The sequence below is a fragment of the Cupriavidus sp. 86D6 genome (genome assembly GCF_057815095.1).
Genome location: NZ_JBYPSB010000004.1, coordinates 283,438 through 396,721 on the forward strand (window position 1 = coordinate 283,438; position 113,284 = coordinate 396,721).

The 113,284-nt window shown below is 66.6% G+C and carries 101 protein-coding genes and 1 pseudogene (2 of these 102 running past the window's edge); 55 read left to right on the forward strand and 47 right to left on the reverse strand.

Annotation, left to right across the window (positions count from 1 at the left end):
• Positions 1-1,019, reverse strand: the 5' portion of a protein-coding gene (hpnJ, locus tag AC3G88_RS12425; RefSeq protein ID WP_488772995.1) for a hopanoid biosynthesis associated radical SAM protein HpnJ. 403 nt of this gene lie to the left of the window's left edge; the window shows 1,019 of its 1,422 coding nt (coding positions 1-1,019); its start codon is at positions 1,017-1,019; the stop codon falls past the left edge of the window.
• The gene (gene hpnI, locus AC3G88_RS12430; RefSeq protein WP_488772996.1) at positions 1,016-2,221 is read right to left on the reverse strand and encodes a bacteriohopanetetrol glucosamine biosynthesis glycosyltransferase HpnI; all 1,206 of its coding nucleotides are present in this window, start codon (positions 2,219-2,221) and stop codon (positions 1,016-1,018) included. The genes hpnJ and hpnI overlap by 4 nt, the downstream gene beginning before the upstream one ends.
• Positions 2,222-2,727: 506 nt before the next feature.
• Here hpnI and AC3G88_RS12435 point away from each other — a divergent pair.
• The 3 genes from AC3G88_RS12435 to AC3G88_RS12445 all read left to right on the forward strand — a co-directional run bounded on the left by AC3G88_RS12435 (position 2,728) and on the right by AC3G88_RS12445 (position 7,314).
• A complete protein-coding gene (locus AC3G88_RS12435; RefSeq protein ID WP_487523807.1) occupies positions 2,728-3,432 on the forward strand; it encodes a glycoside hydrolase family 25 protein in 705 nt (234 codons plus the stop codon).
• Complete coding sequence (locus tag AC3G88_RS12440) at positions 3,416-5,056, forward strand: hypothetical protein (protein WP_488772997.1); 1,641 nt, start codon at positions 3,416-3,418, stop codon at positions 5,054-5,056. Before AC3G88_RS12435 ends, AC3G88_RS12440 begins: the two co-directional genes overlap by 17 nt.
• Before the next feature lie 242 nt (positions 5,057-5,298).
• Positions 5,299-7,314 (forward strand): alkaline phosphatase D family protein, encoded by a 2,016-nt coding sequence (locus AC3G88_RS12445; RefSeq protein ID WP_488772998.1) that lies wholly within the window; start codon positions 5,299-5,301, stop codon positions 7,312-7,314.
• 56 nt (positions 7,315-7,370) lie between these two features.
• On the opposite strand, the gene AC3G88_RS12450 is transcribed toward AC3G88_RS12445, so the two are convergent.
• Both AC3G88_RS12450 and gdhA read right to left on the reverse strand, forming a co-directional pair.
• The gene (locus tag AC3G88_RS12450) at positions 7,371-8,186 is read right to left on the reverse strand and encodes a hypothetical protein (RefSeq protein WP_488772999.1); all 816 of its coding nucleotides are present in this window, start codon (positions 8,184-8,186) and stop codon (positions 7,371-7,373) included.
• Between the two features lie 201 nt (positions 8,187-8,387).
• Positions 8,388-9,731, reverse strand: coding sequence for an NADP-specific glutamate dehydrogenase (gdhA, locus tag AC3G88_RS12455; RefSeq protein ID WP_092599559.1), 1,344 nt, complete (start codon positions 9,729-9,731; stop codon positions 8,388-8,390).
• Positions 9,732-10,130: 399 nt separating this feature from the next.
• Here gdhA and AC3G88_RS12460 point away from each other — a divergent pair, with 399 nt between their 5' ends.
• A complete protein-coding gene (locus AC3G88_RS12460) occupies positions 10,131-10,712 on the forward strand; it encodes a J domain-containing protein (RefSeq protein ID WP_488773000.1) in 582 nt (193 codons plus the stop codon).
• An 87-nt stretch (positions 10,713-10,799) separates the two neighbouring features.
• Here AC3G88_RS12460 and AC3G88_RS12465 read toward each other — a convergent pair whose 3' ends face one another.
• Positions 10,800-11,102: a hypothetical protein gene (locus tag AC3G88_RS12465; RefSeq protein WP_488773001.1), complete on the reverse strand. Its 303-nt coding sequence runs from the start codon at positions 11,100-11,102 to the stop codon at positions 10,800-10,802.
• Between the two features lie 158 nt (positions 11,103-11,260).
• Positions 11,261-13,171: an FUSC family protein gene (locus AC3G88_RS12470; protein ID WP_488893419.1), complete on the reverse strand. Its 1,911-nt coding sequence runs from the start codon at positions 13,169-13,171 to the stop codon at positions 11,261-11,263.
• Positions 13,172-13,295: 124 nt separating this feature from the next.
• Between AC3G88_RS12470 and AC3G88_RS12475 the strand changes: the two genes are divergently transcribed.
• Positions 13,296-14,186: a LysR family transcriptional regulator gene (locus tag AC3G88_RS12475; protein ID WP_488773003.1), complete on the forward strand. Its 891-nt coding sequence runs from the start codon at positions 13,296-13,298 to the stop codon at positions 14,184-14,186.
• Positions 14,187-14,265: 79 nt separating this feature from the next.
• Positions 14,266-15,210 (forward strand): YihY/virulence factor BrkB family protein, encoded by a 945-nt coding sequence (locus tag AC3G88_RS12480; RefSeq protein WP_488773004.1) that lies wholly within the window; start codon positions 14,266-14,268, stop codon positions 15,208-15,210.
• Positions 15,211-15,249: 39 nt separating this feature from the next.
• On the opposite strand, the gene AC3G88_RS12485 is transcribed toward AC3G88_RS12480, so the two are convergent.
• The 8 genes from AC3G88_RS12485 to AC3G88_RS12520 form a co-directional block, all read right to left on the reverse strand.
• Positions 15,250-16,416: an ABC transporter permease gene (locus AC3G88_RS12485; protein WP_400394300.1), complete on the reverse strand. Its 1,167-nt coding sequence runs from the start codon at positions 16,414-16,416 to the stop codon at positions 15,250-15,252.
• 15 nt (positions 16,417-16,431) lie between these two features.
• Positions 16,432-17,586, reverse strand: a complete 1,155-nt coding sequence (locus AC3G88_RS12490; protein WP_488773005.1) for an ABC transporter permease — start codon at positions 17,584-17,586, stop codon at positions 16,432-16,434.
• An 11-nt stretch (positions 17,587-17,597) separates the two neighbouring features.
• Complete coding sequence (locus AC3G88_RS12495) at positions 17,598-18,326, reverse strand: ABC transporter ATP-binding protein (RefSeq protein WP_488773006.1); 729 nt, start codon at positions 18,324-18,326, stop codon at positions 17,598-17,600.
• Positions 18,327-18,329: 3 nt separating this feature from the next.
• Positions 18,330-19,538 (reverse strand): efflux RND transporter periplasmic adaptor subunit, encoded by a 1,209-nt coding sequence (locus AC3G88_RS12500; protein ID WP_488773007.1) that lies wholly within the window; start codon positions 19,536-19,538, stop codon positions 18,330-18,332.
• Between the two features lie 97 nt (positions 19,539-19,635).
• Positions 19,636-21,048: an FAD-binding oxidoreductase gene (locus tag AC3G88_RS12505; RefSeq protein ID WP_488773008.1), complete on the reverse strand. Its 1,413-nt coding sequence runs from the start codon at positions 21,046-21,048 to the stop codon at positions 19,636-19,638.
• Positions 21,049-21,076: 28 nt separating this feature from the next.
• Positions 21,077-21,772: a FadR/GntR family transcriptional regulator gene (locus tag AC3G88_RS12510; protein ID WP_153950151.1), complete on the reverse strand. Its 696-nt coding sequence runs from the start codon at positions 21,770-21,772 to the stop codon at positions 21,077-21,079.
• 166 nt (positions 21,773-21,938) lie between these two features.
• The gene (locus tag AC3G88_RS12515) at positions 21,939-22,397 is read right to left on the reverse strand and encodes a carboxymuconolactone decarboxylase family protein (protein WP_488893420.1); all 459 of its coding nucleotides are present in this window, start codon (positions 22,395-22,397) and stop codon (positions 21,939-21,941) included.
• Between the two features lie 144 nt (positions 22,398-22,541).
• Complete coding sequence (locus AC3G88_RS12520) at positions 22,542-23,705, reverse strand: ATP-binding protein (protein ID WP_488773010.1); 1,164 nt, start codon at positions 23,703-23,705, stop codon at positions 22,542-22,544.
• A 163-nt stretch (positions 23,706-23,868) separates the two neighbouring features.
• Between AC3G88_RS12520 and AC3G88_RS12525 the strand changes: the two genes are divergently transcribed.
• Positions 23,869-24,231 carry a glyoxalase superfamily protein gene (locus AC3G88_RS12525; RefSeq protein WP_488773011.1) on the forward strand — a complete coding sequence of 121 codons (363 nt, stop codon included), beginning with the start codon at positions 23,869-23,871 and terminating at the stop codon, positions 24,229-24,231.
• A gap of 6 nt (positions 24,232-24,237) precedes the next feature.
• Here AC3G88_RS12525 and AC3G88_RS12530 read toward each other — a convergent pair whose 3' ends face one another.
• A complete protein-coding gene (locus AC3G88_RS12530; RefSeq protein WP_488773012.1) occupies positions 24,238-24,660 on the reverse strand; it encodes a VOC family protein in 423 nt (140 codons plus the stop codon).
• Positions 24,657-26,405, reverse strand: coding sequence for a Na/Pi cotransporter family protein (locus AC3G88_RS12535; protein WP_488773013.1), 1,749 nt, complete (start codon positions 26,403-26,405; stop codon positions 24,657-24,659). Before AC3G88_RS12535 ends, AC3G88_RS12530 begins: the two co-directional genes overlap by 4 nt.
• 174 nt (positions 26,406-26,579) lie before the next feature.
• On the opposite strand from AC3G88_RS12535, the gene ampC reads away from it, so the two are divergent.
• Together ampC and AC3G88_RS12545 are read left to right on the forward strand one after the other, a co-directional pair.
• A complete protein-coding gene (gene ampC, locus AC3G88_RS12540; RefSeq protein WP_488773014.1) occupies positions 26,580-27,806 on the forward strand; it encodes a class C beta-lactamase in 1,227 nt (408 codons plus the stop codon).
• Positions 27,807-28,138: 332 nt separating this feature from the next.
• Positions 28,139-28,573, forward strand: coding sequence for a nuclear transport factor 2 family protein (locus tag AC3G88_RS12545; protein WP_488773015.1), 435 nt, complete (start codon positions 28,139-28,141; stop codon positions 28,571-28,573).
• Positions 28,574-28,639: 66 nt separating this feature from the next.
• On the opposite strand, the gene AC3G88_RS12550 is transcribed toward AC3G88_RS12545, so the two are convergent.
• Positions 28,640-29,206: a GNAT family N-acetyltransferase gene (locus AC3G88_RS12550; RefSeq protein ID WP_488773016.1), complete on the reverse strand. Its 567-nt coding sequence runs from the start codon at positions 29,204-29,206 to the stop codon at positions 28,640-28,642.
• A gap of 199 nt (positions 29,207-29,405) precedes the next feature.
• Between AC3G88_RS12550 and AC3G88_RS12555 the strand changes: the two genes are divergently transcribed.
• From AC3G88_RS12555 to AC3G88_RS12565, 3 genes are all read left to right on the forward strand, one after another.
• Positions 29,406-30,872, forward strand: coding sequence for a carotenoid oxygenase family protein (locus tag AC3G88_RS12555; RefSeq protein ID WP_488773017.1), 1,467 nt, complete (start codon positions 29,406-29,408; stop codon positions 30,870-30,872).
• Positions 30,869-31,459, forward strand: coding sequence for a septation protein IspZ (locus AC3G88_RS12560; RefSeq protein ID WP_488773018.1), 591 nt, complete (start codon positions 30,869-30,871; stop codon positions 31,457-31,459). Before AC3G88_RS12555 ends, AC3G88_RS12560 begins: the two co-directional genes overlap by 4 nt.
• 61 nt (positions 31,460-31,520) lie before the next feature.
• On the forward strand, positions 31,521-32,219 hold the full coding sequence (locus AC3G88_RS12565; RefSeq protein ID WP_488773019.1) for a TetR/AcrR family transcriptional regulator: 699 nt from the start codon (positions 31,521-31,523) through the stop codon (positions 32,217-32,219).
• A 116-nt stretch (positions 32,220-32,335) separates the two neighbouring features.
• Here the strand turns inward: AC3G88_RS12565 and katG are convergent, their stop codons facing one another.
• Positions 32,336-34,591 (reverse strand): catalase/peroxidase HPI, encoded by a 2,256-nt coding sequence (katG, locus tag AC3G88_RS12570; protein ID WP_488773020.1) that lies wholly within the window; start codon positions 34,589-34,591, stop codon positions 32,336-32,338.
• Positions 34,592-34,865: 274 nt separating this feature from the next.
• On the opposite strand from katG, the gene AC3G88_RS12575 reads away from it, so the two are divergent.
• Positions 34,866-35,348, forward strand: a complete 483-nt coding sequence (locus tag AC3G88_RS12575) for an aminoacyl-tRNA deacylase (protein WP_488773021.1) — start codon at positions 34,866-34,868, stop codon at positions 35,346-35,348.
• A 95-nt stretch (positions 35,349-35,443) separates the two neighbouring features.
• On the opposite strand, the gene AC3G88_RS12580 is transcribed toward AC3G88_RS12575, so the two are convergent.
• The 4 genes from AC3G88_RS12580 to AC3G88_RS12595 form a co-directional block, all read right to left on the reverse strand.
• Positions 35,444-35,947 (reverse strand): hypothetical protein, encoded by a 504-nt coding sequence (locus AC3G88_RS12580; protein WP_488773022.1) that lies wholly within the window; start codon positions 35,945-35,947, stop codon positions 35,444-35,446.
• A 142-nt stretch (positions 35,948-36,089) separates the two neighbouring features.
• Positions 36,090-36,767 (reverse strand): VIT1/CCC1 transporter family protein, encoded by a 678-nt coding sequence (locus tag AC3G88_RS12585; RefSeq protein ID WP_488893421.1) that lies wholly within the window; start codon positions 36,765-36,767, stop codon positions 36,090-36,092.
• A gap of 215 nt (positions 36,768-36,982) precedes the next feature.
• A complete protein-coding gene (locus AC3G88_RS12590; protein ID WP_488773024.1) occupies positions 36,983-38,476 on the reverse strand; it encodes an alpha/beta hydrolase in 1,494 nt (497 codons plus the stop codon).
• A gap of 209 nt (positions 38,477-38,685) precedes the next feature.
• Positions 38,686-39,585, reverse strand: a complete 900-nt coding sequence (locus tag AC3G88_RS12595; protein ID WP_488773025.1) for a LysR family transcriptional regulator — start codon at positions 39,583-39,585, stop codon at positions 38,686-38,688.
• A 107-nt stretch (positions 39,586-39,692) separates the two neighbouring features.
• On the opposite strand from AC3G88_RS12595, the gene AC3G88_RS12600 reads away from it, so the two are divergent.
• The 12 genes from AC3G88_RS12600 to AC3G88_RS12655 all read left to right on the forward strand — a co-directional run bounded on the left by AC3G88_RS12600 (position 39,693) and on the right by AC3G88_RS12655 (position 55,363).
• The gene (locus AC3G88_RS12600; RefSeq protein ID WP_488773026.1) at positions 39,693-40,682 is read left to right on the forward strand and encodes a zinc-dependent alcohol dehydrogenase family protein; all 990 of its coding nucleotides are present in this window, start codon (positions 39,693-39,695) and stop codon (positions 40,680-40,682) included.
• Between the two features lie 445 nt (positions 40,683-41,127).
• Entirely contained in the window at positions 41,128-43,860 is a 2,733-nt protein-coding gene (locus AC3G88_RS12605) for a winged helix-turn-helix domain-containing protein (protein WP_488773027.1), read from the forward strand.
• Positions 43,861-44,105: 245 nt separating this feature from the next.
• Positions 44,106-44,576 (forward strand): MaoC family dehydratase, encoded by a 471-nt coding sequence (locus tag AC3G88_RS12610; protein ID WP_487523782.1) that lies wholly within the window; start codon positions 44,106-44,108, stop codon positions 44,574-44,576.
• Between the two features lie 14 nt (positions 44,577-44,590).
• Complete coding sequence (locus tag AC3G88_RS12615; protein ID WP_488773028.1) at positions 44,591-46,312, forward strand: alpha/beta fold hydrolase; 1,722 nt, start codon at positions 44,591-44,593, stop codon at positions 46,310-46,312.
• Between the two features lie 61 nt (positions 46,313-46,373).
• Entirely contained in the window at positions 46,374-46,820 is a 447-nt protein-coding gene (phaP, locus tag AC3G88_RS12620; protein ID WP_488773029.1) for a TIGR01841 family phasin, read from the forward strand.
• A gap of 62 nt (positions 46,821-46,882) precedes the next feature.
• Positions 46,883-47,725 (forward strand): poly(3-hydroxyalkanoate) depolymerase, encoded by an 843-nt coding sequence (phaZ, locus tag AC3G88_RS12625; protein WP_488773030.1) that lies wholly within the window; start codon positions 46,883-46,885, stop codon positions 47,723-47,725.
• Positions 47,726-47,732: 7 nt separating this feature from the next.
• The gene (locus tag AC3G88_RS12630) at positions 47,733-49,040 is read left to right on the forward strand and encodes a DUF445 domain-containing protein (RefSeq protein WP_488773031.1); all 1,308 of its coding nucleotides are present in this window, start codon (positions 47,733-47,735) and stop codon (positions 49,038-49,040) included.
• Between the two features lie 219 nt (positions 49,041-49,259).
• Positions 49,260-50,996 carry an IlvD/Edd family dehydratase gene (locus AC3G88_RS12635; RefSeq protein ID WP_488773032.1) on the forward strand — a complete coding sequence of 579 codons (1,737 nt, stop codon included), beginning with the start codon at positions 49,260-49,262 and terminating at the stop codon, positions 50,994-50,996.
• A gap of 64 nt (positions 50,997-51,060) precedes the next feature.
• The gene (locus AC3G88_RS12640) at positions 51,061-52,161 is read left to right on the forward strand and encodes an ABC transporter ATP-binding protein (protein ID WP_153947695.1); all 1,101 of its coding nucleotides are present in this window, start codon (positions 51,061-51,063) and stop codon (positions 52,159-52,161) included.
• A gap of 34 nt (positions 52,162-52,195) precedes the next feature.
• Positions 52,196-53,518: an ABC transporter substrate-binding protein gene (locus tag AC3G88_RS12645; protein WP_488893422.1), complete on the forward strand. Its 1,323-nt coding sequence runs from the start codon at positions 52,196-52,198 to the stop codon at positions 53,516-53,518.
• Between the two features lie 70 nt (positions 53,519-53,588).
• Complete coding sequence (locus AC3G88_RS12650) at positions 53,589-54,488, forward strand: carbohydrate ABC transporter permease (RefSeq protein WP_153947834.1); 900 nt, start codon at positions 53,589-53,591, stop codon at positions 54,486-54,488.
• Complete coding sequence (locus AC3G88_RS12655; protein WP_092599712.1) at positions 54,485-55,363, forward strand: carbohydrate ABC transporter permease; 879 nt, start codon at positions 54,485-54,487, stop codon at positions 55,361-55,363. Before AC3G88_RS12650 ends, AC3G88_RS12655 begins: the two co-directional genes overlap by 4 nt.
• Here the strand turns inward: AC3G88_RS12655 and AC3G88_RS12660 are convergent.
• Positions 55,353-55,634, reverse strand: coding sequence for a hypothetical protein (locus tag AC3G88_RS12660; RefSeq protein WP_488773034.1), 282 nt, complete (start codon positions 55,632-55,634; stop codon positions 55,353-55,355). The genes AC3G88_RS12655 and AC3G88_RS12660 overlap by 11 nt on opposite strands.
• A 197-nt stretch (positions 55,635-55,831) precedes the next feature.
• The gene (locus AC3G88_RS12665) at positions 55,832-57,064 is read right to left on the reverse strand and encodes an MFS transporter (RefSeq protein ID WP_488893423.1); all 1,233 of its coding nucleotides are present in this window, start codon (positions 57,062-57,064) and stop codon (positions 55,832-55,834) included.
• A 1,136-nt stretch (positions 57,065-58,200) separates the two neighbouring features.
• Between AC3G88_RS12665 and AC3G88_RS12670 the strand changes: the two genes are divergently transcribed.
• The 10 genes and pseudogenes from AC3G88_RS12670 (at position 58,201) to AC3G88_RS12715 (ending at position 71,911) form a co-directional block, all read left to right on the forward strand.
• Complete coding sequence (locus tag AC3G88_RS12670) at positions 58,201-59,541, forward strand: HlyD family secretion protein (protein WP_488773036.1); 1,341 nt, start codon at positions 58,201-58,203, stop codon at positions 59,539-59,541.
• A 73-nt stretch (positions 59,542-59,614) separates the two neighbouring features.
• Positions 59,615-60,952, forward strand: a complete 1,338-nt coding sequence (locus AC3G88_RS12675) for a hypothetical protein (protein WP_488773163.1) — start codon at positions 59,615-59,617, stop codon at positions 60,950-60,952.
• 2 nt (positions 60,953-60,954) lie between these two features.
• Positions 60,955-62,943 (forward strand): glycosyltransferase, encoded by a 1,989-nt coding sequence (locus tag AC3G88_RS12680; protein WP_488773037.1) that lies wholly within the window; start codon positions 60,955-60,957, stop codon positions 62,941-62,943.
• Positions 62,944-62,965: 22 nt separating this feature from the next.
• A complete protein-coding gene (locus tag AC3G88_RS12685) occupies positions 62,966-64,741 on the forward strand; it encodes an efflux transporter outer membrane subunit (RefSeq protein WP_488773038.1) in 1,776 nt (591 codons plus the stop codon).
• A 47-nt stretch (positions 64,742-64,788) separates the two neighbouring features.
• Positions 64,789-65,018 (forward strand): annotated as a pseudogene (locus AC3G88_RS12690) (anti-sigma factor domain-containing protein); the annotation flags it as partial.
• A 92-nt stretch (positions 65,019-65,110) separates the two neighbouring features.
• Positions 65,111-67,480 (forward strand): DNA polymerase II, encoded by a 2,370-nt coding sequence (locus AC3G88_RS12695; protein ID WP_488773039.1) that lies wholly within the window; start codon positions 65,111-65,113, stop codon positions 67,478-67,480.
• 172 nt (positions 67,481-67,652) lie between these two features.
• On the forward strand, positions 67,653-69,290 hold the full coding sequence (locus tag AC3G88_RS12700; RefSeq protein WP_488773040.1) for an MBL fold metallo-hydrolase: 1,638 nt from the start codon (positions 67,653-67,655) through the stop codon (positions 69,288-69,290).
• Positions 69,291-69,591: 301 nt separating this feature from the next.
• Positions 69,592-70,029 carry a hypothetical protein gene (locus tag AC3G88_RS12705; protein ID WP_400397530.1) on the forward strand — a complete coding sequence of 146 codons (438 nt, stop codon included), beginning with the start codon at positions 69,592-69,594 and terminating at the stop codon, positions 70,027-70,029.
• Between the two features lie 212 nt (positions 70,030-70,241).
• On the forward strand, positions 70,242-70,394 hold the full coding sequence (locus tag AC3G88_RS12710; protein WP_194946509.1) for a hypothetical protein: 153 nt from the start codon (positions 70,242-70,244) through the stop codon (positions 70,392-70,394).
• 257 nt (positions 70,395-70,651) lie between these two features.
• A complete protein-coding gene (locus AC3G88_RS12715; protein WP_488893424.1) occupies positions 70,652-71,911 on the forward strand; it encodes an AI-2E family transporter in 1,260 nt (419 codons plus the stop codon).
• Positions 71,912-71,959: 48 nt separating this feature from the next.
• Here the strand turns inward: AC3G88_RS12715 and AC3G88_RS12720 are convergent, their stop codons facing one another.
• A complete protein-coding gene (locus tag AC3G88_RS12720; protein WP_488773042.1) occupies positions 71,960-72,490 on the reverse strand; it encodes a riboflavin biosynthesis protein RibA in 531 nt (176 codons plus the stop codon).
• A 304-nt stretch (positions 72,491-72,794) separates the two neighbouring features.
• Here AC3G88_RS12720 and AC3G88_RS12725 point away from each other — a divergent pair, with 304 nt between their 5' ends.
• The 6 genes from AC3G88_RS12725 (at position 72,795) to AC3G88_RS12750 (ending at position 79,596) form a co-directional block, all read left to right on the forward strand.
• Positions 72,795-73,580 (forward strand): IclR family transcriptional regulator, encoded by a 786-nt coding sequence (locus tag AC3G88_RS12725; RefSeq protein ID WP_488773043.1) that lies wholly within the window; start codon positions 72,795-72,797, stop codon positions 73,578-73,580.
• A gap of 3 nt (positions 73,581-73,583) precedes the next feature.
• Positions 73,584-74,642, forward strand: coding sequence for a cyclase family protein (locus tag AC3G88_RS12730; protein ID WP_488773044.1), 1,059 nt, complete (start codon positions 73,584-73,586; stop codon positions 74,640-74,642).
• An 81-nt stretch (positions 74,643-74,723) separates the two neighbouring features.
• Complete coding sequence (locus tag AC3G88_RS12735; protein WP_488773045.1) at positions 74,724-75,947, forward strand: ABC transporter substrate-binding protein; 1,224 nt, start codon at positions 74,724-74,726, stop codon at positions 75,945-75,947.
• Positions 75,944-77,113, forward strand: a complete 1,170-nt coding sequence (locus AC3G88_RS12740) for a thiolase family protein (protein WP_488773046.1) — start codon at positions 75,944-75,946, stop codon at positions 77,111-77,113. The genes AC3G88_RS12735 and AC3G88_RS12740 overlap by 4 nt, the downstream gene beginning before the upstream one ends.
• Positions 77,110-77,478 carry a Zn-ribbon domain-containing OB-fold protein gene (locus AC3G88_RS12745; protein WP_488773047.1) on the forward strand — a complete coding sequence of 123 codons (369 nt, stop codon included), beginning with the start codon at positions 77,110-77,112 and terminating at the stop codon, positions 77,476-77,478. Before AC3G88_RS12740 ends, AC3G88_RS12745 begins: the two co-directional genes overlap by 4 nt.
• A 30-nt stretch (positions 77,479-77,508) precedes the next feature.
• Positions 77,509-79,596 carry an acetate--CoA ligase family protein gene (locus tag AC3G88_RS12750; protein WP_488773048.1) on the forward strand — a complete coding sequence of 696 codons (2,088 nt, stop codon included), beginning with the start codon at positions 77,509-77,511 and terminating at the stop codon, positions 79,594-79,596.
• 36 nt (positions 79,597-79,632) lie between these two features.
• Here the strand turns inward: AC3G88_RS12750 and AC3G88_RS12755 are convergent, their stop codons facing one another.
• The 3 genes from AC3G88_RS12755 to AC3G88_RS12765 are packed head-to-tail and all read right to left on the reverse strand — an operon-like array spanning position 79,633 to position 81,129.
• A complete protein-coding gene (locus AC3G88_RS12755; protein WP_488773049.1) occupies positions 79,633-79,992 on the reverse strand; it encodes a hypothetical protein in 360 nt (119 codons plus the stop codon).
• Positions 79,967-80,566: a hypothetical protein gene (locus tag AC3G88_RS12760; protein ID WP_488773050.1), complete on the reverse strand. Its 600-nt coding sequence runs from the start codon at positions 80,564-80,566 to the stop codon at positions 79,967-79,969. Before AC3G88_RS12760 ends, AC3G88_RS12755 begins: the two co-directional genes overlap by 26 nt.
• Positions 80,563-81,129, reverse strand: a complete 567-nt coding sequence (locus AC3G88_RS12765) for a PAAR domain-containing protein (RefSeq protein ID WP_488773051.1) — start codon at positions 81,127-81,129, stop codon at positions 80,563-80,565. Before AC3G88_RS12765 ends, AC3G88_RS12760 begins: the two co-directional genes overlap by 4 nt.
• Before the next feature lie 239 nt (positions 81,130-81,368).
• Here AC3G88_RS12765 and AC3G88_RS12770 point away from each other — a divergent pair, with 239 nt between their 5' ends.
• Positions 81,369-82,475 carry a porin gene (locus tag AC3G88_RS12770; RefSeq protein ID WP_488773052.1) on the forward strand — a complete coding sequence of 369 codons (1,107 nt, stop codon included), beginning with the start codon at positions 81,369-81,371 and terminating at the stop codon, positions 82,473-82,475.
• Between the two features lie 202 nt (positions 82,476-82,677).
• Here the strand turns inward: AC3G88_RS12770 and hglS are convergent, their stop codons facing one another.
• From hglS to AC3G88_RS12785, 3 genes are all read right to left on the reverse strand, one after another.
• Positions 82,678-84,042: a 2-oxoadipate dioxygenase/decarboxylase HglS gene (gene hglS / locus AC3G88_RS12775; protein WP_488773053.1), complete on the reverse strand. Its 1,365-nt coding sequence runs from the start codon at positions 84,040-84,042 to the stop codon at positions 82,678-82,680.
• Positions 84,043-84,180: 138 nt separating this feature from the next.
• On the reverse strand, positions 84,181-85,092 hold the full coding sequence (locus AC3G88_RS12780; RefSeq protein WP_488773054.1) for a LysR substrate-binding domain-containing protein: 912 nt from the start codon (positions 85,090-85,092) through the stop codon (positions 84,181-84,183).
• Positions 85,093-85,138: 46 nt separating this feature from the next.
• Positions 85,139-86,029: an RNA polymerase sigma-70 factor gene (locus tag AC3G88_RS12785; RefSeq protein ID WP_488773055.1), complete on the reverse strand. Its 891-nt coding sequence runs from the start codon at positions 86,027-86,029 to the stop codon at positions 85,139-85,141.
• 184 nt (positions 86,030-86,213) lie between these two features.
• Between AC3G88_RS12785 and AC3G88_RS12790 the strand changes: the two genes are divergently transcribed.
• Positions 86,214-86,537, forward strand: coding sequence for a CppA family protein (locus AC3G88_RS12790; protein ID WP_488773056.1), 324 nt, complete (start codon positions 86,214-86,216; stop codon positions 86,535-86,537).
• Between the two features lie 116 nt (positions 86,538-86,653).
• Here the strand turns inward: AC3G88_RS12790 and AC3G88_RS12795 are convergent, their stop codons facing one another.
• Complete coding sequence (locus AC3G88_RS12795) at positions 86,654-88,330, reverse strand: thiamine pyrophosphate-binding protein (protein ID WP_488773057.1); 1,677 nt, start codon at positions 88,328-88,330, stop codon at positions 86,654-86,656.
• 276 nt (positions 88,331-88,606) lie between these two features.
• Between AC3G88_RS12795 and AC3G88_RS12800 the strand changes: the two genes are divergently transcribed.
• The 5 genes from AC3G88_RS12800 to AC3G88_RS12820 are packed head-to-tail and all read left to right on the forward strand — an operon-like array spanning position 88,607 to position 93,377.
• Positions 88,607-89,602, forward strand: coding sequence for a Bug family tripartite tricarboxylate transporter substrate binding protein (locus tag AC3G88_RS12800; RefSeq protein ID WP_488773058.1), 996 nt, complete (start codon positions 88,607-88,609; stop codon positions 89,600-89,602).
• Between the two features lie 2 nt (positions 89,603-89,604).
• A complete protein-coding gene (locus AC3G88_RS12805) occupies positions 89,605-90,699 on the forward strand; it encodes a malate/lactate/ureidoglycolate dehydrogenase (protein WP_488773059.1) in 1,095 nt (364 codons plus the stop codon).
• Between the two features lie 15 nt (positions 90,700-90,714).
• A complete protein-coding gene (gene garL, locus AC3G88_RS12810; RefSeq protein WP_488773060.1) occupies positions 90,715-91,506 on the forward strand; it encodes a 2-dehydro-3-deoxyglucarate aldolase in 792 nt (263 codons plus the stop codon).
• Positions 91,507-91,530: 24 nt separating this feature from the next.
• Positions 91,531-92,433: a 2-hydroxy-3-oxopropionate reductase gene (locus tag AC3G88_RS12815; RefSeq protein WP_488773061.1), complete on the forward strand. Its 903-nt coding sequence runs from the start codon at positions 91,531-91,533 to the stop codon at positions 92,431-92,433.
• Between the two features lie 5 nt (positions 92,434-92,438).
• Positions 92,439-93,377, forward strand: coding sequence for a LysR family transcriptional regulator (locus AC3G88_RS12820; protein ID WP_153947720.1), 939 nt, complete (start codon positions 92,439-92,441; stop codon positions 93,375-93,377).
• A 76-nt stretch (positions 93,378-93,453) separates the two neighbouring features.
• Here AC3G88_RS12820 and AC3G88_RS12825 read toward each other — a convergent pair whose 3' ends face one another.
• The gene (locus AC3G88_RS12825) at positions 93,454-93,801 is read right to left on the reverse strand and encodes a hypothetical protein (RefSeq protein WP_153947721.1); all 348 of its coding nucleotides are present in this window, start codon (positions 93,799-93,801) and stop codon (positions 93,454-93,456) included.
• 250 nt (positions 93,802-94,051) lie between these two features.
• Between AC3G88_RS12825 and AC3G88_RS12830 the strand changes: the two genes are divergently transcribed.
• The gene (locus AC3G88_RS12830) at positions 94,052-94,537 is read left to right on the forward strand and encodes a GFA family protein (protein ID WP_488773062.1); all 486 of its coding nucleotides are present in this window, start codon (positions 94,052-94,054) and stop codon (positions 94,535-94,537) included.
• Between the two features lie 186 nt (positions 94,538-94,723).
• The gene (locus AC3G88_RS12835; RefSeq protein ID WP_488773164.1) at positions 94,724-96,028 is read left to right on the forward strand and encodes a PQQ-dependent sugar dehydrogenase; all 1,305 of its coding nucleotides are present in this window, start codon (positions 94,724-94,726) and stop codon (positions 96,026-96,028) included.
• Positions 96,029-96,104: 76 nt separating this feature from the next.
• Here the strand turns inward: AC3G88_RS12835 and AC3G88_RS12840 are convergent, their stop codons facing one another.
• From AC3G88_RS12840 to AC3G88_RS12865, 6 genes are all read right to left on the reverse strand, one after another.
• The gene (locus tag AC3G88_RS12840) at positions 96,105-96,533 is read right to left on the reverse strand and encodes a DUF1641 domain-containing protein (RefSeq protein ID WP_488773063.1); all 429 of its coding nucleotides are present in this window, start codon (positions 96,531-96,533) and stop codon (positions 96,105-96,107) included.
• Positions 96,534-96,578: 45 nt separating this feature from the next.
• On the reverse strand, positions 96,579-97,769 hold the full coding sequence (locus AC3G88_RS12845) for an NAD(P)/FAD-dependent oxidoreductase (protein ID WP_488893425.1): 1,191 nt from the start codon (positions 97,767-97,769) through the stop codon (positions 96,579-96,581).
• Between the two features lie 39 nt (positions 97,770-97,808).
• Positions 97,809-98,186, reverse strand: coding sequence for an OsmC family protein (locus AC3G88_RS12850; RefSeq protein WP_488773065.1), 378 nt, complete (start codon positions 98,184-98,186; stop codon positions 97,809-97,811).
• Positions 98,186-99,013 carry a methyltransferase domain-containing protein gene (locus tag AC3G88_RS12855; protein ID WP_488773066.1) on the reverse strand — a complete coding sequence of 276 codons (828 nt, stop codon included), beginning with the start codon at positions 99,011-99,013 and terminating at the stop codon, positions 98,186-98,188. The genes AC3G88_RS12850 and AC3G88_RS12855 overlap by 1 nt, the downstream gene beginning before the upstream one ends.
• A 245-nt stretch (positions 99,014-99,258) precedes the next feature.
• Positions 99,259-100,305, reverse strand: a complete 1,047-nt coding sequence (locus AC3G88_RS12860; RefSeq protein WP_488773067.1) for a porin — start codon at positions 100,303-100,305, stop codon at positions 99,259-99,261.
• A gap of 205 nt (positions 100,306-100,510) precedes the next feature.
• Positions 100,511-101,575 carry a porin gene (locus tag AC3G88_RS12865; protein ID WP_488773068.1) on the reverse strand — a complete coding sequence of 355 codons (1,065 nt, stop codon included), beginning with the start codon at positions 101,573-101,575 and terminating at the stop codon, positions 100,511-100,513.
• 201 nt (positions 101,576-101,776) lie between these two features.
• Between AC3G88_RS12865 and AC3G88_RS12870 the strand changes: the two genes are divergently transcribed.
• Positions 101,777-102,478, forward strand: a complete 702-nt coding sequence (locus AC3G88_RS12870) for a response regulator (protein WP_153947728.1) — start codon at positions 101,777-101,779, stop codon at positions 102,476-102,478.
• Complete coding sequence (locus tag AC3G88_RS12875) at positions 102,475-103,851, forward strand: sensor histidine kinase (RefSeq protein WP_488893426.1); 1,377 nt, start codon at positions 102,475-102,477, stop codon at positions 103,849-103,851. Before AC3G88_RS12870 ends, AC3G88_RS12875 begins: the two co-directional genes overlap by 4 nt.
• Positions 103,852-103,863: 12 nt before the next feature.
• On the opposite strand, the gene AC3G88_RS12880 is transcribed toward AC3G88_RS12875, so the two are convergent.
• Positions 103,864-104,307, reverse strand: coding sequence for a MarR family winged helix-turn-helix transcriptional regulator (locus AC3G88_RS12880; RefSeq protein ID WP_153947730.1), 444 nt, complete (start codon positions 104,305-104,307; stop codon positions 103,864-103,866).
• Positions 104,308-104,531: 224 nt separating this feature from the next.
• Between AC3G88_RS12880 and AC3G88_RS12885 the strand changes: the two genes are divergently transcribed.
• Complete coding sequence (locus AC3G88_RS12885) at positions 104,532-104,777, forward strand: FmdB family zinc ribbon protein (protein ID WP_488773070.1); 246 nt, start codon at positions 104,532-104,534, stop codon at positions 104,775-104,777.
• A 35-nt stretch (positions 104,778-104,812) separates the two neighbouring features.
• On the opposite strand, the gene AC3G88_RS12890 is transcribed toward AC3G88_RS12885, so the two are convergent.
• A complete protein-coding gene (locus tag AC3G88_RS12890) occupies positions 104,813-105,127 on the reverse strand; it encodes a helix-turn-helix domain-containing protein (RefSeq protein ID WP_487523755.1) in 315 nt (104 codons plus the stop codon).
• Entirely contained in the window at positions 105,117-105,467 is a 351-nt protein-coding gene (locus AC3G88_RS12895) for a toxin (protein ID WP_487523754.1), read from the reverse strand. Before AC3G88_RS12895 ends, AC3G88_RS12890 begins: the two co-directional genes overlap by 11 nt.
• A 251-nt stretch (positions 105,468-105,718) precedes the next feature.
• Between AC3G88_RS12895 and AC3G88_RS12900 the strand changes: the two genes are divergently transcribed.
• Positions 105,719-107,017, forward strand: coding sequence for an Nramp family divalent metal transporter (locus AC3G88_RS12900; protein WP_488773071.1), 1,299 nt, complete (start codon positions 105,719-105,721; stop codon positions 107,015-107,017).
• Between the two features lie 18 nt (positions 107,018-107,035).
• On the opposite strand, the gene AC3G88_RS12905 is transcribed toward AC3G88_RS12900, so the two are convergent.
• The 4 genes from AC3G88_RS12905 to AC3G88_RS12920 form a co-directional block, all read right to left on the reverse strand.
• The gene (locus AC3G88_RS12905; protein WP_488893427.1) at positions 107,036-108,631 is read right to left on the reverse strand and encodes an EAL domain-containing protein; all 1,596 of its coding nucleotides are present in this window, start codon (positions 108,629-108,631) and stop codon (positions 107,036-107,038) included.
• Between the two features lie 118 nt (positions 108,632-108,749).
• Entirely contained in the window at positions 108,750-109,595 is an 846-nt protein-coding gene (locus tag AC3G88_RS12910; protein WP_488773073.1) for a tetratricopeptide repeat protein, read from the reverse strand.
• 16 nt (positions 109,596-109,611) lie between these two features.
• Positions 109,612-110,526, reverse strand: coding sequence for a non-homologous end joining protein Ku (ku, locus tag AC3G88_RS12915; protein WP_488773074.1), 915 nt, complete (start codon positions 110,524-110,526; stop codon positions 109,612-109,614).
• A 95-nt stretch (positions 110,527-110,621) separates the two neighbouring features.
• Positions 110,622-111,614, reverse strand: a complete 993-nt coding sequence (locus AC3G88_RS12920) for an AraC family transcriptional regulator (RefSeq protein WP_488773075.1) — start codon at positions 111,612-111,614, stop codon at positions 110,622-110,624.
• Positions 111,615-111,787: 173 nt separating this feature from the next.
• Here AC3G88_RS12920 and AC3G88_RS12925 point away from each other — a divergent pair, with 173 nt between their 5' ends.
• The gene (locus AC3G88_RS12925; RefSeq protein ID WP_488773076.1) at positions 111,788-112,330 is read left to right on the forward strand and encodes a carboxymuconolactone decarboxylase family protein; all 543 of its coding nucleotides are present in this window, start codon (positions 111,788-111,790) and stop codon (positions 112,328-112,330) included.
• 19 nt (positions 112,331-112,349) lie between these two features.
• Here AC3G88_RS12925 and AC3G88_RS12930 read toward each other — a convergent pair whose 3' ends face one another.
• Positions 112,350-113,284: the 3' portion of a BamA/TamA family outer membrane protein gene (locus AC3G88_RS12930; RefSeq protein ID WP_488773077.1), read on the reverse strand. 301 nt of this gene lie beyond the right edge of the window; 935 of the gene's 1,236 nt are visible here — the last part of the coding sequence; the start codon falls outside the window, past its right edge; it ends in the stop codon at positions 112,350-112,352.

The following is a 113,284-nucleotide window of genomic DNA, read 5'->3' on the forward strand; positions in this document are numbered from 1 at the left end:
TGGATCTGGATGCCGAGCTTGCGGCAGTCGTCCGTAAAGCGCCGTGCGATGTCGGTGCGTAGCCCTTTCTTTATATTCAGAAGAATCTGATCGTCACCGGACTCGTAGCCCACCAGCAGCAACCGCAGGCCGTTGTCCTTCATGATCTTGAGCGTGCTGTAAGGCACGTTGGCCTTGGCGTTGCACGACCACGGCAGCCCGATCTGGCCCAGCCCCCGGGCGATCTCTTCCACGCGCGGCCTGAAGTCGGTGAACGTGTCGTCATCGAACATGATCTCGCGCACCTCGGGCATGTTCTCCTTGATCCACCTGACTTCCTCGATCACGCTTTGCGCGGACCGGGTACGGTACCGATGCCCGCCCACCGTCTGCGGCCAGAGGCAGAACGTACAGCGCGACCGGCAGCCGCGCCCGGTGTAGATCGACACATAGGGATGCAGCAGATAGCCGATAAAGTAGTTCCGGATCTTCAGGTCACGCTTGTAGATCGGCGCAACGAATGGCAGTTCGTCCATATTCTCGATCATCGGGCGCGGCGCGTTGTGCTCGATCGATCCGTCCGGCAAGCGGTAGCTGAGGCCGGCGATGTCCCGCAGCGGCTTGCCGGCCGCCACGTCCTGGCAGGTGTAGTCGAATTCCTCGCGGCATACGAAGTCGATGGCCGTGGTGGCCGACAGCGTGCCGCCGGGGTCCACGGCGGCCTTCGCGCCGACCATGCCGATCAACAGGCCGGGGCGCCGCGCCTTGAGCTGCTCGGCAAACCTGGCGTCGGTGGGGAACGACGGCGTACTGGTATGGATGATGACGAGGTCATAGTCGACGGCGATATTCAGCGTCTGCTCCACGCCCAGCCCGTCGGCCGGGGCATCGAGCACGCGGCTGTTCGGCACCAGCGCCGCCGGCTGCGCCAGCCACGTCGGGTACCAGAACGACTTGATCTCGCGCTTGGCCTGGTAGCGCGACCCGGCGCCGCCGTCGAACCCATCGTAGGAGGGCGCCTGCAGGAACAGCGTTTTCATCGGGTTTTATCCTGTGGATGGGGATGAGCGGACGCCGCCAGACCGCCGCCCAGGGCATGCGGCATCGCCGCGGGTGCGATGCCGGGACGGCTGTCCGGGGCTGTGCCGGGCAGGCCGGGGCTGTCGGCGGTGGCCATCACGTGGCCACGCCAATGCACGTGCCCGTTGCCCAGCGCGGCCACCCATTCGACCAGCAGCAGGGCGTCGCGCAGCGGGGCCATCAGGGCCTTGCCGGGGCTGCCCGCCGCGGCGCAACGGGCCAGCGCACCGGCCATGGCGATGACCAGCACCATCGGCAGCGGGGCCAGCAGGCCACCCAGCAGCAGCATCGGCCAGGTGAACGTCACGAACATGAAGTAGAAGCCCGGGGCACTCAGCGACCGGATCGTGCGCAGCCACCGCAGTTCGTGGCGCCACAGCGCGGACAGGCTGGTTTCGACCACGTCGGTCTGCACCACCACTTCGGACAGCACGGTTTGCCATCCCGACTGGCGCGTGAGCTCGGCAAGCCAGAAGTCGTCGGCCAGGCGGTTGGCCAGGGCGTGGAAGCCGCCGATGGCATTGAGCGTGTCGCGCCGCAAGGCGATGGTCGCGCCAAATCCGAAGCGCCGCGAACCACCGGCATGGGCCACGCGCACCGATGGCGCAAACCAGTCGTCAATGAACGCGGCACCCAGCCGCGACCACAGGTTGTGGACCGGCCGGCCCCGATACAGGCATGTCACCACGCCGACGTGCGGATCGCCCAGCGGGCCGGCCAGGCGCTGCAGATAGTCGGGTGGCACCGCGATGTCGCTGTCGGCGATCACCAGGTGATCGTGGCGGGCGGCCCGGTACAGGTTGATCAGGTTGCTGACCTTCGGATTCCGGCCATGGATGCGCGAATCGACGACCAGCGCGATATCGCAATCGCGAAACTCGGCCTGTAGCCGATGCACGACGGCGATGGCCGGATCGTCGGCGCTACAGACCCCAAAAACCAGCTGGAAACATGGATGCTGCTGACGGCAGAGCCCGGCCAGGTTTTCATACAGGCGTGGCTCGGTGCCGCACAGCGGCTTGAGCACCGAGACCGGCGCGTAGTGCCGGGGCAGGGCGCTGGGATCGGGATGACGCCGGCTGAGGCTTGCCGCGACGATCGCATACACCGTGGCGGACTCGACCAGCAATCGGCCCACGGTATCTGTCCAGACGGCGCTCATGGCTTGCCCCCTCGCATGCGAGATGATCTCGACCCGTTCCTGCCGCGAGGGCCCATGACATGCTGCCGCCCGTCATGCGGTTGGCATCAACCTGCCTCGCCTTGTGGAGGCCACTGTGTCACCAGACCGTTAAGAGGACATTAAGCCCTGGCAAATTGGTGTGTGGCCGGCCGAACCTTCGCCGGGCAATGCAAATCATTGTCGACTGCGTTCCGGAAGTGGCGCTGGCGCATGCTGAAGCAACTGGCGTGGCATGTTGTCGGCCGCGCGAGAAAAATCGCGTGTAACTCAGCCTTGAAAAATCGGCAGCACGAAGTCATCCACCTGGCTGAGAAGGTTTGCCCGACCCGTTGCCTATGCTTCCCAACGGGCAAGCGAGGCCTGTTTGCCAAACGTCCGTCGGCGCGGCCTCGTACGGCCCGGGTGTGCGCGGGCGCGTACGGCCGGCCAGGTGGCGGGCCACCGGCTGCGCCGTAGCTTGACTGCACCGAATCGGGAGGCTTGCGATGCCAGAGACCCTGCCAGGATCGATCGATGTGATCATCGATATCCACCATGACAACCACTTCGATGCCGTCAAGCTCAGGAATGCAGGGGTCAGGGCGGTGATCCACAAGGCAAGCGAGGGCGCTACGTTCCAGGACCCGTTCTACCGGGAGCGTCGCCAGCAAGCATTGGCCGCCGGGCTGCTGTGGGGCGCCTACCACTTTTCCAGCGCCCGCCCGGCAGCCGATCAGGCGAAGAACTTTCTCGACATCACCCAGGCCGGCGATCCCGACGTGGACAATAGCGCCACGCTGTTCTGCCTCGATTTCGAACCCAGTTCGAGCGGCCCGGACATGACGCTGGCGCAGGCCCAGGACTTCGTGGCCCGGGTGCGGGACAAGACCGGCCGCTGGCCAATGATCTACGGCGGCAACATGCTGCGCGACGCCGTGCAGGCCCATGGCGCCGACCCCATCCTCAAGAACTGTCCGCTCTGGTACGCGCGGTACAGAAGCGAGCCGATCGGGATACCTACGGACACCTGGCCGCACTTCACGCTCTGGCAATACACCGACGGCAGGCTGGGGCCGGCGCCGCATGCGTTTGCCGGAATGGCCGCGACCGATCGCGACTGCTACCTCGGGACCGAATCCACGCTGAAGAACGCATGGCCGTTTGCCGAATATTTCAAGACGGCACCCGGCGCGAATGACCAGAACGGATAGCCGGCGCGGCGCGCGGCCGGCCCGGATCGCCTGCGGCCTGGCCCTGCTGGCACTCTGCGCCTGCGCGCCCAACCGCGCTTATCGCACCCATCTGGTGGATCCGGGCCAGGACCGTCGCTGCGAGCGGCCCGGCATCGGCACGGCCGGCGCCCCGCCGCCCATGCCCGAGGGATGCGCGCAGGTTTCGCCCGAAGCGGTGGAGGGCCTGTACGAACTGCATTTTGTCGAGTTCGACGACCAGGGCTGGCTGTTTCCTGATGCGGCGCCGACGCCGCTGGCGGCGGACGCGCTTTCGCTCGCGCCATCGGACCAGATCGAGCACCTGATGGCGCGGCTGCGGTCGCTGCTGGCGCAGCGCAAGGACTTGAGCATCGTGGTGTTCGTGCACGGCTGGAAGCACAACGCGCAGGCCGATGACGCCAATGTGCAGGAATTCCGTGCCCTGCTGGAAGCGGCCGGTGCCGAAGAGCGCGACCGCGCGGGGCCCGGCGGCAATCCGAGAACGGTGGTGGGCGTCTATGTGGCATGGCGCGGCAAGTCCTGGGCGATACCGGACCCCGTGCTGAGCCTGACGTTCTGGGCGCGCAAGGAGGCCGCGCGGCGCGTGTCGATCGGATCGGCGCGCGAACTGTTCGCCCGACTGCGCTCGCTGCGGACGTACTACAACCAGCTGCCGCCGGACGAAGACCCGGACGCGTCCTCGGCGCCCCCCGCGCCCCCCGCGCCTGCGGCGGCGGCAGTCAGGCCACCTGTGGCCGAACAGACCGGCGCAGCGTCCGAGCAGGGCGCGCGGCGCCCGCGTATCCGCACACTGATGATCGGCCATAGCTTCGGCGGGCTGATCCTCTATGCGGCCATGTCGGGACCGCTGATCGAATCGCTCAGCGCCCAGCGCGACCTGGCCCGCCCGGGCGTCAAGCCGGCGCCCCCAGAGCGGCCGGCGGACATGATCGTGCTGATCAATCCCGCCTTCGAAGCGTCGCGCTACGAGGCGCTCGACCATGTTTCCAGGCGCTACGCCCCGCCCACCTTCCAGCCGCCGCTGCTGGTGTCGGTGACGTCGACCAAGGACTGGGCGACGGGCATCGCGTTTCCGATCGGGCGTTCCGTCAATACGCTGTTCGAGCGCGAGACCACGCCGGAGCAGGGCACGGCCATGAAGAAGACCCCCGGCCATATCGACCAGTACCTGACGCACCAGCTCCGCGCACACGCGCCGGGCCCGGTCCCGGCGGCGGAAGGGGCCGGGCAAGCCGGCGCCGCGGCTGGGGCGGACGACGCTTGCCCGGGATGGAAGTCCGAGGCCGAACTGAAGGCCCTGCATGGCGATGCGCTGGGCCAGGCGGTGCGCCTGAACAAGACACTCGAAGCGCAGAACGCCGCCGCATTCTTCCAGCAGAACCTGGGGGCGGACCATCTGCTGAAGCCCGACTGGGCGCGCACGTTCTGCGGTGGCAGCTACCTGACGATGGCCGACGGCGGCGGCGGGGCCATGCGGGCCAATACGATGGTCTGGAATATCCAGGTGGACGGCGATGTGATCCGAAACCACGACGACGTGATGAACCCGGTGTTCCGGGCATTCATGCGGCAGCTTTACGGCGACGTGTCGACGCATCCGTGATGCCCTGGCCCGGCGCGCAACGCGTCGGGCGCCGCCGGGGCCGGACTTAAGCATCGGCTTACCGGGGCCATGCGTGCCCCAAGTCATCTTTTCACCGATACCGTTGTCCGCGATTTGCTGACGGCGCATCGCACGCCCCCGCACTAGTATCCAGATGCGACCTGCCACGCGAGACAGCCCCGATGCGACTTGCGTGGCATCCCGTCCCTGGCTGTCCGTGTCCCCACATACAGGAACCAGTCATGGACCGTCGTCATTTTCTCAAGCTGGGAGGTTTTCTTACCGTTTCCGTTGCCGCTGGCGGGCTTGCCGCCTGCGGCGGTGGCGGAGGCGGGGACGAACAACCGTCCGATACCGGCAATCCCGAAAACTTCAACTTCGTCCACGGCGTGGCCTCAGGCGATCCGCGACCGGACAGCGTGATCGTGTGGACACGCGTCGAGGGCAGCAACGGCAAACGGCCCGTGGTGGTGCGGCTGCAGGTGTCCACGCAGGCGGATTTTCCGCCGCAGAGCCTGCTTGTGAACCAGCCCCTGATGGCACGCCCCGAATGGGACTATACGATCCGCAACAAGGTCACGGGGCTGACGGCCGGTACGCGGTACTACTACCGCTTTCTGCTCGGCAACCGGGCCAGCACCGTTGGCCGCACCCGCACGGCGGCGCCGGCCGGCACCGCGCTGGCGCAGCTGCACTTTGCCTTCGTGAGCTGCCAGGACTGGAACGTCAACCACTGGGCCGGCATGGAAGAGCTGGCGCAGCAGGACCTGGACTTCATCGTCCACGTGGGCGACTACGTCTACGAAGCGGTGCCCGGCGGCTCGCGCGCCGGCAACGTCGAGGACCGGCACACCGCGCTGAAGTTGCCCAACGGCACGGTCCTGCCCGATGGCAGTGTCTATGCCACCACGCTCGACGACTATCGCTACCTGTACCGCAGCTATCGGAACGATGCCCGGCTGCAGGCACTGCACGCGGCGGCGCCGATGATCGCGATCTGGGATGACCACGAGTTTTCCGACAACTGCTGGCAGGACCGCCAGACCTACGCCGCCGATGACGACCTCACGCCGCGTACCGCGCGCCGGCGTGCCGCCAACCAGGCCTGGTTCGAATACATGCCGGCCGATGTCAGCTTCGATCCGGCCAATCCGTCGTTCCAGGACATCCAGATCTACCGCTCGTTCACGTTTGGCAATCTGGCCACGCTGATGATGACGGACGAACGCCTGTATCGTGCGGACCATGTCATTACCGAGGAATCGGTGGGCAGTGCGGTCGGCAGCCGGTACCTGGTGGCGGCCGACAAGCTGGCCTCGGCCGAAGCCGCCAAGATCTCGGCCGCTGGCGGGGCACTGACACCCGTGTCGATGCTGGGCGACACGCAGCGCGCCTGGTGGCAGGACCGGGTCGGCGGCGCCAACACCACCTGGAAGCTCTGGGGCAACGAGCTGGCGATGCTGCGGATGCAGGTGGATATCACGCAAGCCATATCGACCCTGATCGCTCGGGCGCTGGTATCGTCCAACGGCGCGCTGGCCTCGGTCGAAAACGCGCTGGCCACGGCGCTGGCCGGCGATCTCGCGGCGGCGCGAACGGCCGGCACCTATGCGGGCCTGGCCTATACGGCGCTGCGCAACGTCCTGTCGCAGGCCGGCATCAACACGGCCACCTTCGATGCGAACGTCAAGCCATTCGTCGAATCGCGCCTGCCGCCCGTTTCGCTGCTGGGCAAGATGATTTTCAATGCCGACCAGTGGGACGGTTTCAATGCCGAGCGCAAGAACCTGATGGCGTTCCTGAAGACCCACAACGTGCGCAACGTCGTGACGCTGAGCGGCGACATCCACGCGTTCTTTGCCGGCCAGGTGATGGACGACTACGACGCCGCCAGCCCTGCGCCCGTGATGGTCGATCTGGTCACTGCCGGGCTGTCGAGCAACACGCTGCTCAATTCCGTGCGCAAGCTCGTCGATAACGACCAGGCGTTCGCGGCCCTGCGCGATTTGATCTATAGCAATGTGGGCGGCACGGTGACCGACACGCTGGACAGCACGCTGCGCACGTTCAACCCGTGGCTGCGGCATGTGAACACCAACGCGGAGGGGTACGCAGTCGTGACGCTGACGCCCGACAAGCTCACTTGCACATTCCACGTGATGCAGCGGCTTTCCGGGGGCACGGCACCGTCGCCGGCGACGGCAAGCACCAAGGTGCTGGAGGTTGCGGCGAATACGGCCGACGTAACCGTGCGCTAGCGTCTGGCTGGCGGGACGGGGCAGGCTGACCTGCCTTCGCCCCGCGCTGGGCGGTGTTACTGGGCCGAAGCGTTGGCGGCCGAACCGGCCACCGGCGGCACGGCGGACGCCGTCGGTACGGCGGGCGCGGCCGTTGCGACCGGGGCGGCCGGCGCCACGGGGGCTGTCGGGCTGATCCGTTCCATGAAGAACGCGCCGCGCAGCTTCGCCGCCGCCGCGCGCGTGCTTTCATCCACCGCGTGCATCAGGTTGTCGTACTCGGGTGCCTGGTCCCAGTCGCCCTTGGCACTCGCATAGGTCTCCACGCGCTCATACCATTCGAGACGATTGGTCGACAGGTCGATCAGCTGTCCGGTCAAGGCGACGTAGCCCTCCGGTGCGCTCAGCGGCATGAAGGCGTAGTAGGACCGGACGGTGCCCAGCGAGCGTGCCGTCACGAGCAGCAGCTTGTCGGCCTTGTATTTTTTTGCCAGCGGGCGATAGTCGCGCAGGGCCATGCCTTCGCCGGACCCTTCGGTAAATTTGGGGATGGTTGCCGTATCGATCGGCTCCGCGATCATGACAACCGGGATCTGGCGCGACTCCAGGCCCTTGCGGAACGCTTCGGGCAGGCCGCTCACCACCGTGAAGTCTTGCTTCTGCAGCCGATCGACGATGGCCTTGGCGTTGGCGCGGTTGATCGCGATGTCCAGCAAACCCTGGTTGCCCAGCATGACCTGACCCGGCTCGGGCATTTTCTCGATGGCAACGGCCACCACGCGCTCCTTGTTGTCGAACAAGGCGCGGGTGGCGGGAATCGGCTTTTGCACCGTGGCGCAGCCTGCCAGAACACTCGCGCCCAGCACCAGCGCGACCAGATAACGACGACCCATGAAGCTCTCTCCTTATGGTGGGATAGATACGGGTCGGTTAACGGCCGTGCAGGATGGAATCCAGACCCCAAGAAAGAGGGGCGTGCTTTTTGCGCAATGTCACGGTGTGAAAAAAAAGCGACGAGGCCATTCTCGTCGCATTTTCTCCAGTTTTGTGAAGCCAACGGGCCCGATCCGCGCCCCGGGCCGCCGGCTTGCCCGTCAGATCACGCCCTGCGCCAGCATGGCGTCAGCCACCTTGACGAAGCCGGCGATGTTGGCGCCTTCCACGTAATTGATGTAGCCATCGTCTTTCTGGCCGTAGTGGATGCAGTTGCCGTGAATGTCTTTCATGATCGCGTGCAGCTTTTCGTCGATGTCGGCGTGATGCCAGGCCATGCGCATGGCATTCTGCGACATTTCCAGGCCCGACGTGGCCACGCCGCCGGCATTGCTGGCCTTGCCCGGGGCGTACAGGATGCGCGCGGCCACGAAGCGGTCCACGGCGTCGAGCGTCGATGGCATGTTGGCGCCCTCGGCCACGCAAAATACGCCGTTCGACAGCAGTCGCTCGGCGTCGTGGCCGTCCAGTTCGTTCTGGGTGGCGCACGGCAGCGCCACGTCGGCAGGCACATGCCACGGCGTCTTGCCGGCCTCGAAGCGCAGGTCGTGCTGCGCGGCGAAGTCGGCCAGGCGGCCGCGTGTCTCGTTCTTGAACGTCATCAGCGCCGCAAGCTGTTCGCTGTCCATGCCTTGCGGAAAGTGCAGCACGCCGCCGGAGTCCGACACCGTCAGCACCTTGGCCCCCAGTTCGATGGCCTTCTCGGCCGCGTACTGCGCCACGTTGCCCGAACCGGACAGCAGCACGCGCAGGCCGTTGAAGTCGCGGCCACGCCGATGCAGCATTTCCTGCGCGAAGTACACGGTGCCGTAGCCGGTCGCTTCGGGGCGCATCAGGCTGCCGCCAAAGGCCAGGCCCTTGCCCGTGAAGACGCAGGCGGACTGGTTCGACAGCTTTTTCATCATGCCGGCCATAAAGCCGACTTCGCGCGCGCCAACGCCGATGTCGCCCGCCGGGACGTCGGTATCGGGCCCCAGGTGGCGGTGCAGTTCGGCGATCAGCGCCTGGCAGAAGCGCATCACTTCGGCGTCGGACTTGCCCTTGGGGTCGAAGTCCGAGCCGCCCTTGCCGCCGCCCATGGGCAGCGTGGTCAGCGCATTCTTGAAGGTCTGTTCGAAGCCCAGGAACTTCAGCACCGACAGGTTCACGGTCGGGTGGAAACGCATGCCGCCCTTGTACGGGCCGATCGCCGAGCTGTGCTGAACCCGGAACGCCCGATTCACCTGTACCTGGTTGCGGTCGTCGGTCCAGGCCACGCGAAACTGGATCACGCGCTCGGGCTCCACCAATCGCTCCAGCAGCGCCTGTTCGCGGTAGCGCGTGTTGCGCTCGACGAACGGCCACAAGGTCATCATGACCTCCTTCACGGCCTGGAAGAACTCGGGCTGGTTGGGGTCACGCCGGGCAACGCCGGCCAGGAAGGAATCGATGGATTGGAAAGTCACGATGTCTCAGTCTTGTCTTCTGGGCTGTTGTGGCGCCGGCATCCTGGCCGTAGCGGCGGGGGAAACAGGGCCGTCCTGGAATGGCGCGTCGGGTTGGCGCCGTGGCATGCGTCCTGGTGGGAAACCCGGCCGGAAGGGCGCGGAGGTCGACAGATGCCGTCAATGTCCGAACATTGAGGCTTATGGCTGGATGTCTCGAACAGGCACGAAGCTTAGCACCAGAATGGGGCCAAATTCATCTGGAACATGATGCCGCCGTCATGTGGAGCGACGTTGGCAGCCGTCGCCCGCTCCGGAAAGTGGACGGTTCGTCGCAGGCCAAAGCTGGCGGAAATTGGCGTCCCGACGCCGTGCTAGCATGACCGCGTTTGCCGCTGCCGCCATATCCGCCCCATCCCCATGACCACGCTCTACGCGACGCTTGGCGTCGAGTCCGACGCCACCCTCGAAGAGATCAAGCGCGCCTATCGCCGCGCCGCCATGAAGTGGCATCCGGACCGCAATCCGGGTCGCGAGGCAGAGGCCCATGCCGCGTTCCAGCAGATTCGCGATGCCTATTCGATCCTGTCCGATGCCGAGCAGCGGCAGGTCTACGACGACGTCTTCGAACGGGAAATGCGCCGCTGGGAGGCCGAGCACGCCGAGCAAGCAGCCCAGGAGCAGGAAGCCCAGGAAGCCGCCCGCCGCATCGCGCAGGAACACTACGAGAAGATGGTCGCCATCGCCATGCGCTTTGCCGACGACGGCCACGGCCGCGACGTGCTGTTTGGCGTGTTGCTGGGCCGGGACTGCGAGCCGGACCTCGCTGGCCGTATCGCCGACAGCGTCTGGGCCCTGCACGAGTCGCGCAAGGCGGCCGTCGAGCCCGACGACACGCCGGCCACCGAGGCCGCCCCGCAGCCGTCGGCCGATTCGGTCCGGGCGCACAAGCCCGCCAGTGCCTTCGAATCGTTCTGGGAAGGCCTGTTCAGGTTCCGCTGAACATAAAAAAAACCGCGTCCCGAAGGACGCGGTACAAGGTCTCATCTCGCTGAGAACAAAGCAGAAAAGAAGCAGGGCGCAGGCCGATCAGGCGCTGTGGGCCGGCGGCGCCGACACGCCGGTGCGGTCGCGTCCGGCGAGGGTGTGGGCGCCGTCGGTGTACGGGTCGGGTTTGCGCGTGCCATAGGCACCCTGGCTGTAGACATCGCGCTTTTCCAGGACATTGGCGCCTTCGGTAAAGACGTCGCGGGGGCCGTTGTGCATCGTATAGCCGTAGCGGTCGGCATCGACGCCGCGGTCTTGCATGCCGTGGCCCGATTGCGCGGCAGCCAGCGTGCAGGCGCAGAGCATCGTGGTGGCAAGCAGGGATTTGATCGTGTTGTTGTGCATCTCTTGTCTTCAACTGATTGGGGGACGGTGCGTCGGCGGGGGTGGGGAGGACGCGCCGTCCGGAACGCCTTGTGAGCGATGTCGCATCGGAGTGGTGCGGCACGGGACGAAGTGTAGGTCGCCCCGAGCATTCCTGTGATGATTTAAAAAATCATGGATCAGTCGGTTTTTTCATGTGCGCGCATCGTGACGCCAAGCACCACGAGCGCGCACTGAACGTCGGCGGCCAGGGCGCGATCCTGCAGCGCGGCCAGCGGCCCGAGCGACGCTTGGATCCACGGATGTAGGGTATCTGGCACTGCAACGCCGTGGCCGGACCGGATCTGCGCGCGGAAATGGCGCGCCACGATACCCAGCACGCGACGCACCGGCTTGCGGGCCGCACCGGGCAGCGACGGCAGCGCGCGCTGCAGCGTCACCGTGCAGTAGCCGATCTGCAGTTCGGTGAAGCCATCCGAAGCCAGGCGGCCACCGCCCGCGCCGAGCCGTGGCATCAGTTGCCCCAGGCGGTCCAGCATCCGCGCACCCACGCGCGTGTGGGCGTCGGCGCCTCGCCAGGTGGCCGCCCGCGCCAGATCCTGCCAGCTTGCGCGGATCAGCCGCTGCGCCGCCACGTGCGCACCGAACGGCCGCGCGAGCATGGCCCACAGCGGCGCGAACAGCATCGCGCCGGCATTTGCCAGGTTGGTATTGATCAGGCCGATGAAGTTGGCGTCATAGACGGCCTGCACGTTGGCAAACGACGCGGTATTGACCGACAGCAGCATGGCGATCAGGTTGAAGCCGGGGCGCTGGATCAGCAGCCCAATGCCCAGGTACGGCACTGACAGCATGCCGGCCAGCGTCTCGAACGTCTGCGCATGCGGCACGACGATGAACAGGTAGAACGACGAGATCAGCAGGCAGATCGCGGCCCAGCGGATGAACGATCGCGCCACGGGGCGCGGCTCGTCGATGGTGGCGAAAAAGCAGCAGGCGATGGCCGACACCGCCACCGGCCCGCCGCCATCTTCCCAGCCGGAGAAGATCCACAGCAGGCCGGCGCAGAACACGGCCAGCCCGGCCGATACCGCGCCGAAGACCAGCATGGCGTGGTCGTGGTGGAGCGTGTCGCCTTCGGGCTCGGGATCGCGCCCGGCGTCCCTGCCAGCCGTACCGGTGCCCGCTGGATGGCCCGGCGGCGTGTCTGGCCGGTCCACGATGCGTTGCCGCAGGTCGGCGCAGACGCCCATCAGCACCGTGTGGCGGGTGTGCAGCAGGGCGGCCGCCTGTTCCAGCGCCGCGCGCGGCAGCCGGGGCGCCCTGGCATCGGGCGTTTCGCGCAGCGCCTGCAGCACGCTTTCCAGGCTGGACAATACCGGCATCAGCCGCGACATGCGGCCACGCAGCGCGCGTGCGTGATCCACGGCCTGTCGGCTCTCGATATCGAACGACAGATGGACGATCAGCTGGTCCAGCGCCAGCATATCGGCCGCCAGGCGGTGCCGGCTGGCGGCGGCGCGCGGGTTGGCGGCCACGATATCGCTGGCCCACGCCGCCGCATCGTCCAGCCAGATGCGCGCCCGTTCGCGCAGCGCGGGCGCCACCTTGGCCGGAAACACGATGGCGCCGACCAGGCTCGCGCAAACGATGCCGATCACGATCTCCTCGATGCGCGCCACGGCGATATCGAAGATGTCGGCCGGTTGCATGACGGCGGGCAGCGCGACGATCGGCAAGGTATAGGCCGCCAGCAGGAACACATAGCTGCGCGGCGTGCGCTGCAGCAGCGACAGGTAGACCAGCGCCATGATCCACAGCGCGATGGCGCCCATCAGCACGATCGGCATGCTCACCAGTTGCGGCACGGTGATCACGGCCGCCATCGCGCCGAGTATCGTGCCGGCCACGCGATAGGCGGCCTTGGAGCGCGTGGCGCCCGTGAGCGGGTTCGACACGAAATAGACCGTGGCCATGGCCCAGTACGGGCGCGGCAGGCCGAAAGACAGGGCGATGTAGAGCGCCAGCATCGCGGCAGCGAATGCCATCAGCGAAAACAGCCACTGTCGGGCATGCGGCCAGCTAGCCATGATGGGGATGCGCCGGGGGTCCGGCAATCGGGGGCGTAGGAGCGGCAGTGTAGTCGGCTCACAGAAATTCCATCCATGATTTAAAATTCGCGGCTTCAGTCGGAATTTTCATGAAAGGCCTGACATGCCCATCGACATCCGCGCGCTGCGTTATTTCGTGGAGACCGCGCGCCTGAAAAGCTTCACCCAGGCGGCATCGTCGCTCTACGTCACGCAATCGACCATCAGCAAGATGGTCAAGCAACTGGAGGACGAGGTCGGCCAGCCGCTGCTGATTCGAGAGGGCAAGTCGGTGCGGCTGACCGACGTGGGCCGGGTGGTGTACGACCGGGGCCAGGAGGCGCTCGGGGTGGTGCATCGGCTCACGCTCGAAGTGGCGGATCTGTCATCGCTGGGGCGCGGTCAGCTCACCGTCGGCATCCCGCCGATGGTCAACCTGTTCTTCTCGCCAGCCGTCAGTGCGTTTCGCAAGCGATATCCCAACCTGCAACTGACCCTGTCCGAGCACGGGGGCCAAGTCGTCGAACAACAAGTGGCGAATGGTGAACTTGAAGTGGGTGCCACGGTCCTGCCCGGCGATACCGGCCTGGCGCTGGAGACGCGCCAGTTCGCAAAATATCCAATTTGGGCCGTCGGCCCGCATCGCGCCGCCTGGGCCAGCAGCCGTACGGTGACGCTGGAGGCCCTGCGCGACGAACCGCTGGTGATGCTGACCGACGAGTTCTCGCTGACGCGCAAGTTGCGGCAGGCGTTTCTGGAAGCCCGCATCGAGCCGCAAGTGGTGGCGCAAAGCGGGCACTGGGACTTCCTGGCATCGATGGCCGCCGCCGGCCTGGGCACGACCTTCCTGCCCGAGCCGCTGCTCAAGCGGCTGGAGACCCGCGACAAACTCGCCGTGGCGCGCCTGACCGAACCCACCATGGACTGGGCCCTGGCCCATATCTGGTCGCCGGGGCGCTACCTGTCCCACGCGGCCCGGGCGTGGCTGCAGGTCTGCGAGGAGGTGATGGGGTAGGCCGCTGGCGGCGGAATCTGTCAGACCCCGACCGATACCTGGCCTGCCGCACAGCCTCTAGGCTTCAGTCAGGAGCCGCATGGGAGTCCTGACGATGCAGCAGAAGGTGGCGGAAAGACGATCGGTCCGGAGCTTTGCGCGATTGCTGCGCGACACCGTCTCGGCATGGCTGGACGACTATGCGCCCAGCATGGGCGCGGCGCTCGCGTACTACACGGTCTTTTCCGTGGCGCCGCTGCTGCTGATCGTGATTGCCATTGCCGGGCTGGTGTATGGCGACGAGGCGGCGCGCGGCGCGGTGGTCGAGCAGTTTGGCGGCCTGGTGGGCGTGGAGGGCGCCAAGGCCATCGAAAGCATGCTGATCTCGCTCAGTTCGCCCGCCAAGGGATCGCTCACGGCGGTGCTCAGTACCGTCACGCTGTTCGTCGGCGCCACCACGGTCTTTGCCGAACTGCAGGATGCCCTGGACCGCATCTGGCGCGTGCCCGAGCGCAAGAAGCCTTCCGGCATCTGGGAACTGCTGCGCGCGCGGGTGCTGTCGTTCGGCATGATCCTGGGCATCGGCTTTCTGCTGATCGTCTCGCTGGTGGCCAGCGCGGCGCTGGCGGCCATCGGCCGGTACTGGACGCCGATGCTGGGCGAGGGTGAGCTGCTGGGGCACCTGCTCGACATGAGCCTGAGTTTTGTGCTGGTGACCGTGGTATTCGCGATGATCTACAAGATCATGCCGCACGCGGCCGTGAAATGGCCCGACGTCTGGCTGGGTGCCGTGGTCACGTCGGTGCTGTTCACGGTGGGCAAGCTGCTGATCGGCCTGTATATCGGCAAGACGGGCGTGGCCACCGGCTACGGCGCGGCCGGGTCCCTGGTGGTGGTGCTGGTCTGGGTGTACTACTCCGCGCAAATCTTCCTGCTGGGGGCGGAATTCACGTGGCTCTATGCCAACCGCTTCGGGTCGCTGCGCGCCAAACCGGAATCGCGCGAGCGTCAGGCTCCCCGGCGGCACGGCGAGGCGCCGCCCTGAATCGCTTCGAAAGGGGGGCTTGCTCGTTGGCCGCGCGGCTTACCGGGCCCGCAGCGCATCCACGATATTGAGCCGCGACGCCCGCAGCGCCGGCAGGAATCCGCCAATCAGGCCCATCGCCATCGAGAACAGCAGCGTCTTGACGATGATGGCCGGCGTCAGCACAAAGCGGAACGACAGGTCGGCAAAGGTCTGGAAGTTGGTGGTGGAAAACGATGCGAACTGCATCAGCGACGCGCAGAGCAGACCGGCGATGCCGCCCACCAGCCCCAGCAGCACCGCCTCGATCAGGAAGGCCATCAGCACGTTGGCGCGCTGGAAGCCCAGCGCACGCAGCGTGCCGATCTCGCCCACGCGGTTGGCCACCGATGCGTACATCGTGATCATGGCGCCGATCATGGCCGCCACCGAGAAGATGGTCGTCAGCGTGAGCCCCAGGATATTGATGAACGCCGACAGCGCCTTGGACTGGTCGCTGTAGAACTGCTGCTCGCGCTTGGCCTCGTTCGCCAGGCGCGGGTCGACGTCGATGTCGGCGCGGAACTTGTCGAAGGCGTCGGTGTTGGCCAGCCGCAGCACCATCGACGAATAGCTGGCGCGGCGGAACGACTGCATGAGCTGGTCCACATCGCCCCAGATCTCGGAATCGAAACCGCTGCCGCCGGCATCGAAATGGCCCACCACGGTCCAGTCGCGCTGGGCAAAGCGCAAGTGATCGCCAATGCGCACGTTGCCGTAGCCCTTGGCGATGCTGCTGCCGACGATGATCTCCGACGACCCCGGCTTGAATACGCGCCCCTCGGTCAGCCGCACCTGCGGCCGCAGCGGCACGCCCAGCGGCGATACGCCCCGGATCACCACGTTCGACGGCGTGGTGTAGCCAGTCTTGGTCAGCGAAATCAGCACCACGGCTTCGCGCGAGGCCATCGGGCGGCCTTCGGGCGTCATGGCGATGGACGGATACATCTCCAGCGCGGCGGCCTGGTCGCGCGTGATCGCGCTCTGGATCTCGGTCTCGGCGCCCTTGCGGATCACCACCACGTTGTCGCGCTCGCCCGTGGTCACCAGCGTCTGCTTCAGCCCGGCATCGAGCATCAGCATCGTCGCGAACACAAAGACCACCAGCGCGAGGCCGCCGGCCGTCAGCGCCGTGGTCAGACGCCGGGCCCAGACGTTGCGGGCGATGTAATGGAGCGGGATGACCATTGGCGCGCGATCCGGTCAGCCGATGGCCCGCAGGCCCTCGACGATGCGCACCCGGGCCGCCTGCACCGCCGGCACGATGGCGGCGGCCAGCCCCACCACCAGCGCACAGCCGGCCTGCATCGCCATGGTCTCGTGCGACACGGTGAACACCGGGAACACCCCGCCCACCGCCTGCTTGAAGAAGCGGGCCGCGGGCGGCGTCAATACCATGCCAAGCGCCCCGCCAAACGCGCTGATGATCATCGATTCGCCAAAAACCAGCAGTGACAGAAAGCCCGGCCCGAAGCCCAGCGCCTTCAGCGTGGCGTACTCGGTGATGCGCTCGCGTGCGCTCATGGCCATGGCATTGGCCATCACGGCCATCACGATGACGATCACCACATAGGACACCACGCGGATCGCCGCGATGATCTGGTTCGACATCGCCACAAAGCCAAGCTGGAAGGCCTGTTCGGTCTCGGTCAGCGTCTCGGCCAGCGAATTCCTGAACACGTTGTCGACGTTGCGCGAGATCGCGGCGGCATTGTCCGGGTTATCGACGCCCAGGATAAAGACGCCCACCTGGTCGGCCTGCCTGGGATTCTTCTTGCGCACGGTTTCGTTCAGGTAGTCCCAGTGGAACACCATCTGGCGCGTGATCGTGCTGTCGTCACGGCCGTCCATGATGCCGCGCACGACGAAATCCCACGTGCCGGCGTAGATCGTGCCCTTGATCGGGATGACGTCGCCAATCTTGAAGCCGTACAGGTCGGCCAGCTGCCGGCCCACCAGCGCCCCGCGGCGGTCGCGCTGGTAGTCGGCGCGCTGTGCGGGCGGGACGATGAACTCGGGGTACAGGTCCAGGTAGTTATCCGAGACGGCGAACTGGGCAAAGAAGTTCTTGGGGTCGCGGTAGACGCCGCCGAACCAGTTCGAGCGCGCCACCTGGGTCACGCCATCGACGCCCTTGATCCGGTACTCGTAGTTGAGCGGCAATGCAAACGTCAGCGAGATGGCGTTGCGGGTCACCAGTCGTGCGTTGGAAGCCGCCGACGCGCCCGCATACCAGGCATCGACCACGGTCTGCAACAGGCCGTAGGCCAGCACCGCGATCACCAGGCCCAGCACGGTCAGCGCCGTGCGCAGCTTGTGGCGCATGGCGTTGCGGGCGATCAGCTTGGGCAGGAACATGGACCGATGCCTCAGGCGCGCCGCTCGCTCTGGAGCAGTTCGCCTTTTTCCAGATGGACCAGCGACCGGGCGGCCTCGGCCGCATGGGCGTCGTGCGTGACCATGATGATGGTCTTGCCCAGGTCACTATTGAGCCGCTGCAGCATGGCAAGGATATCTGTGGCCGAACTACGATCCAGGTCGCCCGTGGGCTCGTCGGCCACGATCAGCGTCGGATCGGTAATCAGCGCCCGGGCGATGGCCACACGCTGCTGCTGCCCGCCAGACAGTTCGGTGGGATAGTGGTCCATGCGGCCGGCCAGCCCGACCATGCCCAGCACCATTTCCACACGCTCGCGCCGCTCGGCGCGGCCCAGCCGCGTCAGCATCAGCGGCAGTTCCACGTTCTCGAAAGCGGTCAGCACCGGCATGAGGTTGTAGAACTGGAAGATGAAACCCACGTGCGCGGCGCGCCAGTCGGCCAGCGAGGCCTCGGGCAGCTCCGAAATATCGACACCGCCCACCAGCAGTTCGCCACTGTCGGGCCGGTCGATGCCGGCAATCAGGTTCAGCAACGTGCTCTTACCGGACCCGGACGGACCCATCAGCGCGATAAAGTCGCCGGCCGCGATGTCCAGCGAGATGTCCGACAGCACCGGCACGGTCTGCGCGCCACGCTGGTACGACTTGGCCAGGTGGCGGATCGAAACCAGCGGGGCGCCGGCGGTTGCTGGGGCGGAAGGGTCGAGCGGCGTGGCCATGGCTTACTTCTTTGTGACGGTGACGCGGGCGCCGTCCGACAGCTTGTCGGCCGGTGCCAGCACCACGGTCTCGCCGGCCTTCACGCCCTGGACGGCCTGCAGTTCGCCAATCTTTGCGCCCCGGGTCACCGGCACCTGCCTGACCTTGCCGTCGGCCACCACGAACACCACGGCCTTGCCGTCACGCTCCACCACGGCCGATGGCTGCACCGCGGTCAGCGGCTTGCTGTCTTCGGGCGGCACCGGCCTGGACAGGAAGGCGATCTTGGCGCTCATGTCGGGCAGCACGCGCTGGTCGCGGTCGACAAAGCGGATCTTGACCAGCACTGTGGCCTTGGACCGGTCCACGGTCGGCACGATGCGCGACACGCGCCCGGCCATGCGCAGGTTGGGCAGCGCATCGAGCAGGATCTCGCAGGGCTGCTCCACCGTGATCTTCGCGATGTTCGATTCTGCGACGTCGGCTTCCACTTCGAGCGTGTCCATGTCCGCGATGGTCACGATCGCGCCCTTGGTGTCGGCGGCGGCCGAGAACGGCGTGATGTTGTCGCCGACGTTGGCGTGCTTGATCAGCACCACCCCGTCGAACGGGGCGCGGATCACGGTCTGCTCGACCGAGACCTCGGCCGCGCGGGCGTTGGCCCTGGCCGACGTGATCGATGCCTGGGCATTGCTGATCGACGCGCGTGCCTTGTTGTAGCGGGCCAGGTCGGCGTCGTACTGCTGCTTCGAGATGGCCTTCGGCTCCAGCAGCATCTCCGACCGCTTCAGGTTGACCTCGGCATCGCGCAGTTCGGCCTGCTGCAACTGCAGGTTGGCTTCGGCCACCTGCACCTGCGCGCGCGCCTGGGCGGCCGAAGCCGCCACGTCGCGGCTTTCCACACGGGCGATGATCTCGTCTTTCTTGACGCGCGAGCCTTCCAGCACGCCCAGCCATTCGAGCCGGCCCTGAGCCTTGGAGGCCACCGCGGCCTTGCGCTGGGGTACGACGTAACCCGTGGCGTTCAGCAGCGTGTAGTTCTGGGAAGGGTAGGCCGCCGTGATCGTGGTGGTCTCCACAGGCTGCGGGCCCGCCAGCCGGGCGCCCACGCCAATCACCACCAGCAGGATCGCCGCGATGATCGCGTAGCGCACCCAGCGGCGGCGCCGGCGTGGCGCGGGCGCCATGGCACTGCGGTCGATTTTCAGCTTGCTCAGGTCTTGATCAGCCAATTTGGGAACCGTTTGGTTGCGGTATGCAGAAAAAGGCTCCCAGTATAGCGATTGTGCAAGGGGGTAAAGCGCCTGAAAGAACGTCCACCGGACGCCGTTACAGCAGCTTGCCCGGATTCATGATGCCGCTGGGGTCGAACACCTGCTTGATGGCGCGCATCAGCCGCAGTTCCAGCGGATCTTTCAGGGCCAGGAAGGCGTCGCGCTTGAGCTGGCCAATGCCGTGCTCGGCGCTGATGCTGCCGTTGTAGCGTGCCACTTCCTCCATCACCTCGTCGCTGACGGCCTTGCCGTCGCCGAGTGCCCATTTCGGGTCCGCGCCAAGCGGGCGCGACAGGTTGTAGTGCAGGTTGCCATCCCCGAAATGGCCGAAGATGAACGGCCGGATGCCCGGGTACCGCGCCAGCAGGCGGGCTTCCATCGATGCCATGAAGGCCGGAATGCTTTCGATCGGCAGCGATACGTCGTGCTTCAGGTGCAGGCCGTCGGCGCGCTGCGCCTCGGAGATTTCCTCGCGCAGGCGCCACAGGCCCTGCAGCTGGGCCAGCGACGCGGAAACGGCCGCGTCCCGGCACAGGCCCTGTTCCAGCGCATCGCCAATGACCGATTCCAGTAGCGCGTTCAGCACGTCTTCGGACGCCGTATCGGCAATTTCCAGCAGCACATAGGCCGGATGGCGCTCGGCAAATGGCGCCTGGACGTTTTCGGCGTGGGTCAGCACCAGGTCCAGGCAGGCGCCGGTGAAGAACTCGTAAGCCTGCAGCCGGGCACCGCAGCGGGCGAACAGCAGCGCATACAGTTCCAGCGCCTGTTGCGACGATTCCACGGCGGCCAGCACCACGGCGCGCGAATCGGCGCGGGGCGACAGACGCAGCGCGGCGGCCGTGATGATGCCGAGCGTGCCCTCCGATCCAATCAGCAGCTGCTTGAGGTCGTAGCCGGTGTTGTCCTTGCGCAACGTGCGCAGGCCGTGAAAGACTTCGCCGCTGGGCAGCACCGCTTCCACGCCCAGCACCAGTTCGCGCGTCATGCCATAGCGCACCACGTTGACGCCGCCGGCGTTGGTGGCCAGGTTGCCGCCGATCTGGCACGAATCCTCGGCCGCCAGCGACAGCGGGAACAGGCGGTCGTTTTCCTCGGCGGCGCGGCGCAGGTTGCCCAGGATGCAGCCCGCTTCGGCCACCATGGTGTTGGCGATGGTGTCGATCGAGCGGATCTTGTCCATGCGATCCAGGCTGATCACCACGTTGGCGGGACTGTTGCCGGGCGCCGCGCCGCCGCACAGGCCGGTGTTGCCGCCGCGCGGCACCACCGGCACGCCCGACTGCTGGCACAGCGCCACCGCCTGCGCCACCTGTTCGGTCGTGCGCGGCCGCACCACGGCCTGCGCGTGGCCCTTGTACAGGCCGCGCCAATCGGACAGCCAGGGCGCCACGTCATCGGGCGCGGTGGCAACCACCTCTGGGCCAAGGGCTTCGGTCAGGCGTTGGGCGAATGCGGTATCGAACATGATCGGCAATGGAAGCGAAATGGAGAAATTACGATTGGCGCAGCGGCAGGCCCAGGCGGCCCGCGGCATTGCGCAGGTGTTCGGTGGCGCGCTGGCGGGCCAGTTCGGCGTCGCGCGCGCGGATGGCGTCGAAGATCGCCACGTGTTCGCCGTGCACCTGCCGCGGCAGGCCCGGCTGGCGGCTGGAATTGACGCGGGCGGCGCGCACGGCGTGGTGAAGCTGCAGGTTCATGTACTGCAGCAATTGAAGGTAATACGGGTTGTGCGTGGCGGTGGCGATGGCGATATGGAACTGGATGTCGGGTTCCACGCCATGGTCGGGATCGTCGATATGCGCGGCGATTGTCTGGAGCAGGGCGCCCATCCGCGTCACGTCCGCCTCGGTGCGATGCCGGGCGGCCATGGCCGCCGCCGCGCTTTCCAGGTCGATCCGCAACTCGAAAATCGCGGCCAGGTCGGTGGCGTCGGCACTGCCAGCCAGGCGGAATCCGCTGTCGCTGACACGCGATCGCACGGTGCTGCCCAGGCCCTGGCGGCTCTCGATCATCCCTTGCGAACGCAAGTGTTCAGTGACCTCGCGGATGACGGCGGCGCTGACGCCATAACGCTCCGATAGCTGCTTGCCCGTGGGCAGCCGCGCCCCGACGGGAAATGTCCCGTCGGCGATCTCGCCGCGCAACTGCTGGATGACGCGCTCGGTCAAGGTGATGGGCCGTGTCTGCATAGGCCAGCACCTTACGCTCTTCTGGTTATATGAAAACCAGGTATTTACCCTTATGTGGGCGCGTCGAGGTGCGGCGGCAGCGGGCGGGCGAGGGGCGGCCTGAAGCTTTCTCCTCTCTCCCGCATGGGCATGTACAGGCCGGGAGAGCGAGAGACAACCCGGGGATTTACATCCCCGGCGGCGGGTTCAGCGGAATCTGGTTGCGCAGGCTCAGGTTCATCACGTTCCAGGCGCGGATGGCGGCCACGGTATAGCAAAGCTGGGCGATGTCTTCCTCGCTGAAGTGTTCGCGCAGTGCCAGATAGGCGGCGTCCGTATCGTCGCGAAGGGGCAGGGCGTTCATGGCCTCGGCCCAGCCCAGCGCGGCGCGCTCGCGGGCATCGAAGAACGGGGCCTCGCGCCAGCCGGCGATGGCGTTCAGATGGCGGGGGTCAACGCCTTGCTTGATCAGGTCGCGCCAGTGCATATCGATGCAGAGGCCGCAGCCGTTCAGTTGCGATACGCGCAACTGGACCATTTCGACCAACCGTTCGCCAAGCGAACTTTTCTTGCACGATTGCGACAGTGCGATCAAGGCCTTCTGGCTGGCCTGGGTAAGGGGGAAGAAGTTGAGGCGTGCAGACATGCGGTTCTCCAATTCGTCAGAATTTGTCGGATTCAGGAAGACGGACGCGGCAATTCGCATCCGTTTGTCCATAAGACGAACGGCGAGGCGCAGTTGTGACAGGTTTTCCGAAAATCTTTCTGTTGCCGGCGCGTCGGCCGGCGGTCAGAGCTTGCCTTCGATCGCCTTGCGCTCGCGCCACATCTCCTGCACGAACGGGTCGGTGATGCCATACAGCCCGTGGCCCTTGCGCATGATCAGGTTGGTGGCCATCAGTTCATTGACCACCGGCTGCGCCTCTTCCACCTTGACCTCCCGGCCGATGGCCTTCGAGTAGGCCGCGGCGGCATCGGCCGAGAACAGCCCGCGCGCATCGCCGTCGGCCGAGGCAATCCGGTCGAAGATGGCCGTGGCCAGGCCGCCCAGTTGTTCCAGCTTCATCAGTTCGATATCGGCGGCGGTCGAGCGCAGCGTGTTGGCAATCACGGGCAGGTGTTCGTCGGGATCGCTGCCGGGCGGCAGGTGGAAATGCAGCTGGCGCAGCGCCTTGATCATTTCCTCGGGCCGGTTGCCCAGCGTCTGGAACGCCTTGACGGCCACCTCCAACGAAGGCTGGGCGGTAAAGCCCTCGGCGGACAGCCGTTCCAGCAGGTAGGCCACGTATTCCTTGTCCAGCACCGGATAGGCCACCGACGTGGCGCCCGTGAACGCCTGGTTGCGGCGCGCCGTCAGCTCCCCGACCAGCGCGCGGTGCGACCCCGTGCCGACGAACAGGAAGTGCCCGGACGTGTTCGGCCGGGGATTGATGGCGTCACGCGCGGCTTTCAGCGCCAGCAGCATCTGGTTGCCTTCCTCGGACGTGATGGCGTGCTGCACTTCATCGACAATCAGCACCACATCGGTTCGGCCCTGGTCCACCACCTCTTTCAGCGCCTGGGCCAGCGTGGCGCCGCCGGGCTCGCCCAGCGTGTCCAGCTTGAACCCGAACTTGAAGCCGAGCGCCCCGATATCGGCGCCGGCCAGCCGCCGTAGCTTGCGCACGGCGGCGGCGGGCAGCGATTCCAGTTCGGACAGCTTTTCGCGGATGGCGTCGCGGATCAGGGTGGCGGGGCTGCGCTGGGTATCGCTCCACAGATCGACGTAGATCACGATGGCGCCCAAGTCTTCCAGCGCCGGTATCAGGTCGTTGACCAGGAACGTGGTCTTGCCGATGCGCCGCAGGCCCGACAGGAACAGGCCGGAACGTAGCCCTTCGTCCAGCACGCTCGGATGCAGCAACTGCCGCGCCATCTGGCGGGCAAGCTCTGGACGCTTGAAGACGTAGGTCATGGCGGGTTTGGTCTGAATTATTGGATTCCCATAATTATAGGGTTTTTATAAATCGAAATAAAAGCTTAAGACCGGGATCTGCGTGTTTGAAGTGGACAAGAAGGCATTTGCGCACGTGCTTCCGGTGGCAGAATGGCACTTTGCCGCGATCCCGGGGCCTCCCATGCAACTTTCACCCGCTATCCCAATCCTGCGCATCTTCTCGGTCGACAAGGCGAAAGAGTTCTATCTCGACTTCCTTGGCTTCACGCTGGACTGGGAACACCGGTTTGGCGACGACTTCCCGCTCTATGCCCAGGTCTCGCGGTCCGGGCTGACGCTGCATCTCAGCGAGCACCACGGCGACGCCACGCCGGGGTCAGCCATCTTCGTGCCGATCGACGACGTGGATGCGCTCCACCGGGAACTGACCGCGCGGCAGTACCGCTATGCCAGGCCCGGCGTGGAAGACGCCGGTTGGGGCCGCCAGCTGCAGGTCAAGGACCCGTTCGGCAACCGGCTCTGCTTCTGCCAGCAGACGGCGTAGCAGGCATCAATCGGCCGGCAGGATCGACGGATTCCACACCACTTCCCAGAGATTGCCGTCCGGGTCCTGGAAGTAGCCGGCGTAGCCGCCATAGAACGTATCCTGGGCCGGCTTGACGATGGTCCCGCCCGCGCGTTCCACCTGCGCCATCACCTGGTCCACCTCGCCCTTGCTGGACACGTTGTGGCCGATCGAGAAGCCGGTGGGGCAGGGCGCGCTGGGGGGCAGCCCGGTATCCCAGGCCAGATTGTCGCGTGCCCAGAGCGCCAGCTTCAGGCCGGCCTGCAGGTCGAAAAAGGCCACCGCGCCGTGTTCGAATTCCTTGCCGACAATGCCCGGCGTGGCCAAGCCAAGGCCATCGCGATAGAAGCCCACCGCGCGTTCGAGGTCGGTCACGCCGAGCGTCAGCACCGAGATGCGGGGTTTCATGGGGTCTCCTTGATGGGCGATGGCACGGGCGATGGCACGGCGGCGACATCGTCCAGGCGTATGTCGCGCAGCGATGCGGTGGCCTTGGCGATGGCGCGCGACAGCCGCGCGATTTCGTTCAGATGTTCGATCATGTCGTTGGCCAGCCGGAAGTTGGCCACGTCTTCGGGGCTGCGCAGATGCAGTTCGGCCATGATGGCCTGCCGGGCGGTGGCGGCCATGGATTCCAGCGCCGGCTTGGCCGCCACGATGCGGGCCACGGCGTCGATATCGGGATGCACCACCGTATTCACCGCGCTTTCCAGCTGGGCGATGACGGCCGACGCAAATGCCATGGCATCGGCATTGCGCAGGCGGTCCAGGCGCTCGGTGGCGGCGCCCTGCGACAGCCGGCGCTGGCTCAGCGCCAGCATGCTCGTGGTAGCCACTTCGCGGATGGCATCGAGCGTGGCCGCGATGCGGGTCAGACCCACCATCTGGTGGCTTTCGTCCTCGCTGTCGTTGCCATCGGACAACTGGCCGATATAGCCGAGAATGGCCGTGCTCAGCGATTCCGCTGACTGGTCCTGCCCGGCGATGGCCACCGCGTCCTGCGCCGTGCCGCGTACGGCGATATCGGCGCCACGCTCCACCAGCCCCTGCACCTGCCGGCCCAGGCTGGCCAGTTCCAGTTGCACGCGCGCGATACCCAGCGCGGGCATGTCGAGCAGCGTGTCATCGAGGTAGCGCGGCACGCCCGGGTCGTGCAGCGTCTTGCGCGTGGCCGGCGCGATGCGCTGGGCCAGCCGGCCGATGGGCCCCGTGAACCAGATCAGGATGGCCGTGCTGAACAGGCTGAAGATGGTATGGGCATTGGCGGCCTGGCGCGGCGTTTCGGCGGCCAGCCGCGCCGCCCCGGTCAGCGCGGGCGCGCTCGGCGACACCATCCGCACCAGCTCCGCGAACTGCGGAATGATGAACGCAAAGAACAGCACGCCGAGCACATTGAACAGCAGATGGACGATGCCCACCTGCGTGGCCTCGGCATTCTTGCCGATGGCCGCCAGCAGTGCCGTGCCGCAGGTGCCGACATTGGCGCCCAGGATCAGCGCGATGCCCGATTCCAGCGGAATCAGCCCCTGGCTGCCCAGCGCGATCACAATGGCCAGCGTGGCGGCCGAACTCTGCACGATGGCCGTGAATACCGCGCCGATCACGATGCCCAGCAGCGGGTTGCGCATGTCCTGCATCGCGGCGATGAATGGCTCGAAATTGCGCAGCGGCCGGGTGGCGTTGCCCATGAACTCGATGCCCAGGAACAGCAGCCCCAGGCCCAGCAGCACGCCGCCCAGCTGGCGCAACAGTTCGCGCTTTGCAAAACCATGCAGCAGGAAGCCCAGCGCCAGCAGGAACGGCGTGATCGCGGAAATATTGAAGGCGATGATCTGGGCGGTCAGCGTGGAGCCGATATTGGCGCCCATGATGACCGGGATCGACTGCGCCAGCGTCATCAGCCCCGCCGAGACAAAGCCGACCAGCAGGACCGTGGTGATGGTGGACGAATTGAGCAGCGCGGTGATGCCCGCTCCGGCCAGCACGCCGCGCCAGCGGCTGGCCGTCAGCGTGCCAAGCAGCGACTGCAGCCGCGCCCCGGCAATAGCCTTGAGGCCGCCTGTCATGCAATCGAGTCCGTACAGGAACAGGGCCAGCCCGCCCACCAGCAGGCCGACGATTTCAAGCAGGTTCAGCGACGCACCAGGCTGCATGGCGATAGACCTATCGGGACGGCGAAGCCGCCGTAGTTGGCCGCTATTGTAGGCCGCTATCGGCTGAATCTGCCGGCCACGCCGCAGCGGGGCCGAACCCGGGTCGCCGGCCCTCGTTGCGCGCCATCGCCACGGCTACAATGCGTCCTCGCCCCAGCCACCTTATGTCCGCCCATGCCTCCAGCCGCTCGCACTTTGCGTTGCCTTGCCATCCTTCCTCCGCTGTGGGCCGGACTGTCCGCGCTGGCGATTGCCGGGTCGGCACAGGCGGCACAGGCGGCCGATGCCGATGCCATCCAACGGGCTGTCGATGCGGCGGTGCAGCCGGTCATGGCCCAGTACCAGGTGCCGGGCATGGCTGTGGCGATTACCGCCGGCGGCCAGCACCGGATCTTCAACTATGGCGTGGCCTCGCGGCAGGGCAACCGGCCCGTTACCGACGACACGCTTTTCGAGATCGGATCGGTCAGCAAGACCTTTACGGCCACGCTGGCAGCCTGGGCGCAAGCGCGCGGCGTGCTCTCGCTCGATGACAAGGCCACCCGCTACCTGCCAAGGCTTGCCGGCAGCGCGTTCGACCGTATCAGCCTGCTGGAACTGGGCACGTACACGGCGGGCGGGCTGCCACTGCAGGTGCCGGACGCCGTCAATACCATGCCGCAGATGATCGAATGGCTGCGCCGCTGGCAGCCCGACGCCGCACCGGGCACGCAGCGGCGCTATTCGAACGTCAGCGTCGGCCTGTTCGGCCTGGCGGCCGCCCAGGCGCTGGACGCCTCGTTCGACAGCGCGATGGCGCGGCAACTGATTCCGAAGCTCGGCCTGACCCATTCGTGGGTGCAGGTGCCCCGCGCGCAGATGGTCCACTACGCATGGGGCTACCGCGACGACAAGCCCGTGCGCGCGTCGGCCGGCGTGTTCGATGGGCAGGCCTACGGCATCAAGACCACCGCCGCCGACATGATCCGCTACGTGGAGCTGAACATCGATGGGCAGGCTGTCTCCGACGCCGCCCTGCGCCAGGCGCTGGCCGCCACCCATGCGGGCTACTTCCGGGTGGGCGGGATGACGCAGGGACTGGGCTGGGAACGCTATGGCTGGCCGGTATCGCTGGATGTGCTGCAGGCCGGCAACGACGCGCGCATGGTGCGCGACGCCCAGGCCGTGCAGCGCATCGATCCGCCGCAACCGGCGCCGGCCGACGTCCTGATCAACAAGACTGGCTCGACCAATGGGTTTGGCGCCTATGTGGCATTCGTGCCGGGGCGGCGGATCGGCGTGGTGATGCTGGCCAACCGCAATCTGCCGATCCCCGCGCGAGTACAGGCCGCCTACGCGATCCTGCAGGCGCTGGACGGAGCCGGAGCGGCCGGGATCGGGTCCGCGCCGCAGGGCCGGTAAGTCGGGGCTGGCGGCTGGCCGTCAAAAAAAGAACCCGCCTGACGCGAATCAGGCGGGCTTGCAGGGGGAGGTTAAACAGGACGGGTCAGGTCCTGCGATGAAGCTTAGAGTGAGGCACATGCACAAGCTGTAGGCGTTTGTCTGATTTTGCATTTCTGGCAGTTTGGCCCCGCGTTCAGGCCCGGAATGCAGGCCGTGCATGGCTTCCCCCGCATCGCGGTATCGCGCTGGCAATTTGGCGGGCCACACGCTACGATGCGTTTTTATGCAACCAGTTGCATAAGTTATCCGAAGATTGCCCATCCCCATCTTTGCCACCCAAGGAGACCTGCATGGACGTTCAAGGCCTGAACCCCGCCGCGCAACAGACGCTGGCTGCCTGGCACGCGTTGCTGGCGCGCAATGCCATGGAAGAACTGGACCCGCTGCTGTCGGACCGCATCGTATTTCGCTCGCCTGTGGCGCATACGCCATATCCGGGGCGTGCGGCGATCAAGCTGGTGCTGAAGACGGTGAACACGGTGTTCCACAACTTCACCTACCACCGCATGTTTGCCACGGACGATGGCAAGAGCGCCGTGCTGGAATTCAGTGCCGAGGTCGATGGCAAGGCGCTGAAAGGCATCGACATGCTGCGGTTTGACGAGGCCGGCAAGATCGAGGAGTTCGAGGTCATGGTGCGGCCGATGTCCGGCCTGCATGCGCTGGCCGAAGCCATGGGCGCCCGGCTGGCCGCCCAGAAGGCCGTGCTGGCCGGCGCGGAGTAGTCTTCAGCCCACAGCCCACAGCCCTCAGCCCTCAGCCCGCCACCTTCCGTCCGGCCGCGCCCTTGGTCAGGAAGATGGCGGATGGCGGAGGTCGAGCGTGACCACGCGCAGCGTGGCGTCGTCGGGGCAGACCGTATCCGCGAAGCCAAGACGGTGCGCCAGCCCCCGCATGCCGCGATTGGCCGACAGCACATAGCCCTCCATCGTGCCGAACCCGGCCGCCCGCGCCAGTGCGATCAGCGTCTGCATCAACAGGCTGCCCAGGCCCGAGGATTGCCAGCCGTCGAGCACGGTCACGGCGAACTCGCACGCATCGCGCCCCGGCAGCGCCACGTAGCGCGCACCGCCCACCAGATGCCCGCTCTCGGCGGTGCCCGCCACGGCGGTCAGCGTGCAGTCTTGCCCCGGCACCGGGTGAACCACATCGTCGAGCAGCGCCTCGGGCAGGTCGTGCATGGCGGCCATGAAGCGTGTGTAGCGGGAATCGTCGGACAGCAGCGAGAACGCTTCGACAATGCCCGCCTTGTCGTCTTCGCGGATCTTGCGCACCACCACCGGCTGGCCGTTGCGCAGGCTGGCGTGCAGGGGCAGTTGGGGCAGGGCGGCTGTCGTCGGACTGGCGTCGGTCGGCATGGAGGGTCCGGGAAGATGGGGGATGGACGGTGATGTCATGGTAGGCAACCCGGCGCGAAGCCGCCAAGGGCGCCGGCCCCGCAGTGCTTCCACCGGGCCGCATTGGCGAAATCCCCAAGCCAGATATCCTTGACTTCCCCTTGCACGCCGCCTTGAATACGCAAACTGAACAGTGATCAGTTCGGATCGGGGAGACAGCGTGGAAACAGCGCAGCAACGCGTGCAGGAAGAGGCGCATGGCAAGGCAGCCCAGCCAGCGCCGGACGGCATCTGGTCGAAGGGCAACTTTGCGCCGGTGACCCGGGAAATCGCCGCCGCCGGGCTCAGGGTGCGGGGCGAGCTGCCCCGGGAACTGGCCGGCACCTTGTATCGGAATGGTCCGAATCCGCGTTTTCCGACGGCGGCCACGCACTGGTTCGGCGGGGACGGCATGATCCACGCCATTGCGCTGGCCGATGGCGCGGCCAGCTATCGCAACCGCTGGGTCCGCACGCCGAAATGGCGCGACGAAGATCGGGCCGGCCGCGCGCTGTTCCGCGCGTTTGCGGGCAAGCTGCCCGATGCCCCTGAATGGGCGGGCGACGACCGGGGCGTGGCCAACACCCATATCGTGTGGCACGGCCAGCGGCTGCTGGCGCTGGAGGAGGCGCACCGGCCGACGTGTATGACGCCCGGCACGCTCGAAACGCTGGGCTACGCCGACTATGGTCCGCTGCAGGGTCCGTTCACGGCCCATCCGAAGATTGATCCGCTGACCGGCGAAATGTTCTTCTTCGGATACAACGCCGATGGCCCGCTGACGGCTGCCATCACCACCGGCACCATTGGCCCCGATGCGCGGCTGACCCGGCATCTCAAGTTCGACACGCCGTACTGCAGCATGGTCCATGACTTCATGATGACCACGCGGCATCTGCTGTTTCCGGTCCTGCCGCTGACAGGCAGCCGCGAGCGGCTGGACAAAGGCCTGCCGCCGTATGCATTCGAGGCAGACCGGCCGTCGATGATCGGCATCATGCGGCGCGATGCACCGTCCGGCGTGCCGCGCTGGTTCCAGGGCCCGCCGTGCTATGTGTTCCACGCGATGAACGCGTGGGAAGAGGGCGACACGATACACGCCGACGTCATGGTCTACGACGAGGCGCCGCTGTTTCCGCGCCCGGACGGGTCGCCGGGCGACCGGTCGCGCCAGCTGGCCTACCTGACCCGCTGGACCTTCGATCTGGCCAATGGCCGCGACACCTTCACCAGCCAGCGCCTGTGCGACATCCCGGGCGAATTTCCGCGCATCGACGACCGGCTTGCCGGTCGCCAGCACCGGCATGGCTGGTTCGCCGCGTCGGTGCCCGGGGAAGCCGCGCGCCAGGGGCCATCGGACGAGGCGGAACGGCAGGGCATCGTGCATCTCGACGCCGTGACCGGCGCCCAGGCCACGTTGTGGCTGCCGCCGGGCGACGCGACCTCCGAGCCGGTGTTCGCGCCGCGTGGCCGCGCCGAGGGCGACGGCTGGCTGCTGGCCGTGGTGTGGCGCGCTGCATCGCATACCAGTGAACTGCTGGTGCTTGATGCCCTGGATATCGAGGCCGGGCCGGTGGCCACGGTGGAGCTGCCGCAGCGCGTGCCGTTCGGCTTCCACGGCAACTGGGTGGAAGGAGCCAACGCATGAGCCGGCTCCTGCGGGTGGCGTGGCCCGTCATGCTCGACACGCTGGGTGTGCTGGTGTTTGCCGTGCTGATGGCGCTGAACGTGGATGTCCGCATCGCCACGCTGGCGGGGCTGGTCGTGGCACTGGCCGTGGTCGGCCGGGAAATCGTCCACCGGCGCCGCGTGGCAGTGCTGCAGTGGATCAGCCTGGCGTCGGTCGTGGTGTCGTCGATCGCCACCTGGGTCACGTCCGATCCGCGCTTCGTGATGGCCAAACCGAGCATCCTGTTCCTGGTGATCGGCGTGGTCATGCTGCGCGGCGGCTGGATGAACCGCTATGTGCCGACCGCCATCGCGCCGCGCGTGGAGCCCGAGATGACGTTCTTCGGCTACGCCTGGGCGGTGCTGATGCTGGTGTCCGCCGCGCTGAACGCAGCGGTGGCGATCTGGCACCCGGCGTCGTGGCCGGCCTTTATCGCGATCTATCCGGCGGTGTCCAAGGGCGTGCTGTTCTGCGTGCAGTACGGCGTGGTGAAAGCCGCGTTGCGCCGGCGCCCGGCCCCGGTCGCCGACGCCGAGGCCGCGCTGGACAGCCAGGCGGCTCTGTAACCGCCGGATGCGCGACGGCCGCGGTAGCATGGAACCCCGCGACACCAGGCAGCAACCCGGCATGACCGAGCCATCCAAGGCGACCCGTGCGCCCCGGCCCCGCAAGACGCCCACGGGGGCGGCCACCAAGCCGGAAGGGCAGTGGCACCACGGCGATCTGCGCGCGTCGCTGATCGCCTGGGGCCTGCATCTGATCGATACCGAAGGCGTGGCCGCCATGAGCATGCGCACCGCCGCCCGGCTTGCTGGCGTGTCGGCCGGCGCGCCATCGCACCACTTCCAAGACCGCAACGGCCTGCTGGCGGCCATTGCCGCGCAGGCGTTCCGCGAACTCAAGCATTTCAGGAGCGAACGCGCCGCCCGGCTGCCCAACGCCACCCCGGCCGACCGCCTGCGCGGCCTGCTGGTGGGCTATGCGGAATTCGCCCACACCTATCCGGCGCGCTTCCACCTGATGTTCGGCCCCGGCGTCGCGCGCCGCAGCGACTACCCGGAACTGACGCAGGCCGCCGGCGACTCGTTCTCGCGCGTGCGCGAGGCCGTGGCCGCGTGCCTGGACGGCAAGGCGCCTGCCCACCTGACCGAAGAACAACTGGCCTTCGCCGTCTGGATCGCCGCCCACGGCCTGGCCACGGCTACCGCCAGCAACGCGCGCCTGTCGGCGCTATCGGCGCTATCGGCCGAACCGCTCGACATCGACCAGATGGCCGGTGTGGTGGCGGAATTTTGCCTGCAGGCATTGAGGGCGTGCACCGCCTGAACGGCCCCGGCGTCAAAAGCCAAAGAAAAGCCAAAGAATAGCCAAGGAAAAGCCAAGGAAAAGCCAAGGAAAAGGGGCGCCGATACCGATCGGCGCCCCGCATGCCACAGGCTACATCACTTGCGCAGGTCGAAGCGGTCGAGGTCCATCACCTTGGCCCAGGCGGCGACAAAGTCCGTGTAGAACCTGTCTGCGCCGTCGGCACTGGCGTACACCTCGGACAGCGCCCGCAACTGCGCGTGCGAGCCGAACACCAGGTCGACCCGCGAGCCGGTCCACTTGACCGCGCCGGTCTTGCGATCGGCGCCCTCGAACACGTCGCGCGACAGCGGCGTCCACTCCAGGCTCATGTCGAGCAGGTTGCGGAAGAAGTCGTTGGTCAGCGTCTCGGGCCGGTCCGTCAGCACCCCGTGCGCATCCTTGCCATGATGGACGTTCAGCACGCGCAGGCCGCCAATCAGCACCGTCATCTCTGGCGCGGTCAGCGTCAGCAGCTGCGCCTTGTCGATCATCATGTGCTCGGCCGGCACGCGCACGCGCGGGTTGATGTAGTTGCGGAACGCGTCGGCGGTCTGCTCCATGGCGTTCATCGACTTCACGTCGGTCTGGTCCTGCGACGCATCCATGCGGCCCGGCGAGAACGGCACGGTCAGCGTCTTGCCGGCCTTTTCCGCTGCCTTCTCGATGGCCGCATTGCCCGCCAGGACGATCAGGTCAGCCAGCGAGACCTTCTTGCCGCCCGACGCCGCGCCGTTGAAGTCCTTCTGGATGGCTTCGAGCCTGGACAGTACCTTGCCAAGCTGATCGGGCTCGTTGATCGCCCAGTCCTTCTGCGGGGCCAGGCGGATACGGGCACCGTTGGCGCCGCCGCGCTTGTCGGAGCCGCGGAAGGTCGAGGCCGACGCCCACGCCGTCTTGACCAGCTCGGAGATCGACAGCCCCGACGCCAGCACCTGCTGCTTGAGCGCGGCGATGTCCTTGTCGTCCACCAGCGGGTGGTCCACCTTCGGGATCGGGTCTTGCCAGAGCAGTTCCTCGGTGGGCACTTCGGGGCCCAGGTAGCGCGCCACCGGGCCCATGTCGCGGTGGGTCAGCTTGAACCAGGCACGGGCGAAGGCATCGGCAAAGGCCTTCGGATCGTCCTTGAAGCGGCGCGAGATCTTCTCGTAGACCGGGTCGAAGCGCAGCGACAGGTCGGTGGTCAACATGGTCGGCTTGAGCTTCTTCGACGGATCGTGCGCGTGCGGCACCGTCTCGGGTGCATCCTTGGCCACCCATTGGTTGGCGCCGGCCGGGCTCTTGGTCAACTCGTACTCGAAGTTGAACAGGTTTTCCCAGAAACCCTGGCCCCATTGGGTCGGCGTGCTGCTCCACGTCACTTCCAGGCCGCTGGTGATGGTGTCCGCGCCCTTGCCGGTGCCGTACTTGTTCTGCCAGCCCAGCCCCTGGAGTTCCAGCGCGGCCGCCTCGGGTTCCGGCCCGACGTTGCTGGCCGGGCCCGCGCCGTGCGTCTTGCCGAAGGTATGGCCGCCGGCAATCAGCGCCACGGTTTCCTCGTCGTCCATGGCCATGCGGCCGAACGTGTCGCGGATGTCGTAGGCCGCGGCAAGGGGGTCGGGATTGCCGTCCGGGCCTTCCGGGTTCACGTAGATCAGGCCCATCTGCACCGCGCCCAGCGGATTTTCCAGATTGCGGCCCGGGTCGGTGCGGCTGACTTCCTCGCCGTGTTTTTCCACATCGGCCACCAGCACGCCGCCATCGTCCTGCCTGCCGGCCGCGCCCTTGCCGTAGCGGATATCGCCGCCGAGCCAGGTCTTTTCATCGCCCCAGTAGACGTCCTGGTCGGGTTCCCAGGTGTCTTCGCGGCCCGCGCCAAAGCCGAAGGTCTTGAAGCCCATGGATTCCAGCGCGACGTTGCCGGCCAGGATCATCAGGTCGGCCCACGAAATCTTCTGGCCGTATTTCTGCTTGACGGGCCATAGCAGCCGGCGGGCCTTGTCCAGGCTGACGTTGTCGGGCCAGCTGTTGAGCGGCGCAAAACGTTGCTGGCCGCGTCCGCCACCCCCCCGGCCGTCACCGATGCGGTACGTGCCGGCGCTGTGCCAGGCCATGCGGATGAACAGCGGACCGTAGTGGCCAAAGTCGGCCGGCCACCAGTCTTGCGAATCGGTCATCAGGTGGGCCAGGTCCTGCTTCAGCGCGGCGTAGTCGAGACTCTTGAAGGCCGCGGCGTAGTCGAATGTCTCGCCCAGCGGGTTGCTCTTGTCCGAATGCTGGGCCAGCAGGTCGAGCCGCAGCTGTTTCGGCCACCAGTCCGCATTGGTGGTCCCGCCGCCGGCGGCATGGTTGAAGGGACACTTTTCGTTAGACATGCTCTCTCCTTTGGGGGATCCAAACGGTAGTTCTTGTCTGTCTTCACGCGTCAACACTTCCACGAGGCTCTGCCTGGGCAGACCCTGTCGCACGAGAAATATAGGCGAGAGCGCATGCCAACAACATGAGAGCTTTGCAATCGGCGCGATAGGGCATTGCTATGGGGGTGGCGCCATGACGATTCGGGTTAGCACCGACCATTGGGGGCGGCGCCTGACCTATAGTTCCGGTACACCAGACCACTGCGGCGCGTGACGCCGGGAGGCGGCAATCATGACCATGGCGACGAAGCTGGCGCGATGCCTGAGCAGGACCGAGGCCCGGTTCGAAACCGTGCGTCGCCCCGGGCGGCCCGGACAGTTGGCCCACCCCGGCGACGACGCGGCCCGCAGCATCCCCGCCGACCGGCTGGCCCGCACGGTGCTGCTGGAGGACGACAAGGGCTACCTGGCCGCCGTGATTCCTGCCAGCCATCACCTGAAGCTGGCCGAACTGCGCGAGCAGACCGGGCGCAAGGTGGCCTACGCCCGTGCCGACGGCGTGCGCGAGGTGTTCCGCGACTGCGATCGGCAGGCATTGCCGCCGGTCGGCATGGCCTACGGCACGCTGACCTGGATCGACGACAGCCTGCTGACCCACGATGACGTCTACTTCGAGGCCGGCGACCGCGAGGCGCTGGTCCATATGAACGTGGACGATTTCGCGCAGCTGATGTCCGAAGCGCGGCGCGGCCATTTTGCGCATCGGGTCATGTAGGCACGGCGCGCGGCCGCTCCCACGGCATACGTGACGATCTGGCCCCCTGCCGGTATGCCGGTAGCCGGGCGGGTTCCGGCAGGCCGGCGCACGCGCTAGAACGCGAGCGTCATGGCGGCGATGACCACCTGATCGTGCGATGCCGGATTGAACCAGTAGACGCTGCCGGTGACCTTGCCCAACGTGAGCTGTACCAGGCCGCCGCGCTGGAACTCGCGATCGCCGCCGTAGATCCGCGTGCGCTGGGCGACCAGACCCACACGCAGCCACTGGACGGGGCGGAATCCCAGTTCGCTCCACGCATAGGTATAGGGCGTGGTGGAACCCGTGCCGGGCAGATACTCGGCTTCGATGTAGTAATCGAACTTGCTGACCGCGAGGCTGGCCTCCACGCCGGCAATGGGCCCGTGCGCGCTGCCCACCACGACGCCCACGATGGGCGTGACCTTGTACTGGAACGTTTCCCCGCCCGAGAACGACCAGCCGACGAAACCCGACTGGGCATGCCTGGCCTCGTAGTTGACGCGCGCTTCGAGATGCAACTGGCCATGATCGGCCCCGAAAATGCCCGAAGCGTAGCTGTCTTCGTGTCGTGGCATGTTCCAGAAGCCGGTCGCCAGGAAACTCCAGGCGGGCGGCGGGGTATCCGCAGCGGGCGCCGGCGGGATAACGGCGACCTCCTGGGCCTGCACGCCATTTGCCGCGAGCCAGATCGCAGCTGCCACCAGGGGCGCGCGCATCTTATCCCCCCAGCGCGATGACGGCGATGGTGACGGCCACGCCGAGCGCCATCATCCAGAATCCGGCCCGCCAGGGGTTGATCCCGCCGTAGTGGCCCAGCGCCGCACCGCCGACGAACAGCATGATCAGCGTCAGCACCCGGGACACCAGCAGCGCCGTGGACAGGTCGTGCAGCAGCACGAAGGGCAGGGCCACCGGGAACGTGGACAGCACGACGATAAAGAAGATGCGGATCGCGGCAAGAAAGTCGCCGCCATGCAGCGTCGGGCGGTCCGGCACGGTGGCGCCGGACACCAGCCGTAGCCGTACCGGTTCGAGATCCTCGTTGGCAATGTGCGGATTCATGGCGGGCGGCAGCGCGTCGCGGATCGCCGCGATGCCCGAGGGCGCGTCGCCATGCTTGGCCGTCAGGGCATGCTTCTGCAGCATGCCGCGCCCGGCCAGCGTCCGCACCAGATACATGATCGCGTCGACCAGCCCCCAGGCGAGATTGCAGCCGAGAGCGGCACGCAGCATGGTCTGGGCGGCATCGGGCCCGGCCGTGGCGGACGACACGGCGCCCACGAACGTCAGCGCCATGTACAGCCCGAAACACATTTCGGATACGCGATCGACCACGTCCAGGGCCGGAGCCCGATCCTCGACGCTGTCGCTCTGTGACGGATTGATAGCCGACATGCTGGTTCCTCCCCATGTGCCAGCAACGGGTCAGGACACGGTAGACCGATCCGGACGGTGCTGCCATTGGACCAACGTCCTAGCGTGCAGCGTGGGCGGCGCTCATTGGGGCAATGGGGGGGCGGCAACGGCAGGGATTGCCCGGGGCTGGCAGACCGGGCGGACGGCGGCATCCGCCTGCGCGTGACGGAAGCCGCCGAGCGGCGGCCGCCTTGCTACTGGCAGCTGGTGCCGGGCGTCGCTGCGATCACCAGTCGCAGGTTCTTCGTCACGGGGTCGTCGTCGGCACCCACGGTATTGTCGGTGAACGTGCAGCCATACCTGGCATCGGCCACGACGGACGCCGTCAGTACATCGTCGCCGGCGGGTCGCGTGTGGGTCTGCTCCCACGTCACCATGTCGTCGAAGGCCCTGGTCTGCTCCGCCACCGTGAAATCGCAGTGCGCGATGCCGCGGATCGCGCGCTGCACCAGCCAGGACGCCGTGCCGTTGGCGTCGGCGCGGCGCTTGTAGATCTGCTCCATGCTGAACGGCACGTACATGTCGCCCAGCGTATGCAGCGTCAGCACCGGCACGCTGATTTTCGCGGCGTTCTGCGGAATCCAGCGCAGGCCGTCGCGGCGCAGCCGGTTGGCATCGGCGACCGGGCGCACCCGGAAAATCGCCGCATTGAACGCCTGTTCCTCGGCGGACTGGGCCGGGTCGTTGTCGAACTGGTAGAGCAGGGCGGTGGTGTCCACCACGTTTTGCGTCAGGATGCCGTTGACGGTGCCGTCGGAGCCGAACGTGCTCCACACCGCGTCCTGGTAAGCCTTCGACGCGGGGCTTTGCCCGAAGCCGAGCTCGAACAGCGGGCGCTCGCCGCCGGTCAGGTTCTTGACCACGGCCTTGAGCTTGTCGCCCGCGGCGGTCGTCGCCGAGGGGTAGGTGGTGAACAACGCCGACATCAACGGCGCCACGATCTGCGCCCAGTTCGTGACCGGCCACGATGTGGCCGGCATGCCAGCCAACTGCTGCGCGGCAGTCTGATAGCCACCGAAGTAATTGAAGAGTTCGGTGTCGCCCAGCACGGCGCACATCGGCACCGAGCCGTTGTACGACACCTTGTGCACGGCGGTCTGGATATTCTCGGCATCCACGGCGGCAGCCGCCACATGCCCGCCCATCGAATGGCCAACGATATATGTGCGGGTGGGCGCGGCCAGCGTGCGGCCATTCTTCTTCGCAATATCGGTAAACGCCAGCGCCAGCGCGTTGGTGTCCTCCAGGCCGGCGCGGACGTCGTAGTAGTTGGTGGAATAGGTGGACGCGGCCCACGCGTAGCCGGCTTCCAGCAGATGCCGGCGGATGCCCGGAATGGTGACGGACAGCGCGGAACCCATCCCGGCGTAGCCGTGGGCATACATCACGAGCTTGCCGTTCCAGGCGGCGGGCACTTCCACGACATAACCGGCATTGCCGAGCTGACCGGACCAGCGGTCGGACGCAGGCGCGCCGGCCAGCGGCGCCAGTTTTGCTGCCAGCGCGTTGGTATCGACGGTGAAGGTCCGGCTGTCTTGCGGACGTACCTCTTCGGGCTGGACCGTCGGCGCTGTGGGAGCGGGTGTGGATGCGGTGGTGGCCGAACCGTTGTCGTCGCCGCCACCACAGCCGTACAGCAGGAAGCCGGCCGCCAACGCCAGGGCAGTGCTCTGGAATACGCGATGCATGATGTCTCCTCTGTCTTCTTTATCGTGCGTGTGGGAGTGCGTCGGCACGCGTCCTCGACCGCCATCATGCTTTCACGACATGCTTCCCCCGCGTGACGCAACGCCCGGCCAATGTAACCGCGGCGATACGTCACGCCAATGTTCAAACGGGTGTCCGACTGGGGCGTTGCGCGGTGCAACATGCGCGTTCGACTTCCTGAACCTGCCACTTACGTCATCAGCGCGGGCAAAGCCTCAACGAGCGCGTCGACGGCCATGCGGACTTTGCGCGGCAAGTGAGGCGCCTGCAGCCACAACGCGTAGGCGTCGTAAAGAAATGCCGGCCGGTCCGGCAATAGAGCGACCAACACCCCCGACCGGATGCGATCGCTGACAAGCCAATAGGGAAGCCAGGCGAGTCCCATGCCGCGCGTCGCGGCCTCGGCAATGGCGTCGAGATCATCCATCCGGACCCGGTTGAGCGGAATCATCTCTTCCGGCGGAAGCCCTTCCCTGGGAAACAGCCACGGGCTGACCCGGCCTGAGCGTCTGTACACGATGGCTTGGTGCCGCTGGAGCGCGTCGACGGTGGCGGGCTGGCCGTGCGCCTTGAGATAGGCGGGCGAAGCGCAGACGATCATCGGTTGGCGTGCGACACGACGCGCGATCACGCCAGCCTTGTCGTCCAGATCGCCGGTACGGATGGCGATGTCGAAGTCGCCTTCGCCCAGATCGACGAAACGGTCATTGAATGACAGATCGAGCTCCAGCGCCGGATACGTCTGCGCAAATCGCAGTAGCACCGGGGCCACGCAAAGCCGGCCAAAGTGCACGGGCATGGTGACACGCAACCTCCCGCGCGGTTCGCCGAACTGATCGGCCGCAAGCGCATCTGCGGCCTCAGCCTCCGCCAGCACGACCTTGCAGCGATCGTAGTAGGCCTGCCCGAAGTCCGTCAGGCTCTGGCGCCTCGTGGTGCGAATCAGCAAGCGCACGCCAAGGCGGGTTTCCAATGCGTGAACATGTTTGCCGACCATGGGGGCGGATAGGCCCAGCACATCAGCGGCGGCCGCAAACGAGCCCAGATCGACGGCTTTTACAAAGACGGCCATGCTGGTCAGACGGTCCATATTAAAAACCATTGGTTTCGACTGTCGTCGATTATCCGCCGTTTATCCGCGAAACGTGCGGGACTACAGTGGATTCACTTCAACAAGTTTCGACTGGGAGGGAATTCATGGCACGCGTTGTCCGGTTTCATCAGCATGGGGGACCCGAGGTCCTGCGCATCGAGCACGTCGAAGTTCCGCCGCCGGGGCCGGGCGAGGTACAGATTCGAGTCAAGGCGCTGGGGCTCAATCGTGCCGAGGCGCTGCTGCGTGCCGGGACGTATATCGAGCGGCCGACATTTCCGTCCGGGCTCGGGCTTGAGGCCGCGGGCGTTGTCGAGGCGGTGGGCACCGGTGTCACGGCGATTGCGCCGGGCGATGCCGTCAGCGTTGTGCCGCCGCAGTCGATGGTTCGCTGGCCCGCGTACGGCGAGTTGGTGACGTTTCCCGCCCCACTTGTCGTCAGGCATCCGCGAACGCTGGGTTGGGAGGAGGCCGCTGCAGTGTGGATGCCGTATCTCACCGCCTATGGTGCGTTGATCGACATCGCCAAGCTCGGCCCGGGAGACTTTGTGGCCGTGACGGCGGCGTCCAGCAGCGTCGGGTTGGCCGCGATTCAGATCGCGAACAGGGTAGGGGCGACGCCGATCGCGATCACGCGGACTTCCGCCAAGGCGCGCGACCTGCTGACCGCAGGCGCCGCCCACGTGATTGCCACTGCCAACGTCGATCTCGCCACCCGGTTGCAGGAGATAACGGGCTCAGCTGGCGTGCGGGTCGTGCTGGACGCAATCGGCGGCCCGATCTTCCAGCCGCTGACGGCAGCGATGTCGCGCGGCGGAATACTCATCGAATATGGAGGCCTCAGTACGGAGCCGACGCCTTTTCCCTTGTTTGACGTACTGAGCAAGACCCTGACGCTGCGCGGTTACCTCGTGCACGAGATCACCGGCGACCCGGTGAAACTTGAGGCGGCCAAGGCATTCATCATCGACGGACTGGAATCGGGGGCGTTTCGGCCGGTGATTGCGAGGACCTTCGCCTTTGACCAGATCGTCGATGCGCACCGCTTTCTTGAGTCGAACGAGCAGTTCGGCAAGATCGTGGTGACGGTTTGATGTGCTGCGGCACGTTAAGTGGAATTCCGGGACCATCTGGCGGCTTGCTGGTTGTGGAAGCGGCCGTTCGACATACCGACGTAGATCCCTGACAATTTTGGGCCAGCACTCGATCTGTTCGACGACCCCTTGTCGATGAACTGTGGCGGTGACTGCTGGGGTTGCGTCGGCGAGATTGAGGCCGACCTGGGCAATTTAGCCCCAACATACGTTATAGCAATAATCTATCTTATGTTAAATAAGATGCGCGCCATTTCGAGAACACTTCGGCCAGCACGGCGCCGCCCAACCGCCTCTTGCCCACGCGCTGGCCCGGCTTGAATCGGGAGTTGTCGCGCCTAGAATCAACTTCATGCGCGAAGGCCCACTCTTTCCATCGGCGCCGCCTGGGAAAAGGCCGGCGGCCCGCAATCGTGCTTCCGGTCGGCGCGTCGCGGAAGCATCGGTGTCTGTTCCTGCGGACCCGTCCGCGCCGTCCGTTCCGTTTCTGCTGGCGACCAAGATCCTTGCGCCGCGTCTGCCGGCCGGATTGATCGAACGTCCGCGCCTGCTGGACGTGCTTGGCCAGGGTCGGGACAAGCGGCTGACCGTTATCAAGGCGCCGGCAGGTTTCGGCAAGACATCGCTTTGCATTGCGTGGCTTGACCGGCTGCGCGCCGATGGCGCTCGTGTTGCCTGGTTGTCGGTGGATCAGGAAGATGACGAGCCTGCACATTTTCTGAGTCATCTGGCGCAGTCGCTGTACGGTGCCTGTGTCGCTGAAGGCGCGCCGCCGGGGCTTGCCGGTGAGGTTTCGCTGCTTGTCCCGCGCGCGGTGATTGCCACGCTGGTCAACGCGCTGGCCGAGATCGACGACGAGTTGTTCCTGTTCGTGGACGACTATCACCTGATCGGTACTGAATCGATTCATGAAGCCGTGGCGCTGCTACTGGCCCACGCGCCGTCGAACTTCCATCTGGTGCTGGGCACGCGTGCGGACCCGCCCTTGCCGCTGGCACGGTTGCGGGCCGGCAATGCGCTGCTTGAGATCGACGCCACGATGTTGCGCTTCAGTGCCGACGAAACCGGGCGGTTCGTGCAGCGCGAATGCGCGGGGGGTCTGCCGCAGGCCTCGGTAGACGCCTTGCACGCCTCGACCGAAGGCTGGGCAGCCGCGTTGCGCCTGTCCGCGCCGATGCTGGCCCGCAGCCAGTCGGGCGCCTGGGTGGCGCCATCGGGCACGGCGCGGCCTATCGCGGCCTATCTGGAAGAGATGCTGGCCTGCCAGACCTCGGAACTGGTCGATTTCATGGTGCGCACCGCCATCCTGGACCGGCTTTCCGCGCCGCTCTGCATGGCCGTTACGGGCGCGGCGCACAGCCAGAACATGCTCCAGGCGCTGGCCGCGCGTCAGTTGTTGCTCGATCCGCTGGACGTCGAGGGCCGCTGGTTTCGCTACCACCAGTTGCTGCGCGACTACCTGCGCCAGCGGCTGGAGACCGCCGCCGACATCGACATTGCAGACCTGCATCGGCGCGCGTCGCGCTGGTATGCCGCGCAGGCACTGTGGACCGACGCCGTCTGGCATGCGCTGGAAGCCGGCGATGCCGCCGATGCCGTTGCGCTGATTGGCCAATGTGCGATGTCGCTGGTCCGCCAGGGTGATCTGAAGACGCTGCTTGGCTGGCAGCGGCGTTTGCCGCCTGACATCATGCGTGGGCAGGTTGACGTGCGCCTGGCGCTGGCACGGGGCATGGCGCTGGCCATGCGTTTCGAAGAGGCGTCCGCGATGGTGGAAGCCATCGAGCAGGATGCCGCACAAGGGCCCGAGGCCGATCGCGAACGCCACCTGTGGGAATGCAGGGCGATACGCGCCCTGCTTGCCGCCTTGCGCGACGATGCCCAAGGCGCGCTGCGGCTGGCGGAAGACTGCCTGAGCCGCCCGCTGTCGGACGACCCGTGGATGATCAACGTGCTCAGCAACGTCGTGCGGTTCGCGCACTGGAAGTCCGGCGATCTGGAACGGCTGTATGCCACGCCATGGATCCCCTACTCGCCCGACGAAAACCGGCGCTACCCGCTGTCTTCGGTCTACCGGCTTTGCCTGCTGGGCCTTGCGGAATTGCAGCAGATGCGTTTCGACGTGGCCGAGCGGTACTTTCTGCAGGCGATGCGGTTTGCCGAAGACAACGCCGGGCCTGCCTCGACGGCCGCCGCGCTGTGCGCGCCCGCGCTGGCCCAGCTGCGCTACGAGCAGGACCGGCTCGAAGACGCCGAAACGCTGCTGGTGGAACGCATGCCGGTCATCGACGCGGCGGTCCTGCTGGACAGCGTGCTGGTGGCCTATACGTTGCTGGTCCGCATTGCGGCGGCGCGCGGGCACCTGGACCAGGCCCACGCGTGGGTCGAACAGGCGTTGACGATTGGCCATCAACGCGCGTGGCACCGGCTGGTGGCGGCCATCCTCCTGGAGCGTGTCCGGCTGCTGCTTGCCGAGGGCCGCGCCCGGGAGGCCGCTGCGTGCGTCGAACAGATCGACAGACTGGTGAACACCGTCGATGCGCCCGATTGCGAGGCCTGCGCCAGCGAACTCGACCGTTATCGGACGCTGGGTGCTGCCAGCCTGGCCATGGCCGGGGCACGGCCGGATGACGCCGTGCGCCTGCTGGATGCCCTGCTCCGGCGCCTTCCGCAGCGGCACCCCAACTACCTCGCGCTACGCGCCCGCACCCTGCTGGCACTGGCTTGCCAGGCCAGCGGTGCGGCGGAGCGGGCCGTCGAGGAATGCAGCCGGGTGCTGGCTTCCATCGAATCCGCGCGTGCGTACCGGATCATCCTGGACCAGGGGCCCGGCGTCGGGGCCCTACTGGAGCTGGTCAGACAGGCTACCGTCGCCGCCAGCGGCGGCGCGCAACGGCTGGCCTGCATCGACGAACTGCGCGAACGTTGCAACGAACGCTACCAGATGCGGCAAAAGGCGTCGTCGGCGTCGGTGCGCGAGGCGTTGAGCGCGCGCGAAGGCGGCATCCTGGCGCTGATCGCGGCTGGCCAGTCGAACAAGGAAATCGCGCGGACGCTGGGCATCGCGCCCGAGACCGTCAAGACCCATATCAAGAGCATCTTCGTCAAGCTGTCAGTGGAAAAACGTGCGCACGCCGTCGCACGTGCGCAATCGCTGGGGCTGGTGACCGGGCACTGACACCCGCGCCGGCGCCCTCCCCGCCCTCCCCGCCCTCCCCGCCCTCCCCGCCCTCCCCCCCTCCCCGGTCTCCTCTCCCCGCGCTCCCCTTTCCGGTCCCCTCTTTGGGGGATACGGCCATCCCGGCTGCACGGCCAACATGGCATCCATACAGCGCGCCGCCTGAATCCCGCCTGGGGTGACGGCTCCGGCGCACCACAGGCCAAAACGAATGCACGAGGGAATGCGTGCGAGGAGACAACACCATGACCATTGCTGGCTACAGCATGAACACCCTGGGCGACTTCGTCGGGCGCGAGCTTGGCGTATCGGGCTGGCTGATCGTCGATCAGGCCCGCGTCGATGCCTTTGCCGACTGCACGGGCGACCGCCAGTGGATCCACGTGGACGTGGACCGCGCACAGCGCGAGAGCCCGTTCGGCGGCACCATCGCGCACGGCTACCTGAGCCTGTCGCTGCTGGCGTCGCTGTCGATGGAAGTGGGCGTGGTGCCCCACGATGCCAGCGCGGGCCTGAACTACGGGCTCGACAAGGTGCGCTTCCTGTCGCCGGTCAAGGCCGGCGCTCGGGTGCGCAACCGCGTGACGCTGGCGGCGGTGGAAGACAAGGGCGACGGCCGGGTGATCGCCCGGCTGATCAATACGCTGGAAATCGAAGGCGAAACCAGACCGGCGCTGCTGGCGGAATCGCTGGCCATGCTGATGGCCGCGCGCTGACAGGAGCCGAAGACATGCAAGCCAACGTGGAATCCCCCGTGCGCGCCCTGGCCGCGTCGGAAGGCCTGAAAGAGGAAGGCCACGCCGGCACAAACCGGCCGAAGCTCAACCCCTTCATCGGACTGCGCCCGTGCGACGTGCTGGACACCGTGCGCCAGGTGGGCGCGCAGACCGTGCGCCAGCCCGGGCTGCTGGTCGAACAAGGCGCCGCGCTGACGCGCGAACTGGTGGCGGCGCTGGCCGGCAAGGGCGGCCCCGCGCCGCAGAAAGGCGACAAGCGATTTATCGACAGCGCCTGGCAGAGCAACCCGTTCTATCGGGTGGCAATGCAGAGCTATCTGGCCTGGTGCAACGCGCTGGGCGGCTTTGTGGATCGGTCCGCGCTGGACGACCGCAGCAAGGAGCGCGCGCAGTTCGTCCTGCAGCTGATGACCGACGCGCTGGCGCCGACCAACACGCTGCTCGGCAATCCGGCCGCGCTGCGCAAGATCGTCGAATCGGGCGGCACCAGCCTGGTCTCCGGCATCAAGAACGCCATCATGGACGCCGTGCGCAACCAGGGCATGCCGTCGCAGGTCGATACGTCGGCCTTCGAGGTGGGCAAGAACCTGGCCACGTCGCCCGGTGCCGTGGTGTTCCGCAACGAGGTGCTGGAACTGATCCAGTACAAGCCGGCGACGGCGAAGGTGCACGGGCGCCCGCAGCTGATCGTGCCGCCGCAGATCAACAAGTACTACGTGTTCGACCTGTCGAAGGGCAAGAGCATCGTCGGCTATCTGCTGCAGAGCGAATTCCAGGTGTTTGCCGTGAGCTGGCGCAATCCGACCATCGAGCATCGCGACTGGGACATGGACACCTACGTGTCGGCGCTGATCGAAGCCATCCACGCGGTGCGCGAGATCACCGGCAGCGACGATGTGAACTTGCACGGCGCCTGTTCCGGGGCCATGACCATGTCGGCGCTGATGGGCCATCTGGAAGCGCGCGGCGAACGCCTGGTCCATGCGGCCACGCTGATGGTGGCCGTGCTGGACAGCAGCGAGGAGTCCCAGATCGGCCTGTTTGCCACGCCCGAGAGCATCTCGGCGGCCAAACAGAACAGCATCATGAAGGGCGTGCTGGAAGGCAACGAGATGGGCCGCGTGTTCGCATGGATGCGGCCGAACGACCTGGTGTGGAACTACTGGATCAACAATTACCTGCTGGGCAATGCCCCGCCAGTGTTCGACATCCTGTACTGGAACAACGACACCACGCGCCTGCCCGGCAAGTTCCACGGCCAGCTGCTCGACATCTTCGCCGGCAACGTGTTTGCCCGGCCCGGCGCGCTGACCGTGCTGGGCACGCCGGTGGATCTGTCCAAGGTGGCCTGCGACACGTACGTGGTGGGCGGCATCACCGACCACATCACCCCGTGGAAGGGCGTCTACAACACGGCGCGCATGTTCGGCGGCAATACGCGCTTCGTGCTGAGTTCCAGCGGCCACATCCAGAGCCTGATCAACCCGCCGGGCAACCCGAAGGCCAGGTTCTTCGTCAATGCCGAGGCGGCCCTGCCGGAAGATCCAGAGGCCTGGCTGGGCGGCGCCACCGCGCAACCCGATTCGTGGTGGGACAACTGGCGCACGTGGCTGGCCGAGCGATCCGGCGACCGGCGCGATGCACCGGCCCAGGTGGGCAGTGCTAGCCACCCCGCCCTGTGCGACGCACCGGGCACCTACGTCACCGGCGCGTGATCGCGCGCGACCGCCGTAGCCGAGCGTTTCTTTTCTCAACCGCACCCTTAGCATGAAGACCATGGAAACTACTGCATCGAAATCCTCCTCGGCCCACCCCGCCGCCGCCCTGTTCTCCGCCTACACCGGCGTGCTGCAGCGCCTGGGCCTGCCCGGCCTCGACGTGAGCGCCATGGCCGAAGCGCGCCGCAAGGACCTGGCCGCGCTGGCCGCCATCCACCTCGCACTGCTTGACGGCGTGCAGGCGTTCAGCCAGAAGCAGGCGGAAGTCGTGCGCGGCACGCTGTCCGGCCTGCAGGACCGCCTGCTCCAGTCGGGCGACGCCGATGGCGCCGCCGCCACGGGCGCGGTGGAACTGACGCAGGGCGCGCTGCAGAAGTCGCTGGCCAACCTGCGCGACCTGGCCGACATCGCCCATAAGACGCAGGCCGACAGCGTGTCGGCAGCCAGCAAGCGAATCGCCGAGAATGTGGAGGAACTGAAGGCGCTGTTCAAGCCCGCGCAGTGATCGCGGATCCTCATGAAATGCCGGCGGGCGGCTTGCGGGGCGCCCGCGACAAGGACAACCCGATGAATCAGGCAGCGTGCCAGGCCAAGACCGGCGGCAAACTGGATATTCGCACCATTGACGTGGACGGCCGGACGCTGCGCGTCGGCATCCGCCGCGGCACCACCGACAGCCCGCCCCTGCTGCTATTCAACGGCATCGGCGCCAATCTGGAGCTGGTCGAGCCGCTGATCGCGGCGCTTGGCGACGTGGAAGTCGTCATCTTCGACATTCCCGGCGTAGGCGGGTCGCCCACGCCGGTCATGCCGTATCGATTCTCCACCTTGTGCCTGCTGGCCGACAAGCTGCTGACCCACCTGGGCTATACCGGACAGGTGGACGTGCTGGGCGTGTCCTGGGGCGGCGCGCTTGCCCAGGAGTTCGCGCACCTGTATCCCCGGCGTTGCCGGCGGCTGATCCTGGCCGCGACATCGCCCGGCGTGATCATGGTGCCGGCCAGGCCGTCGGTGCTGGCCAGGATGTTGGGGCCGCGCCGCTATACCGATCCCGCCTATCTGGAAAAGATTGGCGGGGATCTGTACGGCGGCGCCTATCGCCATGACCTTGGTCTGTTGCGCGAGCACAGCCGCCATATCGAGCCGCCGCGCGGACGCGGCTATGTCTACCAGCTGCTGGCCGCGTGGGGCTGGAGCAGCCTGCCGTGGCTGGGCGGACTGCGCCAGCCCACGCTGGTCATGCATGGCAACGACGACCCGATCGTGCCGCTGGCCAACGCCAAGATCCTGGTCGCTCGCATTCGTCACGCAACGCTGCATGTGATCGACGATGGTCACCTGTTCCTGGTGTCGCGGGCGGCGGAGGTAGCGCCCGTGATCCGCAGGTTCCTGCGGCAGGACCTGCTGTGAGCCGCGTATGAGCGACCGCGCCGGACTTCCCCCCACCAGGTCGGAGACGTCCGGCGCCCTGCCTGCCGATGCCGGCCAGGCTGTCAACCGCGGCGACCGCGACCTGCGCCGCATGCGCGCGATCGCCACTGGCATCCTGGTGGCGATGCTGGCGCTGCTGGTGGCCAGCGTGCTGGGCCAACCCTACTATCCGTGGCTGGCCTGGGTACGTGCCTTTGCCGAGGCCGGCACGGTGGGCGCCGTGGCCGACTGGTACGCGGTGGTGGCGCTGTTCCGGCATCCGTTCGGACTGCCCGTGCCCCATACGGCGGTGATCCCGCGCAACCAGCAACGCATTGCCGAAAGCCTGGGCATCTTTGTGGAGCGCAATTTCCTGGCGCCCGAAGTCATCGTCGGCCAGCTGCGCGCGCACAACACCGCGCAGGCGGTGGCCACGTGGCTGGCGACGCCCGGCAATAGCCGCGCGCTGGCGGACCAGGCCGTGGACACGCTGCCCGCCCTGCTGCGCGTCTTTGACGACGACGAGGTAGCCCGCCTGATCCAGCGTGGCGCGCTGCCCGGCCTGCGTACGCTCGATGTCTCGGACATCGCCGGCCATCTGTTGCAGATCCTGACCGACACCCAGCGTCACCAGCCGCTGCTGGAACGCGCCCTGACGGCGCTGGAGGCATGGCTGGCCGACAACGCCGGGCTGCTCCAGGCCAAGTTCAGCGAGGCGTCGCGCTACACGCCGGTGCGGCTCGATGCCTACATCGTCAACAAGTTCGTCGAAGGCGTGATTGCGCTGCTGCATGAGGTGCGCACCGAGCCCGGCCATCCGCTGCGCCAGCAGTTCGATGAAGCGGTGCAGGCGATGATCGACAGGCTGCGCACGTCGGACCGCTACCGGCGCATCGGCCACCTATGGATGCGCGATTTGCTGCGTCACCTGGAGCGCGAGAACAGCTACCGCGCGCTTTGGCAACGGCTGCGCGACTGGATCAGCGCCGACGCCGCACGCCAGGATTCGCTGGCGCGCGCCATGCTGGCCGATCTGGTGGCCTCGCTGGGCGCCAGTGTGCGCGATGACCCGGCCTTGCAGGCCAGGATGAACGGCTGGTGGCTGCACTGCGTCCAGCTCACGGTGAGCCGCTACCGGCATCTGGCGCCGATGCTCATCACGGAGGTGGTCAAGGGCTGGGACGCCGCCGAGATCAGCCGCAAGATCGAGTCGGAAATCGGCAGCGACCTGCAATACATCCGCATCAATGGCACCTTTGTCGGCGGCATGGTCGGCGTGCTGCTGCACGCGGCAATGCGGCTGGTCTCCGGCTGATCCAGCCGGCCCGGCGAAGGCCCCGGGCTGTTGCGGCGCGTCATGGCTGGCGGCCCGCCGGCATCCGGGAAAGCCCCATACCGCATATTGGTAATACCACTTTACCTGTCCAATACCCTGACCTAGACTCGGTTCAACTCGGCATGCGTGCGGCGCGGGATTGGGTCGCGGGCATCCGGATCTGCACCCCCTACAAGAAGCAGAACGCAGGAGACCCGAGTGAACGACGACAAGCCGCCGGGGCCGCCCAAAAGGCGCAGCCAGGCCTGGTTCGGCCGACTGGATCGCGATGGTTTCATCTATCGGTCCTGGCTGAAGAACCGTGGCATTCCCCATGACCAGTTCGATGGCCGGCCGGTCATCGGCATCTGCAATACCTATTCCGAACTCACGCCCTGCAACTCGCATTTCCGGACGCTGGCCGACCAGGTCAAGACCGGGGTGTGGGAAGCTGGCGGCTTTCCGCTCGAATTCCCCGTGATGTCGCTGGGCGAAACCATGCTGCGTCCCACCGCCATGCTGTTCCGCAACCTGGCCAGCATGGACGTCGAGGAGTCGATCCGCGGCAACCCGATCGACGGCGTGGTGCTGCTGATGGGGTGCGACAAGACCACGCCGGCGCTGATGATGGGCGCGGCCTCGGTGGACCTGCCCACCATCGGCATTTCGGGCGGCCCGATGCTCAGCGGCAAGTTTCGCGGGCAGGAGCTCGGTTCGGGCACCGACGTGTGGAAGATGTCCGAGGAAGTGCGCGCGGGCCATATGTCGCAGGAGGATTTCTTCGAGGCCGAAGGCTGCATGCACCGGTCTCACGGTCACTGCATGACGATGGGCACGGCATCGACGATGGCCTGCATGGTCGAATCGCTGGGCATGGCCCTGCCGGGCAACGCGGCGATTCCCGCCGTGGACGGGCGCCGCAACATCCTGGCGCGCGCCTCGGGCCGGCGCATCGTGCAGATGGTCAAGGACAACCTGGTCATGTCGAAGGTGCTGACGCGCCAGGCCTTCGAGAATGCCATCAAGGTCAACGCCGCCATTGGTGGGTCCACCAACGCGGTGATCCATTTGCTGGCCATTGCCGGGCGCATCGGCGTGAAGCTGAACCTGGACGACTGGGATGCGCTGGGCCACGCCCTGCCCTGCCTGGTCGACCTGCAGCCATCGGGCCGGCATCTGATGGAGGACTTCTACTACGCCGGGGGCCTGCCGGCCGTGATCCGCGAACTGGGCCCGCTACTGAACCGCGACGCGCTGACCGTCAACGGCAACACACTGTGGGACAACTGCAAGGACGCGCCGAACTGGAACCGCGAGGTCATCCACGCCTTCGACGCGCCCTTCAAGCCCCACGCTGGCATTGCGGTGCTGCGCGGCAACCTGAGCCCCGATGGCGCGGTCATCAAGCCGTCGGCGGCCACACCGGCATTGCTCAAGCACACGGGCCGCGCGGTGGTGTTCGAGGACAGCGAAGACATGCACCGCCGGCTCGACGACGAATCGCTGGACGTCGATGAACACTGCGTGCTGGTGCTGAAGAACTGCGGCCCGCGCGGCTATCCGGGCATGGCCGAGGCCGGCAACATGCCGCTGCCGCCAAAGTTATTGCGGCGCGGCATTACCGACATGGTGCGGATCTCGGACGCCCGCATGAGCGGCACCGCCTACGGCACCGTGGTGCTGCACGTCACGCCGGAGGCCGCCGCCGGCGGCCCGCTGGCGCTGGTGCAGAACGGCGACATGGTGGAGCTGGACGTGGAAGCCCGCAAGCTGCACCTCCATGTATCGGACGAGGAACTGGCAAGACGGCGCGCGGCCTGGCAGCCGCCAGCGCCGCCCATGGAGCGCGGCTGGACACGGTTGTACTTCGAACACGTGCAGCAGGCCAATCTGGGCGCCGACATGGACTTCCTGGTTGGCAAGAGCGGCGCGGCCGTGCCGAAAGACAACCACTGACGCACCACCCCGGGCGCGGCCGCCACCACAGGGCGGCGCGGCGCCGGACAAGGAGACGCAACGCATGGCATCGGTTCAGATCCGCGATGTGCAGAAGTCCTTTGGCGGGACGCAGGTCATACGGGGCGTCAGCATCGACATCCCCGACGGCGAGTTCACGGTGCTGGTGGGGCCGTCCGGCTGCGGCAAGTCCACGCTGCTGCGCATGCTGGCCGGCCTGGAGGAAATATCGGGCGGCGAGATTGCCATCGGCGACCGCGTGGTAAACCGTCTGCCGCCCAAGGAACGCGACATCGCCATGGTGTTCCAGAATTACGCGCTCTACCCGCACATGTCGGTCTACGACAACATGGCGTTCTCGCTGAAGCTGGCGGGCGTGGCCAGGCAGACCATCAAGGACAAGGTGGACAAGGCATCGGGCATCCTGGGCCTGGGCCAGCTGCTGGACCGCTACCCGCGCCAGCTGTCCGGCGGCCAGCGGCAGCGCGTGGCCATGGGGCGCGCCATCGTGCGCGATCCGCAGGTGTTCCTGTTCGACGAGCCGTTGTCCAACCTCGATGCCAAGCTGCGCGTGCAGATGCGCGCCGAGATCAAGGAACTGCACCAGCGGCTGCGCACCACATCGGTCTATGTCACGCACGACCAGATCGAGGCCATGACCATGGCCGACCAGATCGTGGTGATGCGCGATGGCCGCGTGGAACAGCGCGGGCGCCCGCTGGCGCTCTACGACCATCCCGACAACCTGTTCGTCGCTGGCTTTATCGGATCGCCGGCGATGAACTTCGTGCCCGGCGTGCTGCGCCGGCAGAACGGCGAAGCGCGGGTCGAATTCCCGGACGGCACGCTGCTGCCCGCCCCCGCGCGCCTGGAAAACGGCGCCGGCGCCGACGGCCAGCGCGTGATCTACGGTGTGCGGCCCGAGCACCTGGCCTACGGCGCGCCGGGCCAGGGCTTTCCGACCACGGTGTCGGTGGTGGAACCGACCGGCGCCAATACCGAGGTGTACTCGCGCTTCGGTGAGACCGATTTCATTTCCGTGTTCCGCGAACGCCACGACTTTGCTGCTGGCCAGGCGCTGCATCTGGTGCCCGACCATCACCACACGCACCTGTTTGACGCCGAATCGGGCCAGGCGCTGCCCCGCCAGGCCGCACGGCAATAACCACCCTTGGCATGACCATGGAGGAGACACAGCAATGAGCCATTCCGGAAACTTCACAAGGCGCGATTTCCTGGTATCGACGGCGGCCGTGGCTGCCACCACGGCACTGGGCACCACCCAGGCAAACGCCGCCACCCAGCTGCAGTACAAGCCCGAGGCCGGCGCCAAGCTCCGGGTGCTGCGCTGGAAGCGCTTCGTGCAGGGCGATGAAGACCTGTGGAATGCCAACGCAAAGAAGTTCAGCGAGCTGACCGGGGTGGAAGTGCGCATCGACAACGAGGGCTGGGAAGACGTGCGGCCCAAGGCGGCCGTGGCGGCCAGCGTGGGGACGGGGCCGGACATCGTGCTGGGCTGGTTCGACGATCCGCAGCAGTACCCCGACAAGCTTGTCGATGTGACCGACGTGGCCACCTACCTGGGCAACAAGCATGGCGGCTGGTACGACGTGTGCAAGAAGTACGGCATGCACAACGGCAAGTGGATCGCGGTGCCGCTGGGCGTGGTGGGCAACGCGCTGGTCTACCGCGAGAGCCACGTCAAGGCCGCCGGCTTCGACAGCATCCCCAAGGACACGGCCGGCTTCCTGAAGCTGTGCCAGGCGCTGAAGGCCAAGGGCACGCCGCCCGGCTTCGCGCTGGGCAAGGCCGTGGGCGACGGCAACAACTGGGCACACTGGCTGCTGTGGTCGCACGGCGGCATGCTGGTCGATACCAAGGGCAAGGTGGTGGTGAATTCGCCCGAGACCTGGGCCGCGCTGGAGTACGTCAAGCAGCTCTATCCCACCTTCGTGCCGGGCACGCTGTCCTGGCAGGACCCGTCGAACAACAAGGCGTTCCTGGACGGGCAGGTCAGCCTGACGGCCAACGGTATTTCGGTCTACTACGCGGCCAAGAACTCGAAGGAGCCCAAGCTGCAGGAGATGGCGAAGGATATCCAGCACGCGCACTTCCCCATCGGCAAGAGCGGCAAGCCGACCGAGCTGATGCAGATCACGCAGATGATGATCTTCAAGTACTGCAAGTATCCCAACGCGGCCAAGGCCTTCCTGCAGTTCATGATGGAGCCCGAGCAGTACAACCCCTGGATGGAGGCTGCCATCGGCTATGTGAGCCAGCCGCTCAAGGAATACGAGGCGAACCCGATCTGGACGGCCGACCCGAAGCACACCGTGTACCGCGACGCCGCATCGCTGATGCTCGATAACGGCCATGCGGGCCCGCTGGGCACGGCCTCTGCGGCGGCCATGGCCGACTACATCGTGCTCGACATGGTGGCCGAGGCGGCCAGCGGGGCGAAGACGCCCAAGGAAGCCGCGGCCCGCGCGGCACAGCGCGCCGAACGTTACTACAAGGCCTGACGCGATGCAGAATACCGCTGCGACGCCGCCTGCCTCGCAGCGGCCCCCTGCCCAGCCGGCTCCGCGCTCGATGCTGTCCCGGCTGTCCGACAACCGTCACGCGCTGGGGCTGCTGTTCATGCTGCCCACGGCCGTGCTGCTGCTGCTCTTCCTGACCTACCCGCTGGGCCTGGGCGTCTGGCTGGGCTTTACCGACACCAAGATCGGACGGCCCGGCGCGTGGATCGGGCTGGACAACTTCAGCTACCTGGCCAGCGACTCGGTCACGCAGCTGGCGCTCTTCAACACCATCTTCTACACGCTGATCGCCAGCGTGCTGAAGTTTGCGCTGGGGCTGTGGCTGGCGCTGCTGCTGAACCGCAACCTGCCGTTCAAGTCGTTCTTCCGGGCGGTGGTGCTGCTGCCGTGGATCGTTCCCACGGCATTGTCGGCACTCGCGTTCTGGTGGATCTACGATGCGCAGTTTTCGGTCATCAGCTGGACGCTGGTCAAGCTGGGGCTGATCGACCGCTATATCGACTTCCTGGGCGACCCGTGGCTGGCGCGGTTCTCGACCATCGCGGCCAACGTCTGGCGCGGCATCCCGTTCGTGGCCATCTCGCTGCTGGCCGGGCTGCAGACCATCTCCCCGACGCTGTACGAGGCGGCGTCCATCGACGGCGTCACGCCCTGGCAGCAGTTCCGCTACGTGACCCTGCCGCTGCTCACGCCGATCATCGCCGTGGTGATGACGTTCTCGGTGCTGTTCACCTTCACCGATTTCCAGCTGATCTACGTGCTCACGCGCGGCGGGCCGCTCAACGCCACGCACCTGATGGCCACCCTGTCGTTCCAGCGCGCGATTCCGGGCGGATCGCTGGGCGAAGGCGCGGCGCTGGCCACGATGATGGTGCCCTTCCTGCTGGCCGCCATCCTGTTCTCGTATTTCGGCCTGCAACGGCGCGCATGGCAACAGGGGGGCGACAAATGAAGGCGAAGGCGGTGGAAAACGAATCGCAAGGCATGGAGTACCTGCAATCCGTGCCGCGCCGCTGGGTGACGCTGTATATCCCGATCGGCGTGTTCCTGTTCGTGCTGCTGTTCCCGTTCTACTGGATGGGCATCACGGCCTTCAAGCCCGATGGCGAACTGCTGATGCAAAGCGCCAACCCGTTCTTCGTGATGGCGCCGACGCTGGCTCATTTCAAGAAACTACTATTCAACACGCCCTACCCGGCCTGGCTGCTCAATACGGTCATCGTCTCGACGGTGTCCACATTCGCGTCGCTGGCGGCAAGCGTGCTGGCCGCCTATGCCATCGAGCGGCTGCGGTTCCAGGGCGCCAAGCAGGTGGGGCTGGCGATTTTCCTGGCCTACCTGATTCCGCCTTCGATCCTGTTTATCCCGCTGGCCTCGATCGTTTTCCAGCTTGGCCTGTTCGATACGCGCTGGGCGTTGATCCTGACCTACCCGACCTTCCTGATTCCGTTTTGCACCTGGCTGCTGATGGGGTATTTCCGCTCGATTCCGTACGAACTGGAGGAATGCGCGTTGATCGACGGCGCCACCCGCTGGGAAATCCTGGTCAAGATTATCTTGCCGCTGGCGGTGCCGGGGCTGATTTCGGCAGGCATTTTCGCGTTCACGCTGTCGTGGAACGAGTTTATCTACGCGCTGACGTTTATCTCGTCGTCGGAAGTCAAAACCGTGCCCGTGGGTATCGTTACCGAACTGGTGGAAGGCGACGTCTACCACTGGGGCGCACTGATGGCAGGCGCCCTGCTCGGATCGCTGCCAGTGGCCGTGGTCTATTCGTTCTTCGTCGAGTATTACGTGTCCGGCATGACCGGGGCGGTCAAGGAATAACCGCGGTGGCCTGCTCGGGCCGATCCGGCGCGTCAGTCTCGGCGGCCACGATTTGCGTGGCGTCGGCCATATTTCCGGTATCGAGCCTGACGCAGCGCGTCTTCAGCATCTTGGCGATCCGCCACCATTGCACCGTTTCGACGCAGAAGTTTTCTGGGCAAAACAGTTCCGCGTGAACTGGCGAATGATTAATCAGGGATCGGACGATACGCAGTGTATAACCTTCGTTCAATAACTGGACGAGGCGCTTTTGTTGTGGGGACAGTGCCATGAATCCTGCGGTCAGAAAGATGCGGGCAACGTGCGGGAAGCCGTTGCCCGCATGTGAAATCGCTGCGGGTTTCGAAGCGATTTCGCATTAACGGCCGATTATGCCCGTCGATGAATCGCAGGGCACTGCACGTAATCCGCACATTTCGGACATTCCCCGAACCAACCATCACGATGTGACATGTCCGGACAAGGACCCTATTCCGCCTGTGGCACCAGCCGCGGCGTTTGCGTCTTGCCCAGGAAGGCAAACGCGATCTGGATCAGCCCGACGGCCAGGCCGAGCGTGGCGCCGATTTTCCAGGCCATCGCATAGTCGTGCAACAGGTCATAGAGCCAGCCGCCGCCAAAGGCACCGATAAAGCTGCCGATCTGGTGACTGAAAAACGCCACGCCTGCAATCATGGCCTGCCAGCGCAGCCCGAAGGTCTGGGCAATCCAGCCCTGCACCAGCGGCGAGACGCCTAGCCACAGAAAGCCCATGACCGCCGAAAACACCATCGTGGTTTCCGGGGTCGGCGAGACATGAAAGAACCAGATGAAGCCCATCGACCGGCATATATAGATGCCGCCGAGCAGCAGCAATTTGTTGACCCGCCCGCCGGCCCAGCCGAAGAACAGGCTGCCCAGCACGTTGAATCCGCCAATCAGGCCCAGGGCCTTGGCTGACAGCATCGGATCCATGCCGCAGATATCGAGATAGGCTGGCAGATGCGTGGTCAGGAACACCAGCTGCATGCCGCACACGGTGTAAGCCAGCGCCATGACCACGAACGGCGGATGCCGCAACGCGGTCATCAGCGCCTGCCGGCCGCTCTGCTCTGCCTGCGCGTGGGTGGGGATCTGCCGCACCTGGTCGACCCGGCCACCGAACCACGCGGCCGGCAGCATGATCAGCGCCAGGATCACGAACGACGCCAGGCCCATGCGCCAGCCCCATTCGCCCGCGATGCTCTGGCCAAGCGGCGCGGCGATCATCGCGCCCAGCGAGCCGGACGCCGAGACGCAGCCCAGCACGAGACTGCGCACCTGCGTGCCGACCGCGTTCGACGCGGCCGCCATGGCCATCGCCGTGCCGGTGCTGGCCATCGCCATGCCGATCAGCAGCCCGCCACCCAGCACCACCGCCCACATGCCGTGGGCCGTGGCCAGCAGCACCAGCCCGACCAGATACAGCAGCGCGCCGCCCACCATCAGCGGCCGGAATCCGCTCCGCACCGCCAGTGCCCCGGCAAACGGCTGCAGCAGCCCCCAGGTCAGGTTCTGCACCGCCACGGCAATCGTGAAGTCGCCCACGGAAATCCCGATATCACGGGTCAGCGGCGGCACGAAGATGCCGAGGCTCTGCCGCAAGCCCATGGCCAGCGACAGCATGACGGAAGCGCCGATCAGGATCGGCATGACGGGGCGCAGCGAGGATAGGCGGGACATGCGTGGGCTCTTGTTATGGGGCGGCATGCCGGAGGCGCCACCGCTCCAGCCATTTTCGTTGAATCGTCAAGGATTTTGTATGCTCGGGAATACTGAGAAGGCACTGCCCTGCAGAAGATGGCGTGCCGCCGACGCAGCCGGTAGCGCGGATCGGTCACTTTGCTTGCGCTCAGGGTGCGGGAGGGAGTTGCGCTGCAACGAATTCCCCAGCTGCCTTCCAGCGGCATGCCCTTCCCTGCTCCGAACCATCCAGCGAACACGCTGTATTTCCGGATGTTTAATGTTGTCATTGCGATAAGTTTTCTTATCGCAATGAGTTGGTGTGATGATCAAACCGATGACCAGGAAACAGGCCGGAGCCGAGGCCGATGCCCGCACCCGCTTGGCCATGCTTGCTTCCCACGGCCCACGCTCGGTACTAATTGCATCACGCCGTGATGCAAGGCATCGCTACGCTAAGCGGCTCGAATGCGGGCGCGGGAGCTCTCGGCCCCCGCTCGACGGGCCGCCGTCACACTCTGATACACAGTCGTCGATCCCTGCTTCGTTGCATTGCAGCGATGCGACCACACCGTCATGCTTTGTACTTCTCGCCTGGCAAAAACTTCCGCGCCGGGGGAATGCTTGCAAGATCTACCTGCTCACTGCGCCGTTGCCTTAACGTCGCGTTAACCGGCACGGCGTCTGCATCAGCGGTTTCCTGCATGCAGGCGGTTTCGTGGTTCTACGATCGATAGATGTAAGTGGTCCGATATACAGCCCTTACACATTCTTACAGCAAGCCCAGGCCAAACTGACTAACTTTGAATCGCTCCAGCGTTGCATCGCATCAATCGGCGATGCTGTGCTGTGGGCTTCCATGGCGCGTCGCGTCTCGTAGTGCCTGTCTGCATATGGCCCGTCCTGGGCGTGTGCGGACAGTTCAATGGATCGGCACACACGGTCCACTCGCCTGTCCCGGCGGCGTAGCAACGGCCCGGGGCAAACGGCGCATAACAATTGTTGGGGGACGTACAGCATCGCACCAACCGAACGGGCATGCGCTCGTGCGGCGGGATAGTGCTGTCTGCGAATTTAACAACCGCGATCGACGTTGGCGATCGTGGGTGGCCACCTTTTTTCATCCGGGAGCTCGCATGGACAACAATTCAGACCAAAAGCCGACCGTGCCAACGCGGCTACCGCCCTCGCCGCCGCATCGGCCGCAACAGACCCCGCCGCGCGACGCCGTCGCGAAGCAAGGCAGCCCGCTGAGCCTGCGGCCGGTATGGCAGGCCATTCCGCGCCTGGCCAGTTACGGGATGGTGGGGTTCATCATCTGGATCATCCTCTCCGTGATGTTCCCGTACATCTTCGTACGCTCGTCGGAACGCGCGATCGTCAACAGCCCGGTCAGCCTGATCACTACGCCTGTCGAAGGTGTGGTCACAAAGCAGTTGTTGCCGGTGGGCACGGCCTTCACCGCCGGCCAGTCCTTGATGACGCTGCAGAATCCGAACATGGACCGGGCATTGCTGATGGAACTGACCGGCAAGAAGCTCGATAACGACAAACGGCTGGAAGCGGCCAGATCGAAACTGGAAGTCAACCAGGCCCGCCTGGCCGCCACCAATGGCGATGTCAAACGCTATGTATCGGTGGCGCAGCAGCAGAACGACGCTCGCATCCGGGGCATCGAGGCCCGCCTGGCCGCAGCCCAGCAGCAGATGGAAGCGCAGGTCAATGTCGTCACGCGCAACGAAGCCATGCAGCAGGCAGGCGCCGTCAGCCAGGCGTTCACCGAGGCATCGCGCAACCAGCTTGCCGTGCTGGCTGGTCAGAAGGATGCGATCGAGGCGGAACTCAACGGTGCGCGCAGCGCCAGTGCCGCCACGCGCAACCGCGTCTATGCCTCGAACACCGACGGCGCCGCGGGCGCGCTCGCGCAGCGGTCCGACGAGCTGAAGGCCGAAAACGCCCAGTTGCAGGCCGAGATCAAGCAGCTGGAGGAATACGGCGCCGAAGTCGACAAGCTGGTCAACACCGAGCAGCAGCGCCTGGACCGCATATCCAACCTCGACATCAAGGCCTATGCCGGCGGCATCGTCGAAGACGTGCTCGCGCCGCCGGGCACGCATGTGGCCGCCGGCGCCACGCTGATGCGCGCCACCAACTGCACCACACCCAGCGTGGTGGCCGTGTTCCCGCGCAGCCTGAGCAAGGACCTGCTGCCGGGCGCCCCGGTCACGGTGATGGTCGATGGCGTGGCCACGCCGCTGCCCGGCAAGGTAGCCGAAATCCTGCCGCGGGCGCCGGATGGCGACCAGGCGCGCTATTTCGTGCCCTTCCCGCCCATCGAGAAGAACGAGCTGTACCTGATCGCAAAGCTGAACAAGCCGCTGCCTGACCTGCCCGGCGCAGGCAAGACGGACCGCTGCGCGCTCGGCCACTGGGCCAAGGTCAGCCTTGACCGCCCGTGGTTTCGCCGGCTGATCTGATCGGAGCCGATCGCACAGTCATTCACCCAACGCCCGCAGGAAGGAGACTACCGTGCAGCGTACGACCGCAGGAATGCCATACCGGGCCGCCCGCAAGCGGCTGACCGAAGCACTGATGACAGCCGTGCTCACCACCCCGCTGGCACTGTCCGCGGCGCCCGCCTCGGGCGATGTCGCGCGCGACCAGATGCGCGATGCAGGCTGCCAGACGCTGACGCAACGCGTGGCTGCCATCCCGGGCAACGGGCCGGTCATGCTGGCCAGCTACGAAGCCGCGCCGGGCGGCGATCCGCTGCCCGGCCCGCTCAAGGAGTCGGCGTTCGTCTATGACAACGCGCTGGCTGGCATCGCGCTGATCGCGTGCGGCCAGAAGGATGCCGCGCGCCGTATTGCCGATGGCGTCGTGGCCGGCGTCACGCGCGATCGTCATTATCACGACGGGCGCATCCGTAACGCCTATCGTGCCGGCGCGATGCCCGCGGACGGCCCCGTGCCGATGCCGGGCTGGTGGGACGCCAAGGCCAACAAGTGGTTCGAGGACCGCTACCAGGTGGGCACCGCCACCGGCAACGTGGCCTGGGCCGCGCTGTTGCTGCTGGCCGCCTACGACGCCACGCGCTCGACGCGCTATCTCGACACGGCCAAAACGATGATGGGCTGGGTCGACAAGGAGACGTACAACGCCGACGCGCCCGCCGCCTTCATCGGCGGGTACTTTGGCCACGAACCGTCGCCGCAGCGTCAGGGCTGGAAGTCCACCGAGCACAACGTCGACACTTACGCGGTGTTCCGCTGGCTGTCGCGCTATGACAGCGACCCGCGCTGGAAGACCGGCGCCGATCGCTCGCGCAAGTTCGTCGAGACCATGTGGCAGCCCGGCGAAGGCCGCTTTGCGATCGGCACGCGTGACGACGGCCGCTCGCTCAACGGCGGCCCTTCGGCGCTCGATGCCTCGCTCTGGCCGCTGATTGCCATGCCCGATGCCGCCGGCACCTGGCAGCGGGCGCTCGGCTGGGCGCGGGCCAAACACGGCGTCAAGGGCGGCTACGGCTTCAATGCCAACCCCGACGGCATCTGGACCGAAGGCACCGGGCAGGCCGCGCTGGTGCTGCGCGCCACCGGGCGCGACAGCGAGGCCGCGCCACTCTGGCCGCTGCTGGTGTCGCAGCGCGCGCCGTCCGGCTACCTGTTCGCCACGCCCGAGCAGCGCGTGCGCACGGGGCTGCAGATCGGCCCCGACTCGAAGACCGACGACTTCTACTACTTTCACCTGCCCCACCTGGGCGCCACGGCCTGGGCCGTGCTTGCCGCCACCGGCTGGAATCCGTTCCAGCCAGGCGGCTGCCGGGGCGCGAGCTGTGCCACGGCCAACCAGGCCGCGGCACCCCCCGACAATCCACCCAAGGAGTAACGATGCTCGCCGCGAGTTTTGCAAGTTTCCTCGATAGCAGCATGCTCGTGCAGATCAATGCGGGCGCGCTGCTGGTGGCCGTGCTGTGTCTGCGCGGCAACCGGCAACGCGCCGCGGACCGTTGGCTTTTCGGCCTGGCGGCGGCGGTCCTGCTGATCGTGTATTACATCTGGCGCGTCACCGAGACGCTGCCGGAATGGCGCATGGAGTTCCCTAGCATCTGGGCCCATGTATTCCTGGGTTTCGAAACGCTGACGATCCTCTACACGCTGATCTCGATCGTCACGCTCACACGCACCACCGACCACTCGGCCGAGGCCGATGCCAGCGAGGCCCGCCTGCGCGGTGACCGCGATGCGCCGGCCGTGGACATCTTCATCGCCACCTACAACGAAGGCCTGGACGTCCTGGAAAAGACCATCGTCGCGGCCAAGGCCATCGACTACCCGAACTTCCGCGTCTGGGTGCTCGACGACACCCGCCGCGACTGGCTCCGCGATTTCTGCCGTACGGTCGGCGTGAACTACGTGACCCGGCCCGACAACACCCACGCCAAGGCCGGCAACCTGAACAACGGGCTGTACCACAGCGCCCAGGGCGATGGCGGCGCGCCCTACATCATGGTGCTCGACGCCGACTTCGCGCCCAACCGCAACATCCTGCTGCGCATCATCGGCCTGTTCGACGATCCGCGCGTCGGCGTGGTACAGACGCCCCAGTTCTATTACAACGCCGACCCGATCCAGTACAACCTGCGCTCCACCGAATGCTGGGTGGACGAGCAGCGCGCGTTCTTCGATGTGATGCAGCCGGCCAAGGACGCCTGGGACACCGCGTTCTGCATCGGCACGTCGTTCGTGGTGCGGCGCGAGGCGCTGGCCCATATCGGCGGCTTTCCCACCGGCACGGTGACCGAGGACATCCACCTGACCTACAAGCTGATGCCGTTCGGCTACGTCACGCGCTGGCTCAACGAGCGCCTCAGCGTGGGCCTGTCCGCCGAAGGCCTGCCCGAGTACATCAGCCAGCGCAGCCGCTGGGGGCTGGGCACGATCCAGGTGGCCCTGACCGCCGATGGGCCCATGCGCGGCCGCGGCTTCACGCTGCGCCAGCGCCTGCACTATGTGCACGGCCTGCTGCACTGGGTCAGCCGTCCGTTCACGATCATGCTGCTGCTCGGACCGCTGCTCTACTGGTTCTTCAACGTGCCCACACTTTATGGCGACCCGATGCAGTTCCTGGCCTACGGCGTGCCGGCGCTGCTGCTGTACTGGGCGTACAGCATCTGGATCACCGGGTCGCGCGCGATGCCGATCTTCACCGAGGTCACGCAGATCGTGGCGTCGATGGCGGTCACGGCCACGCTGGCCAGCGCCATGTTCAAGCCGTTCGGCCGCCCGTTCAAGGTGACGAACAAGGGGCTGGACCGCTCCAGGCTGACGGTGCACGGCAAGTTCGCGCTGCTCTACGGCAGCCTGTTCTTCCTGTCTGCGATGGGCCTGGCGCGCGCCGTGGCCGCCGACGGCAACGCGCCCGGCACCCTGTTCAACGTCGTCTGGACCCTGGTGTCGATGATGCTCTACCTGGCGTCGATGCTGGTCTGCTTCGAACTGCCGCGTCCGCGCAAGGAGGAGCGGTTCCCGTTCCGCGCGGCCGGGCGGCTGCAGTTCTACGGCGCCGATGGTATTTCACGCGAGGTCGAGGGCGTCACGCGCGACCTGTCATGCAACGGCGTCGCGCTCGAATCGCATAGCGGCACACGGGTGGAACCCGGTGCCGTAGGGGCCTTCTGGCTCGCGCCGCTTGGCTGGGTGCCGTGCCGCGTGGCACGCACCGACGGCCAGCTGATCGGCATCGCGCTGGTTCCCGACATGGCGGCGCGGCACCGGCTGATCCGCCTGCTGTTCAGCGAGCCCCCTCACAACATCGCGCATCGCGGCCTGCCTGGCACGGCCATCGTGCAATTGCTGCGCCGCGCGTTCACAGGTTGATTCACATATGAAGACGATAACAATGCGCCTTTCCCCCGCACGCCTGCCGTCTCTGCGCTGGAGCGCCGGCATCCTGCTGCCGCTGGCACTGGCCGCCTGCACGCTCGAACCGAAGTACGAGCGCCCGGATTCGCCCGTGCCCAACGCCTACCCCGACGGCCCGGCCTACCAGACCACGCAGGGCGCCAACGGTGCGCCGCAGTCGCAGGTGCAGGCCGCCAACCTTGGCTGGCAGGATTTCTTCACCGATGCGCGGCTGCGCCGGCTGATCGAACTCGGCCTGGCCAACAACCGCGACCTGCGCGTGGCTACGCTGTCGATCGACGAGGCCCGCGCGTACTACCGCATCCGGCGCGCGGCGCAGTTCCCGGCCGTCGATGCCAGCCTGGGCTTCAGCAGCACGCGTCTGACCGGCGACTTGCGCCCACCGGGCCAGGACCCGGTGATCAACGCCTGGGGCGCCGGCGTGGGCTTCTCGTCGTTCGAGCTTGACGTGTTCGGCCGCATCCGCAGCCTCAAGCACGAAGCCCTGGAGCAGTACTTGTCCATCGAAGAAGTGCGGCGCAGCACGCAAATCAGCCTGGTTGGCGAAATTGCCAACGCCTATCTGACCTGGCAGGCCGACCAGCGACTGCTGAAGCTGTCGCAAGACACGCTCAAGATCCAGGAAGATGCGTCGGAAATGGTCCGCAAGAGCAAGGCGGCCGGCGGCATGGCCGCCATCGACCAGCACCGCACCCAGACCCAGGTGGAAACGGCTCGCGTGGACGTGGAACAGTTCACGCGCCAGGTGGCGCAGGACGAAAACGCGCTGTCGCTGCTGATCGGCGGCCCGATTCCGGCCGACCTGCCGCCCCCACAGCCGTTCGGCGACAACTCGTTCGTGGCGGAGCTGCCAGCCGGCCTGCCCTCGCAGTTGCTGGAGCAGCGGCCGGACATCATGGCCGCCGAGCACCGGCTGAAGGCCGCCAATGCCAATATCGGGGCCGCGCGGGCGGCGTTCTTCCCACGGATTTCGCTGACCGCGGGAGTCGGCCTGGCCAGCACCACGCTGGCGGGGCTGTTCACGGGAGGCGCGGCGTGGGCGGTTGCGCCGCAGATCACGCTGCCGATCTTCAATGCCGGCGCCAACCAGGCCAACCTGGACGCATCGAAGGTCCGCAAGGACATCAACGTGGCGCAGTACGAGCGCACCATCCAGGGCGCCTTCCGCGAGGTGGCCGACGGCCTGGCCGCCCGTGGCACGTACGACCGGCAGACCGCCGCGCAACAGTCGCTGGAGAAGGAAGTGGCCGAGACGCGGCGGCTGGCCGAGATGCGCTTCAAGAACGGCGTGGACGACTATTTCCCGGTCTTCGACGCCCAGCGCCAGCAGTACGAGGCGCAAAAGAAGCTGGTGACGATCCAGCTCGCGCGGCTGACCAGCCGGGCGCAGCTGTACAAGGCGCTGGGCGGCGGATGGTCGCAGCAGACCGTCAACACCCAGCCGCCGGTGGCGGGCAAGCCGGCGCCTGCGCGGGCCGTTGCGCCACAGGCGGCCGCGCCAGTGCCAGTTTCGGCTCCGGCTCCGACTCCGGCTCCGGCGCCAGCACCGGCCGCGCCAGTTGCACAGACCCGTGCGCCCCAGCCGGCGCCAGTCCCCCTCGCGCAGGCCGCGCCAGCCCCTCAGCCGCAGCCGCAGCCGCTACGCAAGACGCCAGATCCGGCGATCCCCGCGGACCTGAGGTCGGCGCCCGACGTCACCGCGAAACCCGCCACACCGGGGCCCGCAGCCGCGGTGGCAGGTTCGGGATCGTAACAAGGCAGCCGCCCCTCTCATCAATGGGAGAGGGGAGACAACATCTGCCGCTGACGCCCCAGCAGGCGCTGCAGCTATGGGCCCTGCCTCAGGGCGGCAAGCCGATATCGCTGGGCGTGCTGGCCATGCGCGCGAAGTGCGCCTGCCGCTCGACGCGCTACCCGCCAATATCGCCGCACTGGCCGTCAGCGTGGAGCCGCCCGGCGGATCGCCCCAGCGCGACGCACCCAGCGGGCCGGTGGTATTCCAGGGTCCGTTGATCAAGGCGCCTGCCTGACACGCGGCAGCGCCGCCCGGCGAAGCGGTTCCGCCCCTTGGGCCCGACTCCGCTAAAATCCACGCCAGAAACAATCCCCAAGGTTTTGCAGCGTGGCTCTTCAGCAGGGTTTTATCCTGACCCGACACTGGCGCGACACTCCGGCCGGCACCGAGGTCGAGTTCTGGCTTGCCACGGACGACGGGCCGCGCCGGCTGCGCCTGCCGTGGCAGCCCTCCACGGCCTTTATCCCCGAAGAACAGCGTGCCGTCGCCGAAGCCCTGCTGCAGGGTGAGCGCGATGTGTCACTGCGCCCGCTGGCCCTGCAGGACTTCCAGCGCCGCCCGGTGCTGGGGCTCTACTGCCCGCAGCACCGGCAGCTGATGCAGCTGGAGCGGTCGCTGCGCGACGCCGGCGTGGACGTCTACGAAGCCGATGTCCGGCCGCCGGAACGCTACCTGATGGAGCGGTTCATCACCGCACCGGTCTGGTTCGACGGCGATGCCGGCGCCGACGGTGTGCTGCGCAACGCGCAGATGAAGCCGGCCGCCGACTATCGGCCCACGCTGCGGCTGGTCTCGCTCGACATCGAGACCAACGCGTTCGGCGACCTGTATTCGATTGCCCTGGAAGGTTGCGGCCAGCGGCAGGTGTACATGCTGGGGCCTGCCCCGCAGAACGCCGCCGCAGAGATGGACTTTGCGCTCGAATACTGCGCCACGCGCCAGCAACTGATCGAACGGCTCAACGACTGGCTGGCCCGCCATGATCCCGACGCCATCATCGGCTGGAACCTGGTGCAGTTCGACCTGCGCGTGTTGCGCGAACATGCGAAGCAGTACCAGATCCCGTTGCGGCTGGGCCGGGGCGGCGCCGAGATGGAATGGCGCGAGCACAACCGGCAGCAGCACTACTTTGCGGGCGCGGCCGGCCGGCTGGTGATCGACGGCATCGAGGCGCTGCGCTCGGCCACGTGGAGCTTTCCGTCGTTCAGCCTCGAAGCGGTGGCGCGCACGCTGCTGGGCGAAGGCAAGGCCATCGACAATCCGTACGACCGCATGGACGAGATCGACCGGATGTTCGCCGAAGACAAGCCGGCGCTTGCGCGCTACAACCTGCGCGACTGCGAACTGGTGACGCGGATCTTCGAGGCTACCGAACTGCTGCACTTCCTGCTGGAGCGCGCCACGGTCACGGGCCTGCCCGCCGACCGCAGCGGCGGGTCGGTGGCGGCATTCACGCACCTGTACATGCCGCTGATGCACCGGCAGGGCTATGTCGCGCCTAGCCTCGGCGACAAGGCACCCGAGGCCAGCCCCGGCGGCTTTGTGATGGATTCGCGGCCGGGACTCTACGAATCGGTGCTGGTGCTCGACTACAAGAGCCTGTATCCGTCGATCATCCGCACCTTCCTGATCGATCCGATCGGGCTGGTCGAAGGCCTGGCGCATCCCGACGATGCCGATTCCGTGCCCGGCTTCCGGGGCGCGCGGTTCTCGCGCACGAAGCACTGCCTGCCGGCCATCGTCGCCCGCGTGTGGCAGGGCCGCGAGGCAGCCAAGCGCGACAGGAACAAGCCGTTGTCGCAGGCGCTGAAGATCATCATGAACGCGTTCTACGGCGTGCTGGGGTCCAGCGGCTGCCGGTTCTTCGACCCGCGGCTGGCGTCGTCGATCACAATGCGCGGGCACGAGATCATGCGCCAGACCCGGGAACTGGTCGAAGCGCGCGGCTACGAGGTGATCTACGGCGACACCGACTCCACCTTCGTGTGGCTGCGCCGCGCCCGCACCGAGGACGACGCGGCGCAGATCGGCCGCAGCCTGGTGGCGTATGTCAACGACTGGTGGCGCGACCATCTCTGGCAGACCTACGGGCTGGAAAGCGCGCTCGAACTGCAATTTGAAACGCACTTCCGGCGCTTCCTGATGCCGACCATCCGCGGCACGGACCAGGGCAGCAAGAAGCGCTACGCGGGCCAGGTGGTGCGCGCCGACGGCCGGCCCGAAATGGTGTACAAGGGCCTGGAAACGGTGCGCACCGACTGGTCGCCGCTGGCCCAGCAGTTCCAGCAGACGCTGTACGAGAAAATCTTCAACCGCGAGCCGTATCAGGACTACGTGCGCGAAACGGTACGGCGCACGCTGGCGGGCGAACTCGACGACCAGCTCGTCTACCGCAAGCGCCTGCGCCGGCAGCTCGACGAATACCAGCGTAACGTGCCGCCGCACGTCCGCGCCGCACGCATCGCGGACGACTACAACGAACGCCACGGGCGCCCCAGGCAGTACCAGAACGGCGGCTGGATCAGCTACCTGATGACCATGGCCGGCCCCGAGCCGCTGGAAACGCGCGCCGCCCCTATCGACTATGACCACTATGTCACCCGCCAGCTGCAGCCGATCGCCGACGCCATCCTGCCGTTCCTGGACGACGATTTCGAGACATTGCTGACCGGCCAGATGGCCCTGTTTCCCCAGTAGTCGCGCACGGCCGGGACAATTGCTGCGTCGCGGCACCGCCCGACCCGCTAGAATGGGCCGAATCTGCCGATAAGAGAATCCGAAGAGACTTCGCCCGCCGCACATGTCCGCCGCCCCGACCTCCCCAAATCAGACGCCCTCCCAATCCGCCTACGCCCTCCACGCCAAGGCCATGCGCTTCGCCGCCAGCATGCTCGTGCTGCGCGACGGGCCCCAAGGCATGGAAATCCTGATGATGCGCCGCCCGCAGCGCGACGACGACCGCAGCGCCGGCGCCTTCGTATTTCCGGGTGGCGTGCTCGATCCCCAGGACGCCACGCTGCATCCGTTGTGCGCCGGCCTGGACGACGCGGCGGCCAGCGCGCGGCTGCAGGTGCCGGCCAACGGGCTGGACTACTACCTGTGCGCCGTGCGCGAGGCGTTCGAGGAAGCCAACCTGCTGTTTGCCTACGACGCCAGCGGGCAGATCGTGCGGCTGGACGACCTGGGCCCCGACGTCCACCAGCAGTTGCGCGAGGCGGCCAGCTACGGCGGCAAGGGCCTGGCCCATGTGTGCGAAATGCTGGGCCTGCGGCTGGCGGTCGACCAGCTGGCCTACTGCGCCTACTGGCTGACGCCGCCGGGCCTGCCCAAGCGGTTCGACACGCGCTTCTTCATGGCCGTGCTGCCCGCCGGGCAGACCGCGATCCACGATGGCGTGGAGGCCGTGGAGCACCGCTGGATGCGGCCGGCCGATGTGGTGGACCCGGCCAACAACCTCACGCTGGTCAATGCCACGCGCAAGATCCTGCAGTCCATCGCGCATTTCGGGACGGCACAGGCGTGTTTCGACTACGCGCGGCAGCAGCGCAATATCGCGCTGGTGATGCCGCGCCTGGCCCATGGCCCCAAGGGCCAGCGCCCCGTGATGCCGGAGGAGCCCAGCTACGCCGAGATCGCCCGCATCGACCCGGATGGCGCAGGCCATGGACGCTACACGCTGGAACCGGGCCTCGCCGTCAAGCTGTCGGAACGGGTCTGGCGCGTGACGGCCAACAACGGCAATGTGATGACCGGGCCTGGCACCAACACCTACTTCGTGGCCGGCGCTGACAACCAGTGGGCCGTGATCGACCCCGGCCCCGATGACGCCGCCCACTTCGACGCCGTGATGGCCGCCGCGCCCGGGCCCGTGAAATGGATTCTGGTCACGCATACCCACCTGGACCACTCGCCGGGGTCGGTGCGCCTGCGCGAGGCCACCGCCGCGCCGGTCTGGGGCCGCACCACCGACGTGGTGGATCGCCAGGACCAGACCTTCCGGCCTGACCATCAGCCCACGCACGGCGACCGCATCGCCCTGGGTCCGCAGACCACGCTGCGCGTGATTCACACGCCGGGGCATGCGTCGAACCACCTGTGTTTCCTGCTGGAAGAGGAAAAGACGCTGTTCACGGGCGACCACGTGATGCAGGGGTCCACGGTGGTCATCAACCCGCCCGATGGCGACATGCGCGCGTACCTGGCATCGCTGCAGGCGTTGCTGGACGAGGATATCGAATGGATCGCCCCGGGACACGGCTTCCTGATGCCGCGCCCGCACGACGCGATCCGGCTGCTGATCCGCCACCGCATGCAGCGCGAAGCCAAGGTGATGAACGCCCTGCGGGCGCTGGCGCCGGCCGACGCCGGCACGCTGGTGGCCAGCGTCTACGACGACGTTCCTGTCACCAAGCATCCGATTGCGCTGCGCTCGCTGATGGCCCACCTGCGCAAGCTGGAAGCCGATGGCGTCGCCAGCGAGGCCGAGGGCGTCTGGAAGCTGCTCTAGGACTGGAAGCGGTTGTCTCCCCTCTCCCGCGTTGCGAGAGAGGGGCCGTGGGAGAGGACCAGCGTCCCAGCATGCCGCTGCGCACCCCTCCTTGCCCCTGGTTTTCTCCCCTCTCCCGCTTTGCGGGAGAGGGGCCGGGGGAGAGGGCCAGCGTCTCAGCTTGCCACCGCGCCCCCCTACCCGCAGCACACTCCGCCACGCCATCGACACCCTGTGAAATATCTGGATACCTTGACGGCCTTGGCGGGCCTCACTCGCACTGCCTACAGTGATCGGATCGAAACCCGCCGCGAGCCGCGCCATGTCCAGACTCCTATGCGCCTTCCTGCTGTCCCTGGCCGCCTCGGGCGCGGCGCAGGCCGTGACCAAGTGCGAGAGCCCGCGTGACACGCTCTACACGAACGGGTCATGTCCGGCCGGCTACCAGAACGTCACCGGATCGATGCGCGGCAACGTGACCACCGTCACCAAGACGGCCAAGATCCGCCAGGACGAACAGGCGTACCTGCAGAACCGCGCCCGCATGTCCGCGCAGATCCAGAACTGGGACGCGCGCGAGGACGAGGCCGATTGGCGCAGCCAGAACGCGTTCTGGAACCAGTGCCGGGCACTGGAGTACCAGGCGCGCGCCGCCGAACGCGCCATGCAGCACACCGAATACTGGAGCTACGCGGACCGCTATCGCCACGCCGCCCAGGCACTGCGCACCGAGCAGTACAGCATGGGGTGCTATTTCTGACCGTCATGGGTCCGATGTTCGGACATAGCAGAACCTGCCGATATTAGTTGCGCTTAGATCGGCATACAGAAAATTTCAGGCGAAATGGGGCCGGAATCACGTCTGCTGTCACATACAATCCGTTCCCATCCGGCCCGCCACGCGCTGTCCCTGCATCGTCCCGGATCACCGACGTGGCAGCTGCGGTCGCAACCTCCTCCTGTGACAGAAACATGCTGACTCTCACTGCGATCGTTGCGTATATGCTGGCCTGCATCGTTGCACTGGCTTTCGGTGTCCGCTGGATGGTCAAGAACGACCCCCTGCTCAAGCAGCAACCGTTCCTGGATGCCTCTTCCGGCCCCCGTGACGATTCACCGCGCTAGGCAAACACAGACGCAAGCCCACGCAAGCCCACGAAAATACCTCCGGGCAATCCCATCGAATCATTGCTTTCCCCGAAACGCCGGTCCACAAGACCGGCGTTTTGTTTTGGGGCAACGGTACTGCGCCCCAGTGCCTCCGCCCCGGTGCTGCAACCGTTACGTGTATCCGTCCTACACCGCGACCCGCCGCGCGCCGACACCCCGCGATGCGGCCCGGGGCTATCCTCCGAGAATAATGACCTCCATATCGTGCCCCCATGTCGACCGTCCCGCCTTCTCCCGCCCTGCGGTCCGCGCGGCCGCCAGAGGCCAGCGCGCTGACACCTGACGTCGATCCTGCTGGCGACACGGTGAGCGCCATGCCGGACGCAGCCCTGACGGGGCCGATGCCAGGTGCCGCGGCGGCACCCGTCACCACTTCCGATTACACGCCCCCGAGCTGGACCCAGTCACTCGGGCGCGCCAGTTCGGCGCTGATCGTGCTGGCCACGCTGGCGTCGCTGTACGCGCTGCATGTCGCCACCGCGTTCATCGTCCCGGTGGTGCTGGCCATCATCCTTGCCTATCTGCTCGATCCCCTCGTGGACCTGCTTCAGCGCCGTCACATTCCTCGCGCCATCGGCGCCACGCTGGTGCTGCTGAGCCTGATGGCGCTGGCGTTGAGCTGTGCCTATCTGCTACAGGGGCAGGTGTCGTCGATCGTCGACCGCCTGCCGGAGATCGCCAGCAAGCTGTCGCGTTCGGTGGGGGCACTGATGAGCGGCGACGACTCCGTGGTGCAGAAGGTGCGCCGCGCCGCCACCATCCTCAGCGGCACCGGGCAGCTTCCCGCCCCCAAGGGCGCCCCGGTGGTGGTGGAGCGCACCGCCGACAACTTCAGCAACATGGTGTGGGCGGGCTGGGTCAGTGCCTTTGCGCTGATGGCCCAGTCGGTGGTGGTGCTGTTCCTGACGTGGTTCCTGCTGCTGACGGGCGACATGTTCAAGCGCAAGTTCATCAAGATGGCCGGCAAGACATTGAGCCAGAAGAAGATCAACGTGCATATGCTGGACGAGATCAACCGGCAGGTGCAGCGGTACATGATCATGCTCCTGGTCACCAACGCCTCGCTGGGCTTCTGCATTTATCTGCTGTTGAAGTATCTGTCGATCGACAATGCCGGCACCTGGGCGCTGGTTGCGGCCGTGCTGCACCTGGTGCCCTACTTCGGTTCGCTGGTGGTGGCCGTGTGCCTGGGCGTGGCCGGGTTCATGCAATCCGGCACCCTGGCCGTGGCGGCAGCGGCGGCGGGCGGCTCGATGGTGATCGCCACGCTGATCGGCAACGGCATGACCACGTGGATGACAGGCCGCCTGGCGCGCATGAATCCGGTCGCCGTCTTTGTGTCGCTACTGCTGTTCACGTGGCTCTGGGGCACCTGGGGCATGCTGCTGGCGATACCGCTGGCCGTCATCGCCAAGGTGGTCGCCGATCACGTCGAAGGCCTCGAAGTCATTGCCGAATTTCTTGGCGAATAAGCGACGAGGCGCCTGAGCCCCTCAAGGGCCGCCCGCCGGCCGCTGACGTCATACCGACCGCATCACTTCGGCATGGGTGCCGCGCAGCGTGCGCATGGCATCGTCGCATTGCTCCGGCGACTCGGGATTTACCAGCACTGCCCAGCGACCGTGCTTCACCGCCTCGCGCACCGGGGTGATGACTGCCTGATGATCGGGCCGCGCCGTGATCAGGCCGCCGCCCATCATGCCCAGCATGGCGCCGATAAACGCCCCTGCGGCCGCCGATGGCCACGGATTCTGCGTGACCCACGCGACTTGCTGCAGATACAGCACGGCCACCACCAGCAGCCCCAGGATCAGCCCGCAGGCGCCCAGCGTCAGGTGCGACCGGACGGCCGTACGCGCCATCCCCTGTTCGTCGGGCTCGAGCTTGCGGCCAAAGTGCGCTTCGTGCGGGTGGACCAGCTTGACCTGTTTCGCGCTCAATCCGGCGGTGTTGCAGACCAGATCGACCGCCTGCGTGGCGTCGGCCTCGGTGTCGTAGAGTGCGGCGATACGGGTATTGGCCGCCTCGCCTGAAATCAGATTGCCTGTCATGTCTGGGCTCCTTTGTGCCGGACGCATCGACCGGACGATTCCTGGATGGCCCCCCCCTTCCAGATTTCTCATATTTCTTCTGTGTTCCCCGTTCCATCGTAGCGTTCGCGCCGCTTTCGCCACGTCGGCATGCGGCCGCACGGGTCTGTAGGACGACGCCGAAACTGGCCGATGTCCGAGTTTCGGCCGACAAAATTTTGATGCATCGCAGAATGACGCGCCCGCTCCCGTCGCCTATAAATCAACGGCTGTCGCGCGTACCGAGGTTTCATGACACAAAACCCGACCCGGAGGAGACGCATACGTGACCGTCCAGAGCACATCGCTGCAGAAGGCCTGCCGGCTGCTGCGCGCGCTGTCGGACACCCGCAATGCCCGGCTGACCGATCTGGCTGCCGCCGCGCAGGTCGACAAGGCGTCGGCCCTGCGGCTGCTCGATACGCTGATTGCCGAAGGCATGGTCGAGCGCGACCCGGCCACCAAGGCGTTTTCGCCGGGACGCGAATGGCTGACCCTGCAGGCGGCCGCGCAGCGCCGGCTCGACATACGGCCGCTGGCGCGCCCAGCCCTGATCCGGTTGGCCCATACATTTGAAGATTCGGCGATTCTCTCGGTGCCTGGCGGCTGGGAATCCGTGTGCCTGGATTTGCGCCTGGGCACATTCCCGATCCGTGCCAATTACCTCGATGTCGGCAGCCGCCGCCCGCTCGGCGTGGGGGCGGGCAGCCTGGCGCTGCTGGCCGCGCTGCCCGACGACGAGATCGACGCGGTGCTGGCGTGCATCGCCCCGTCGCTGAAACGCTATCCCCGGATCGATGCCGACATGCTGCGCCGCCACGTGGAAACCACGCGCGCGCGCGGCTATGCCGTGCTGCTCGATGTCGTGGTCGAGCGCATGGGCGGCATCGGCATCGCCCTGCCCGGCCCAGACGGCTATCCACTGGGCGCCATCAGCATTGCCGCCCTCAACGAACGCATTACCGAACGCGAGGCCGCACTGGCGCGCGCGCTGCGCCGCGAGGCCGACGCCATCGCCGCCACCTGGCGCCATCCCACCCGCCAACCACAGGCACAACCGAAGGAGGCTTGAAGCATGCGCTGGAAGCAACGTCCAGAAGGCTCAAACTGGGGCGATTTCGGGCCCGACGATCAACTGGGCCGCGTCAACCTGATCGGCCCGGAACAGGTGGTCAAGGGCGCCCGCGAGATCCAGGCCGGCATCAGCTTCTGCCTGTCGATGCCGCTGGACTATCCGGGCGGCAACAAGCTCAACCCGCGCCGGCATCCGCCGCAGCTACGGCCCACCTTCCGCGATGACATCCCGTACCTGAATTTTCCGCTGGCCAAGGTCAACCCGGCCGCCACCGACGTGATCAGCGACGACCAGGTGCTTCTGTGCCTGCAGTATTCGACGCAATGGGATTCGCTGGCGCACGTGGGCGCGCTGTTCGATGCCGACGGCGACGGCCGGCCCGAACGCGTCTACTACAACGGCTACCGCGCCAACGCCGATATCGTGGGCCCGGTGGACTACGCCGACGATGACCACTTCGAGGCGCACGACTGCGGCCACGGCCACGCCAGCCACGCCGACGCGCTCGGTATCGAGAACTTCGCCGTCAAGGGCATGCAGGGCCGGGGCGTGGTGGTGGACCTGGCCGATGTCTTCGGCACGGACTTCCGCAATGTCGGCTACGACGACCTGATGCGCGCCATGGAGGCCCACCGCGTGGAAGTGGAGCGCGGCGACATGCTGCTGTTGCGCACCGGCTTTGCCGAGGTGGTGCTGTCGATGCAGCGCAATCCCGACGAGGCCGTGCTGCACCACAGCTGCGCCGCCCTGAACGGCCGCGACAACCGGCTGCTGAACTGGATCACCGACGCCGGCATTGCCGCCCTGATCGCCGACAACTACGCCGTCGAACGCTTCCCGGCGTTGCCCCCGCCCGACGACACCAGGGCCCATCCGCTGCTGCCGCTGCACCACCACTGCCTGTTCAAGCTGGGGCTGCCGCTGGGCGAACTCTGGTACCTGCGCGAACTGGCCGACTGGCTGCGGGCCCATCGGCGTACCCGCTTCATGCTGACCGCGCCGCCGCTGCGCCTGCCCGGGGCCGTCGGGTCGCCGACCACGCCGATCGCAACCGTATAGCACGGAGCGGATACCAGGCTCCCCTCTCCCACATTGTGTGAGAGGGGAGAAAACAAATGACATAACAAGACGGAGGAGACTATGACATCAACCTTGAAACGGATCGCCGCCGCCGCGCTGGCCGTGGCATCGCTAGCCGCCCACGCCCAGCCCAAGGCCGGCATTTCCGACGATGTGGTCAAGATCGGCCTGCTGCTGGACATGAGCGGGCTCTATGCCGATGTCACGGGCCGGGGCAGCGCCACGGCGGCCCAGATGGCCATCGACGACTACGGCGGCAAGGTGCTGGGCAAGAAGGTGGAGCTGGTGGTGGTGGATCACCAGAACAAGGCCGACGTCGCCGCCAACAAGGCGCGCGAATGGTTCGACCAGGACAAGGTCGATGCCATCCTGGACGTGGCCGCGTCGGCGCCGGCGCTGGCCGTGCTGGACGTGGCCCGGCAGAAGAACAGGATCGTGGTGTTCTCTGGCCCGGGCACCGAGCGCATTACCAACGATCTCTGCACGCCGGTTTCGGTCCACTACGCCTATGACACCTACGCGCTGGCCAACACCACGGCCCGCGCGATGGTGCAGCGCGGCGGCAAGACCTGGTTCTTCCTGACGGCCGACTACGCGTTCGGCCACACGCTGCAGCAATCGGCCACGACGGTGGTGCAAGAGGCCGGCGGCCAGGTGCTGGGTGCGGCCCGGCATCCGATCAACACCAGCGACTTTGCCTCGTACCTGCTGCAGGCCCAGGCCAGCAAGGCGCAGGTGGTGGGCCTGGCCAACGCGGGCGGCGACACCGTCAATGCCATCAAGGCCGCGTCGGAATTCGGGCTGACGAAGAACGGCACCCAGAAGATGGCCGGCCTGCTGCTCTATATCAACGATATCCACGCCATCGGCCTGAAGACGGCGCAGGGGCTGGTGCTGACCGAGGCGTTCTACTGGGACATGAACGACGCCACGCGGGCCTGGTCGCGCAAGTACTTCGACAAGGTCAGGAAGATGCCGAACATGAGCCAGGCCGGCGTCTATTCGTCGGTCACGCACTATCTGAAGGCCGTGCAGGCCGCCGGCACCGACGAGACCGCCGCCGTGATGAAGCAGATGAAGGCGCTGCCAATCCAGGACTTTTTCGCCAAAAACGGCCGCATCCGCGAGGACGGCCGCATGATCCACGACATGTACCTGTTCGAGGTCAAGAAGCCCGAAGAATCGAAGTACCCGTGGGACTACTACAAGTTGCTGGCCACGGTGCCCGGCGACCAGGCCTTCATGCCGGTGGCCAGGTCGCAGTGCCCGCTGCTCAGGAAATGAACGCTGCCGCGACGGCTGCATTGGCGATACCCAGCTACGTGCGCGGGGCGGGCAACACCCGCTTCGGACGCCTGCCCGGCAGCTCCCCGCTGACGCTGATGGCACAGGCCGCCGATGCCGCGCTCGATGCCGCGCGGCTGGCGCGCGCCGAGGTGGACGGCGTGTTGTGCGGCTACGCCACCACGCTGCCGCACCTGATGCTGGCCGACCGTTTCTGCGAATTCGCGTCGCTGCAGCCGGCCTATGCCCACGGCATGGCTGGGGGCGGCGCCACGGGCGGGCTGATGGCGATGCTGGCGCATGATCTGGTGCGCGCTGGCCGTTGCCGCAACGTGCTGGTGGTGGCTGGCGAGAACCGCCTCAGCGGCCAGAGCCGAGATCAGTCGGTACAGACGCTGGCGCAGGTGGGCGAGCCCGAGATCGAAGTGCCGAACGGCGCGTCGGTGCCGGCCTACTACGCGCTGCTGGCCTCGCGCTACCTGCACGAGGTGGGCCTGGATGCCGATGCGCTGTCTGACTTCGCGGTGCTGATGCGGCGCCATGCCGCCGGGCACCCCGACGCGCACCTGCGCGATCCGCTGTCGCTGCAGGCCGCCCGCCAGGCACGGCCGATCGCGTCGCCGCTGCGGCTGTCGGACTGCTGCCCGATCTCGGACGGCGCCGTGGCGCTGGTGGTATCGGCCGAACCGGGCACCGGCACGCCAGTACGCATCGCAGGCGCCGGCCAGGCGCATCGGCACCAGCACCTTGGCGCGCTCGACGACGTGATGCGCAGCGGCGCATCCGACGCCGCCGGGCGCGCCTTGGCCGAAGCCGGCTGCGCGCTGGCCGATATCGACTATCTGGCGATCTACGACTCGTTCACGATCACGCTGGTCATGCTGCTGGAGGAAATCGGCATCGCCCCGCGCGGCCAGGCCGTCGCCCGGCTGCGTGCCGGCGATTTCGACACAGATGGTGCGTTGCCCCTCAACACGCATGGCGGGCTGCTGGCATTTGGCCATTCGGGCGTGGCGGGCGGATTGATGCACCTTGCCGAAGCGGCGCGCCAGCTGGCCGGCCGGGCCGGCGCCCGGCAATTGCCGCAATCTCGGAAGCGCGCCTTGTTTCATGCCGATGGCGGCGTGCTGTCGTCGCATGTGAGCCTGATCCTGGAGACCGCATGAGCGAACCGCCATCCCAATCCCCCTACACCGAAGGCCTGGCCGCTGGCGTGGTGCGCTACCAGACCTGCGAGATCTGCGGCGCCTGGCAGCCGCTGCAGCGCCATGCCTGCCGCACCTGCGGCAGCCGGCAACTGGCCTGGCGCGATGGCAACGGCCAGGCCAACGTCTACGCAGTGACCGAGGTGTTCCGGGCCCCCACCGAAGCTTTCCAGCCGCTGGTGCCTTACACGCTGGTGCTGGCTACCCTCGATGAAGGCCCGCGCGTGATGGGCCACGCCGACCCGGGCATCGCCATTGGCGACCGCGTGCGCGCCGCGGTGTTCCACCACGCCGGGCAGCCGCTGCTGCGTTTTTCCCGGATTTGATCTGAACAGCCATCGGCAGACCTCAAAACAATGTCCTCCGCCCTCTCCACCCTCGCCACCCTGCTCTCGCCCCGTTCGGTCGCCATCGTCGGCGCCTCCGACAACATCCACAAGATCGGCGGCCGCCCGATCCACTACATGCAGACCATGGGCTATACCGGCGCCATCTATCCGGTCAACCCGCAGCGCGCATCGCTGCAGGGGCTGCCCGCGTACCCGTCGCTCGATGCGCTCCCCGAGGCGCCCGAACTGGCGGTGATCGTGGTCGCCGGTGACGCGGCCGTACAGGCCGTGGCCGACTGCGCGCGGCTGGGCGTGGGTGCCGCCATCGTGATCGCGTCGGGATTCGGTGAGGCGGGCGAGGCAGGCAGGCGCCAGCAGGACGACATGGTACGCATCGCGCGGGAAGGCGGGCTGCGCATCGTCGGCCCCAACAGCCAGGGGCTGGCCAACTTTGGCAATGGCACGATCGCCAGTTTTTCGACGATGTTTATCGAGATTCCGCCGCAGGATGGCCCGGTGGCAGTGGTCAGCCAGAGCGGCGGCACGGCGGCGCTGGTCTACGGCCTGTTGCGCAACCAGGGGATCGGCGTACGGCATGTGCATGCCACCGGCAACCAGGCCGATGTGACCGTCAGCGAAATCGCGCTGGGCGTCGCGCAGGACCCCGATGTGCGCCTGCTCTTGTTGTATCTGGAAACGTTGACTGACCCGCAGATGCTGGCCGAAGCCGCTGCCGTGGCCCGCGCGCGCGGCATCCCCGTGGTGGCCGTCAAATCAGGCCGCTCGCAGGCGGGCGCCCGCGCCGCCGCATCGCACACCGGCGCCATGGCCAACGAAGACCGCGCCGTCGATGCCTTTCTGGCGCGCCATGGCATCTGGCGCGTCGAAGACGCCCACGCGCTGGCACGCTGCGCCCCGCTCTACCTGCGCGGCTGGCAGCCGGCCGGCCGCCGGCTGGTCGTCGTCAGCAACTCGGGCGCCAGCTGCGTGATGGCCACCGATACCGCCGATACCCTCGGCATGTCGATGGCGCCGCTGTCCGCCGCCACGCAATCCGCGCTGGCCGAACGCCTGCCCGGCTTTGCGGCCACGGCCAATCCGGTGGACGTCACCGCTGCCCTGCTGACCAACAGCGGCCTGTTTGGCGATGTCCTGCCGGTGGTCGGCGCCGACCCCTCCGCCGATCTGGTCCTGCTCGACATTCCGGTGGCCGGCATGGGCTACGACGTCCCACGCTTTGCCCGCGATGCCGCACGGTTTGCCGACCAGGCTGGCAAGCCGATCGCCGTGGCCGCGTGGCAGGACACGGTGGTCAGCCAATTCCGCGCGGCCAACGTGCCGACGTTCGTGCACGCCGCCGATGCGCTGGCCGCCTTCCATCAGCTGACCGCCCACCAGCAACTGCTGCGCGACGTGGCGGGCGAGCCCGCCATGCCGCCGATCGTTCCGTTCAACATCGCCACGCCTTCCCGCACGCTCAGCGAGGCCGCCAGCCTGGCCCGGCTGGCAGAAGCCGGCGTGCCGGTGGTCGAGCACTACCTGTGCCAGAGCGCCGACGACGCCGTGGCGGCGTGGCAGCGGATTGGCGCGCCGGTCGCGGTCAAGGCCAGTTCCCCGGCTGTGCCGCACAAGAGCGAACACGGCCTGGTGGCCCTGAACTGCAACAGCCGCGATGCAATTGTCGACGCCTTCCACAAGCAAACGCAGACACTCGACGCCATGCACGCCCCATGCGAAGGCGTGATCGTCGCGCGCATGTCGCGCGGCCAGCGCGAATGCATGGTCGGCGCCCACTGGGACCCGGTCTTTGGCGCAGTGCTGCTGGTGGGCGACGGCGGCAAGTACGTAGAAGTGGTGCGCGACACGGCGGTACTGCTGGCCCCCGCCAGCCCAGCCGCCATCGAACGCGCGATACGCAGCCTGCGCATGGCCCCACTGCTCGACGGCGTACGCGGCGAGGCCGCCCTCGATGTTGCCGCCCTGTGCGACGTGGCCGCCAGGGTCGGCAACCTCGTGCATCAGGCGCAAGGCCAGATCCGCTCTGTGGATCTGAACCCGGTCATGCTCGGGTCAGAGGGGGCGCTGGTGGTGGATGGGTTGATGGAGGTGGCGTAGCCGGTCCGGATATGGCTTCCAGCTACCAAAGGATAGCTACCAAAGGGCGTCGTCAGGCACCATCGGAGAAAAGTGCCCAGGCTGATTGATCCAACCATTTAAGCCGCCGTCGCATCGCATGCGCCATGTGGGGAAGTCTTTGGCGGCTTGCTGGACAACGCTGCATTTCGTGCCTGGCGGGAGAACCGCCAGTACCGGAAAACGCTCGGGGTGCTTGTCCGTGCTACTGGGACGAACGTCTACCATGTCGACGTAGAGCTTTACCGGTCTCACGGCCGTATATGTTTTCCAGTCGAGAAGCCGGTATCCACCGAACGTCATCAGAAAGCCGCACACGACCAACGCCGACAGCAGCGCCACCGCCAATCGCTTACCAGTTACCAGATGCACCGCCATGCCATCCCTTCGGGTAATTGCGCGTCTCCACTAACCGAGAGGAACGCCCCAGCATCTTGAGCATCTCCTTCGGCGACACGGGGAGGTCAAAGAAGCGGGGATCCTTCGACACCACGCCCGCGATCGCCAGGACTTCGGCAACGTTGGAACTGCACGAGTTGGTCAACAGGTTGTAGCGTTTGCCCGCCGACACCCGCCTTTCGAGTTCGGCTCGCATGCGTTCCTTTTCGTCCGGGGTCACCCAGAGCAGAAAGCCGATTCCATCACGATGCGCCCCTCGACGGTGCCCATCAAAATCTACCCAAGGCGGCCGGGTCTGTCCGATGACATAGTCCCGATACGATCCGGTTTCGTATTGGCTAAGTACCCGACTGTAGACAATCCCATCGATCTCGATGGCAACATGGCCCCATTGGGACCCGGCCGATATAATCGCGCCATCCAGCACTAGCACTTCAACGAATTCGCGCTCGACTTCCACGTTCTTGATGGCGTCATCCTTCATGCTGGTTGTCGTACGCGTCGCAATTCGCTTAAATCGTTTTCCCTCGGCATTCGTTACGAACACGGTCATGCTTCCCCCTCCACGTAGATGGTGATGTGTTCAGACTCGACGGTGGCGGACAGCATGTGGGTTTTGCCTTCGGCGTCCGTTGTCCCGAACTCAAGACTGCCATCCGCTCTTTGCAGGGCATACGCAACACGAGTCAAGGGCGCCTTGGAACGGCTATCCCGCAATACGAATCGCTCGTTGAACATGGGACCCGCCGAAGCCGGAACATCGGGGCTTGGTGCGGAAGCCGTGGCGCCCGCAGTTGCCGCGAATGGCGCAGCCACCGCTCGATCAACGACCTCGATGGAAAAATCTTGCTGCGAATGGATAACGCGGGGCGGCTCGGCGCACTTGCAGTACACGCGCGCGCCGCTCACCAGGAGCCGCATTCCCATGACATCGAAATTTGGGGTGCAGTCGTTATAGACGCGACCCTGGGCCTTGCAGGCCGGGCAAGTGGCCGTGTCGCCTTCCAAGGCGACGGTCTTGCCGTGATGCGTGAAGAAGAAACGTTTGTCGGCGATCAGGACGCCGCCCGTTGTCGTGGCGTCGCCGTCCCGCAGTGCATACCTGATATCAGCCATGTCGTCTCCATCAAGAATGGCGCCCATTCTTGATAGGCCCCGATGGACACGCAATCGCCGAACGCTGAAACCGGGCACAGCATCGAACCCCCGCCCCGATTGTTCACATCTCAAGACAAACTGTCAGACGATTCGCTCTTCTTTGCTTTGTCGCTAATCGTTACATTTCAGGCGCCGCATCGCGCCTGAGCCCTTACGGAGGCGCGCGTGCGCGCGTCTCACTACAAGGATAACGAAGCATGAAGACCCGTCTCGCCTGCCTGGCCGCCATGGCCGTCCTGCCTGCCCTGCCCGCCACGGCGCAGGCTCAATCGAGCATCACGCTGTATGGCGTGGTGGATGCCGGCGTGGAGTTCCTGACCCACGCCCCGAACACCACTACCGGCGGCAGCAACAATCTGGTGCGGATGTCGGCCGGCAACCTGTCGACGTCGCGTTGGGGCCTGCGTGGCGCCGAAGACCTGGGCGGTGGCCTGAAGGCGGTCTTCACGCTGGAGAGCGGTTTTGATCTGGATACCGGCAGCCTGAACCAGGGCGGCCGCCTGTTCGGCCGGCAGGCCTTCGTGGGTCTGCAGAATCAGTACGGCACGCTGTCGCTGGGTCGTCACCAGACGGTGCTGTACGACTTTTCGCTGGCCTACGACCCGATGGCCATCGCCACGCGCTATTCGGTGTTGATGCATGACAAGTGGATGTCGGGCCGTGCGGACAATTCGCTGAAGTTCACCGGCCAGACCGGCGCGTTCTACTACGGCCTGTTCTACAGCACCGGCTACGACAGCAGCGCCGGCGGCGAAGTGCCGGGCGACTACAAGGCTGGCCGCAACTGGTCGGTGGCCGGTGGCTACGATGCCGGTCCGGTGTCGGCACGCGTGGTCTATGACGAAGTGCGTGGCAGCACCGTCGCCACCGACGACAACCGCGAGCGCCGCGCCACCATCGGTGCCAGCTACAACTTTGGCCGTGGCCGCGCGTTTGCCGGCTATCGCTGGTACTACGGCGACTTCGCCAGCAGCTCGCTGCGCACCAACCTGTACTGGGTCGGCGCCACCTACCAGGTGACCCCGGCCATCGCCGTGACCGGCGCCGCCTACTACACCGACGTGCGCAACAGCAACGGCGATCCGTACAGCTTCGTGCTGTCGGGTACCTATGCGCTGTCCAAGCGCACCGACCTCTACGCGATCACCGCCTACGCGCAGAACCGCAGCGGTTCGTCGATGGGCCTGTCGGGCTTTGGCCCGTCGCTGAACGGCAGCGCCACCACGCTGACCGCCACCAGCGAGCAGGTACGTGCCGGCCAGAGCCAGTTCGGCGCCATCATCGGCGTGCGCCACCGCTTCTGATCCACGTCTGATCCACGTCTGACCAACGATTGAGCTTCATCGGATCGTAAAGCGTCCAGACTCCACGGCGAAGACTTTCCCTTCGTCTTTCTATGGGCCCGCACAGGTCACTGCCTGGCGGGCCTCTTTCTTTTGTGGCGGCTGGCGGTCTGGTTTGCTCCCCTCTCCCGCAGGCGGAAGAGGGAAGCAAACCGAGGGTGCATTAAACGCTTGCGGCCAACCCCAGCGTCTTCAGCGCCGCGTCCAGCGACGCCTGTTGCTCTGCGGCGTACAGCGCCAGTTCATCGCTGACCGTCGCGCCCAGCGCCTGCTCGAAAGCCGCGCGGTTGGGCGATGCCTGCAGGTCGTCGCGGTTTTCGTCGCCCAGGTTCGACTGGAAGATGCCGGCGGCGCTGACCGGCAGGAAGTCTTCGTAGGTGATCGGCTCAGCCACCAGCGCGCCGGCGGCAATCAGTGCTTCCAGATCGCCACCATCGGCCGCCGCATTGCCCACCGCGTAGCGGTAATACGCCAGGCCCTGCTGGCGCAGCGACTGGTGGTCGTCCGGGAACGCCCGGAAGACGTCGCCAAGCGTCTTGCGATAGGCGTCGGCGTTCGAACCGTCGCCAGCCGGGGTGATGACCTTGCGTACTTCGTTCAGCAGTTCGTCGTAGAGCTTGCGGCCCTTGGCGGTCAGCGCCACGCCGCGTTGCTCGATCTCGCCAAAGCGCGCCGTATGGGTGCCGGCTTCGCCGCCATCTCGGAAGGTGACCGGCTCGCTCAGGGCCAGGAAACTGGTCTGACGCAACAGGATCGGGCAGCGGCGCGTCGGCGGGCCTTCCACCACGGCCTTCGGGCTGATGCCGCGTGCCGGCATCTGCGTCTGGACGATATCGATGTCCAGCGTGCGCGGGGTCAGGTGGTTGATGTGCGGGCCGGGGAAGCACACGATGTCCGCGATCAGCGGATGCGTCTTGCGCAGCTTCCAGTACAGGTCGGCTTCGACGGTGGACTTGCCGTGCCAGCGGAATGTCTCCAGCGCCTCGGCCACGAAGCGGGCGGCGTCGTCGGCAGCCAGGCCGCCCTGCTGCTCGGCGCGCTCGATCAGTGCCAGGCAGCCCGGCGTGAAGATCGACCGCGTGGCCAGCACTGCCGCGGCGGCGTCGCGCAGCGCGGCGTCCTGGATCAGGTCCAGGCGCAGTAGCGACGTGAAGACGCGGAACGGGTTCTCGGCCAGGCCGGCGGTGTCCTTCGGCCGGAACGCCGTGGAGTGGACCGGCACGCCGGCCACGGACAAATCGTAGTAACCCACCGGGAACATGCCCATCACGGCGAACAGGCGACGGATCGTGGCCAATTCCTCAGGTGTACCCACGCGGATGGCGCCGTGGCGCTCCACCTCGATGCGCGATTCCTGGCCGGCCGCACCGGCGGCCACGGCACCGACGCTGGCCAGCACTTCGGCATTGACATCGGATACCAGCGCCATCAGCGTGCCGTACTGCGGCACCTCGGCACGGTACATATCGGACATGGCGCGCGAGAACTGGGCGCGGATCTGGCTGGGGGACGTGAAAGCGGCAGACATGTTATTCCGGGGACGACGGGATCACAAAAAGAGCCGCCAAGTGTGGTCGGGCGGCTTTCGGGCGGCAAGTGATATTTCCGGGCGACTTGATGCGCTTTACGCATTAACTTGATGCCCGGCCGGATGGGCGATCGGAATTCAGGTGCCCTCGCACTGGCGCAGCAGCCAGTCGGCAAACAGCGCCGCCTTGTCCCGATCCGTGCCGTCGCCGGGTTTGGCCTGCCGGTAGGTCAGGAAATAGGCGCCGTGCCGACCGGACGCCGGCGCCCCGGCGAACGGCAGCGCCGCCAGCTGGCCGCTTTCGATCTCCGTGCGCACCATCATTTCTGGCAAAACGGCGATGCCAAGCCCGCAGATCGCTGCGCCCGTGACCATCGTGAACAGGTCGTAGCGCGGCCCCAGGCGCGCGCGGCGCCGGATCGCCTCGTCGTCGCCGCCGAACCAGTCGGGCCATGCATCGGGGCGGCTGGCCAGATGCAGCAGCGGCATGCTCAGCAGGTCTTCGCGTTGGCGCAGGGCCGCGCCCTGCAGCAGTCGCGGGCTGCACACCGGGATCGACGGCCCCTCTTCCAGCAGCGTGGCCGACGGATGCCCGTCCCAGGCGTCGTTGCCAAAATAGATGGCCGCATCGAACAGCGAATCGGCAAAGTGGAACGGCTCGGGCCGCGCGTGGATATTGACGACGATGCGTGGATGCTCGGCCCGGAAGCCGGCCAGGCGCGGAATCAGCCATTGCGTGGCGAAAGTGGGCACGACGGCGAGTTCCAGCACCTCCATGCCGCCAGCGCGCGACGCCAGATCCTTGGTGGCGCGCTCGATGGCCTTCAGTTCGGCGCGGATGTCGCGCACATAGCGGTCGCCGTCGGGCGTCAGCACCACGCGCTGGCGCACCCGTTCGAAGAAACGCACGCCTAGCCGTTCCTCCATGGCCTGGATCTGCCGGGAAATCGCGCTTTCGGTGACGTTCAGTTCGGCCGCGGCGCGCGTGAAGCTGCCAAGTCGGGCAGCGCACTCAAGCATCTGGAGTGCGATCAGGCTGGGCAGGCGCATGGTTCAGGGGGCTGGCAATGAGCAAAAAACACGGCGGATGCGGAATTCACGGGCGCGCGATGGCTGACAGGATGCGCCTGAGCTTGTCGGGGTTGCGTTGTGCGTGGATGCTGACAATGCGCTCGCCATCGGTCTCGATGCTCTGGGCCGATTCGAGCTGGCCATCGACAAAGCGCAGCAGCGCCCACTGGCCGTTGAGCACCACCATTTGCACATGCACCGCCAGGCCGCGCCGCTGCGCCGCGAAGAGGACTTGCGCGATCTTGCCGCCGCCGACCAGCGGCTTCGGAAAGCTCGACACCTTGCCGCCGCCGTCGCCAATCAGCGTGGCTTCGTCGGCCAGCAGGTCCCGGATCGCGTCGAATGTGCCCTGCTCCAGCGCCTGGGCAAAGCGCCGCACCAGGGTCAGGTGCGCGTCCTTGCGTACGGGGGATTGCGGTCGGGCATCGCGCAACTGGGTCTTGGCGCGGCTCACCAGCTGGCGGCAGGCCGCCTCGCTCTTGCCGATGACCTCGGCCACCTGGCTGTAGTCGGCGTCGAACACTTCACGCAGCAGAAAGGCCGCGCGCGCTTCGGGCGTCAGGCGTTCCAGCAGGAACAGGAACGCCACCGACACGTCGTCGGCACGCTCGTAGAGGGCTTCGGGCGTATCGGCGCCTTCGGACATTAGCGGCTCAGGCAGCCAGATACCGGCGTAGTGCTCGCGCTGCAGCCTGGCGGCGCGCAGATGATCGATGGCCAGCCGCGTGGTCACCGATACCAGCCACGCCTCGGGGTTGTCGATGGCGTTGCGATCGGTGCCGTGCCAGCGCAGCCAGGCGTCCTGCACGACATCCTCGGCCTCGGCCACGGCGCCCAGCATGCGGTACGCAATGCCCTGCAGGCGGGGGCGAAGCTGGTCAAAGGTCTGGCTGTGATCGGGGGCAGGCGCGGCCATGGCACAAGTGTCCTTGCGGTGGGCTGCCATTGTGGCATTGGCGCCCCCTCGCCGTCTCGCATCGTGTCTGACTGCGCCCTTGAAATTTCCGAACCACTGTATATATTTACAGTGTACTGTATGGATAGACAGTACCAACGTCGTGAGATGGATTAAACAGTGTCGGAACCTTCGGAGCCCTGAAATGGAACACCTGATCCGTGTGCAGAATGAATATGACCGCCAGGTACTGGTCTGGCTGCGTGGACGGATTGGCGACGCAGCCTTGGTGTCGGCCGCGCGCCGCACCGCCGCGGACGGGAAAAAGCCTTATCTCTCAACGATTTGCCGCCTGCTGAACATCCGGCCGCCGTCGCGCCGCAGCTTTGCCGACGAGGCCCGCAAGACCCACCGGGCGGTGGGTGAACGTTATCTGGCGCAGATCCGCCAGATCCTGGCCAAGCCGGGCGCCCCGCACGCACAGCGCGAAACCGGGCATGAGGCCCGGCCGCAGGGTTCCCTCTTCTAGGCACCGTTCGGACGCCGCCGAGGTTTAGTCCGAATTATTGAAATCCTATAATTTGGACTAAACCGCTGGCAGATCCTGCTTTCAGATCACTTTTTGCTGACCTGTTCACCGCCCTATCATTGCGGCAGATCGGTCACGCGCATCGCCGGCGTGATCTGCCGCGGATCGGTCACCAGTTCCAGCACGGCCGGCTTGCCGGCCTGCTGCGCCCGTTCGAAGGCGGCGGCGAAGTCCTCGGTCCGCTCCACGCGCTCGGCCCAGGCGCCGCAAGCCTTGGCCATTTGCACAAAGTCGGGATTGACGATGCGCGTGCCGCTCTGGCGGCCCGGATAGCGGCGCTCCTGGTGCATCCGGATCGTGCCGTACATGCGGTTGTTCACCACGATCACGATCAGGTTCACGCCGTGGGCGGCGGCCGTGGCGATTTCCTGCGGATACATCAGAAAACAGCCGTCGCCGGCAAAGCACACCACGGTTTTTTCCGGAAAGCGCAGCTTGGCGGCAATGGCGGCCGGCAGGCCGTAGCCCATCGCGCCGCACGTCGGGGCCAGTTGGGTACGCGAACGCTTGTAGGCATAGAAGCGGTGCAGCCAGACCGTGTAGTTGCCAGCGCCGTTGGACAGCATGGCGTCCTCGGGCAGCACCCGGTTCAGGTGCGCCATGGCGGCGCCCATGTCCACGCCGGTCAGTTCGGCGTGAGGCTTCGGCGGCGTGACAAAGGCCTCGTGGTCGGCGCGCGCGCCGGCGGTCCAGTCCGTCCAGGCCACCGAAGCGGGCGCGTCCAGCGATGCCAGCATGGCGGCGCCCGGCTCGACGCCGGCGTGGATCGGCAGCGTGGCCTGATAGACGCGGCCCAGCTCGAAGCTGTCGGCATGGATATGCACGAGCTTCTGCTTCGGCTGCGGGACTTCCAGTAGCGAATAGCTATCGGTGGCGATATCGCCAAGCCGCGTGCCAAAGGCCACGATCAGGTCGGCCGACTTCACGCGTTCGGCCAGCTTGGGGCTGACGCCCAGGCTCAGGTGGCCCACGTAGTGCGGGTCGCGGTTGTCGATCACGTCCTGGCGGCGGAAGGCGCAGGCCACGGGCAGATCCCAGGCGTTGACGAACGCGGCGAAGTCGCGCACGGTCTGGCCGGTCCAGTTGGCGCCGCCGGCAATCACCAGCGGACGCTGGGCACCGGCCAGCGCGGCCGCCAGCGCCTGGGCATCTTCGGGGCGCGGTGCGGCGGCCACGGCGCGGTACGGCGCGGCATCGGCCACTTCCACCAGACCATCGAGCACGTCCTCGGGCAGCGCCAGCACCACCGGGCCCGGGCGGCCCGACGTGGCCACCTGGAACGCGCGCGCCACCATCTCCGGAATGCGTGCCGGATCGTCGATCTCGGCCGCCCACTTGCACATCGACCCGAACACGGCCGCGTAGTCCACCTCCTGGAATGCCTCGCGCCCCTTGTGCTCGCGGGCGATCTGGCCAACGAACAGGATCATCGGCGTGGAGTCCTGCTGGGCGATATGCACGCCGATGCTGCCATGCGTGGCACCGGGGCCGCGCGTCACGAAGCAGATGCCGGGACGCCCCGTCAGCTTGCCGTCGGCCTCGGCCATGTTGGCGGCGGCGCCTTCGTGCTTGCAGACCACAAGGTCGATGGCCGGCTGGTCGTGCAGCGCGTCCAGCACGTCGAGAAAGCTCTCGCCCGGCACGCAGAAAATGCGTTCGGTGCCATGGATGCGTAGTTGGTCTACAAGGACACGGCCGCCGGTGCGGGCCGTCTGGGAGGCGTGGGAGGTCATGTCGGGTGTGGTCGCGTTATCGACGTGAAAGATCGGCGGCAGGATCGCAATGTCTGCAATTGTTCCGTTTGACGTGCGCGGCTGCGCGGCCTATCGTGCATTTCTGTTATGCAAATTCTGCAAGTCGCCACCGCCCGGGCCCGTGTAGATTTGCGGGCGAGGCGCAGCACAAGACGCCCCGCCTGACCCACGTTTCCGTTGCGGAAACCGTCAGGCAGAACGGCAGCCCGGACCGGGACTGCCGCACACGAACGTTCGCGCTACAGGAGACATGATATGAATTTTCCCCATCGCCTGATGCGGCCGATGCTGGCCGTGCTTTGTACCGGATGCATGGCGGTCGCCACGCAGGCCCGCGCCCAGGGTGCCGATCACTACCCGAGCAAGCCCATCACCTACGTGGTGCCGTTTGCCGCCGGGGGCACCACCGACCTGCTGGGCCGGCTGATCGGCCAGCGGCTGTCGCAGGTGCTGGGGCAATCGGTGGTGGTGGAAAACCGCGCCGGCGCGGGCGGCAATATCGGTTCCGACTACGTGGCCAAGGCCCCCGCTGACGGCTACACGCTACTGGGCGGCACGATCAGCTCGCACGCCATCAACGTGAGCCTGTACCCGAAGATGCCGTATGACCCGGTCAAGAACTTCCAGCCCATCGCGCTGATCGGCACGTTGCCGAACGTGCTGGTGGTCAATGCCAACAGCCCGTGGAAAAGTGTGCAGGACGTGATCGCCGCCGCCAAGGCCAAGCCGGGTACGGTCAATTTCGGTTCGTCGGGCAATGGCACGTCGCAGCACCTGGCTGCCGAACTGTTTGCCAACATGGCCGGGTTGCGCATGACCCATGTGCCTTACAAGGGCAGCAGCCAGGCGGTGCAGGCGCTGCTGGGCAACCAGGTGGACCTGGTGTTCGAGAACAGCGTGGCCGCCATGCCGATGATCCAGTCGGGCAAGTTCCGCGCGCTGGCCACTACCGGCGCCAAACGCGCGGCCGAGCTGCCCGACGTACCGACCATGGCGGAGTCGGGCCTGAACGGCTACGAGATCGTGTCGTGGCAGGCCATCTTCGCGCCGGCCGGCACGCCCAGGCCCATCGTCGACAAGCTGTCGAGCGAGATCGGCAAGATCATCCGCCAGCCGGACGTGCGCGCCAGGCTGGCGTCGATGGGGGTGGAGCCGTCGGGCGCCGGCCCCACCGAACTGGGCAATTTCCAGAAGAGCGAAGTCGCCAAATGGGCAAACCTGATCAAGGTGGCCAATATTCACCTGGAGTAAGCATGAGTGATCACCGTATCCCGACTGCCGGCCTGCACCAATGGGTGGCAGACCTTTGGCTGGCGGCGGGCTCCGACGCCCGCGAGGCCCGGCTGACCGCCGATCATCTGGTGGGGGCCAACCTGTCCGGCCACGATTCGCATGGCGTGGGCATGATTCCCAAGTACGTGATGTCGTGGCAGGCCGACCAGCTCCAGCTGAACCAGCAGGTCAGCGTGGTGCATGAATCGGGCGGCATCCTGAGCCTGGACGGCAACCGTGGCATGGGCCAGGCCGTGACCGAACAGGCCATGGGCCTGGGCATCGAACGCGCGAAGGAACATGGCGTGTGCGTGCTGGGCCTGCGCCGGTCGCACCATCTGGGCCGTGTGGGCCACTGGGCCGAACAGGCCACGGCGGCCGGCATGATCTCGATCCACTTCGTCAATGTGCTATCCAAGCCGATCGTGGCCCCGCATGGCGGCTACGATCCGCGCTTTGGTACCAATCCGTTCACGATTGGCGTGCCGGTGGCCGGCCAGCCGCCGCTGGTGCTGGACTTCGCCACCAGCGCCATCGCGCTGGGCAAGGTGCGCGTGGCCCACAACAAGGGCGTGCCGGTGCCGCCGGGCTGCCTGATGGACCCGCAGGGCCACCCCACCGACGACCCCGCCGTGATGTTCCCGCACCCCGGCACGCCACAGGGCGCGCTGCGCACGTTCGGCGAGCACAAGGGCTACGTGCTGGCCGTGATGTGCGAACTGCTGGGCGCCGCCGTGACCGGCGGCCATACGATCCGCCCCGAAACGCTCACGCACGAGCACGCGGTGTGGAACAACATGCTGGCGATCATCTTCGATCCGGGGCGGCTGGGCAGCAGCACCACGTTCGGCCACGAGATGGAGTCGTTCGTGGAATGGATGAAGGCGTCACGCCTGCAACCGGGCAACGACGCCGTCCGCCTGCCCGGCGACCCCGAACGCGCCTGGCGCCGCGCCCGCGCCGAATACATTCCCGTGGACAGCAGCACGCTGGCCCAGCTTGACGATGCCGCCGCCCGCGTGCTGCAGGCCCGTGGCAAATCGCCGGGCCCGCTTTCCGCGCTGGCCGCCGACTGATCCAGGAGATCGACGATGTCCAACACCCCTCACCTGCCCCAGATCCACCCGCTGCCCAACAGGTTCCGGGCCGATGTGCTGGCGCGCAAGCGGCTGATTGGCCTGTGGAGTTCGCTCGGCCAGCCCGTGACCAGCGAGATTGTCGGCCTGGCCGGCTTTGACTGGATGCTGCTCGATGGCGAGCATTCGCCCAACGACGTGCTGACCTTCGCGCCCCAGTTGATGGCGCTCAAGGACAGCGTCAGCGCCCCCGTTGTACGGCCGCCGTGGAACGACCCGGTGATGCTCAAGCGCCTGCTCGATATCGGCTTCTACAACTTCCTGATTCCGTTCGTGGAATCGGCCGAGGAAGCCCGCCGCGCGGTGCGTGCCACGCGGTATCCGCCCGACGGCATCCGGGGCGTGTCGGGTGCCCAGCGGCAGAACCGCTATGGCACGCTGCCGGACTTCTTCAAGACCATCAACGACAACATCTGCGTGCTGGTGCAGATCGAAAGCCGCAAGGGCGTGGAAGCAGCCGCCGAGATTTGTGCGGAACCCGGGGTGGACGGCATTTTCATCGGCCCGAACGACCTGGCCGCGGCCTACGGGCATCTGGGCAATCCGAACCACCCCGATGTCCAGGCGGCGGTGAAACAGATCTACGATGCCGCCAACCACGCCGGCAAGGCCATCGGCACGCTGACGCCGGTCGAAGCCGACGCGCGGCGCTACCTGGATATGGGCGCGCACTTCGTGGCGGTGGGCATCGACCATGTATTGCTGCGCGATGCGGCCCGCGCGCTGCGCGACCGCTTTGCGTCCTGAAGCCATTTTGAACAGGAAGGAATCATGAGCAAGCTCGGATTTATCGGATTGGGCGTCATGGGCAAGCCCATGGCGGAACACTTGCAGGCCGGCGGCCATACCGTCTACGCGCACACGCGCAGCGGCGTGCCGCAGGACCTGCTCGACCGCGGCGTGCAGCCATGCGCCAACGCCACCGAGGTGGCCAGACAGGCCGACATCATCTTCCTGATGCTGCCCGATACGCCCGACGTGGCGCGGGTGCTGTTCGGTGACAACGGCGTGGCCGCCGGGCTGAGCCAGGGCAAGATCGTCGTGGACATGAGCTCGATCTCGCCGATCGACACGCGCGAGTTCGCCGCCAGGGTCGAAAAGCTCGGCTGCGACTATGTGGATGCGCCGGTGTCGGGCGGCGAAGTGGGCGCCAAGGCGGCCACGCTGTCGATCATGGCCGGCGGCAAGCAGGATGTCTTCGACAAGGTGCTGCCGCTGCTGCAATTGATGGGCAAGAACATCACGCTGGTGGGCAATGTCGGTGACGGCCAGGTGGCCAAGGTGGCCAATCAGGTGATCGTGGCGCTGACGATCGAGGCCGTCAGCGAGGCGCTGGTGCTGGCTGCCAAGGCCGGCGCCGACCCGGCGCGCGTGCGCCAGGCGTTGATGGGCGGCTTTGCCAGCTCGAAAATTCTTGAAGTCCACGGCGAACGGATGATCAAGCGCACGTTCAATCCGGGTTTCCGCATCGAACTGCATCAGAAGGATCTGAACCTGGCGTTGTCCACGGCGAAGCAACTGGGCCTGGGCATGCCGAATACGGCATCGACGCAGCAGTTGTTCAATGTGTGCGTGGCCCAGGGCGGCGCGGGCTGGGATCACTCGGGGCTGGTCAAGGCCATCGAGCACCTGTCGTCGTTCGCCATCGGCGATACGCCAAAATCGGCCGGATGACAACCATGTCGGCCGCGCTGAATTCCGACGATCTGGCGTGCTTTGTCTGCGTGGCCAACACGCAGAGCATTTCGCGTGCCGCGCTGGAACTTGGCGCCGACCAGTCAACCGTCAGCCGGCAGATTGCCCGGCTGGAGGCCGCGCTCGACACCCGGCTGTTTCATCGCAGCGGCCGGGGCGTGGTGCTGACCGAGGCCGGTACCACGCTGCTGGGTTACGCGCGACAGGTGGCCGCCACGCTGGCCGAGGCGCGCGCGGCGGTGCGGGCATCCACCGCACAGGGGCCGGCGCAGCTGGTCATCGCGGCGCAGCCGACCATCGCCAATACCGCGTTCGCGGCCATCGGCACGGCGCTGAAGGCGCGCTTTCCGGCGACGAAGATCCGCTTTGTGGAAGGTCTGGCCAACCCGGTGCTGGCGTGGCTGGCGGCCGGCGATATCGATGTGGCCCTGCTCTACCTGCCCGAACAGCAGGGCGCGCTCAAGGTGGACGTGCTGCTGGAAGAAGACCTGACGCTGGTCACGCCCACGTCATGGAGCCACCTCGGCCCCACGTTCCAGGCGCGCCGCCTGGGCGAAGTGCCGCTGATCCTGCCCAGCACGTCGCACGGGCTGCGCGTGCTGGCCGAATCGCTGGCGGCGCGCGTGGGCACCTCGCTGAACATGGCGATGGAGTGCGATGCCTCGAACACGGTGGCCATGCGGCTGGTGGAAGACGGCTGCGGCGCCACGCTGCTGCCGTTCGCGGCTGTGGCCGATCGCGTGGCCCAGGGCCGGCTGCATTCGGCGCGGCTGGTGGACCCGGTGGTGACGCGTCAGGTGGCGATGGCCACGGCGCGCAACCGGCCGGTGGTGCCGGAGTTGTGGGACATCATGCAGACGGTGCGGCAGTCCGTGCGCAATATCGTGATGTCGGGCGCCTGGCCGGGGGCGCGGCTGGTGTAGATCGCCGATGTCCGGTGGTTTTGCCCCCTCTCCCGGGAATGGAAGAGGGGGAAACAGACATCGCGGACATCAAGCCTTACTGCTTCGTCGTACCGTTCTGCAGTTCGGCCTTGGCCGTCTCGTCGGCGGCCTTCTTGGCGTCCTTGCGCTCGGACTTGGCCGCATTCACATCCTGCTTGTACTCGCCCTTGGCCGCCTTCTTCTCGGCCTTGTACTGGTCATTGGCGGCCTTGCGGGCCTCGCGGCGTTCCACGAGCGGGTCCTTCGGCGGCTGGACCTGGGTCGTGACCGGCGGGGCCGCAGTCGTGATGTCGGCCGGGGCGGCCGGCGCCTGCGTGGTCTGTGCAAAGGCGGTGACAGAGATCATGCCGGCTGCCAGGGCGCCAATCAGGGACGTGGTGCGAATGGTTCGTTGCTTGGACATGTTGAGACCTCTCAGGTGGTTGTTATCGAAAACGACGGGTGCGTTGTTTCCCACCGCGTGCCCAGTTTAGAAGCCGCACGGTGCCCCGTGTGCCGCATTCACACATCTCCTTACAAAACCTCGCCCGCACTGACAGACAACGCCCGACAACGCCACAGTTTCTGACGATATTTGCAATGTTTTTGGCTTGATCGAGGCAGGCGCGTGGCCCACACTGAACCGCATCGACCATCGATTCCAGGGAGTTGCCATGCATCTCGACGGATCGTGCCAGTGCGGCGCGGTGCAGTTCAGCCTTGAGTCCGATTCGCCCTACCCCTACCTGCATTGCCATTGCTCGATCTGCCGCAAGACCGGCGGCAGCGGCGGCTATGGCATCAACCTGGGCGGCGATGCCCATACGCTGCGCGTGGCCGGCCAGCAGCACGTGGCGCATTTCCACGCCGTGATCCGCGAGCCCGGCAAGCGGCCGGTGCGGTCCAAGGGATACCGCCACTTCTGCAAGCTGTGCGGTAGCCCGCTCTGGATGTGGGACCCGCGCTGGCCGGACCTGGTCCATCCGTATGCGGGCGCCATCAACACGCCGCTGCCCAGGCCGCCCGATGTGGTGGAGGCCGGTCTCGATTACGTCGCGCCATGGGTCGATGTGCCGCGCGGCAAGGGCCATCGCCATGTGGGCACCTGGCCCGACGAATCGTTGCGCGAATGGCACGCGCGGCATGGCCTGCTGAGGTAGACGCCAGAACCGCGCCGAATGCGGCCCAAAACGCCTTGCCCCAGGCGCGCCAGCGGGTCGGACGGCTCCTGACAGGGTCTTGCACCGGCGCTGACATACATCGCGCAAGTGCACTCCTATGCTCGAATCAGACAAGGCATCTGGGAGCCCGCCATGCGCGACTATCGCCAGTATCTGATTTATCCGATGGCATCGCTGTTTGCGATCGTGGCGGTCACGCTGCTGGTCGGCTGCGGCGAATCGGCCAAGTTACCCGATACGGCGGGCATCGGTCCGAACCCGCAATTGCCGGCGCCGCACAAGACGGTGCTTCCGACCATCCATATCGCCCCAGCCGAGGGCTGGAAAGACGGCAAGATGCCCGTGGCGGCCGATGGCATGCGGGTGGCGGCCTATGCCGACAAGCTGGACCATCCGCGCTGGCTGTACGTGCTGCCGAACGGCGATGTGCTGGTGGCCGAAACCAACGCGCCGCCGAAGCCTGACGACCACAAGGGCATCCGGGGCTGGATCATGAAGAAGACGCAGGAGCGCGCCGGCGCCGGCACACCCAGCGCCAACCGCATCACGCTGCTGCGCGACACCAATGGCGACGGCGTGGCCGACCAGAGATCGGTTTTTCTTCAAAACCTGCACTCGCCGTTCGGCATGGTGCTGGTCGGCAATGATTTCTACGTCGCCGATACCGATGCCGTGCTGCGCTTCCCGTACACGCCGGGACAGACCAGCATCTCGGCGCCGGGCCAGAAACTGGTGGACTTGCCCGCTGGCTCGATCAACCACCACTGGACCAAGAACATCATCGCCAGCCTCGACGGCAGCAAGCTGTATGTCACGGTGGGATCGAACAGCAACGCGGGCGAGAACGGCATCGACAAGGAAGCCGGCCGCGCCGCCATCTGGGAAGTCGATCGACAGACCGGCCAGCATCGTATTTTCGCCAGCGGCTTGCGCAATCCGAACGGCATGGTCTGGGAGCCGACCACCAAGGCGCTCTGGACATCCGTCAATGAGCGCGACGAAATCGGCAGCGACCTGGTGCCCGACTACATCACCTCCGTGCGCGACGGCGGCTTCTACGGATGGCCTTACAGCTATTACGGCCAGCACGTGGACGACCGCGTGAAGCCGCCCGCCCCCGACATGGTGGCCAAGGCCATCGTGCCCGACTACGCGGTGGGCGCGCACACGGCGTCGCTGGGCATGACCGGCGCATCGGGCAACAGCCTGCTGCCCCAGTTCCATGACGGCATGTTCGTGAGCCAGCACGGCTCATGGAACCGCAAGCCGCGGTCGGGCTACAAGGTCATCTTTGTCCCGTTCGACCAGGGCAAGCCGCGCGGCGCGCCGTTCGACGTGCTGACCGGCTTCCTGGATCAGGACGGCAAGGCGCAGGGACGCCCGGTAGGCGTCGTGATCGACAAGACCGGCGGGCTGCTGGTGGCCGACGACGTGGGCAACGTGGTCTGGCGCGTGAGCGCGGCGAAGTAATGGCGCGAAGTCGTGCCGCGAAGTGCTGTCGCGAAGTCGCCCCCCGACATGCTGCCCGCGTTTGGCGCCTGCGCCGTCATGCCACCGGGCGCTGCGCGCGTCCGACGATCTGCAACGTCCGTAGCAATAACGCCAGACCGCGCCGCGTATCGGCATCGCGCGCCAGCGCCCACAGGGCCCGCGTACCTGGCGGCTCGGCGTCCCGCCGGGTCTGGGCAGCGGCCAGCCGCAGCGCGCCGCTTAACGCGCCATGGGCCGCCACGCCTTCCTCGAACACGCTGCTGACTTTCTCGATCATCGCCGGATCGAGAAAATCGACAAGATCGGCCATCAGCGCCAGTATGTCGACCAGGTTGTCCAGCCGCGCGCCGAGCAGCAGCGGGGCCAGCCTTGGAGACAGTTCTGCCCAGGCTGCCGGCGCCGGGTCAACCGGCTGGCTGTCGGCCAGATGGTGGGCAACGTGCGGCGCAAGGCCTGGCCCGGAAGCCTCGGGAATGGATGCCATGGGGACTCCACAGTGGATCACATCGGGTGATGGCAGGCGCGGCGGTCAGAGCATGCCCCGGGCAACCGCCCAGTAGGCGCCGCGATTGAAGCCCTGGCGCAGCAGGCCACCCAGCCTGGTGGGCGGCATCGGTTGCACGTCCCGCTGGTAGTCGTACCAGAGCGGCATGCCCGCCGATAGCCCAAGCTGGGCAACGGCCTGGACCTTGCCGTCGTAGGCCGCGACCGGACGCCCCAGGCGTATCGACGCCGCGATGTTGTCGGCGATCACCGGCGCCTGGTTGTGGCATGAGCCGCCGGCCTTGCTGACCGGCAGATCCACGGTATCGCCAATCACGTACACCCGCTCATGCCCGCGCACCTGCAAGGTCTCATGGTCGGTGGGCAGCCAGCCCTCGTCGTCGGCGGCTTCGGACAGGCCGCTCTGGCGCACCACATCGACGGCGCGGATGGGCGGCGTGGCCATCAGGATGTCGAACGGCTGCTCGGCGCCCTCTTCCGAATACGCCACCCGCCTGGCGGGGTCCACGCGCGCGAGGGTAAAGCCGCGCTGATAGCGGATGCCGCGCTGCTCGAACAGGGCCGGCACGACATCGCAGGTAGGCTTCTGCAGGAACAGGCAATTGCGCAGCAACTGCGAGACGGTCGGGTAGGTGTAGACGATCTCCACCCGCTCGCGCACCCCGCGCCGGCGCAGGTAGTCGTCGAGCATCAACGTGGTTTCCAGCGGCGCGATGCCGCACTGATGTGGCACGTTGTGCGTCTTCGGGAACGACACCGTGACGAAGATTCGCCCCCGCTGGATGCGCGCGAGCTTCTCGGCCAGCTGACGGGCCGGCGCGTACTGGTAGAAATGGTCGCCCGCCTCGCCCAGCCCCTCGATGCGCTCCGGGGCCGGCACGCAACCGGTGGCGATCACCAGATAGTCGTAGCCATAGCGCCTGCCGCTGCGGGCCTGCACCTCCTGGCGGCCCAGATGGAACTGCTCGGCCGCATCCACCACGAAATCGATCTCCGGCCGCAGCAGCGACCGCTCGCGCCGTACCAGTTCCTCGCGGAAGAACGCGCCGAACGCCACATACATGAACGCCGGCTTGTAGAAGTGATCGGCTGTATCGGACAGCACGGTCACGGCGACGTCGCCGTCGACGGTCTCCCGGAACAGCTTGCCGGCCAACTGGTTGGCCAACATCGTGCCCCCCACGCCACCCCCTACGATCAGTATGCGTTGTGTCATCGTCCCCACCTGGTCAGGATCATCGAGAGAACATGCCGCTCAGACGCGAATCCGCACGGGGCGGGAAAGTGTCTGGCAGACCGGGCACTCGCGCGCCGTCTTCAGCACGCGCGCGTGCAGGTCGGCCGATATGGCGGCCAGGAAAAATACGTCGATCTCGAAGGCGGTGATGTCGCCCTGGCGGTTCAGGCGGACATCCACGCGGTACGGCGGCAGTTGCGCGTCGCGGTGGGCCATGTCGATGGTGATGCAGACGCAGGCTGCCAAGGCGCCCGCCAGCAGTTCGTGCGGCCGCATGGCGGTTCCGCCGCGCAGGCCGTCGGCGGCCGCGTCGGCAAGCACCACGTGATGCCCGCTGCGGATCGTCACGGCGTACGACGGGCCTTGGCGCGACGCGGAAACCTGCAGCGGCGTCATCAGTGGACCTGCGCCACCACGAACAGCCGTCGAAACGGAAACAGCGTGCGGCCGTCGGCGCCATTTGGATAGAGCTTGCGCAGCCGTGGCACGTATTGCGCCAGAAAGCGGCCGCGCTCGCCGTCGTCGAGATGATCGGTCACCGCGCGCAAGCCCGACGCCTTGATCCAGTCGTAGACGGGGTCGTCGCCTTCCACCACCTGCAGGTAGTCTGTCTTCCAGATGTCCAGATGCGCGGTGCGATCCACCAGCAGCTGGTAGTAGAACGCCGCGGGCTGCACGTGGTTGCGCGCCAGTGCTCCCCGCAACATCGGCGTGCCCAGCACACTGCCGCCCGGGCCGGCGGTGGCCAGCACCTCGCGCATCAGACCGTACCAGGGGGTCTCGCACCAGTCGGGCATATGCAGCGCCAGGCAGCCACCGGGCCGCAGAAAGCCCAGCAACCTTGGCAGCAGCGTTTCGTGATCGCCCAGGAAGTGGAGCACCGCGCTGGCGAAGATCAGGTCCGCGTGCGCCTGGGGCGTCCAGTGCTCGATGTCAGCCTGCTCCCAGTGGATGGCACCGCTTTCACTCGCTGCGGCAGCCAGCATTTCGGGGGAGCTGTCCACGCCGTACACGCTGGCGTGCGGCCATTTGTCCTGCAAGACGCGGGTGACATGGCCGGGTCCGCATCCGATGTCGTACACCGTGTGCGGCGCATCGAGCGGCACCCGCTGCAGCAGTTCCAGCGCGGGCCGCAGCCGCAAATCGGAAAACTGCAGATACAACGTTGGATTCCAGCGCGCATCCGGCCGGCCTTCGCTCACGTTCATCGACATCAATCGCATGGTTGGCGCTCCATGGCGCGATGCCGGGGGCATCGGGAATGCTCATTAGCATATGCATTCGATGTCGCGACGCTACTGAAGAATCTTTATGTCAGTACTGGCACGGTTTAAATGACAAGTCCGCGCTTCTCACGCGAACGGGTGACATGTGCGCGGGAACGGCCGCACAACGGCTGCCAAAATGAAAACCGGCGGTGCGATCCCCTCGCACCGCCGGAAAGCTGGCCCTGCAGCCCGGAGCAACGTCAGAAGCGGTGCTGCAGGCCCGCCAGCACACCAACCTGGTTGTCCGCATAACCAGCGAAATCCCGCGAGACACTCACGGGCTGGCCATTGCGCGCCTTGGCATAGGCGGCGGACACGTACGCCAGGGTGCGTTTGGAGAAGCTGTACTGGGCGCGCAGCGAGACCATGACCGGATCGGCGTTGGTGTCGCCCTTGATGTTCTGCTTGTAGACCGCGCCGTAGAGCGCGAAGGCGGGCGTGAAGTCGTACGCCGCGCCCAGCCAGTACATGTCGCTCAGCTGGTTGGGGGCCGCCGTGGTGAAGGTCTTGCGGTAATTTCGATAGCCGGCAAAGAGTTTCAGCGCGCCAACGTCGTACCTGGCACCGGCATGGATACCCTGGGCATAGTCTGTCGGGTCGCCGGCGACCCCATTCACGCGGTCCCACGTGAGCATCGCCGAGAAACCGCCTGCCGTGTAGCCAACCGCCAGGTCGTATTTCGACGATGATTTGAAGCTGCCGGGCGTTTCGCCGAAGCCCAGCGTCCCGCCCACCTTCACGGGACCGAACTGCCCGTCATAGCGCACCACGTTCGACGATCGCACGAACATGCTGTCCTGCCGGTCTCCCGAGCCTGTCGAGGCCATGGCCCAGGAATAGTTTTGTGCGTAGTCCATGGGCTCGAACGGCGCCATGTAGTCGAACGTCGTGGAATAGTCCGCGCCCATCCGGATGCTGCCCAGCGTTTCGTGCTCCAGGCCCACCCACGCGCGCCGGTTGAACAGCCCGCGGTCGCCGTAGAACTTGCCGGTGTCGGCCTGGACGCCCGATTCCAGCCTGAAAATGGCGATCATTCCGCCGCCGAGCGGCTCGGCGCCGCGCAGGCCCCAGCGGGAAATGTTCTTGCCGCCCGAGACCATCCCCACCGTCGATTTACCATCGGGACCGGCGTTGCTGAGGTACTCGACGCCGACGTCGAGCAGCCCGTAGAGCGTGATGTTGGACTGCGCTTCTGCTGCTGTCGAGACCAGGCCGGTTGCGGCCAGTACCACTGCCTTGCGTTTCATATCAGACCTCCTTGCACGTTCCTGTTTGGACGTACGGCGTGAGGTCCGGTGCCGGCGCCAGGCCGCGCTTTTGCAGGTCCTTTTGATCCACGGCAGGCGTGCATCACCGCAAGGCCGCAAAGCCGGGGCCAGAAATGAAAAACCGGCGGCGCGAGCCCCTCGCACCGCCGGAAGGCCGCCCACCACGGCAGCCTGAAAACAACGATCAGAAGCGGTGCTGCAGGCCCGCCGTCACACCGACCTGATTGTTGGCATAGCCAACGAAATCGCGCGAGACACTCACGTTCTGGCCGTTGCGCGCCTTGGCATACGCTGCGGACAGGTACGCTGAGGTGCGTTTGGAAAGATTGTATTGGGCGCGCATCGAGATCATGATCGGATCCCCATCCGTGTCGCCCTTGATGTTCTGCTTGTACACCGCGCCGTACAGCGTGAAGGCCGGCGTGAAGTCGTAAGCGGCGCCCACCCAGTACATGTCGCTCAGCTGCTTGGCGGCCGTCGTGGTGAACGTCTTGCGGTAATTGCGATAACCGGCGTACACCGACAGCGGGCCGAAGTCGTAGCTGGCGCCGGCGTGGATGCCCTGGATGTAGTCGGTGGAATCGGCTGGCGTGGTGCTGGCGCCCGCGCCCATCTGGCGATCCCAGGTCACGGCCGCGGCAAAGTTGCCCGCGTTGTAGCCCAGTCCCAGATCGTATTTCGACGAACTCTTGTAGCTGCCCGGCACTTCGCCGAACGCCATCGTGCCGCCCACCTTGAACGGCCCGAACTGGCCGTCGTAGCGCACGATGTTGGTCGAACGCGAGAACATGCCGTCCTTGCGGCCGCCCGTGGCCGTCGAGGACGTGGCCCACGAATAGTTCGGCGCGTAGCCCATCGGGTCGAACGGCAGCATGAAGTCATAGGTCGTGGTGAAGTCACGGCCCAGGCGGATGCTGCCGAGGTTCTTGTCCTGCAGGCCGACCCATGCGCGGCGGTCGAACAGCGTGTTGTCGGTATCCAGCCTGCCGGTATCGACGGCGATGCCCGATTCCAGCGTGAAGATGGCCTTCAGGCCGCCGCCCAGATCTTCGGTGCCGCGCAGGCCCCAGCGCGACGTGTTCTTGCCGCCCGAGGTCATTTTCACCAGGGAATTGCCGTTGGCGCTGGCATGGTTCACGTATTCGATACCCGAATCCACCAGCCCATACAGCGTCACACTCGATTGCGCCGCCGCGCCGCCCGATACCACGCAACCCAACGCGGCCAGGGCCACTGCCTTCCGTTTCATCCTCAGTCTCCTTTGTTGTTCTGGTCTGTCGTGAACGGAGCGGATGGTATGGGGGCCTCACTTTCAGTTCGCTTTCGATACGCCTGCGATTTTTGCCGTGGGGGATGCACCACGATTGGGACTTTCCCCATCTAGGCGCCGGCGCCGGTAACGGGTATCACTCCAGCGCGATTCCCCGTAGACCCCGTTTGCCGTAGCCCCATGCGTATCCTGCTTGCCGAAGACAACCTGAAACTGGCCGCCTCCCTGACGGAATCGCTGAGCCAGAGCGGCTTCACGGTCGACTGCATGCATGACGGGGCCAGCGCCGATCACCTGTTGACGACGCAAGACTACGCGCTGGCCATCCTCGACATCGGCATGCCGCGCCTGGACGGCCTGGAAGTGCTGCGCCGCCTGCGCGCACGCCGCAACCCGCTGCCGGTGCTGATCCTGACCGCCCACGGATCGGTGGACGACCGCGTACGCGGCCTCAACCTGGGCGCCGACGACTACCTGGCCAAGCCGTTCGCGCTGACCGAACTCGAAGCCCGCGCCCGCGCGCTGATCCGGCGCAGCCATGGCCATGACCGCACCGAACTGGCCTGCGGCCCGCTGCACTACGACAGCGTGAGCCGCGCTTTCACGCTCAACGGCGAACTGCTGCAACTGACCGGCCGCGAACGGGCCGTACTGGAGATTCTGCTATTGCGCGACGGCCGCGCGGTCAACAAGGCCGCGCTGTCCGAGAAGATTTTCGGCATTGACGAGTCGGTCAACGCCGACGCCATCGAAATCTACGTATACCGGCTACGCAAGAAGCTGGAAGGCTCCGGCGTCAGCATCGTCACGCTGCGCGGCCTGGGCTATCTGCTCGAAGCACAGGACACCGCTGCGGCCGCCGGCGCGGGCCCGCGCGCATGAAGGCCGGCAGCCTGCGGCTGCAACTGACACTCTGGCTGCTGCTGCCCCTGCTGGTATTACTGGCGCTGGACGCGTGGCTGACCGACCGCCGCGCCATGGCCGCCGCCGACCAGGCGTTCGACCGCACCCTGGCCGCATCGCTGAAAGCCATGCGCGAAGGCATCAAGCTGCGCGATGGCCGCGTGGAGGTGGAGGTGCCCTATCTGGCGCTGGAGGTGTTCGATGCCGAGGCGGGTTCGCGCGTCTACTACAAGATCCGCGACGAGCACGGCACCACGATCACCGGCTACGACGATCTGCCGATGCCGCCCGGTCCGGTGCGCTCGCTGTATCGGACGCAGTTCTACGACGCTGACTTCCGCGGCACGCCCGTCCGCATGGCCGCCATGGCGCTTCCGCTGCACGATGTGCGTTCCGCGCGTACGCAGATGGTCTGGGTGCTGGTGGCCGAATCCACCGAGCCGCGCGAGCGGCTGGCCAACGAAATCCTGATCGGGTCGCTGCTGCAGGAACTGATGCTGGTAAGCCTGGCGCTGGTCATCGTCTGGTTCGGCGTACGGCGCGGGCTGCGGCCGCTTCAGCGGCTGTCGGACACCGTGGCCGCGCGCGGGCCCGATGACCTTGCGCCCATCGGCGACACCACGCTGCCGGTCGAAATCCGGCCGCTGGTCACCGCCGTGAACCAGTACGTGGCGCGGCTGCACCGCATGGTGCAGGGGCGCAAGCGTTTCTTTGCCGATGCCGCCCACCAGTTGAAGACGCCGCTGGCGGTCATCCAGGCCGAATCGGAACTGGCGCTGCGCGAAACTGACCTGGCCGGCGTGCGCGGCCACGTGGCCCGGCTCAATGGATCGGTCCGGCAGGCGGCAAAGGAAGTGGCGCAATTGCTATCGCTGTCGCGGCTCGAAACCGACAGCGGCTACGCCCCGACGCTGCGGCTGCTGGGGCTGGGGCCGCTGGCGCAACAGGTGGCGCTGGACTGGGCCCCCACGGCGCGCCAGCAAGGGGTGGACCTGGGCTTCGACGGCGATGCGGAGACCCACGCGGATATCAACGGCCAGCCGGAACTGCTGCAGGAACTGATCGGCAACCTGATCGACAACGCCGTGCGTTACGCGGGCCCGGGCGCCATGGTCACGGTGCGCGTGGCCGGGCGCCGGCTGCTGGTGGAGGACAACGGCCCCGGCGTGGCGCCGTTCGAGCGAGAATCGGTGTTCAAACGCTTTTATCGCGGCGAGGCCAGTGCCAGCCGAGAAGGCAGCGGCCTGGGCCTGTCCATCGTGCGTGAGATCGCGCGGCTGCACGGCGCCACCGTCGCACTGGCCGACACACCGGGCGGCGGGTTGACGGTGGTGGTGGACTTTCCGGGGTAGACCGGGTGCGCGTTACCCCTGCTGGGGCCGGGACAGATTGGCGCGGGCGCGCCGCAGGAATTCGACGAATTGATCGGCCTCGGCTTCGGAAAAGCCATCGAGGGCCTGGGCGGTCACGACGTCACCCACATGCTGCGCGGCGTCCAGCGCCTGATCGGCTTTGTCTGTCATGCGCACCATGCGCTCGCGACGGTCTTCGGGGTTGGGACGACGCGCGATCCAGCCGCCCTCTTCCATGCGATCGAGCAGCCGGCCGGCCGAAATCGGCGCCACTTCCATCAGGTCGGCCAGCCCGGCCTGGTTCATTTCGCCGTGATACGACAGGTAGGCCAGCGCCCGGAACTGGGCACGCGTGAGGTCCAGTGTGGAGCGCGACAGGTCGTCGAACCGCTTGCCGGACAAGCGGCCCACGTCCGACACCAGAAAGCCGAAGCGCTTTTCAAGATTCTTTTCCATGCGCGGGATTATAGGGAGTCGCAGGATTCGGTTTGGTGTCGAAAACCCTGAATGGCACGCTTTGCCCCCGGGGATGCCCGGCTTCGTGCGGGAGTCTGATAGGTGTGCAGCTTGCCGACGACCACAAGCTTGCACACGCCGCCATGGATTACGCTAAGCTGGTCGGCAATCCGACACTTGCTGGCCCTGGCCAGCTTGAAACTGGCCCCGTCCCTGGAGCGGCAATGCCGACCTACGACTACCGATGCCCTATCTGCGGCGACTTTTCTGAAATCCGGCCCATGGCCCGCCGCGACGATCCCGCCATCTGCCCCGACTGCGGCGAAGCTGCCACACGCGCCCTGGTGGCCGCCCCGGGCCTTGCCGGCGGCAGCACGGAAGGCGCCGCCTCCAGCCACGGCGCGTCCTGCGCCTGCTGCGGTCCGGTCAAGCTGGCGGGACGCGCCAGCGGCGGCGGCTGGAGCCGCTGACACCCCTTCGATCCGCGCGAGCAAGGATCTGACGCTTAGCCAAGCGATGCCAATCGCTGGATTGTCTCGGGGTACTTTTGCACGAGCCGGATAAGCAGCGTCGCCTGGGCGTTCGGTTTGGCGCGCCCCTGCTCCCAGTTCTCCAGGGTGCGGGGGTTGATTCTCAGATACATCGCGAACACCGGGCGCGACATATTCAACCGTTCGCGAAGCTCGACCAGTTCTTCCGCGGCAATCGCCTGCAATTCGTCGATTCGCACCTTGTGCGAACGCAGCGTAGCCTTTCCCTGCCGTTCGGCAGCGAGGGCGTCGAATCCCTCCATCAGTTCAGCGAAGATGTCACGCGTCATATCGGTTCCTGACATTCCGTTCCCTTTCAAGCAACGCAGCAAGCTGTTGTCGCTGTCGATGCGTCATATCGTCGGCGGTGTCCTTGTTGTAGACCGTAAATAGCCAGAACTGGGCACCGCCGAGCCAGTAGTAGTAGATCACTCGCAACCCACCGCGCTTCCCTTTCTGTCGCCACCCGTCGACAAAGCGCACTTTGCGCAAGCCTCCCGTCCCGGGGATCACGTCGCCTGCATGGGGATTGGTCAGCAGCAGCGCCTGCAGGCGGCGGAATGCGTCATCGTCCAGGTAATCGGCCCGGCACCGCTCGAATGGCGGAAGCTCAACAAAGGTGGCGTACAAAGTGTACGTTATTTACGTATAGTTTGGAAAGAGGGAACGGGCATGGAAGGCAAAACCCGGGAAGCCAAACTGTAGGCGCCCCGGGCATCCGAGAACGTGTCCGGTTGTGCCGAAAACGTTAAACGTTGTGTCCGCCGGGCGAAGGCGAAAGCAATCCCCCAATTAGGCAAAGCCAATTGGGAATAATTCTCAACAACGTCCTAGAATGCACCATGGGGTCAGTCGACTCCACATGACCGACCCACCACACCATGCCGCCGCCGCCAATCGACTCCGCCACCTTGCCCGCCGCACGGCCGCCGCAGCGGTCGCGCCTGGCTTTCCTGGGCGCCGGCGCGCTCGTGGCCGTGGGCTACATGGACCCTGGCAACTGGGCCACGGCCATCGCGGGCGGCGCCAAGTACGGCTACAGCCTGCTGATCGTGATTGCGCTGTCGAGCCTGGTGGCGATGCTGTTGCAGTGGATTGCCGCCCGGGTTGGCGTGGTGACCGGGCGCGACCTCGCCCAGCTGTGCCGCGAGCGATTTCCGCGCCGCGTGACCCTTGGCCTGTGGGTGGCCAGCGAGATCGCGATCATTGCCTGCGATGTGGCAGAGGTGGTCGGCAGCGCGGTGGCGCTTCAATTGCTGTTCCACGTCAAGCTCTGGGTCGGCGTGCTGATTGCGGCCGTTGTGACGCTGGCCATGCTGGCCGTGCAACGCTACGGCCAGCGCACCATGGAAGCCATGGTCGCCGGGCTGATCCTGCTGGTGGCCCTTTGCTTCGTCGCCCAACTGGCAATGGCCCAGCCCGAGTGGGCCGACGTGCTGGGCGGCATGGCGCCCTCCGCCGATCTGGTGCGCGATGCGGGCATGCTGTGGCTGGCGGCCGGCATCGTCGGCGCCACGGTGATGCCGCATAACCTTTATCTGCATTCCTCGCTGGTGCGCCGCTTCACACCGCCCCCGGGCAGTCGCGTGGCACGGCGCCGGTCCTTTGCCGAAATCCTGCGCGGCATGAGCCTCGATACGTTCGGCTCGCTCGGCTTTGCCTTCCTGATCAACGCGGCGCTGCTGATCCTGGCGGCCTCGGTGTTCCACGCCAATGGGCTGACCGATGTGGAAGACCTGGCCGACGCGCATCGCCTGCTGGCGCCGCTGCTGCACTCCAATCTTGCCAGCCTGCTGTTTGCTGTGGCACTGCTGGCATGCGGCCTGAATTCGACGCTGACGGGCACGCTGGCGGGACAGGCCGTCATGGAAGGCTTTCTCGACCTGCGCATGTCGCGCATGCGCCGCGCGCTGCTGACCCGTGCCGCGGCCATCGTGCCGGCGCTGGCCGCCGTCTGGGTATTCGGCGAACACGGCTCCGCCAGCCTGCTGGTGGCCAGCCAGGTCGTGCTCAGCCTGACACTGCCGCTGGCCGTGGTGCCGCTGATCCTGTTTGGCGCCGACCGCCACCTGATGGGGGCCTGGCGCGTGCGTGGCGTGCCGCTGGCGCTGGCGGGCGCTTCCGCGGTGATCATCATTCTGCTCAACGTGGCGCTGTTGTGGCAGGCGGCGCTGGCGTAGGCGCGGATCTGCGGCTTCCTACACCATCGCTGTCTCGCCAACGTCGTCGCGTTCCTTGACCCAGATTCCGCGCCGCCCCAGGATGCTGGCCGGCGCGGCGGGCCGCTGGTACAGGTAGCCCTGCGCCCAGTCCACCCCGGCTTCGACGATCAGTGCGTGCTGGGCTTCGGTCTCGATCCCCTCGGCGATCACCACCAGATGAAAGTGATGCGCCATGTTGACGATGCTGCGCAGCAGCGCCTGCGCATTGGCGTCCACGTCCTGCGTGAACTGGCGGTCGATCTTCAGGTAGTCGAACGGAAAGCTCTTGATCAGGTCCAGGTTGCTGTTGCGGGTGCCGAAGTCGTCCACGGCCAGGCGGATGCCGGCCTGGTGCAGCCGGTCGAAGGCCTCGCGGGTGGCGCCGCTGTCCGCCAGCAGGTGACGCTCGGTGATTTCCAGCACCAGCCCCGACCCGTCCGGCATGGCCCGCTGCAAGGCAGCCAGGTCGCCCAGGAAGGTGCGCCGGCGCAGGCTGAGCGGCGCGGCGTTGACCGCCACGTGCAGCGGTGCCGAGGGGCCGTAATGGTTGATGTCCTCCACCACCCGGCGCAGCACGAAATGCGTGATGTCGTCGATCAACGGCGTCGACTCCACTGTCTCGATATACGACCCTGGCGGAATACTGCCCCAGCGCGGATGCTGCCAGCGCAGCAAAGCCTCGGCACCGATCCATTGCCGCGAGTGCACCTCGACGATGGGCTGGTACACCAGATGAAACTCGCTGCGCTTCAGTGCCTGTCGCACCGCCTGCAGCAACAGGCGGCGCGGTGCAGCCACAAGCAGGAACAGTGCCACCACAAGCAGCCCGGCGAGCAGGCCGATGGCACCATACAGCAGGTCGTACTTGCGGTGCATTGCGTTGACGTATTCGAAGGATGCCAGCACCTTGACCTGCATCGGCCATGCCTTCGACAGCGTGGTCACGCCGTCCGCCGTCCTGGCCGGGGCGGGCAGATATGTCCCATCGTGATAGATCGACGCCTGGCCCACCGTCAGTACGATTTCCGATGCGCCAAAGCCCAGTCCTTGCGACAGCGCATCGGTGACATAGCGCCCCTCGATCAGCAGGAAGCTGCCCCGGTCGGGCTGGCCCGGCTGCGGCAGGAACATCGCCAGCGCCGGCGCATACTCGCGGAACGGCGTGCCCTGCACCAGCATCAGCCGGTGCGACACGCCCGGTTGCGGATCGGCAAAGTAGTAGGCCAGCGGCACATTTATGGGGCCCCGCGTGCCCGAGCAATAGATGACGCCGCGTTCGACCAGCGCGGCGGTGCGGATATAAGGAATGAAGCTGTGTGCGGTGGCCAGCGCACGGTCGGCTTGCGCGCACGGTTTGCCGGCCAGCGGCGCCACGTGCTGGCGGCCCAGCGTATCGACGGTCTCCGCCACGCGCTCCAGGGCTGCCACGATCTCGGCGCCGATGCTGGCCTCGCGCTGCGTGACGAGATGATCGGCACGTTGCCGGCCAAGCCAGACCGCCACCGCAACAAAGCACAGGCACGTACCAAGCCACCCCAGCAGCGCCAGCGGCGACACATGCCAGCCGCCAAATCGCTCCTGCCAGAAATTCAAAGCCAAGGTCCCCTTGTTGTCGTCTTGTGCCCGATTCCGCCGATTGTGGAGCGGATGGGCGTGTCAATGCTGTCGGCGGCGCGCCTACACGGAGGATGTGACCACGGCATGTTGCCGGCTATACCACCGGCTCCAGCTTGCGATACTGGTTGTAATGGCGGATGGCCCGATGCGGGTCGCCGAGCGCCTCGTGCAGTCGCGCGGCGTTGTAATGGGCGTCGGCAAAGTCGGGCGCCAGTTCGATACACGCGTGATAGCTTTCCAGTGCCTCACGCTTCGCACCGGCATCCTCGAGGGCGACGCCAAGATTGAAATGGATTAACGGTTGATATGGCAGATAACTTAGGGCCTTGCGGTATTCGGCGGCGGCGTCGGCAAACCGGTCCTGGTCGCACAGCAGACAGCCGAGGTTGAGCCAAGCATCGAGATAATCGGGGGCCAGCGCCAGGGCATGCCGATACGCGGCTTCGGCATCACGTGGCGCCACATGTTCGAGGGAAACGCCGCGTTCGAACCAGTCCGACGGGCCGATCTCGTCCTGCATGGGGCCCGGTGCCTGCCGCGTGGCGCGACGTCGCATCTCGACGACTTCGGCGCCGGCGCGCCGGTGGTCGGCATCGTCCAGGTCCAGCACGAACTGCCCCGAATCGACATGCCAACGCCCCCGGCGATCCTGCACGGCCACATCGCCGCCCACAGCCGTCACGCGCAGGCCGGTGGGCGGACGGCCGTCCTCGCCAAGTCCCTGCAGGTGCCGTAGCGACCGTGTGACATGGCGCGTGGGCACGCCCGCCTCGCGCAGTGATTGCGCCGTGCGCAGCAGCACCACATCCTGGAAGGTGAAGCGGTATTCCTGGCGCGCGCCGCGTCTGGGCGAAATCACGCCGGCCGTCATCAACGCCGTGATGACGCTGCGCGAGATGCCCAGCAGCCCCTGCACGTCGCGCATCGAATAGGCTTGCATTGCCGCCCCAGGCGCCCTACTTGCGCGCCGCGCGCTTCGGCGCTTCGGCCGGGGCCGCGGTGGCCCGGCGGGCGGTCTTGCGCGCCGGGGCTTCGGGCGCGGCCGCCTTGACGGCGGCGGCCTTGCCGGCCGACTTCGCTGCCGGCTGGCGCTTGTTGTTGCCGATGCTCTTGCGCAGCGCCTCCATCAGGTCGATCACCTCGCCACCGGCCGGCGCAGGCGTCTCGGCGGCCACCGTGATCTTCTTGCCGGCGATCTTCTTGTCGATCTGTTCCAGGATGCGCTGTTTTTCCTCGTCCACATAGGCGCTGGCGTCGTAGCCGTCCACCGCATTCTGCTCGATCAGCTGCTGCGCCAGCTTGAGTTCGGCGGGCGCCACGTCGATGCGCTCCACATGCAGGTCGGACATGTCGCGTACCTCGTCGGCATAAAGCAGTTGCTGCAGGATCAGGCCGTCCTGGCCCACGCGGATCTGCACCATGTACTGCTTGCCCTTCCAGGCCCACTTGGCCAGCGCGCAGGTGCCGGTTTCCCGCATGGCCTCGGCCAGCAGGTTGTAGGGCTTGCCGCCGCGCTTGTCGGGGCCCAGGTAATAGGCCTTGTCGTAGTAGATCGGGTCGATGGCGCCCAGCGGCATGAACGACACGATGTCGATGGTCTGCTCGGCGGCATCCTCCAGCGCCTTCAGCTCGTCGGGCGTAAAGGTCACATAACGGTCCTTCTCGAATTCGTAGCCCTTGACCATGTCGGCGCGCTCCACCACCACGTCTTCCTTCAGGCAGATGTATTGCTGGCGCAGCCTCGACCCGCACCCCTTGTGCAGCAGGTTGAAGCTGATGGCCGACTTGCTTTCGGTGGCCGAATAGACCTTCACCGGAATGGAAACCAGCCCGAAGCTGATCGACAGCGAAGCGATGGAACGTGCGGCCATGGCGACATCCTCCCGCAAGAAGGAACAGGTCATCGTCCAGCCAGTCTAGTCCGCGAGACACGGGCCCTGCCAGTGCGCGCGGGCGGTGTGCAGTGTCAGACGCGTCCTACGTGCCCGGCGTGTTGCTGCGGGACAATGGTCGCGCTACCGCTTGCATGGCGAAGCGCGCGATGCTGGCGGCGGTACGCGCCCGGCCCCAGACCGAAATGCTGGCTGAATACCCGGCCGAAGGCGGCCTGCGAGGCGTAGCCGCACTGTTCGGCCACTGCCGCCGCCGACAGTCCGTCCCGCCGCAGCAGCCGCGCGGCGCGTTCCATGCGCAGCGTGGTCACCAGTTCCAGCGGCGTCATGCCAAGCTGTGCAAAGCGCCGGGCCAGCGTGGCCCGCGACATGCTGCAGACTTGCGCGAGGCTGTCGACCGTCCACGGCCGTTCGGGATGGCGTACCACGGCATCCGCGGCCCGCGCCAGGCGCGCATCGGCCATCAGCGCCATCACGCCATGCGACACCGCCCCCTGCGCGATCAGCGTGCGCAGCAGCACCGTGAACAGCGCGGTTGACAGATCGGCGATGATCGCCGCGCTGCCGGGCCCCGGCGCCTCGGCTTCCCCATGCATCATGCCGATCAGGCCGCGCAGCCAGCCCAGGCCGGCGTCACCCTTGGCGCCGGTCTTGACACACAGCATCTCGGGCAGCGCGCGCAGCAGCACGCCCGCCGAACTGCCCAGCACGAAGGTGCCGCAGAGGATGTCCAGCGGCTCGGCCGCGCCCGGCACTGTCACCTCGGTCACCACCCCGTTGAAATGGCGCGATTCCGGCCCGGAATCCGCCTGGCGTGTCGTGCCGCCGTGCACGCCCGACAACGTATGCGCCGCCCCGTGCGGGAACAGCAGCACATCGCCTGCCGCCACGCGCAGCGGCTCGCTGCCCATCGATACATCGGCGTGCCCGTGGAGGATGGCGTGGTACGGCACGTGCCCGGGCGCTGCCTGCGCGTTGTGGGCAGACCAGGCACCTGCCACCCGGCAATGCAGGTCGACGGTTCCGGATGGCGCCAGCAGGCGCACCAGTTCGCTCAGGCTGTCCATGGATACATTCGGGTGGTGAGACGATTGAGCAAAAATTTGATTTGATTCTAATCCATCCGGATCGTCGTCGCCTCTACCATTGAGTCCAAGGCAGTGCTGCTACCAAGCCGGATGCGGCACCCGAACCCCGACATGCAACCCGCAATCCAATCCGATCTGAAGGAGTCAACACCATGACCACCCGCCTCCATACCATCGCCGCCCAGGACGCCACGGGCCAGACCGCCGAACTGTTCGGCGCCATCCGCAAGGCCGTCGGCAAGGTGCCTAACGCCTACGCCACCATCGGCAGCAACGCGCCGGCCGTGCTGGCCCAGGCGCTGCAGACCAACGCCGTGCTCAAGCAAGGCAGCCTGTCTGCCAGGGAACTGGAAGCGATCAACCTGTCCGTCAGCGAGCACAGCGGTTGTGATTACTGTCTGGCTGCCCATACGCTGACTGCGACAAAGATTGCCGGCTTCAGCGTGGAACAGACGCAGCAGTTGCGCCGGGGCACGTTCCCCGAAGACGCGAAGATCGATGCGCTGACGCGTTTCGCCGTGGAACTGGTGGGCACCCGCGGCACCGTACCGGCCGCCAGCGTGGCGGCGGTGCGCGCCGCCGGCTACAGCGATGCGCAGATCGTGGAAGCCATCCAGGCCATCAGCGCGATCCTGTTCACGAACATGATCAATCGCGTCAACGACACCACGCTGGACTTCCCGGCCGTGGTCTGACACAGCAAGGCGTCGAGGCCTAGTGCCAGGCGCTGCCCACCTGCAGGTAGAACGCGTTCTGGTTCTTGCTGTGGGCCACGTCGATGCCCATCGACAGCCCCAGCTTGCGCGCGATCATGTAGCGGAAGCCGCCGCCGACGCTGACGACGTTGGAGGCGTCCGAAAAGTCGTTCCAGCGGCCGTAGGCCCTGCCCATGCCAGAAAACGCCAGCACCGACCAGCGCGGCGTCACGTCCCAGCGCAGCTCGGCCTCGGCCACCAGCGCGTTGCGGTCCTGATAGCGGCCCTTCTGCACGCCGCGCAGGTCCACATACGGCTGCGCGTAGAACGGCACGTCGCCGGACGAGAATCTGGTATCGGCCCGCAGGCCCAGGATCCACGTGCGCGCCAGCGGCAGCCAGGTAAAGCCACGCGCGTTGAACATATTGAAGTCTTGCGTGCTGCCCAGGCCGCCACGGGCAAACTGGGCCTCGAATTCCGCGTAGCTGCCCTTGTTCGGGAAGAAGATGTTGTCGCGCGAATCGTAGTCGACCACCAGGCCGCCCTTGCCGATGCGCTGGCTTTTGTCGATCGGTCCCAGTTCATTGGCCGAAGCGCCAAACTTGAAGCTCGCCGTGGTGTCCGCATAGACGTAGCGCGGCCCAATATACCAATGGGAATCGGCCACGCGGAACAGCAACTGCTGCACCAGCGCGAAGCCATCGAGCGAATAGGCGCGCGGCTGGTTCTGCACGCCAAAGTATTCCAGGTTGGCGTTGACCTTGCCGATGGCACCCAGATAGCGGATGCGGTCGCCGCCCCAGGTATGGAAGTGCGCGGCGCCGGCTGCCCAGGTGCCGTTTTCCGTATAGGCCCCGCCCACGGCCGTGATATTGGGCGGCGCCGGCCCCTTGCCCGATGCCCGGGCCTCTGCCGCGGCATCGGCCATCGATTCCGAGAAGAACGCCAGCGCCA

Excerpts from the sequence above, each read along its gene's own strand:
- hpnI (WP_488772996.1), bottom strand. The coding sequence starts at position 2,221 with ATGAGCGCCGTCTGGACAGATACCGTGGGCCGATTGCTGGTCGAGTCC.
- AC3G88_RS12630 (WP_488773031.1), top strand. The coding sequence starts at position 47,733 with ATGAGCGACCGCGCCGGACTTCCCCCCACCAGGTCGGAGACGTCCGGC.
- AC3G88_RS12440 (WP_488772997.1), top strand. The coding sequence starts at position 3,416 with ATGACCAGAACGGATAGCCGGCGCGGCGCGCGGCCGGCCCGGATCGCC.
- AC3G88_RS12445 (WP_488772998.1), top strand. The coding sequence starts at position 5,299 with ATGGACCGTCGTCATTTTCTCAAGCTGGGAGGTTTTCTTACCGTTTCC.
- AC3G88_RS12755 (WP_488773049.1), bottom strand. The coding sequence starts at position 79,992 with ATGGCGGTGCATCTGGTAACTGGTAAGCGATTGGCGGTGGCGCTGCTG.
- hglS (WP_488773053.1), bottom strand. The coding sequence starts at position 84,042 with ATGTCTGCCGCTTTCACGTCCCCCAGCCAGATCCGCGCCCAGTTCTCG.
- AC3G88_RS12855 (WP_488773066.1), bottom strand. The coding sequence starts at position 99,013 with ATGCGATTGATGTCGATGAACGTGAGCGAAGGCCGGCCGGATGCGCGC.
- ku (WP_488773074.1), bottom strand. The coding sequence starts at position 110,526 with ATGGCCGCACGTTCCATCGCTTCGCTGTCGATCAGCTTCGGGCTGGTT.
- AC3G88_RS12830 (WP_488773062.1), top strand. The coding sequence starts at position 94,052 with ATGCATCTCGACGGATCGTGCCAGTGCGGCGCGGTGCAGTTCAGCCTT.
- AC3G88_RS12780 (WP_488773054.1), bottom strand. The coding sequence starts at position 85,092 with ATGCGCCTGCCCAGCCTGATCGCACTCCAGATGCTTGAGTGCGCTGCC.
- AC3G88_RS12760 (WP_488773050.1), bottom strand. The coding sequence starts at position 80,566 with ATGACCGTGTTCGTAACGAATGCCGAGGGAAAACGATTTAAGCGAATT.
- AC3G88_RS12835 (WP_488773164.1), top strand. The coding sequence starts at position 94,724 with ATGGCATCGCTGTTTGCGATCGTGGCGGTCACGCTGCTGGTCGGCTGC.
- AC3G88_RS12900 (WP_488773071.1), top strand. The coding sequence starts at position 105,719 with ATGCCGCCGCCGCCAATCGACTCCGCCACCTTGCCCGCCGCACGGCCG.
- ampC (WP_488773014.1), top strand. The coding sequence starts at position 26,580 with ATGCCTCCAGCCGCTCGCACTTTGCGTTGCCTTGCCATCCTTCCTCCG.
- AC3G88_RS12820 (WP_153947720.1), top strand. The coding sequence starts at position 92,439 with ATGTCGGCCGCGCTGAATTCCGACGATCTGGCGTGCTTTGTCTGCGTG.
- AC3G88_RS12860 (WP_488773067.1), bottom strand. The coding sequence starts at position 100,305 with ATGAAACGCAAGGCAGTGGTACTGGCCGCAACCGGCCTGGTCTCGACA.
- AC3G88_RS12610 (WP_487523782.1), top strand. The coding sequence starts at position 44,106 with ATGACCATTGCTGGCTACAGCATGAACACCCTGGGCGACTTCGTCGGG.
- AC3G88_RS12575 (WP_488773021.1), top strand. The coding sequence starts at position 34,866 with ATGACCATGGCGACGAAGCTGGCGCGATGCCTGAGCAGGACCGAGGCC.
- AC3G88_RS12715 (WP_488893424.1), top strand. The coding sequence starts at position 70,652 with ATGTCGACCGTCCCGCCTTCTCCCGCCCTGCGGTCCGCGCGGCCGCCA.
- katG (WP_488773020.1), bottom strand. The coding sequence starts at position 34,591 with ATGTCTAACGAAAAGTGTCCCTTCAACCATGCCGCCGGCGGCGGGACC.
- AC3G88_RS12670 (WP_488773036.1), top strand. The coding sequence starts at position 58,201 with ATGGACAACAATTCAGACCAAAAGCCGACCGTGCCAACGCGGCTACCG.
- AC3G88_RS12740 (WP_488773046.1), top strand. The coding sequence starts at position 75,944 with ATGAACGCTGCCGCGACGGCTGCATTGGCGATACCCAGCTACGTGCGC.
- AC3G88_RS12465 (WP_488773001.1), bottom strand. The coding sequence starts at position 11,102 with ATGCACAACAACACGATCAAATCCCTGCTTGCCACCACGATGCTCTGC.
- garL (WP_488773060.1), top strand. The coding sequence starts at position 90,715 with ATGTCCAACACCCCTCACCTGCCCCAGATCCACCCGCTGCCCAACAGG.
- AC3G88_RS12720 (WP_488773042.1), bottom strand. The coding sequence starts at position 72,490 with ATGACAGGCAATCTGATTTCAGGCGAGGCGGCCAATACCCGTATCGCC.
- AC3G88_RS12505 (WP_488773008.1), bottom strand. The coding sequence starts at position 21,048 with ATGTTCGATACCGCATTCGCCCAACGCCTGACCGAAGCCCTTGGCCCA.
- AC3G88_RS12840 (WP_488773063.1), bottom strand. The coding sequence starts at position 96,533 with ATGGCATCCATTCCCGAGGCTTCCGGGCCAGGCCTTGCGCCGCACGTT.
- AC3G88_RS12510 (WP_153950151.1), bottom strand. The coding sequence starts at position 21,772 with ATGCAGACACGGCCCATCACCTTGACCGAGCGCGTCATCCAGCAGTTG.
- AC3G88_RS12880 (WP_153947730.1), bottom strand. The coding sequence starts at position 104,307 with ATGGAAAAGAATCTTGAAAAGCGCTTCGGCTTTCTGGTGTCGGACGTG.
- AC3G88_RS12710 (WP_194946509.1), top strand. The coding sequence starts at position 70,242 with ATGCTGACTCTCACTGCGATCGTTGCGTATATGCTGGCCTGCATCGTT.
- AC3G88_RS12560 (WP_488773018.1), top strand. The coding sequence starts at position 30,869 with ATGAGCCGGCTCCTGCGGGTGGCGTGGCCCGTCATGCTCGACACGCTG.
- AC3G88_RS12585 (WP_488893421.1), bottom strand. The coding sequence starts at position 36,767 with ATGTCGGCTATCAATCCGTCACAGAGCGACAGCGTCGAGGATCGGGCT.
- AC3G88_RS12435 (WP_487523807.1), top strand. The coding sequence starts at position 2,728 with ATGCCAGAGACCCTGCCAGGATCGATCGATGTGATCATCGATATCCAC.
- AC3G88_RS12515 (WP_488893420.1), bottom strand. The coding sequence starts at position 22,397 with ATGTCTGCACGCCTCAACTTCTTCCCCCTTACCCAGGCCAGCCAGAAG.
- AC3G88_RS12550 (WP_488773016.1), bottom strand. The coding sequence starts at position 29,206 with ATGCCGACCGACGCCAGTCCGACGACAGCCGCCCTGCCCCAACTGCCC.
- AC3G88_RS12845 (WP_488893425.1), bottom strand. The coding sequence starts at position 97,769 with ATGACACAACGCATACTGATCGTAGGGGGTGGCGTGGGGGGCACGATG.
- AC3G88_RS12805 (WP_488773059.1), top strand. The coding sequence starts at position 89,605 with ATGAGTGATCACCGTATCCCGACTGCCGGCCTGCACCAATGGGTGGCA.
- AC3G88_RS12745 (WP_488773047.1), top strand. The coding sequence starts at position 77,110 with ATGAGCGAACCGCCATCCCAATCCCCCTACACCGAAGGCCTGGCCGCT.
- AC3G88_RS12520 (WP_488773010.1), bottom strand. The coding sequence starts at position 23,705 with ATGACCTACGTCTTCAAGCGTCCAGAGCTTGCCCGCCAGATGGCGCGG.
- AC3G88_RS12480 (WP_488773004.1), top strand. The coding sequence starts at position 14,266 with ATGGGAGTCCTGACGATGCAGCAGAAGGTGGCGGAAAGACGATCGGTC.
- AC3G88_RS12700 (WP_488773040.1), top strand. The coding sequence starts at position 67,653 with ATGCGCTTCGCCGCCAGCATGCTCGTGCTGCGCGACGGGCCCCAAGGC.
- AC3G88_RS12675 (WP_488773163.1), top strand. The coding sequence starts at position 59,615 with ATGCCATACCGGGCCGCCCGCAAGCGGCTGACCGAAGCACTGATGACA.
- AC3G88_RS12640 (WP_153947695.1), top strand. The coding sequence starts at position 51,061 with ATGGCATCGGTTCAGATCCGCGATGTGCAGAAGTCCTTTGGCGGGACG.
- AC3G88_RS12685 (WP_488773038.1), top strand. The coding sequence starts at position 62,966 with ATGCGCCTTTCCCCCGCACGCCTGCCGTCTCTGCGCTGGAGCGCCGGC.
- AC3G88_RS12615 (WP_488773028.1), top strand. The coding sequence starts at position 44,591 with ATGCAAGCCAACGTGGAATCCCCCGTGCGCGCCCTGGCCGCGTCGGAA.
- AC3G88_RS12920 (WP_488773075.1), bottom strand. The coding sequence starts at position 111,614 with ATGGACAGCCTGAGCGAACTGGTGCGCCTGCTGGCGCCATCCGGAACC.
- AC3G88_RS12750 (WP_488773048.1), top strand. The coding sequence starts at position 77,509 with ATGTCCTCCGCCCTCTCCACCCTCGCCACCCTGCTCTCGCCCCGTTCG.
- AC3G88_RS12765 (WP_488773051.1), bottom strand. The coding sequence starts at position 81,129 with ATGGCTGATATCAGGTATGCACTGCGGGACGGCGACGCCACGACAACG.
- AC3G88_RS12655 (WP_092599712.1), top strand. The coding sequence starts at position 54,485 with ATGAAGGCGAAGGCGGTGGAAAACGAATCGCAAGGCATGGAGTACCTG.
- AC3G88_RS12665 (WP_488893423.1), bottom strand. The coding sequence starts at position 57,064 with ATGTCCCGCCTATCCTCGCTGCGCCCCGTCATGCCGATCCTGATCGGC.
- AC3G88_RS12450 (WP_488772999.1), bottom strand. The coding sequence starts at position 8,186 with ATGGGTCGTCGTTATCTGGTCGCGCTGGTGCTGGGCGCGAGTGTTCTG.
- AC3G88_RS12490 (WP_488773005.1), bottom strand. The coding sequence starts at position 17,586 with ATGTTCCTGCCCAAGCTGATCGCCCGCAACGCCATGCGCCACAAGCTG.
- AC3G88_RS12825 (WP_153947721.1), bottom strand. The coding sequence starts at position 93,801 with ATGTCCAAGCAACGAACCATTCGCACCACGTCCCTGATTGGCGCCCTG.
- AC3G88_RS12925 (WP_488773076.1), top strand. The coding sequence starts at position 111,788 with ATGACCACCCGCCTCCATACCATCGCCGCCCAGGACGCCACGGGCCAG.
- AC3G88_RS12660 (WP_488773034.1), bottom strand. The coding sequence starts at position 55,634 with ATGGCACTGTCCCCACAACAAAAGCGCCTCGTCCAGTTATTGAACGAA.
- AC3G88_RS12530 (WP_488773012.1), bottom strand. The coding sequence starts at position 24,660 with ATGAAACCCCGCATCTCGGTGCTGACGCTCGGCGTGACCGACCTCGAA.
- AC3G88_RS12580 (WP_488773022.1), bottom strand. The coding sequence starts at position 35,947 with ATGCCACGACACGAAGACAGCTACGCTTCGGGCATTTTCGGGGCCGAT.
- AC3G88_RS12785 (WP_488773055.1), bottom strand. The coding sequence starts at position 86,029 with ATGGCCGCGCCTGCCCCCGATCACAGCCAGACCTTTGACCAGCTTCGC.
- AC3G88_RS12470 (WP_488893419.1), bottom strand. The coding sequence starts at position 13,171 with ATGGCTAGCTGGCCGCATGCCCGACAGTGGCTGTTTTCGCTGATGGCA.
- AC3G88_RS12705 (WP_400397530.1), top strand. The coding sequence starts at position 69,592 with ATGTCCAGACTCCTATGCGCCTTCCTGCTGTCCCTGGCCGCCTCGGGC.
- AC3G88_RS12535 (WP_488773013.1), bottom strand. The coding sequence starts at position 26,405 with ATGCAGCCTGGTGCGTCGCTGAACCTGCTTGAAATCGTCGGCCTGCTG.
- AC3G88_RS12595 (WP_488773025.1), bottom strand. The coding sequence starts at position 39,585 with ATGGACCGTCTGACCAGCATGGCCGTCTTTGTAAAAGCCGTCGATCTG.
- phaP (WP_488773029.1), top strand. The coding sequence starts at position 46,374 with ATGGAAACTACTGCATCGAAATCCTCCTCGGCCCACCCCGCCGCCGCC.
- AC3G88_RS12870 (WP_153947728.1), top strand. The coding sequence starts at position 101,777 with ATGCGTATCCTGCTTGCCGAAGACAACCTGAAACTGGCCGCCTCCCTG.
- AC3G88_RS12875 (WP_488893426.1), top strand. The coding sequence starts at position 102,475 with ATGAAGGCCGGCAGCCTGCGGCTGCAACTGACACTCTGGCTGCTGCTG.
- AC3G88_RS12795 (WP_488773057.1), bottom strand. The coding sequence starts at position 88,330 with ATGACCTCCCACGCCTCCCAGACGGCCCGCACCGGCGGCCGTGTCCTT.
- AC3G88_RS12645 (WP_488893422.1), top strand. The coding sequence starts at position 52,196 with ATGAGCCATTCCGGAAACTTCACAAGGCGCGATTTCCTGGTATCGACG.
- AC3G88_RS12525 (WP_488773011.1), top strand. The coding sequence starts at position 23,869 with ATGCAACTTTCACCCGCTATCCCAATCCTGCGCATCTTCTCGGTCGAC.
- AC3G88_RS12460 (WP_488773000.1), top strand. The coding sequence starts at position 10,131 with ATGACCACGCTCTACGCGACGCTTGGCGTCGAGTCCGACGCCACCCTC.
- AC3G88_RS12735 (WP_488773045.1), top strand. The coding sequence starts at position 74,724 with ATGACATCAACCTTGAAACGGATCGCCGCCGCCGCGCTGGCCGTGGCA.
- AC3G88_RS12865 (WP_488773068.1), bottom strand. The coding sequence starts at position 101,575 with ATGAAACGGAAGGCAGTGGCCCTGGCCGCGTTGGGTTGCGTGGTATCG.
- AC3G88_RS12815 (WP_488773061.1), top strand. The coding sequence starts at position 91,531 with ATGAGCAAGCTCGGATTTATCGGATTGGGCGTCATGGGCAAGCCCATG.
- AC3G88_RS12800 (WP_488773058.1), top strand. The coding sequence starts at position 88,607 with ATGAATTTTCCCCATCGCCTGATGCGGCCGATGCTGGCCGTGCTTTGT.
- phaZ (WP_488773030.1), top strand. The coding sequence starts at position 46,883 with ATGAATCAGGCAGCGTGCCAGGCCAAGACCGGCGGCAAACTGGATATT.
- AC3G88_RS12885 (WP_488773070.1), top strand. The coding sequence starts at position 104,532 with ATGCCGACCTACGACTACCGATGCCCTATCTGCGGCGACTTTTCTGAA.
- AC3G88_RS12680 (WP_488773037.1), top strand. The coding sequence starts at position 60,955 with ATGCTCGCCGCGAGTTTTGCAAGTTTCCTCGATAGCAGCATGCTCGTG.
- AC3G88_RS12545 (WP_488773015.1), top strand. The coding sequence starts at position 28,139 with ATGGACGTTCAAGGCCTGAACCCCGCCGCGCAACAGACGCTGGCTGCC.
- AC3G88_RS12495 (WP_488773006.1), bottom strand. The coding sequence starts at position 18,326 with ATGGCCACGCCGCTCGACCCTTCCGCCCCAGCAACCGCCGGCGCCCCG.
- AC3G88_RS12730 (WP_488773044.1), top strand. The coding sequence starts at position 73,584 with ATGCGCTGGAAGCAACGTCCAGAAGGCTCAAACTGGGGCGATTTCGGG.
- AC3G88_RS12600 (WP_488773026.1), top strand. The coding sequence starts at position 39,693 with ATGGCACGCGTTGTCCGGTTTCATCAGCATGGGGGACCCGAGGTCCTG.
- AC3G88_RS12790 (WP_488773056.1), top strand. The coding sequence starts at position 86,214 with ATGGAACACCTGATCCGTGTGCAGAATGAATATGACCGCCAGGTACTG.
- AC3G88_RS12770 (WP_488773052.1), top strand. The coding sequence starts at position 81,369 with ATGAAGACCCGTCTCGCCTGCCTGGCCGCCATGGCCGTCCTGCCTGCC.
- AC3G88_RS12565 (WP_488773019.1), top strand. The coding sequence starts at position 31,521 with ATGACCGAGCCATCCAAGGCGACCCGTGCGCCCCGGCCCCGCAAGACG.
- AC3G88_RS12910 (WP_488773073.1), bottom strand. The coding sequence starts at position 109,595 with ATGCAAGCCTATTCGATGCGCGACGTGCAGGGGCTGCTGGGCATCTCG.
- AC3G88_RS12475 (WP_488773003.1), top strand. The coding sequence starts at position 13,296 with ATGCCCATCGACATCCGCGCGCTGCGTTATTTCGTGGAGACCGCGCGC.
- AC3G88_RS12650 (WP_153947834.1), top strand. The coding sequence starts at position 53,589 with ATGCTGTCCCGGCTGTCCGACAACCGTCACGCGCTGGGGCTGCTGTTC.
- AC3G88_RS12590 (WP_488773024.1), bottom strand. The coding sequence starts at position 38,476 with ATGCATCGCGTATTCCAGAGCACTGCCCTGGCGTTGGCGGCCGGCTTC.
- AC3G88_RS12850 (WP_488773065.1), bottom strand. The coding sequence starts at position 98,186 with ATGACGCCGCTGCAGGTTTCCGCGTCGCGCCAAGGCCCGTCGTACGCC.
- AC3G88_RS12890 (WP_487523755.1), bottom strand. The coding sequence starts at position 105,127 with ATGACGCGTGACATCTTCGCTGAACTGATGGAGGGATTCGACGCCCTC.
- AC3G88_RS12485 (WP_400394300.1), bottom strand. The coding sequence starts at position 16,416 with ATGGTCATCCCGCTCCATTACATCGCCCGCAACGTCTGGGCCCGGCGT.